The sequence below is a fragment of the Marinicrinis lubricantis genome, assembly GCF_042658665.1.
Classification (GTDB): Bacteria; Bacillota; Bacilli; order Paenibacillales; family KCTC-33676; genus Marinicrinis; species Marinicrinis lubricantis.
In genome coordinates this window covers 1-106,998 of the sequence record NZ_JBHSQV010000002.1, presented here as the reverse complement: position 1 = coordinate 106,998, position 106,998 = coordinate 1, and the positions used below count along the sequence as shown (strand labels likewise).

General features: G+C 46.1%; 99 protein-coding genes, 1 rRNA gene and 1 pseudogene. 75 read left to right on the top strand and 26 right to left on the bottom strand.

Annotation, left to right across the window (positions count from 1 at the left end; genetic code table 11):
* Positions 1-1,064: 1,064 nt before the first annotated feature.
* The 19 genes and pseudogenes from ACFPXP_RS00745 to ACFPXP_RS00655 all read left to right on the top strand — a co-directional run bounded on the left by ACFPXP_RS00745 (position 1,065) and on the right by ACFPXP_RS00655 (position 14,610).
* On the top strand, positions 1,065-1,487 hold the full coding sequence (locus ACFPXP_RS00745; protein WP_379891488.1) for a phage tail terminator family protein: 423 nt from the start codon (positions 1,065-1,067) through the stop codon (positions 1,485-1,487).
* Positions 1,488-1,555: 68 nt separating this feature from the next.
* A complete protein-coding gene (locus ACFPXP_RS00740; RefSeq protein WP_379891486.1) occupies positions 1,556-2,611 on the top strand; it encodes a phage tail sheath subtilisin-like domain-containing protein in 1,056 nt (351 codons plus the stop codon).
* A 13-nt stretch (positions 2,612-2,624) separates the two neighbouring features.
* The gene (locus ACFPXP_RS00735; protein ID WP_379891485.1) at positions 2,625-3,053 is read left to right on the top strand and encodes a phage tail tube protein; all 429 of its coding nucleotides are present in this window, start codon (positions 2,625-2,627) and stop codon (positions 3,051-3,053) included.
* 11 nt (positions 3,054-3,064) lie between these two features.
* Positions 3,065-3,454, top strand: coding sequence for a phage tail assembly chaperone (locus tag ACFPXP_RS00730; RefSeq protein ID WP_379891483.1), 390 nt, complete (start codon positions 3,065-3,067; stop codon positions 3,452-3,454).
* Positions 3,455-3,644: 190 nt separating this feature from the next.
* Entirely contained in the window at positions 3,645-5,060 is a 1,416-nt protein-coding gene (locus ACFPXP_RS00725; protein WP_379891481.1) for a hypothetical protein, read from the top strand.
* Positions 5,061-5,072: 12 nt separating this feature from the next.
* Positions 5,073-5,495: a hypothetical protein gene (locus tag ACFPXP_RS00720; protein WP_379891479.1), complete on the top strand. Its 423-nt coding sequence runs from the start codon at positions 5,073-5,075 to the stop codon at positions 5,493-5,495.
* A 1-nt stretch (position 5,496) separates the two neighbouring features.
* Positions 5,497-6,498, top strand: a complete 1,002-nt coding sequence (locus ACFPXP_RS00715) for an XkdQ/YqbQ family protein (RefSeq protein ID WP_379891477.1) — start codon at positions 5,497-5,499, stop codon at positions 6,496-6,498.
* A gap of 104 nt (positions 6,499-6,602) precedes the next feature.
* Positions 6,603-6,926, top strand: a complete 324-nt coding sequence (locus ACFPXP_RS00710) for a DUF2577 family protein (protein WP_379891475.1) — start codon at positions 6,603-6,605, stop codon at positions 6,924-6,926.
* A pseudogene (locus ACFPXP_RS00705) lies at positions 6,923-7,360 on the top strand (DUF2634 domain-containing protein). Before ACFPXP_RS00710 ends, ACFPXP_RS00705 begins: the two are co-directional and overlap by 4 nt.
* 1 nt (position 7,361) lies before the next feature.
* The gene (locus tag ACFPXP_RS00700) at positions 7,362-8,429 is read left to right on the top strand and encodes a baseplate J/gp47 family protein (RefSeq protein ID WP_379891473.1); all 1,068 of its coding nucleotides are present in this window, start codon (positions 7,362-7,364) and stop codon (positions 8,427-8,429) included.
* Complete coding sequence (locus tag ACFPXP_RS00695) at positions 8,413-8,952, top strand: putative phage tail protein (RefSeq protein WP_379891471.1); 540 nt, start codon at positions 8,413-8,415, stop codon at positions 8,950-8,952. Before ACFPXP_RS00700 ends, ACFPXP_RS00695 begins: the two co-directional genes overlap by 17 nt.
* 14 nt (positions 8,953-8,966) lie before the next feature.
* Positions 8,967-11,774 (top strand): hypothetical protein, encoded by a 2,808-nt coding sequence (locus tag ACFPXP_RS00690; RefSeq protein WP_379891469.1) that lies wholly within the window; start codon positions 8,967-8,969, stop codon positions 11,772-11,774.
* Positions 11,775-11,786: 12 nt separating this feature from the next.
* Positions 11,787-12,197: a hypothetical protein gene (locus ACFPXP_RS00685; RefSeq protein WP_379891467.1), complete on the top strand. Its 411-nt coding sequence runs from the start codon at positions 11,787-11,789 to the stop codon at positions 12,195-12,197.
* A gap of 3 nt (positions 12,198-12,200) precedes the next feature.
* Positions 12,201-12,398: a hypothetical protein gene (locus tag ACFPXP_RS00680; protein WP_379891465.1), complete on the top strand. Its 198-nt coding sequence runs from the start codon at positions 12,201-12,203 to the stop codon at positions 12,396-12,398.
* Between the two features lies 1 nt (position 12,399).
* Entirely contained in the window at positions 12,400-12,546 is a 147-nt protein-coding gene (locus tag ACFPXP_RS00675; RefSeq protein WP_379891463.1) for an XkdX family protein, read from the top strand.
* A 24-nt stretch (positions 12,547-12,570) separates the two neighbouring features.
* Entirely contained in the window at positions 12,571-12,783 is a 213-nt protein-coding gene (locus tag ACFPXP_RS00670; RefSeq protein ID WP_379891461.1) for a hypothetical protein, read from the top strand.
* A 188-nt stretch (positions 12,784-12,971) separates the two neighbouring features.
* Positions 12,972-13,436, top strand: coding sequence for a phage holin family protein (locus tag ACFPXP_RS00665; RefSeq protein ID WP_379891459.1), 465 nt, complete (start codon positions 12,972-12,974; stop codon positions 13,434-13,436).
* Positions 13,437-13,622: 186 nt separating this feature from the next.
* Complete coding sequence (locus ACFPXP_RS00660) at positions 13,623-14,390, top strand: N-acetylmuramoyl-L-alanine amidase family protein (protein ID WP_379891457.1); 768 nt, start codon at positions 13,623-13,625, stop codon at positions 14,388-14,390.
* Positions 14,371-14,610, top strand: coding sequence for a hypothetical protein (locus ACFPXP_RS00655; protein WP_379891455.1), 240 nt, complete (start codon positions 14,371-14,373; stop codon positions 14,608-14,610). The genes ACFPXP_RS00660 and ACFPXP_RS00655 overlap by 20 nt, the downstream gene beginning before the upstream one ends.
* Before the next feature lie 109 nt (positions 14,611-14,719).
* Here the strand turns inward: ACFPXP_RS00655 and ACFPXP_RS00650 are convergent, their stop codons facing one another.
* Together ACFPXP_RS00650 and ACFPXP_RS00645 are read right to left on the bottom strand one after the other, a co-directional pair.
* Positions 14,720-15,112 (bottom strand): hypothetical protein, encoded by a 393-nt coding sequence (locus ACFPXP_RS00650; RefSeq protein WP_379891453.1) that lies wholly within the window; start codon positions 15,110-15,112, stop codon positions 14,720-14,722.
* Between the two features lie 75 nt (positions 15,113-15,187).
* The gene (locus ACFPXP_RS00645) at positions 15,188-15,349 is read right to left on the bottom strand and encodes a hypothetical protein (protein ID WP_379891451.1); all 162 of its coding nucleotides are present in this window, start codon (positions 15,347-15,349) and stop codon (positions 15,188-15,190) included.
* Positions 15,350-15,488: 139 nt separating this feature from the next.
* On the opposite strand from ACFPXP_RS00645, the gene ACFPXP_RS00640 reads away from it, so the two are divergent.
* From ACFPXP_RS00640 to ACFPXP_RS00620, 5 genes are read left to right on the top strand one after another with little or no spacing between them, the layout of a single operon-like run.
* A complete protein-coding gene (locus tag ACFPXP_RS00640) occupies positions 15,489-16,505 on the top strand; it encodes a LacI family DNA-binding transcriptional regulator (RefSeq protein WP_379891449.1) in 1,017 nt (338 codons plus the stop codon).
* Positions 16,506-16,517: 12 nt separating this feature from the next.
* Positions 16,518-18,014, top strand: a complete 1,497-nt coding sequence (locus ACFPXP_RS00635; protein WP_379891447.1) for a tagaturonate epimerase family protein — start codon at positions 16,518-16,520, stop codon at positions 18,012-18,014.
* Between the two features lie 51 nt (positions 18,015-18,065).
* Positions 18,066-19,343 (top strand): lactate racemase domain-containing protein, encoded by a 1,278-nt coding sequence (locus tag ACFPXP_RS00630; RefSeq protein ID WP_379891445.1) that lies wholly within the window; start codon positions 18,066-18,068, stop codon positions 19,341-19,343.
* Positions 19,340-20,884: a gluconokinase gene (locus ACFPXP_RS00625; protein WP_379891443.1), complete on the top strand. Its 1,545-nt coding sequence runs from the start codon at positions 19,340-19,342 to the stop codon at positions 20,882-20,884. Before ACFPXP_RS00630 ends, ACFPXP_RS00625 begins: the two co-directional genes overlap by 4 nt.
* A gap of 21 nt (positions 20,885-20,905) precedes the next feature.
* A complete protein-coding gene (locus tag ACFPXP_RS00620; RefSeq protein WP_379891441.1) occupies positions 20,906-21,673 on the top strand; it encodes an SDR family oxidoreductase in 768 nt (255 codons plus the stop codon).
* Positions 21,674-21,790: 117 nt separating this feature from the next.
* On the opposite strand, the gene ACFPXP_RS00615 is transcribed toward ACFPXP_RS00620, so the two are convergent.
* The gene (locus ACFPXP_RS00615; RefSeq protein WP_379891439.1) at positions 21,791-23,329 is read right to left on the bottom strand and encodes a methyl-accepting chemotaxis protein; all 1,539 of its coding nucleotides are present in this window, start codon (positions 23,327-23,329) and stop codon (positions 21,791-21,793) included.
* A gap of 328 nt (positions 23,330-23,657) precedes the next feature.
* Here ACFPXP_RS00615 and ACFPXP_RS00610 point away from each other — a divergent pair, with 328 nt between their 5' ends.
* From ACFPXP_RS00610 to mmsB, 6 genes are all read left to right on the top strand, one after another.
* Entirely contained in the window at positions 23,658-24,659 is a 1,002-nt protein-coding gene (locus tag ACFPXP_RS00610; protein ID WP_379891497.1) for a substrate-binding domain-containing protein, read from the top strand.
* A gap of 111 nt (positions 24,660-24,770) precedes the next feature.
* Entirely contained in the window at positions 24,771-26,609 is a 1,839-nt protein-coding gene (locus tag ACFPXP_RS00605; protein WP_379891437.1) for a cache domain-containing sensor histidine kinase, read from the top strand.
* 1 nt (position 26,610) lies between these two features.
* Complete coding sequence (locus tag ACFPXP_RS00600) at positions 26,611-27,837, top strand: response regulator transcription factor (RefSeq protein WP_379891436.1); 1,227 nt, start codon at positions 26,611-26,613, stop codon at positions 27,835-27,837.
* 277 nt (positions 27,838-28,114) lie between these two features.
* Positions 28,115-29,194, top strand: a complete 1,080-nt coding sequence (gene chvE / locus ACFPXP_RS00595) for a multiple monosaccharide ABC transporter substrate-binding protein (protein WP_379891434.1) — start codon at positions 28,115-28,117, stop codon at positions 29,192-29,194.
* A 109-nt stretch (positions 29,195-29,303) separates the two neighbouring features.
* Entirely contained in the window at positions 29,304-30,842 is a 1,539-nt protein-coding gene (gene mmsA, locus ACFPXP_RS00590; protein ID WP_379891432.1) for a multiple monosaccharide ABC transporter ATP-binding protein, read from the top strand.
* Positions 30,839-32,002 (top strand): multiple monosaccharide ABC transporter permease, encoded by a 1,164-nt coding sequence (mmsB, locus tag ACFPXP_RS00585; protein ID WP_379891430.1) that lies wholly within the window; start codon positions 30,839-30,841, stop codon positions 32,000-32,002. The genes mmsA and mmsB overlap by 4 nt, the downstream gene beginning before the upstream one ends.
* A gap of 75 nt (positions 32,003-32,077) precedes the next feature.
* On the opposite strand, the gene yhbH is transcribed toward mmsB, so the two are convergent.
* Positions 32,078-33,229 carry a sporulation protein YhbH gene (gene yhbH / locus ACFPXP_RS00580; RefSeq protein ID WP_379891428.1) on the bottom strand — a complete coding sequence of 384 codons (1,152 nt, stop codon included), beginning with the start codon at positions 33,227-33,229 and terminating at the stop codon, positions 32,078-32,080.
* Positions 33,230-33,444: 215 nt separating this feature from the next.
* Between yhbH and helD the strand changes: the two genes are divergently transcribed.
* From helD to ACFPXP_RS00565, 3 genes are all read left to right on the top strand, one after another.
* On the top strand, positions 33,445-35,772 hold the full coding sequence (gene helD / locus ACFPXP_RS00575) for an RNA polymerase recycling motor HelD (RefSeq protein WP_379891426.1): 2,328 nt from the start codon (positions 33,445-33,447) through the stop codon (positions 35,770-35,772).
* Positions 35,773-35,805: 33 nt separating this feature from the next.
* A complete protein-coding gene (locus ACFPXP_RS00570; protein WP_379891424.1) occupies positions 35,806-36,186 on the top strand; it encodes a DUF423 domain-containing protein in 381 nt (126 codons plus the stop codon).
* Positions 36,187-36,593: 407 nt separating this feature from the next.
* Complete coding sequence (locus ACFPXP_RS00565; RefSeq protein WP_379891422.1) at positions 36,594-38,120, top strand: putative bifunctional diguanylate cyclase/phosphodiesterase; 1,527 nt, start codon at positions 36,594-36,596, stop codon at positions 38,118-38,120.
* A 60-nt stretch (positions 38,121-38,180) separates the two neighbouring features.
* Here ACFPXP_RS00565 and ACFPXP_RS00560 read toward each other — a convergent pair whose 3' ends face one another.
* Positions 38,181-38,690: a hypothetical protein gene (locus ACFPXP_RS00560; RefSeq protein WP_379891420.1), complete on the bottom strand. Its 510-nt coding sequence runs from the start codon at positions 38,688-38,690 to the stop codon at positions 38,181-38,183.
* Between the two features lie 183 nt (positions 38,691-38,873).
* On the opposite strand from ACFPXP_RS00560, the gene ACFPXP_RS00555 reads away from it, so the two are divergent.
* On the top strand, positions 38,874-39,176 hold the full coding sequence (locus ACFPXP_RS00555) for a YunC family protein (RefSeq protein WP_379891418.1): 303 nt from the start codon (positions 38,874-38,876) through the stop codon (positions 39,174-39,176).
* Between the two features lie 185 nt (positions 39,177-39,361).
* On the opposite strand, the gene ACFPXP_RS00550 is transcribed toward ACFPXP_RS00555, so the two are convergent.
* Positions 39,362-40,381: a LacI family DNA-binding transcriptional regulator gene (locus ACFPXP_RS00550; RefSeq protein ID WP_379891416.1), complete on the bottom strand. Its 1,020-nt coding sequence runs from the start codon at positions 40,379-40,381 to the stop codon at positions 39,362-39,364.
* A gap of 489 nt (positions 40,382-40,870) precedes the next feature.
* Here ACFPXP_RS00550 and ACFPXP_RS00545 point away from each other — a divergent pair, with 489 nt between their 5' ends.
* The 5 genes from ACFPXP_RS00545 to ACFPXP_RS00525 all read left to right on the top strand — a co-directional run bounded on the left by ACFPXP_RS00545 (position 40,871) and on the right by ACFPXP_RS00525 (position 48,654).
* Positions 40,871-42,220 carry a sugar ABC transporter substrate-binding protein gene (locus ACFPXP_RS00545; RefSeq protein WP_379891414.1) on the top strand — a complete coding sequence of 450 codons (1,350 nt, stop codon included), beginning with the start codon at positions 40,871-40,873 and terminating at the stop codon, positions 42,218-42,220.
* A gap of 76 nt (positions 42,221-42,296) precedes the next feature.
* Complete coding sequence (locus ACFPXP_RS00540; protein ID WP_379891412.1) at positions 42,297-43,610, top strand: carbohydrate ABC transporter permease; 1,314 nt, start codon at positions 42,297-42,299, stop codon at positions 43,608-43,610.
* Positions 43,607-44,446, top strand: coding sequence for a sugar ABC transporter permease (locus ACFPXP_RS00535; RefSeq protein ID WP_379891410.1), 840 nt, complete (start codon positions 43,607-43,609; stop codon positions 44,444-44,446). Before ACFPXP_RS00540 ends, ACFPXP_RS00535 begins: the two co-directional genes overlap by 4 nt.
* A gap of 8 nt (positions 44,447-44,454) precedes the next feature.
* A complete protein-coding gene (locus ACFPXP_RS00530; protein ID WP_379891408.1) occupies positions 44,455-46,134 on the top strand; it encodes an alpha-amylase family glycosyl hydrolase in 1,680 nt (559 codons plus the stop codon).
* A gap of 270 nt (positions 46,135-46,404) precedes the next feature.
* Positions 46,405-48,654, top strand: a complete 2,250-nt coding sequence (locus ACFPXP_RS00525) for an alpha-amylase family glycosyl hydrolase (protein WP_379891406.1) — start codon at positions 46,405-46,407, stop codon at positions 48,652-48,654.
* 269 nt (positions 48,655-48,923) lie between these two features.
* Here the strand turns inward: ACFPXP_RS00525 and ACFPXP_RS00520 are convergent, their stop codons facing one another.
* The 3 genes from ACFPXP_RS00520 to mtnK all read right to left on the bottom strand — a co-directional run bounded on the left by ACFPXP_RS00520 (position 48,924) and on the right by mtnK (position 53,152).
* Positions 48,924-50,669, bottom strand: coding sequence for an alpha-glycosidase (locus tag ACFPXP_RS00520; RefSeq protein ID WP_379891404.1), 1,746 nt, complete (start codon positions 50,667-50,669; stop codon positions 48,924-48,926).
* A 215-nt stretch (positions 50,670-50,884) separates the two neighbouring features.
* On the bottom strand, positions 50,885-51,946 hold the full coding sequence (mtnA, locus tag ACFPXP_RS00515) for an S-methyl-5-thioribose-1-phosphate isomerase (protein WP_379891402.1): 1,062 nt from the start codon (positions 51,944-51,946) through the stop codon (positions 50,885-50,887).
* Between the two features lie 6 nt (positions 51,947-51,952).
* Entirely contained in the window at positions 51,953-53,152 is a 1,200-nt protein-coding gene (gene mtnK / locus ACFPXP_RS00510; protein WP_379891400.1) for an S-methyl-5-thioribose kinase, read from the bottom strand.
* 290 nt (positions 53,153-53,442) lie between these two features.
* On the opposite strand from mtnK, the gene ACFPXP_RS00505 reads away from it, so the two are divergent.
* From ACFPXP_RS00505 to ACFPXP_RS00475, 7 genes are all read left to right on the top strand, one after another.
* Positions 53,443-53,892, top strand: coding sequence for a Dps family protein (locus ACFPXP_RS00505; RefSeq protein ID WP_379891398.1), 450 nt, complete (start codon positions 53,443-53,445; stop codon positions 53,890-53,892).
* 308 nt (positions 53,893-54,200) lie between these two features.
* Entirely contained in the window at positions 54,201-55,028 is an 828-nt protein-coding gene (sufC, locus tag ACFPXP_RS00500; RefSeq protein ID WP_379891396.1) for a Fe-S cluster assembly ATPase SufC, read from the top strand.
* Between the two features lie 40 nt (positions 55,029-55,068).
* A complete protein-coding gene (gene sufD, locus ACFPXP_RS00495; protein WP_379891394.1) occupies positions 55,069-56,376 on the top strand; it encodes a Fe-S cluster assembly protein SufD in 1,308 nt (435 codons plus the stop codon).
* Positions 56,373-57,599, top strand: coding sequence for a cysteine desulfurase (locus ACFPXP_RS00490; RefSeq protein ID WP_379891392.1), 1,227 nt, complete (start codon positions 56,373-56,375; stop codon positions 57,597-57,599). The genes sufD and ACFPXP_RS00490 overlap by 4 nt, the downstream gene beginning before the upstream one ends.
* Positions 57,586-58,011, top strand: a complete 426-nt coding sequence (gene sufU, locus ACFPXP_RS00485; protein ID WP_379891390.1) for a Fe-S cluster assembly sulfur transfer protein SufU — start codon at positions 57,586-57,588, stop codon at positions 58,009-58,011. The genes ACFPXP_RS00490 and sufU overlap by 14 nt, the downstream gene beginning before the upstream one ends.
* Positions 58,012-58,034: 23 nt before the next feature.
* The gene (sufB, locus tag ACFPXP_RS00480) at positions 58,035-59,432 is read left to right on the top strand and encodes a Fe-S cluster assembly protein SufB (RefSeq protein ID WP_379891388.1); all 1,398 of its coding nucleotides are present in this window, start codon (positions 58,035-58,037) and stop codon (positions 59,430-59,432) included.
* A gap of 192 nt (positions 59,433-59,624) precedes the next feature.
* A complete protein-coding gene (locus ACFPXP_RS00475) occupies positions 59,625-60,692 on the top strand; it encodes a C40 family peptidase (RefSeq protein ID WP_379891386.1) in 1,068 nt (355 codons plus the stop codon).
* 71 nt (positions 60,693-60,763) lie between these two features.
* On the opposite strand, the gene ACFPXP_RS00470 is transcribed toward ACFPXP_RS00475, so the two are convergent.
* Complete coding sequence (locus ACFPXP_RS00470; RefSeq protein WP_379891384.1) at positions 60,764-61,810, bottom strand: HD-GYP domain-containing protein; 1,047 nt, start codon at positions 61,808-61,810, stop codon at positions 60,764-60,766.
* A gap of 241 nt (positions 61,811-62,051) precedes the next feature.
* On the opposite strand from ACFPXP_RS00470, the gene ACFPXP_RS00465 reads away from it, so the two are divergent.
* From ACFPXP_RS00465 to ytvI, 4 genes are all read left to right on the top strand, one after another.
* Positions 62,052-63,494, top strand: coding sequence for a bifunctional metallophosphatase/5'-nucleotidase (locus ACFPXP_RS00465; protein ID WP_379891382.1), 1,443 nt, complete (start codon positions 62,052-62,054; stop codon positions 63,492-63,494).
* 560 nt (positions 63,495-64,054) lie between these two features.
* Positions 64,055-65,107, top strand: a complete 1,053-nt coding sequence (locus ACFPXP_RS00460) for an HD-GYP domain-containing protein (protein WP_379891380.1) — start codon at positions 64,055-64,057, stop codon at positions 65,105-65,107.
* Positions 65,108-65,248: 141 nt separating this feature from the next.
* The gene (yfkAB, locus tag ACFPXP_RS00455) at positions 65,249-66,367 is read left to right on the top strand and encodes a radical SAM/CxCxxxxC motif protein YfkAB (protein WP_379891378.1); all 1,119 of its coding nucleotides are present in this window, start codon (positions 65,249-65,251) and stop codon (positions 66,365-66,367) included.
* A gap of 16 nt (positions 66,368-66,383) precedes the next feature.
* Positions 66,384-67,418, top strand: a complete 1,035-nt coding sequence (gene ytvI, locus ACFPXP_RS00450) for a sporulation integral membrane protein YtvI (protein WP_379891376.1) — start codon at positions 66,384-66,386, stop codon at positions 67,416-67,418.
* A gap of 119 nt (positions 67,419-67,537) precedes the next feature.
* Here ytvI and ACFPXP_RS00445 read toward each other — a convergent pair whose 3' ends face one another.
* Genes ACFPXP_RS00445 through ACFPXP_RS00435 form a run of 3 tightly spaced genes read right to left on the bottom strand, consistent with a single transcriptional unit; the run spans position 67,538 to position 68,628 of the window.
* Positions 67,538-68,107: a manganese catalase family protein gene (locus ACFPXP_RS00445; RefSeq protein WP_379891374.1), complete on the bottom strand. Its 570-nt coding sequence runs from the start codon at positions 68,105-68,107 to the stop codon at positions 67,538-67,540.
* 30 nt (positions 68,108-68,137) lie between these two features.
* Positions 68,138-68,401: a spore coat protein CotJB gene (locus ACFPXP_RS00440; RefSeq protein WP_379891372.1), complete on the bottom strand. Its 264-nt coding sequence runs from the start codon at positions 68,399-68,401 to the stop codon at positions 68,138-68,140.
* On the bottom strand, positions 68,398-68,628 hold the full coding sequence (locus tag ACFPXP_RS00435; protein ID WP_379891370.1) for a spore coat associated protein CotJA: 231 nt from the start codon (positions 68,626-68,628) through the stop codon (positions 68,398-68,400). The genes ACFPXP_RS00440 and ACFPXP_RS00435 overlap by 4 nt, the downstream gene beginning before the upstream one ends.
* 160 nt (positions 68,629-68,788) lie before the next feature.
* Between ACFPXP_RS00435 and ACFPXP_RS00430 the strand changes: the two genes are divergently transcribed.
* On the top strand, positions 68,789-69,001 hold the full coding sequence (locus ACFPXP_RS00430) for a hypothetical protein (protein WP_379891368.1): 213 nt from the start codon (positions 68,789-68,791) through the stop codon (positions 68,999-69,001).
* Positions 69,002-69,247: 246 nt separating this feature from the next.
* On the opposite strand, the gene ACFPXP_RS00425 is transcribed toward ACFPXP_RS00430, so the two are convergent.
* A complete protein-coding gene (locus tag ACFPXP_RS00425; RefSeq protein ID WP_379891494.1) occupies positions 69,248-69,331 on the bottom strand; it encodes a putative holin-like toxin in 84 nt (27 codons plus the stop codon).
* A gap of 246 nt (positions 69,332-69,577) precedes the next feature.
* On the opposite strand from ACFPXP_RS00425, the gene ACFPXP_RS00420 reads away from it, so the two are divergent.
* Positions 69,578-70,219 carry an HAD family hydrolase gene (locus tag ACFPXP_RS00420; RefSeq protein ID WP_379891492.1) on the top strand — a complete coding sequence of 214 codons (642 nt, stop codon included), beginning with the start codon at positions 69,578-69,580 and terminating at the stop codon, positions 70,217-70,219.
* Positions 70,220-70,328: 109 nt separating this feature from the next.
* On the opposite strand, the gene ACFPXP_RS00415 is transcribed toward ACFPXP_RS00420, so the two are convergent.
* The 6 genes from ACFPXP_RS00415 to ACFPXP_RS00390 are packed head-to-tail and all read right to left on the bottom strand — an operon-like array spanning position 70,329 to position 76,896.
* A complete protein-coding gene (locus tag ACFPXP_RS00415; protein WP_379891366.1) occupies positions 70,329-71,456 on the bottom strand; it encodes a YheC/YheD family endospore coat-associated protein in 1,128 nt (375 codons plus the stop codon).
* Positions 71,457-71,463: 7 nt separating this feature from the next.
* Positions 71,464-71,916, bottom strand: coding sequence for a GNAT family N-acetyltransferase (locus ACFPXP_RS00410; protein ID WP_379891364.1), 453 nt, complete (start codon positions 71,914-71,916; stop codon positions 71,464-71,466).
* Positions 71,897-73,042 (bottom strand): YheC/YheD family endospore coat-associated protein, encoded by a 1,146-nt coding sequence (locus tag ACFPXP_RS00405; RefSeq protein ID WP_379891362.1) that lies wholly within the window; start codon positions 73,040-73,042, stop codon positions 71,897-71,899. The genes ACFPXP_RS00410 and ACFPXP_RS00405 overlap by 20 nt, the downstream gene beginning before the upstream one ends.
* The gene (locus tag ACFPXP_RS00400) at positions 73,043-74,413 is read right to left on the bottom strand and encodes a YheC/YheD family endospore coat-associated protein (protein ID WP_379891360.1); all 1,371 of its coding nucleotides are present in this window, start codon (positions 74,411-74,413) and stop codon (positions 73,043-73,045) included. It lies immediately after the preceding gene.
* Positions 74,414-74,419: 6 nt separating this feature from the next.
* Entirely contained in the window at positions 74,420-75,529 is a 1,110-nt protein-coding gene (locus ACFPXP_RS00395; RefSeq protein ID WP_379891358.1) for a YheC/YheD family endospore coat-associated protein, read from the bottom strand.
* Between the two features lie 11 nt (positions 75,530-75,540).
* Positions 75,541-76,896, bottom strand: a complete 1,356-nt coding sequence (locus ACFPXP_RS00390; RefSeq protein ID WP_379891356.1) for a YheC/YheD family endospore coat-associated protein — start codon at positions 76,894-76,896, stop codon at positions 75,541-75,543.
* Positions 76,897-76,984: 88 nt separating this feature from the next.
* Here ACFPXP_RS00390 and ACFPXP_RS00385 point away from each other — a divergent pair, with 88 nt between their 5' ends.
* Genes ACFPXP_RS00385 through ACFPXP_RS00375 form a run of 3 tightly spaced genes read left to right on the top strand, consistent with a single transcriptional unit; the run spans position 76,985 to position 78,910 of the window.
* Entirely contained in the window at positions 76,985-78,172 is a 1,188-nt protein-coding gene (locus ACFPXP_RS00385) for a DUF445 family protein (RefSeq protein ID WP_379891354.1), read from the top strand.
* Between the two features lie 55 nt (positions 78,173-78,227).
* Positions 78,228-78,572, top strand: a complete 345-nt coding sequence (locus ACFPXP_RS00380) for a YlbF family regulator (protein ID WP_379891352.1) — start codon at positions 78,228-78,230, stop codon at positions 78,570-78,572.
* 59 nt (positions 78,573-78,631) lie between these two features.
* Positions 78,632-78,910, top strand: coding sequence for a hypothetical protein (locus tag ACFPXP_RS00375; RefSeq protein WP_379891350.1), 279 nt, complete (start codon positions 78,632-78,634; stop codon positions 78,908-78,910).
* A gap of 58 nt (positions 78,911-78,968) precedes the next feature.
* Here ACFPXP_RS00375 and ACFPXP_RS00370 read toward each other — a convergent pair whose 3' ends face one another.
* A complete protein-coding gene (locus ACFPXP_RS00370) occupies positions 78,969-79,187 on the bottom strand; it encodes a hypothetical protein (protein WP_379891348.1) in 219 nt (72 codons plus the stop codon).
* 270 nt (positions 79,188-79,457) lie between these two features.
* On the opposite strand from ACFPXP_RS00370, the gene ACFPXP_RS00365 reads away from it, so the two are divergent.
* On the top strand, positions 79,458-80,771 hold the full coding sequence (locus tag ACFPXP_RS00365) for a DRTGG domain-containing protein (RefSeq protein ID WP_379891346.1): 1,314 nt from the start codon (positions 79,458-79,460) through the stop codon (positions 80,769-80,771).
* 171 nt (positions 80,772-80,942) lie between these two features.
* Here the strand turns inward: ACFPXP_RS00365 and ACFPXP_RS00360 are convergent, their stop codons facing one another.
* The 3 genes from ACFPXP_RS00360 to ACFPXP_RS00350 form a co-directional block, all read right to left on the bottom strand.
* Positions 80,943-81,263 carry a YtpI family protein gene (locus ACFPXP_RS00360; protein ID WP_379891344.1) on the bottom strand — a complete coding sequence of 107 codons (321 nt, stop codon included), beginning with the start codon at positions 81,261-81,263 and terminating at the stop codon, positions 80,943-80,945.
* Between the two features lie 98 nt (positions 81,264-81,361).
* The gene (locus tag ACFPXP_RS00355) at positions 81,362-81,874 is read right to left on the bottom strand and encodes a hypothetical protein (protein ID WP_379891342.1); all 513 of its coding nucleotides are present in this window, start codon (positions 81,872-81,874) and stop codon (positions 81,362-81,364) included.
* Positions 81,871-82,203, bottom strand: coding sequence for a YtrH family sporulation protein (locus tag ACFPXP_RS00350; protein WP_379891340.1), 333 nt, complete (start codon positions 82,201-82,203; stop codon positions 81,871-81,873). The genes ACFPXP_RS00355 and ACFPXP_RS00350 overlap by 4 nt, the downstream gene beginning before the upstream one ends.
* A gap of 182 nt (positions 82,204-82,385) precedes the next feature.
* On the opposite strand from ACFPXP_RS00350, the gene ACFPXP_RS00345 reads away from it, so the two are divergent.
* The 12 genes from ACFPXP_RS00345 to ACFPXP_RS00290 all read left to right on the top strand — a co-directional run bounded on the left by ACFPXP_RS00345 (position 82,386) and on the right by ACFPXP_RS00290 (position 96,052).
* The gene (locus tag ACFPXP_RS00345; protein WP_379891490.1) at positions 82,386-85,883 is read left to right on the top strand and encodes a DNA polymerase III subunit alpha; all 3,498 of its coding nucleotides are present in this window, start codon (positions 82,386-82,388) and stop codon (positions 85,881-85,883) included.
* Between the two features lie 110 nt (positions 85,884-85,993).
* A complete protein-coding gene (locus tag ACFPXP_RS00340) occupies positions 85,994-86,494 on the top strand; it encodes a phosphatidylglycerophosphatase A family protein (protein WP_379891338.1) in 501 nt (166 codons plus the stop codon).
* A gap of 135 nt (positions 86,495-86,629) precedes the next feature.
* Complete coding sequence (locus ACFPXP_RS00335; protein ID WP_379891336.1) at positions 86,630-86,818, top strand: glutamate decarboxylase; 189 nt, start codon at positions 86,630-86,632, stop codon at positions 86,816-86,818.
* Between the two features lie 92 nt (positions 86,819-86,910).
* On the top strand, positions 86,911-87,771 hold the full coding sequence (gene accD / locus ACFPXP_RS00330; protein ID WP_379891334.1) for an acetyl-CoA carboxylase, carboxyltransferase subunit beta: 861 nt from the start codon (positions 86,911-86,913) through the stop codon (positions 87,769-87,771).
* Positions 87,772-88,734 carry an acetyl-CoA carboxylase carboxyl transferase subunit alpha gene (accA, locus tag ACFPXP_RS00325; RefSeq protein ID WP_379891332.1) on the top strand — a complete coding sequence of 321 codons (963 nt, stop codon included), beginning with the start codon at positions 87,772-87,774 and terminating at the stop codon, positions 88,732-88,734.
* 253 nt (positions 88,735-88,987) lie between these two features.
* The gene (pyk, locus tag ACFPXP_RS00320) at positions 88,988-90,742 is read left to right on the top strand and encodes a pyruvate kinase (protein WP_379891330.1); all 1,755 of its coding nucleotides are present in this window, start codon (positions 88,988-88,990) and stop codon (positions 90,740-90,742) included.
* A 126-nt stretch (positions 90,743-90,868) separates the two neighbouring features.
* Entirely contained in the window at positions 90,869-91,288 is a 420-nt protein-coding gene (locus ACFPXP_RS00315) for an acyl-CoA thioesterase (RefSeq protein WP_379891328.1), read from the top strand.
* Positions 91,289-91,296: 8 nt separating this feature from the next.
* Positions 91,297-91,695 (top strand): FxsA family protein, encoded by a 399-nt coding sequence (locus ACFPXP_RS00310; RefSeq protein ID WP_379891326.1) that lies wholly within the window; start codon positions 91,297-91,299, stop codon positions 91,693-91,695.
* Positions 91,696-92,103: 408 nt separating this feature from the next.
* Positions 92,104-93,219: a citrate synthase gene (gene citZ, locus ACFPXP_RS00305; RefSeq protein ID WP_379891324.1), complete on the top strand. Its 1,116-nt coding sequence runs from the start codon at positions 92,104-92,106 to the stop codon at positions 93,217-93,219.
* A gap of 103 nt (positions 93,220-93,322) precedes the next feature.
* The gene (gene icd, locus ACFPXP_RS00300; protein WP_379891322.1) at positions 93,323-94,621 is read left to right on the top strand and encodes an NADP-dependent isocitrate dehydrogenase; all 1,299 of its coding nucleotides are present in this window, start codon (positions 93,323-93,325) and stop codon (positions 94,619-94,621) included.
* A 12-nt stretch (positions 94,622-94,633) separates the two neighbouring features.
* Positions 94,634-95,578 carry a malate dehydrogenase gene (gene mdh / locus ACFPXP_RS00295; protein ID WP_379891320.1) on the top strand — a complete coding sequence of 315 codons (945 nt, stop codon included), beginning with the start codon at positions 94,634-94,636 and terminating at the stop codon, positions 95,576-95,578.
* A gap of 75 nt (positions 95,579-95,653) precedes the next feature.
* Positions 95,654-96,052: a hypothetical protein gene (locus ACFPXP_RS00290; RefSeq protein ID WP_379891318.1), complete on the top strand. Its 399-nt coding sequence runs from the start codon at positions 95,654-95,656 to the stop codon at positions 96,050-96,052.
* On the opposite strand, the gene yfbR is transcribed toward ACFPXP_RS00290, so the two are convergent.
* Positions 96,024-96,629 carry a 5'-deoxynucleotidase gene (gene yfbR / locus ACFPXP_RS00285; protein ID WP_379891316.1) on the bottom strand — a complete coding sequence of 202 codons (606 nt, stop codon included), beginning with the start codon at positions 96,627-96,629 and terminating at the stop codon, positions 96,024-96,026. The genes ACFPXP_RS00290 and yfbR overlap by 29 nt on opposite strands.
* A 166-nt stretch (positions 96,630-96,795) precedes the next feature.
* Here yfbR and ACFPXP_RS00280 point away from each other — a divergent pair, with 166 nt between their 5' ends.
* The 5 genes from ACFPXP_RS00280 (at position 96,796) to ACFPXP_RS00260 (ending at position 103,362) form a co-directional block, all read left to right on the top strand.
* A complete protein-coding gene (locus ACFPXP_RS00280; protein WP_379891314.1) occupies positions 96,796-97,944 on the top strand; it encodes an acyltransferase in 1,149 nt (382 codons plus the stop codon).
* A gap of 96 nt (positions 97,945-98,040) precedes the next feature.
* Positions 98,041-99,588, top strand: coding sequence for a fumarate hydratase (locus tag ACFPXP_RS00275; protein WP_379891312.1), 1,548 nt, complete (start codon positions 98,041-98,043; stop codon positions 99,586-99,588).
* On the top strand, positions 99,585-100,586 hold the full coding sequence (locus tag ACFPXP_RS00270) for a bile acid:sodium symporter family protein (RefSeq protein ID WP_379891310.1): 1,002 nt from the start codon (positions 99,585-99,587) through the stop codon (positions 100,584-100,586). Before ACFPXP_RS00275 ends, ACFPXP_RS00270 begins: the two co-directional genes overlap by 4 nt.
* A 118-nt stretch (positions 100,587-100,704) precedes the next feature.
* A complete protein-coding gene (pnpS, locus tag ACFPXP_RS00265; protein WP_379891308.1) occupies positions 100,705-102,498 on the top strand; it encodes a two-component system histidine kinase PnpS in 1,794 nt (597 codons plus the stop codon).
* A 138-nt stretch (positions 102,499-102,636) separates the two neighbouring features.
* Positions 102,637-103,362 carry a response regulator transcription factor gene (locus ACFPXP_RS00260; protein WP_379891306.1) on the top strand — a complete coding sequence of 242 codons (726 nt, stop codon included), beginning with the start codon at positions 102,637-102,639 and terminating at the stop codon, positions 103,360-103,362.
* 9 nt (positions 103,363-103,371) lie between these two features.
* On the opposite strand, the gene ACFPXP_RS00255 is transcribed toward ACFPXP_RS00260, so the two are convergent.
* Positions 103,372-104,235, bottom strand: a complete 864-nt coding sequence (locus ACFPXP_RS00255) for an AraC family transcriptional regulator (RefSeq protein ID WP_379891304.1) — start codon at positions 104,233-104,235, stop codon at positions 103,372-103,374.
* Positions 104,236-104,431: 196 nt separating this feature from the next.
* Between ACFPXP_RS00255 and ACFPXP_RS00250 the strand changes: the two genes are divergently transcribed.
* Together ACFPXP_RS00250 and ACFPXP_RS00245 are read left to right on the top strand one after the other, a co-directional pair.
* Positions 104,432-105,514, top strand: coding sequence for a Gfo/Idh/MocA family protein (locus ACFPXP_RS00250; RefSeq protein ID WP_379891302.1), 1,083 nt, complete (start codon positions 104,432-104,434; stop codon positions 105,512-105,514).
* A gap of 948 nt (positions 105,515-106,462) precedes the next feature.
* A 16S ribosomal RNA gene (locus ACFPXP_RS00245) occupies positions 106,463-106,998 on the top strand; the annotation flags it as partial.

The following is a 106,998-nucleotide window of genomic DNA, read 5'->3' as shown; positions in this document are numbered from 1 at the left end:
CTTGCAGTTCCTCGTGATGAACCTGGAACGCCGCTTGCGGCTTCTTTTTGTCCTCATTCTCAACATGCTGCTGAAACGTACCGCCTACAGACAATTTGCTCTCTAATGTTTCGTTCAGCAAGCCCTACTTAGGATTGTCCAATCCCAAATGAATACAGCGTCTAGAATAAAGCTTATGCCCATGCAACTAGATCGAAGCGGAAACCGCCTCGGCTCGTTGCTGGGCTTTTTTTGTTGGCGGGCCGGATGGCAGCAATTAAAGATCAGGTTCAGGTAAGCGTACTTTGGAAGGATGACAGTGAATCGAAAGTGAACGGAAAGTAACCTGACAGTAACTCGGCAGCAACATGAAGGCCATATGAAAGTTCGCGAGAGGTACAGTAGGGATACAAGATACGAAAGCGGGAACGAACGCTTAAGGTAATGTCTACTGTACCTTTATCAAATGTAGGCACTCGGCCATGCTGTGGGTTGCAAGCGAGCGACCTTAGACGCCTGTCGTCAAGGGTGTGGCGTGAGGGGGGATTCGATGTCCCATGTGAACGGAGCTTGCATCAAGCTCCGGACAACAAAGTGAGAATGAAGTTAATGCGATAGATTTTTGGAGTGGCGAAGGAAGAATCAGAAGATGAATCTTTTTCGCTGGGGTGAATCATTCAAGAGACGGCTAGGGCGGGGGCCGGATGATAGATATTGAGTCTAGTATTCTAATTTTCAATAAAGAAGGTTGGTAGACCATGGCGGTGAGGAATGGAAAGGCAGTGAATCTGTCGTTCGGGCGAACCTATATACAGCCTGAGAAGTGCCGGGGGTGCATCTGGGGACGATGGGAAGGATCGAAGCAATTCTGCAGTAAGCTCCATTGTGTAAAGTAACGCATGGGTTATCCAGTGGCTTGCTTGAAAGGGGGTGATTGGATTGGATTTGTTACATCTATTAGAGCATGTTCGGGTTACGAGAGCAGGTCCAACGCTTTAATGAACGATTGACGGAAATGGAATGGATCGAGAATCATTCGAATCGGCAAGATTATGCGATTTTATTTGAAAAAAGGTGGAGACCTGATGATCACTAGAGTTCTATTAAACAAAGCGATAAACGATCTCATTCAATCGGAGTTTCCTGGAATCCCGATTTTGAACAGCGATGCGGAAGAAGGCTTCGTAAAACCTTCCTTTATCGTTTCGATTGAAACGAAGCGTATGGAAGCATCTCAATATAGTACCTATCGCGAAATGATCTGTCATATGACCTATTATCCTAAAGGTGGCGATGGCTTTAAGGAAGAGGCTTATAACGTAATGGACCGATTAGAGGGATTGTTCGGATTGAATTTTGCAGTTGAAGACCGAACGATTACCATCTCGGAAGCAAGCACTCATTTATCGGACAACGTAGTCTATTACGATTTCAGCTTCCAATATTATGACAGTCCAGAGGAAGCGATATTAGGTGAACCGATGCAGGAATTGAGGTATGAGCGTTAATGCTTAAGCACATGGTGAATTCAAATTAGCGAACAAATTATTGAACATTGAGAAGGAGCGGAAAAAATATGGGACTTCCTGAAATTAATATTCATTTTTCCAGTTTGACCGTTTCTGCGGTTCAACGAAGTGAACGCGGTATTGTCGCGTTGATTTTGAAGGATAGCACGGGTACGTTTGATTCAAAGGAGTATAGAGATGTCACTGAAATCGATGCTCTGGATTGGACAGATGAGAACCGAGCTTATATTGAACAAGCCTTTTACGGGGCGCCCGTGAAAGTGATTGTAGAACGTTTGGCAGCCGAAGCGATGGATTATAACGATGCACTTAGCAGACTTTCCAGCAAGCGTTGGAACTATTTGGCAGTCCCTGAGATTGAGGCAGCCGATACTACAATTGTAAGCTCTTGGCTCGTCAGCCAAAGAGATAACCTGCAGAAGACTTTTAAAGCTGTCCTTCCACACAGCGAGAGCGATCACGAAGGGATTATCAATTTCACGACGGAAGGGATTGTTGTGGGGGATAAGACATATTCCGCCTCACAATATACGGCTCGCATTGCCGGAATTTTAGCCGGATTGCCGCTGACACGCAGTGCAACCTACTACGAGCTGCCTGAAGTCGATTCCATCACAGAAAGTGCTGATCCTGATGCAGATATTGATGCAGGTCAACTTATCTTGATCCATGACGGCATGAAAGTCAAAATTGGCCGCGGCGTTAATTCGTTAACGACAACGACGCCTTCGAAGGGCGAAGATTTCAAAAAAATCAAAATCATTGAAGGCCACGATCTTATTCAGGAAGATATTATCCAGACTTTCAATGATCATTATGTCGGCAAGGTCAACAACAGCTACGACAATCAGACGTTGTTCATCACCGCGGTGAACGCGTACTTAGCAGGACTAGAAAGCGATGTGCTCGATCCATCGGCAGATAACGCGGTAAGCGTGGATGTGCAAGCACAGCGTCAGGCTTGGCAGAGTCAAGGAACCGATGTGAGCGAACTCAGCGATCAAGAAGTGAAAGAAAAGTCATTCGGCAGCAAGGTCTTTATCTCGGGTTCGCTGAAGTTTTTGGATGCTGTAGAAGATTTACAATTTAACATGGCGGTTTAAGGGGGAGTAATCGATGAAACCAAGAGCTAATGAAGTGATTAACGGAACGTATGGCACGGTTTGGGTAGATGGAGAACTATGGGCAGAGGTCGATACCTTTGAAGCAAAAGTGACTGTGAACTACGAGGATGTCAATTTTGCAGGTCAAGGCGGAACATTCAAAAAGGCGACTGGCTGGGCCGGTGAAGGAAGCATGACGATTAAAAAAATCTATTCCCGCGTACAGCGAAAGATGGCCGACCAAGTGCGAAAAGGAATCTATCCTCGCTTCGAAATTGTCGGCAAACTCTCTGATCCTGACGCTCGAGGAACGGAGCGGGTTGCGATTCATGATGTGACGATTGGTGAATTTATGCTGCTGAAATTCGAGCAGAAGACGCTCGGCAGCGAAGAGATTCCTTTTACCTTCAGCGATTATGAAATGATCGATACGATTCAATAAGGAGGATCACCGTGGGGAAAAAATTAAGTATTACGGATTTGTTGGCACAGAAAGAGCAGTTGAGAAAGAAGCGTAAGCGGACGATGTCGTTGCATGTTGATTCACTGGATGCGGAGATTGTAATTGAAGAACCGAGCAGGGTATTTGCTTTGGAGGCCTTGGAAATGGCGCAGGACCCGATGCGAAGAGATAAGGCGGATGCCCATGTCGTCTATCACTGTGTTGTCGAACCTAATCTAAAAGATAGAGATCTGCAGAAGCAGTTTGGTTGTGCTGAGCCGACGGACATCGTTGATATGATTTTTCGAGCAGGGGAAGTGTCCTCGATCAGTGGATATATTCTGCAATTGGCTGGATTCGATAGTGTGAAAAAGGTAGACGCTGATCTAAAAAACGAATAAAAAGTGATGAGGATTTCTATTATCTTCATCACTATGTTCAGCGCGGATTCAGCGTCGAGTATTTACTTAACGTGGATCTGATGACGAGACGTTTCATGATCCAGTCGATGTATCAATACTTCGATGAAGAAAACAAGAAGTGGGGGAGCTTGTAAGCTCCCTTCTTTTTATGAAAGAAGGTGAGAAGGGCATGGAAGAAGTGGATACTACTCCTATTATGAAAAATGCGTTATCCGCAATAACGGTCATGAGATATTTGACTCAAGGTGTCAAAACGTTTGCGAAAACATTAGACAAGCTGGTGCCAAGTCTGGAAAAGAGTCAAAAAAAGATGTATCAGTGGAATATCGAACTAGGATTTATGCAAATAGGATCGAGAGAAACGTCCGATGGTCTGACGATTCTATCCAATCATATGGCTCAAGTGAACACTGATGCGGATGCAGGCATAAAAAAGTTTAAAAAGCTTGGCAATGCGGTTGACCAAACAAACAGAAAAATGAATAAGCAGCGAAAGCAGCAACGAGACTCAAATGATGCCTCAAGGGAAATAGAAGTGAACAGCATTAATTTTCCTTCCATTGGTCATTCCGAAGCGAGCAACGCGGACGCTGCCGGCAACCAATCTGCACCCGCAGAGGAACCGAGTACGGGCGGTTGGGAGAGCATCAAATCCGGTGTATTATCCATGGGTAAACAAGCATTTTCATCAATGAATCAAATCGCGGATTACGGGGTTGAAGTGGATCGATTATCCCAAAAGCTGGGCATGAGTCAAAAGGAGTTCCAACAATGGGATTATGTTTTAAAACGGATTGGGACCTCTGGCGAGCAAGCGGCAGGAGATATTTATGGTTTGGGCCAAATGGCAATGGAAGCGGCAAGCGGTACAGGGGACAGTGCGGAATTGTTTGCAAAACTAGGAGTAAGTGTAACCGATGCGGGCGGAAAGCTGAAATCACAAGGTCAGCTATTCAATGAAACGGTTAGTGCATTGCAGGGAATAGGTGATGTGCATGTTCGGAACGATTTAGCCTCTCAGCTCCTTGGCTCTACAGGCGAGGATATCATCCCAATATTGAATATGACGACCGGAGAGCTTAAAAGCTTAAAGGAAAACGCCAATGTGATGGACAAGGACACGATTCAAAACAGTGTAGATTTCAAAAATTCGCTTTTTGATTTGAATCAGGGACTATTTGGGTTGACACAGCAGCTGCTTGGGCCGGCTCTGCCATTTTTCAATCAAGGCATACAGTGGCTCTTAGGTTTACTGCCTCAAGTCCAGGCGGTCATAACGAGTATTTATGATTTTCTTGCGAATAACTGGACATGGTCGGGAGGCCTCGCTGGCGCAGGTGCAGGTGTCGGTAAAAGTGGGACAAGTGTCCTCGCCGAAACTCCAGCTGGTTATAGTGCGCCCGAAGTCGATATGGGTTCTACTATTACTGGCATGACCCAAGCACTGGGCGACAATACGCAAGCATTGAATCAGACGAAGGGTGGCGGCAACACGTTTAATATTACGGTAAACGGGAGCGATTTAACGGCAGAACAAATTGCAGATAAGCTGGTCCCTCGTATCGAGCGAAAATTATTCGCCTAAAGGATGATGCCTATGATTTCGATTTTTTTATCTATTAATAATAATGAAGAAGTGTTAGAACTGCCTGTCATTCCAGAAGAGCTGGAAAGCTCATCACCTTTCTCTAATGATCGTTTCGATGGTTTAAACCAAGAGCTGAACCTAATCGGAATTCGGAGTCGAAAAACGATCGAAATCGAAAGCTTCTTTCCGGTTCGAGACTATCCATTCCTTCGCTCTCGGGATAAGTGGGGTATGGAGTATGTACGGATCATTGAAGAGTGGCGGGATCGGAGATACCCACTGCGTCTTGTTGTGGCTAATACGGATAAGAATGGGTTTACCCTTAATATCGCAGTGACTATTGATGATTTCAGCTATGGAGTGGGGCAGAGCGGAGACATTGACTACACGTTGTCTTTCAGTGAGTTTCCATTGGTAAAGGTGAGTGGGTGATATGTTCCAATTGACCTTAGTGAAATCCGATCGCTCCGCTCGTTATAACATTACACCGCTTGTCGGGGAAATTTCTTGGGACAGCGAATTCACGATTACTTCGGCATTGGAGTTTGATATGGCATATTCTGACGCCAAATTTTTTCCCACAAATCCCTGTGAACTGGGCGATCTGGTGATTTTAACGAAGGATGCGGAGGAAGTATTCCGGGGGATTGTTATAGACGAAGATCGGAATGGCCGTGACGCTATTCAATATTCCGCCTACGATGTATCGTGGTACCTAGGTCAGTCGAAATCGGTCTATCAATTCAACCGGGTAACCGCAACTCATGCGATCTCGAAAATCCTAGATGATTTTGGCATTCCGATCGGTTCGATCATTACGATGCCTACGTTGATTGATGAGATCTATATTCAAGAAACGCCTGACACGATTATTCAGAAAATTATCGATAGCGTTGAACAGAAGGAAGGCTACAAAATTAATGGCGAGATGCGGGGCGGTAAACTCTATCTTGAAAAAAGAAGAGATCTCCTGATTCAGGGGCGTTTTCAGCTTGCAGCGAACTTCGGCGGTCGCAGTGTAACGGATGTGATCGGGAGTCCGGCACGAAAGAGGACGATCGAGGATATGAGAAACCGCATCCGGCTCATTGTCGATGATGAAGAGACTGAATATGAGATCACCGCACAGGCTGAAAATGGGGCGCTCATCGAGCAATATGGTTTGCTGGAAGAAACGATCAAGATCGATGCAGAGGATGCGGCAAAAAGCAGGCAAGTGGCCAAGATCCTTCTACAGAGGCTCGGTAAAGTTCATGAGACGGTGAGCGTTAAACTGATGGGTGATGTGCGATTTAAAGCTGGATATTTGTTTGATCTCAGCGAGCCGATTACGGGCTTGCATGGCCGGTTTATGATTGTAACGGCCAAGCATTCGGTATCTAAGCAAATTCATACGATGGATCTGGAATTAGCCCTTCCAGAAGATGTCGAATAAACGAGAAATGAGCAAGCTAAAGAAATTTTTAAAAAAATTGAAAAATAAGATTCCAAAAACACTCCAGAGCATCAATGGGTGTTTTTTTATTGGGGTTGATAAGGATGAGTAATTTGGACAAATTGGTCAAGTTGTTTACCGAACGGGATAATCCGAACCATATGGGTATGACGGTCGGGACGATTATTATGGTCCATCCTTTACGCATTGGATATGGCGACCATATCATTTTGGAACCCCGCCACCTTCTCGTATCCGAGTCTTTACTTTATGGAGTAAGTGGAATTTATGAAGACGACAATGGGACTTCGGTTGCGAAGAAAACCGTGACGGTGCTCAAGCCGCTGCAGCCAGGCGATAAAGTGATGCTGATACCGGATAGCCGTATGAAGAAATGGTACGTCATCGATAAGGTGGTGAGTCCATGAGTTTGCCCAGTATTGCAAGGCTGCAATTCGATGTCACGGAGATGGTGGATTCGACCACTGAACAAGTCGTTCATAAGACGTATGCTTGGGACGATGAAGCGGGGGATTTTCTGAAAAAGGATGGCAAGCTGATCGTTTTAACAGGATTGGAGTATATCAAGACATGGTGCAATAAAGCACTGCGCACTGTGCGGGGGAGCTTGATTTATTAAGAAGTGGATTATGGAAGCGAGCATCATTCGTTGATCGGGACGACGTTTAAACCAGCATTTTCACAAGCGGAATATGAGCGTATGATTCGGGAAGCGTTACTGCAAAATGAAGCGATCACGAACGTGGATCAGTTCACCTTTTCCCAAACGGGTGCTCGATTAACGATAGGTTTTGAAGTAATAAGCATATATGGCTCGATAAGAGAGGCGGTGACGATGTAAAGTGGTAGATCAAAATGAAATTTTAAAGCAGATGCTTGACGCGGTGCCGAATGATCAGGACAAGAGGGCAGGAAGCTTTATGTATGATGCCCTTGCTCCGGCAGCGGAACAATTCGCAAAAGCGAATGATGCTATTGCCTCGGTGAAGGAGAAGTTGAGCATTGAGGAGCTTACTGGAGAAGAACTTGCACAGCGCGTAAGGGAACGGACAGGGATATTAAGAAGGGAAGCGACGAATGCGATTGGCTCGGTTACTTTGACAGGGACTGGAACGATTTACGAGGGAGATCGATTTGAAACCTCCAATGGTACACAGTTCCGCGCAGCGGAAACCAAAGAAATTAATTCCTCTGGTGATGTGGCCATTGAAGCGGTTCAAGCAGGATCTATCGGTATGGTCGCTGCTGATACCATTACTTTGTTTCCAGTGACATTGGCTGGATTTACTGCAGTGACGAATCATGAGCCTACTCGGGATGGCTTTGAAGCTGAATCCGATACGGATTTGTTGCAGCGATATTATGATCGCATACGAACGCCTGCGACGAGTGGGAATAAGGCGCATTACTTGAACTGGGCCAAAGAAGTGGGAGGCGTTGGGAATGCGAGAGTATTCCCACTTTGGAATGGGGATAACACGGTGAAAGTCGTGATTATAAACTCGGATCGGCTGCCCGCTTCTGAAGAATTGGTTGAGGTTGTCCAAGACTACATTGATCCGAATGCTGAAGGACTTGGGAACGGGACAGCGCCAATCGGGGCTCATGCCACTGTAGCAAGTGCGTCTGGGGTAGAAATCGATGTTTCAGTCACCGTTAGCTTGTCTGTCGGGTACAACAAGCAGCAAGTGATGGAGCGGATTTCCGCAAATCTCCGGCAATATTTAAAGGAAGTGGCCTTTGTTGAGGATCGAATTAGCGTGGCTAAGGTAGGGGCAGCGATTTTGAACAGTGAAGGTGTGGAGGATTACTCTGAATTATTGCTTAATGGCGATACCTCGAATGTCCGGATTGGGGAAGAGGAAGTTGCTGTATTAGGGATGGTGAACGTGAATGTCGTATCTGGGTGAAATGCTGGGCCTATTACAGCCTTTTCAGCGCAGATCTACCGTCTTTAAGGATATGTTTACGGCAGAATCAGAGCAGTTTCAAAAGTATGATGAAACCCTCGAAGATTTGAAGCGGCAGTTGTCGGTCGATACCGCTACCTGGGGATTGGAAATCTATGAGGAAGAGTATGGCATTCCGGTAGACACGACGAAGTCGTACAGCGAACGTCGCTCGGTCATCAAGTCGAAGATGCGCGGCACAGGCAAAGTGGATGCGGCATTAATCAAATTGGTGGCGGACAGTTATTCAAACGGCGGCGTTGATGTCGATTTTGATGGTGCGATTCGCATCACGTTCACCAATGTGATTGGCGCGCCGCCGAACATAGAGGATCTGAAAGAAGCGATTGAAGAAGTGAAGCCGGCGCATATCAGGATTAAGTATGGCTACAAATATTTGCTGATTCAACAAGTGCAAGCAATGACGATAAATGAATTACAAAGCAGACCATTAACTGATTTTGCGCCATTTATTCCAGTATAAGGAGGAGGATAACCTTGGCAAGCAATACACCGAATCTAGAATTGCTAAAGAAGGATCCCAATATGGATGGTAATGATACATTCGACATAAAAACGATGCTGAATGACAATTGGGACAAGATTGATGAAGAAATTGGAAGAGTCAGGGCACAGATGGACCAGGATAATGTTCAGACAGCGACGCTGCAGCGCGGGTTAAATGTGCTTAATACGGATCGCGTGAGTGGCGTTAATATCAGTGAAATAAAAGGGCGGACATTGATTAACTTCGATAAAAACGGAAAATTGGACGAGCTTTCCGATTTATTGAAACTTGATTATCCCAGCAATTTCACAACGGAATTGTCCGATGGTGGCGTTAAGGTAACAGTGACCGCCGCCACAAGCTATATTACTTTCCGGACCCCTGTAATGGCGAATATCTATTCTGTTTATGGAGAGGGAACTTATCTATTCGCGGTGGATATTAAAAAGCCGAATAATAGAAGGTTCTCTATCCAAGAACATGGGAATGACTTCACCGCAATAGGGTCAACGACAGCCAATCTAACTGAATATACAACGGTATTCGCCCCCGTGGGGATATCGAGCACGAATAATCAAAGTATGCGTTTTGGATTCGACGGGGGACTTGACGTAGGCGATTATGTCGTTCTTAAAGATGCCCGAATTTACAAACTGACGGCAGAAGAAGTGGATTGGATAAATTCCGGACGTACCGCTGAGGAGGTGTCTAAGGAATATCCATACGTCCACGGCATGCAGTCATTAATGAATCCCTACGTTATCGCAAAGGGTAAAAACCTTGTGCCGCCGTTCACTCGATGGGCCATTACTACCACAGCGTCAAGGGCAGAGGTAATATCCCCTTACGAATTAGAGTTGGTTGCTCAATCTGATGGGGCTGCGTATGTAACGGAATCTCCCAAACTATCTGTAATGGTCGGAGCTAACTATGTTTATTCGGCGGAGCATAACGGACGGCTTGTTGTCTTGTTTTATGATTCTTCTGGCGTGTTGCTGTCCAGTGCGACGTCATTGGATCAATACATGGCGTTTACGGTTCCTGTAGGGACTGCGCATATAAAAACGCGAGTTGATAACGGGAATATTGCCGGGGAATATAGATTCAAAAATACGATGCTCAACCTCGGCTCCGAACCATTGCCGTTTGAACCATACGAAGAACAGTACGCCTACATCCAAGAGACAATCCGAGAAGGCGAACGTCTCTACGAAGATAACGGCAAGCTGATGAAGTGGACAACGAAGGGTTATAAGGTTCTGGATGGGTCGTTAGATTGGGCATTTAGTGCAACCTTTAACGGATATAAAAGAGTTTCAGCTTTTATAGGGGGTGGAATTACAAACACCGATTTAGTTACGAAATATAATGGTAAGCCACTGGAATCCAGTTTCGGAACTGTAAATTTTACAGGTGGTGATCAATCAAGGTTATCTACCGATAATGCAATCTGTATATCCGTTTCTAATGCGGATAGCGGATGGGGAGACAATTACACGCCAACAGTCGATGAGATTAAAGCGTATTTTATGGGCTGGAAGATGACGGCGAAAGGTGCATCATTTACTGATCCGTACAACGGAACAGGCACAAAGGCATGGGTGGAGTTGTTAAACGTGATGGACGCCCCTAATGCCAAGTATACAGAAACCCTACCAACCACACTTGCTACCAATTACACGCCGTACCAACTCCAATACAATCTTGCCACGCCTTACGCGAAGGAAGTCGATGTAGTAGGCGACATTTCGCTTATTGAGGGTACGAATGCGTTGGAATTTGGCGAAGGCGTCGTTATCGAAATGGCTAAACTGTATAAGTCGTCGACGGGTTACGACTGGAATCCTGCACTGGCTGGCTATGAACCTAAGTACCGACCTTTACGTATATTGGCGATATTAAAAAATGGTCAACTTGATACAGGTAGCTGGACGATTAATTCGTGGACTTTAACATCGCCGCCCGCCTATAAGGATGACGCATGGGCGAAGCTGGCGTTTGATAAGTACGACGCTAACGCAGTTTATCATGTGGTCTACGAAGCGCGGGAAAAGTACAAACTTACAACCAAAGCCGAAACAGTGCAGATCGAGTACAACGCATCGCAAAAGTCTGTGATCGACCAAGCGGTAATGGATATTGCTGACCATAAGACCGAAACTGACCTTAAGATTAAAGCTATTCGCGGAGGCGGGCGGTTCGATGGCAGAATATCTGCTCCACAAGTAGATGTATCAGGGAATTCCGTAGAGGGAATCAGGGTATTTAGAGATAAAGAATTACTTCCTGATGGCACAAATGTAGGAGATGGCATAAGTCTAAGTTGGTACAATGATATAGCACGACTAAGGTTGTTCGGCAGTGTTCCAAGTGCGTCCGAAAACGAATTCCAAATACAAGGTATAGGCAACATTGTCCGTTTCGCTGTAGATCAATATGGTAATGCGAAGGCCGGAGGTAAAGATCTAGATGCGATAGAATCCACTGGCACCAATGCTAATGGTGGATATATAAGATATCGTAATGGATTGCAGTTATGTTGGGGCAGTACCAGCATTGGAAATATAGCTGTTAATGCTTGGAACAACGTAGTTGTAACCCTACCTGCATCATATGATGGCCCAAGGTATTCGGCGCTCCTATCATTTCAAGCATTTGGTGCCGCCGGAGCGAACGTGTGGCAGAAAATAGCCGCAGAAGCATATCAGAGTTCTTCTTTTAGGGTAGTATTAGCTCAAAGCTCTGCATCCAGTCTGTCGCAAGGCATAGCATGGTTTACAATCGGCTTCTGGAAATAAAGGAGGTATAATATGAGAGTATTACTGCAACCACAGTTCAACCACAATCGCTTGGAATATGATTTTTCAGGGGATTCCGTACAGGCACTCCTGAAGCTGTATGATTATGTTGAAAAGGAAGTTCAACTGATAGAGGACGGCGCACCCGCATACCGGAATGAGACGGATGAAGAAACTGGCGAAGTCATACAAATACCCGTTATGCATACTGTTAAGGAGCTGGAAATCGTTGAGACACAAATGGACATTTTTGACTTTGCTGATATGCCCAACGGTATTCTGGATGGCGTAGAAACTACGCTTAAATATAATCCAATTATTTCTGCTAAACGTGAAAATGGCGTATTACACCTAGAATTACTCAATTTCATAGGTGAAGATGCTACTGAACAGGAAAAATTCCCCGATTGGCAGGAGGTTTAGAGTGTGGGAAATGTAAAATGGAAGACCAAACAACAGATTGAAGACGAATTGAAGAATAGACCAAAGACATCTATCGAGTTATTGCAAGAGGATAACGCTATGCTCGCGCTAGAGTTAGCGTTGTCGCAAGAACGTTTACTCGCGTCAGAACAGGCGCAGGCCGATCAATTATTCGAGCTATCCACGAAAGGAGTCATTTGATATGAACTGGTTTGCACTCATTCAGCGGTATTACATCCTTGGCTGCTATACGATCGAGCATGTGAAAACGTACTGCGACATCGGCAAGATTACGAAAGATGAATATGAAACCATTACAGGAGAACCTTATCCGATTGAGGCGGTATAGGTTCTTTTTATTTGAGGGGTGCAAATGGGGGAGCCTGAAATTTTAGCAGATATTCGGGATCGTATGGCAAAAGTGGAGACATCACAAGAAAATACCAACAATGCTCTATCTAATTTAACCAGAAGTATTGATAGATTGGTAACAAAGATGGACCAGTCAGACGATATGCTTGTAAATTCGATAGAAGAATATCCTTCGGTGCTGCGTGGCCTTTTGTGGATGCAAGAGGCGCAATAATTAGTGACATTAATAGAATTGCCAATACAGTTTTTTTGAATCCCATAAATCTTCCTCCTAATTTTACGTGGTTTCATTGGGTCTACTTAATTTTCCAGTTTATCCCTCGGAGGTAAACTTAACATAACTCGTTATGACTGCCTCAAGTCCAGGCAGTCAATTTTTTAATTCAAAGGACGGTGAGGGGATTGGACAGAATTGTTGCTTGGTTCTGTGCGGTGGTTGGGGCAGCGACGATGCCGATTTTTGAATTCTTTTACGGGCATGGTGAACCGACGCGAGCATTTATGACGGCACTGTTATTTTTTATTATTTTGGATTGGATGTCCGGTATTCGGGCATCCAAAAGAGATCATACCTATGGGAGCAAGTACGGCATCGACGGGGTGTTTCGTACTTTTTTTATGTTTTTACTTCCAGCGGGAGGAAATTTACTCGATAAAGCACTCCAATTACCGGGAATCGCATTCGGCGCCATGATCTGTGGACTGCTGTATCATGTGATCCAGAGTATGATTGCCAATTCTATACGAGCAGGTTGGGCCGATTGGCTGCCGCTCTCCGTACTCGAACGGTTATCCGAATGGGTAAAGAGCGAGCTGGACAAGAAGGTGAACCGATCGAAGAAACGCAAAGATGAAACAAGTGGATGAGATACTGTACTGATTGTACCCGATCAAATTATTCTTTGATGTATACGGACAAGTTGATACATTTAGTTGAATTTCGATAGAGGACAAGGAAGATGATACTCCTTGTCCTTATTTTCATAGACGTAAAGCTATAATAAGCAAGATTGGTTTGAAGTATGGAATCTTTTTTAAAGGAGGTTTACCAGATTGAGCGAGAGACTTCACATAGCTATTGACGCCGGCCATGGACCGGAAACGCCGGGAAAACGGTCACCGGATGGCACGCTTCGGGAATTTCATTTCAACTCGGTCACGGCGAAATATTTGGCAGAGGAATTGCAGAAATATGAAGGTGTAACGACGATGTTTACGCATGAGTCCAGTCGAGATGTATCGCTAAAAGAAAGAACGAACCGAGCGAATGCTGCAACAGCGGATCTCTTCGTTTCCATCCACGCCAACGCCTCCGGTCATGAATGGAGCAGTGTGGAAGGGATTGAAACATTTGTTGATGATAGCCGTCCCGCGACTGCCGTATCTCTTGCCAATGCAGTGCAGCAGCAGTTAATTCAAGCTACAGGGTTAAAAGACCGTGGAGTGAAGCCGGCTGATTATCATGTCCTTAGGGAGACGAATATGACAGCCATTCTAGTTGAATGCGGATTTATGACGAATAGGAGAGAGGTCGAATTGCTGAAATCTGACGCATATCGGCGTGTATGTGCAGCTGCTATAGCAGCGGGGATCGCTGCAACCTATGGATTAAAACGTAAAGAGGCAGGGAAATCACAAGCGCAAAATAATCAAGTTCCTGCCTGGGCTAAGACCGCTCACGAATGGGCAGCAGCCAATGGCATTTATGACGGCACTAGGCCGAACGACACGTTAACACGAGCTGAAATGATCACGATATTGCATCGCTATGATCAAAAATTGCAAAAGGAGTTGAATTCGTATGGATTTCCAAGTCTATGATGTTGCCATTGTACCTATAATTGTAGCTTTAGTGGAATTTTGCAAGCGAATCGGTGTGGGTCCAAGGCTATTACCTCTAATCTCGCTGGCATTTGGAATCGCTGCCGGAATGATTTATATTGCTCCTCATGATTACCCGCAAGCTATCTTCGTGGGGGTCGTCATGGGGCTCGCAGCATGTGGATTATGGAGTGGTACTAAAAATTTGGCACAAAATTAAATAATTCCCCCATCTAGTAGTTGAATTACTCGGCGGGGGCTTCTTTACATTTCATTTTTCCTATTACAACTCATCGTCCTCGAGAGGCAGCCAGCTAAAATCCGAAGGCTCATGATTGTCTTTTTCGGTATGCATAGTTGCTCCAATGGTAATATCGGAGGGTATCGTAATCGGTTCTTAAAGGTGGATACCTAGACCATGGATCCGTATAAGCGCCGCTCAACTTTGTATCCGGCATGGTATCCATAACGGCTTTAACGAGTCGTTCCATATGGTCTTGCAATTGCTGCTTCACTTGTTCTTTTACACTCGAACTGATCTTGTCGTTATATTTTATGTCAAAGAAGACAGGCGTATCGTAAAATACCTCGATCCAATCATTTACATCTTGATTCGTCTCTTTTTCATGAATTGAGAATATGAAATGTATCGTTCCGAGTGAAGTGTCTAACATACTAAAGTGATTTTCCAAGAAAGTCTGCAATTCATTCGCTGTCGTCAAGATCGTACCTGGTAGAGGTGATGCATCAGGTAGTGCGGTAGCCGTATGAAAGAAGTCATTGCTAAACTCATCTTCTTACACAATGTCCCCGGAAGATCCATAAAGAACCACAGTACCATGCGGTTGACTATTCTTGGATTGCCCAACGTATTTGGTGCCATCTGGAAATACATATACGCCTTCTCCCTCGAAAGCACCGTATACCATTTGCACTTCGTAATCAATTCCATCCGCCATGATGAATTTCCCCTAAAGACTTTGATTTTGTTTTTCACAACTTCCCCCTGTTCACGTGTGCACGCCTGTGTTATAGTGATATTAGACATCAATGTTCACGTGTGCAGACACGCCTGACATCATCGAAAGGAGGGGAAACGTGAGCATCACGATAAAAGACTTGGCCCGCATCGCGAATGTCTCTCATACGACGGTTTCGAGGGCACTGAACGACAGTCCGCTGATCTCGGAAGAGACGAAGCTGCGCATTAAGGCGTTGGCGGAACAATACAACTATATTCCGAACATTAACGCCAAAAGCCTGGTAACAGATCGATCCTTTCAAGTCGGCATTTTCTTCAGTACGCTCGATCAAGGGACGTCACCTTCGTTCTTCTATGAAGCGGTTCGCGGTGTGCACCGTATTTTGGGCAGCTCGTACAACCTTGTAGTCAAGGGGTTGGATGAATTGGGCGAAGTGCGCAGAACGGTCAACCGGAAGCTGTTTGACGGTATCTTGCTGATGAGCCAGAGCGCAACCGACGATGAGTTTATCGATTACGCGCTGGAGCAGGATATTCCGATCATCGTATTAAATCGCAAGGTAGAAGACAGAGCGATCGGGAATATCGTTTCGGCAGACCGCCAAGGCGCTCAGCTCGCCGTCGATTATTTAATTCACAACGGACACAGCCATATTGCGATTATTCGCGGTAGAGCAGGCTTCCAATCGGCGAGAGCCCGAACGGAAGGCTATATGGATGCGCTGCGTGCCAGCGGGATGGAGCCTCACCCCGATTATATGCCGGAAGGTCATTACGATGTCGAAAGCGGTTACCGCTGCATGAAGCAGCTGCTCCATCATAAGAACCCTCCAACGGCCGTATTTTGCAGCAATGACGATATGGCGGTCGGCGCGATGAAAGCTATTCATGACAAGGGGTTAAAAGTGCCTGATGACATTTCCGTCATCGGCTTTGACGACAGTGAGTTTACCGCATATTTGTCCCCGTCGCTGACGACGGTGAAAAGGCCAATTGAGAAAATCAGCCGCAGAGGCGCAGAAATGCTGCTGCAGGGCATGAATGAACGGGTTCAGTCTGAAACCACGGAGTATGTACCAACCAAATTAATCATAAGAGATTCAGTCAGCACCAAAAAGCAACCAAATTCATGAGGAGGAATCGATATGTCTAACGCGATGGAAATGGTGAATGTGAAGCAGTTGTCGGAGCAATTGGGGGAAGAAGTAAAAGTATACGAAAAATCGTTTGAAACGGCAGGTTCCGATCAGATCGTCATGATTCGTACGGGAACGGAGAAGAAGCTGCTCGTCAAAGGCGGCGGGGAATTATATCAAGCACTTCAAGGCGAGACGGTTAACGGCGATGTGAAGCTGGCTCCATTATCCCATGAGAACCGATTGGTATTGAACCGTTTTTTTGATTACACGGTACCGAAAGCATTTGGCCCGAACGTAGCAACGATTGGCTTGGGAGATCGTCTTGGATTGGCTTCTCCTGGACACATTCAGACGATTCGCTCACGCGGTGTGTATCCGATCTTGTCGCAGCAGAGCATTCGCGAGCTGAACTTGACAGGACGCAGGTATGAAGATGTGCTGGATGCAGCAAGCTACGCGGTATTCCAAGAAGGATATAAAGATGGATTTGGCGCGGATGGGGACCATTTGAAGGTCGAGAGCGATATCCAGATGGCGCTTGATCTCGGATTAACGATGATTACGCTCGACTGCTCTGATTTTATTGACAATTCGATTGAAAGCCTTTCCGATGCTGAGGTAGAGGCCAAATATGCAGCAGAGGACGAAGGGATTCGGGCAGAATTGGAAAAACTGTACTTGGATCAGACGTTCCAAGTAGAAGGACAGTCTATTCATTTCTCTCGCAGCGACCTGATGCGGAATTTGCTCATCTATGGCAAAGCGGTGGGCTTCATGAAGCATGTGTACAGCACGTATATTCAAAAAGCAAAGCATGAGATTGATTTTGAAATTTCAATCGATGAGACGATGACTCCGACACTGCCAAGCTCCCATTTCTTTGTGGCCAACGAGCTATATCGGAGCGGCATTACGATTTACAGCATGGCGCCTCGTTTCTGTGGAGAGTTCCAAAAGGGAATTGATTACATTGGCGATGTGCAGCAGTTCGAGCAGGAAATGATCGTACACGCTGCCATTGCGGATCATTTCGGATATAAGCTGAGCATCCATTCCGGAAGTGATAAATTCAGTGTTTTTGAAATCATCGGCAAACACACGAAGGGCAGATTCCATGTGAAAACAGCGGGCACGAACTGGTTAGAGGCGGTGCGTACGGTAGCGAAGGTAAATCCGGATCTATATCGCCGTATGCATGCTTACGCACTGTCCCGTGTCGATGAAGCGCTGCAGTATTATCACATTACTGCCGATTTCAATCAAATCAAGCCGCTGGACCAAGTTTCGGATGCGGATCTTCCGCAGTACATGAACGAAGATAATGCGCGCCAGCTGATTCATATTACGTATGGTATTTTGCTTACGGCAAAAGATGAGAACGGCGAGTCTTTATTCAAGGATGAATTTTACCGCACCCTCATTGAACAGGAAGAAGCTTATGAACAGTCCTTAATTCAGCATATTGGTAAGCACTTGGACTTATTAGGAAAGCCTGTTAAGTAAGAGCGAAAGTCAAGATGTTCCAACCGTATTCACAAAAAGGAGCTATGCGTCATGAGTGAGTTGATTCGTCAAGCGTTACAGCCTATTCCTATTCCGAAAATGCTCAAGATTCGTCAGCGCTTCAATGATGATAAATTAGCCGACCCGATCGCGGTCGTGAAAAAGGAATGCCGCAAGCCCGGCGCTGTCGATTCGATTCAGCCTGGGCAGCAGGTTGCTGTCTGCGTCGGCAGTCGGGGAATTAATCATATCGCAGATATCACGAAGGCTGTGCTGGAGGAGATTATCGCCATGGGTGCTCATCCCTTCATCGTTCCGTGCATGGGCAGCCATGGAGGCGCTACCGCAGAAGGTCAAGCGGAGGTGCTGCACCATCTGGGCATTGACGAGCAGACGATGGGGGTGCCGGTTCGTTCCACGATGGAAGTCGTAAAGATCGACCAAATGCCAAATGGGCTTCCGGTATACGTCGACAAATATGCATCGGAAGCGGATGCGATTGTTGTGATTAACCGGGTGAAGCCGCATACGGCATTTCGAGGGAAAATAGAGAGCGGCATTATGAAGATGATCTCCATCGGTCTCGGCAAGCAGAAAGGCGCGGAAGCGTGCCATCAGCTGGGCTTTAAATATATGGCTCAGTTCGTGCCGGAGATGGCACAGCTGATGATGAGCAAGCTGCCGATCAAGTTCGGGGTCGCGCTCGTCGAGAATGCGTACGATGAAACGTGCCATGTCGAGGTGCTGCCGGCTGCTCAAATTTACGAGCGGGAGACGGAGCTGCTGGAAATGGCCAAATCCCGCATGCCGCGTATCTTGTTCGATCAGATTGATGTTCTCGTGATCGATTATATCGGCAAGAATATTAGCGGGGACGGAATGGATCCGAACATTACCGGGCGTTATCCGACACCGTATGCAACGGGTGGACCGGATGTGAACAAGATGGTCGTGCTCGATTTGACGAAGGAATCGAAGGGCAACGCGAACGGCGTCGGCACGGCAGACTTCACGACCCAGCGGCTGATCGACAAGATGGATAAGCCTGGGACATATATGAACGGACTTACGTCGACAGTTTGTGCACCGACGAAGATTGCGACTACGCTGGAGAACGACATGCTGGCGGTCAAGGCGGCGGTGAAGACATGCAACATTTTAGATTACAACACGTGCCGTCTCGTTAGATTAAGAGATACGCTGCATCTGGGAGAGATTGAAATCTCGGTTAATCTTCTGGAGGAAGCGAAGCAGCATCCGGATATTGAAATATTGTCAGAGCCATATGCGTGGCAGTTTGATGAAGCAGGATTTTTGCCGAAAGGATGAATGGGTTGAACAAACAGAAGCAGATCATTGTTGCAATCGATATCGGTACGACGAGCGCCAAGTGCATCGCCATTCATCTATCGGGCCGGCAGCTTGCACGCTCGTCGGTCGAATACCCGCTGTTTACGCCGCAGCCGGATCGAGCGGAGCAGGATCCAGAGCAAATATGGCAGGCGGTCGTAACCGGCGTGCAGGAGCTGTTCGAGAAGCACGGCGCGGATCCGAAGCAGGTGCTCTGCTTTAGCTTCAGCTCAGCGATGCATGCCTTGATCGCCATGAGTACGGAGGGCAAGCCGCTGACGCCGAGCATCATTTGGGCGGACAGCCGCAGCACCGCCTATGTTGAGAAGCTTCGGCAGCAGTACGACGCGCACGGCATCTATCGCCGCACGGGTACGCCGATCCACCCGATGTCACCGCTGCTGAAGCTGATGTGGATGAACGAGGAGCAGCCAGAACTATTCCAAGCTGCGGATAAGTTTATCGGCATCAAGGAATATGTGCTCTATCGATTATTCGGAAGATTCGTGATGGATTATTCCTTGGCGAGCGCAACGGGGCTGTACAACCTCGAAAAGCGGGATTGGGATGAAGAGGCGCTGCGGGCAGCAGGGATTACGGCTGATCGTCTGCCGGAGCTCGTACCGACGACAGCTGTGCTGACCGGTGCGGACCGAACAATCACCGATAAGTGGGGAATCGCACCGTATACGCCTTTCATCGCAGGTGCATCCGATGGCGTGCTGGCGAACCTTGGCATTGGGGCCGTGGAAGAAGGGGTGCTGGCGGTGACGATCGGTACGAGCGGCGCAGTCAGATCTGTCGTCGGCCGTCCGGCTACGGATGAGCAGGAGCGTTTGTTCTGCTATGTACTGACGGACGATCAATTCGTCATTGGCGGTGCCGTTAACAATGGCGGCGTCCTGTTCCGCTGGGTGCGGGATGAGTTAGCTACACTCGAAACATCACAGGCTCGGGACAAGGGCGTGGATCCATATACGCACTTGACCGGGCTCGCGGCCGAAGTGCCGCCCGGCTCGGATGGGCTGCTGGTGCTGCCGCTGTTTATGGGGGAGCGGGCTCCTTATTGGAATGCAGATACGAGAGGCGTATTCTTCGGACTCAGCCTCTATCATACGAAGAAGCATATGATTCGCGCGGTACTCGAAGGCATCTGCTTCGCTATTCGTTCGGTCACGGAGGCACTGAGAGACAATTCAGGCCCAATTAAGGAGATTCGCGCATCCGGAGGATTCGCGCAATCACCGTTTTGGTGTCAGCTTCTCGCCGATATTCTTGGTGTAACACTGAAGGTACCGGAATCGGTGGAAGGCTCCTCCTACGGAGCTGCGGTATTGGCGCTGCAGGCGCTGGGCATGAATGAACATATCCCGGCTTTGCTGGGGCAAAATTTGATCGAGCAAACATACGAACCGAATACGGAGCACAAGCCGATTTACGATCGATTAGCTGCGCTGTATCAGTCGCTATATGAACAGTTGGAAGGTTCATTCAAAGTCATCGTTGGACTTCAGAAATAAGAAAACATGGGAGGGGCAGCAATGAACTTATTCGATTTGTCCGGGAAAACCGCCGTCATCCTTGGCGGCAACAGCACATTAGGGGGCGCGATGGCTGTCGCGTTAGGAGCGCACGGCGCGAAGGTCGCCGTTGTAGGCCGGAATCAGGAGAAAGCAGAAGCGGTACGCAAGGAGGTAGAAGCAGAGGGCGGCGAAGCGAGATGTTTTGCGGCGGATACGACCTCTAAGGCGGATTTAGAGAAGCTGCTTTCCGAAGTGCTCGATTGGAGTGGAAGCGTCGACATTCTCATGAATTGCCCGGGTAAAAACAGCCCTACTCCATTCTTCGATATTACAGAAGAAGAGTGGGACTCGATCATGGATGTGAATTTGAAAGGTGTTGTCTTCGCCTGCCAGGTGTTCGGTAAGCAAATGGTGGATCAAGGGAAAGGCGGAAGTATCATTAATATTTCCTCCGTATCGTCCGGACCTCCGTTGTCCAAAGTGTTCACCTATTCTGCGTCGAAAGCGGCAATTAATAACGTAACGCAGTTCCTAGCCAGAGAGTTCGCTCCGGCCAAGGTTCGGGTGAACGCGATTATTCCGGGCTTCTTCCCGGCGGAACAGAATCGCAAGATTCTCTCCGAGGAACGCATTCAATCGATTATGAATCATACGCCGATGAACCGCTTCGGCGAGCCTTCTGAGCTTCAGGGGGCAGCAGTATATCTGGCATCTGATCGAGCGTCCAGCTTCGTCACCGGCACAACGCTGCGCGTTGACGGCGGATTCGGTGCAATGACGATTTAATAGTAATAGTTCCTGCCCTGTGAAAGGTACAGGTCGTAATGAATTCGATCTGGATTCTCATGTTTGGGTAAGAATATAAAAGCCTGTTCTTCAATGAAGAACAGGCTTTTATTGTTGCTACACCGCAAAATGATTCCGCGTGCGGTCGATCGTCTGATTCAGCTGATTGCTCAGTTCCTCCAGTACGACGGCAAGTTGCAGCGATTGCTCGGTTAGCTGGTTTTGCTCTTTTGAACTCTTCGTGACGGAGTGTACGTTACGGGTCAGCATGACGGCGAACTGTGCCATTTCATCGATGACCTCACTGAACTGCTGAGCAACCGAAGTCATTTGCTGGGACGAAATCGAGACATGTCGGATTTGATTCGTCATATCGGTCAGCGATTGAGCGATACGCTGAAACGTCTCTCCAGCCTCAGCGACGGATACCGTACTTAATGCTGCCTCCTCGGTCACCTGCTTCATCAGCTCCATCGACGAGCGGTTGCTTCTCTGAATTTCCTCCATTAAAGCTGCGATCTTAACTGCCGATTCACTCGAAGTTTCCGATAATTTGCGAACCTCCTGTGCGACAACTGCAAATCCCTTGCCTTCCTCTCCTGCACGGGATGCCTCGATAGCGGCATTCAGCGCTAACAGACTCGTTTGTGCGGCAATATCCTGTATCACCTGAACAGCCTGCTGTACTTCTTCGGTTTGTTTTCCTAGCTTCGTAACCGTAGCCGCAGAATGCTCTACCATCTCATTCATTGATTTCATTCGGCTCACCGCCCCTTGTATGGCTTCATTCCCGCTTTCAGCGTCTCGTGCCACTTTTTCGGAGCGCTCCGAAGTAAGTTCAGAAGTATTTGCAATCATGCCAATGTCCTGCACCATGCCGGTAATGTCTTTTTTTGCTTTTTCTGTACCGGCAACCTGCTGTCTGGCCGCAGCTTCCACCTCACCAACCGCATGAACAATTTCCGATGTCAGCTTACTGAGCTGATTGGCTTGACCTGATAATTCGTTGGAGCGATTTAATACTTGATTGGAAGAATCGGAGACACTCGCCACGATGTGCTGGATCGTTTCTTTCAGCTTTAAGTCCTGTTCCTGTTCAAGTTTACGAAGCGCCATACGCTGCTTGTTGATCTGGTATGTAACGGCACTGACGAACAGAATGACGAAAATTAAATGGATCGACACCATGGATAAAGAATAATCCTTCGTTCCGTATACCAGTTCAGGGAATAGAAAGAACCCGACGACATGTTGAAACGCAAAAATAACAGTGCTGACAAGAACGAGCGTAATACTGCTGTAATATAAAAGGGTCGCTAGCACCATAAAGATCGAGAAATGGTATTCAACCATGCCTTGGCCGCCGGCAATCGTCGAAATGCTGCTGAACGTTAAGGTCAATGTGTTGATGTAAGGAACAAAAGAATGATTAGATCTTATGCGAAACAGGATAAAGGAACAGATCCAGAGAACAATGGGTGTGATCCACATTGCGGTTTTAAGCGCTGTCAATGGGACCGATAAATGCATCTCATGCTGTATTCCATCGTGAACGGGAGGTGAATCCGAGTAATTGTACAGCAGATGGACGAGTATGGAGAGTAAAGTTGTGCAGAGAGCAATGACGAGCATGACTTTATTTTTTTCCTTGATCACACGAAAACACTCCTGTCGATTTACCAAATAAAGTTAATTTATCAACGAAAGAACCATGTCATATAGTTCTTTAGAATGATTAAGTTTATTAATAACATACCTTCCTATAAGTGTAAAACCAATATTTTGCAGGAAACTTACTGTAAAAGGCTTATCGCTCGTAGGCAAAAGGGGACCCGGGAATGATGTGGATTGCATTTTAATAGTAAAAAATTAGTCGAAATACATGTAATTACGTTTACAATGATGCGTGATATAGTTTATAAAAGGATTAAGCCGAAGGTGAAGTACAGGCTGAGTCGACATGCAAATTAAAGGGGAACTTGCCGTGAAGAAGCTGCTTCTTGTTTATGGAGTGCTAATCATGATCTTTATGGTTTACTCGTACAACTATTTTTCTAAGGATCCGTACATGAATGCTTGGGATCGCATGGACGGCGGCTTACGAGGCGAGATTGATGAAAAATATGTCATGGTCACATTTCAGATTGGAAATGAATATTGGAAAAATATTTTAAAAGGGTTTGAAGATGCTGCGCAGGCTTTAAATGTATCCGTAGAATACCGCGGATCCACACGCTATGATCTGTATGAAATGAGCACCGTATTGGAGCAGGTCATCGCCCGCAAGCCGGCAGGCATTGCTATTTCTGCGATGGATGCAGAAGGTTTAAATCCAGCGATTCATAAAGCGGTTGAAGCGGGCATTCCTGTCGTCTTGTTCGATTCCAACGCGCCGGAAAGCGACGCATATGTTTTTTTAGGAACAAACAATTATGAAGCGGGAAGAACGGCAGGACATGAAATGGGCAAGCTTTTAGGAGGAAAAGGAGAAGTCGGTATTATTACACTGCCGAACCAAAACAATCATCAGGAACGGGTACGCGGATTCCAAGCGGTGATGAAGGAGTACTATCCGAATATTGCGATCGTATCCATTAAAGACGGCAAAGGAGACAAGCTAGTGTCCAAGCAAGCCGCCGAGGACATGATGCGGGATTATCCGGAGCTTAAGGCGATCTTTACAACCGAAGCGACCGGCGGAGTCGGAGTTGGCAGCGCCGTTCAAAATTATCGGCACATTAAAATCATCAGTTTTGATACCGATTTGGGTACACTCGATTTGGTGAAGGACGGTACCATTTCCGCCACGCTGGCTCAGGGTACATGGAGTATGGGCTACTGGTCTCTTCAATATTTGTTCCATCTGCATCATCGGCTGACACAGCAGGAGATGGCCGAAGTGGCTGCCAATCCGCTGCCTCCGTATGTGGACACGGGAATCACGGTCGTTACGAAAGAGAACGTTGAACACTTTTATGCGAAATAATCGAAAAAAGGCTGAAGCTCACCCAATACCGAGACCGTCTTGAAGCAGCCACGATCATGGCATGGTATGGGTTTTGACGAAAGTAAGGCAAATAGAAAGAAGCGATCGTTCATGAGAAGAATCAGATTAGGCAGTAGGCTTCGAGGATACTCCATCAGCAATCTTCCGATTCGTTATAAATTAATCGTTCATTTCCTGTTGATCAGTATCATACCTTCTATCATATTGGGTGCATTAATTCTTTTGACAACGAACCGAGTGATCGAAAGACAAGTGAATGACAACACGCTTCAGCTTATCGATAAAGTGAACAAAGTGCTGGAGAACGTGATGAGCAGCATGCAGAATATTACGTACCTTGTTCCTTTCAATCCGCTTGTCGACCGATTTGTGAGCATGCAATCGTCAGAAGGTCGATTCACGGAGGATGAGCAGTATGAACTGAAGCAGTTTCTGCAGGGCTTCACGACGCTGCATTCGGAAATTGCAGGCATCATGGTGGTCAATCGAAACGGCGAATATGTCAGTAACGAAATGTATACGAGAACGGCGAAAAACTTAACCAAGGAAGCATGGTATCAAGAAGCAGTTGAAAGTAAAGGGGTTTTTCGAATCGTCGGGCATCCGGAAGCCAGAAATGTAACGTCTCACGTTCCGTATAAGGAAGATGAAATCATCTCAGTGGTGCGCTCTGTGCTTGATCCGGACACGCAGCAGGTGAAAGGCGTCATATTGATCGATGTGAAGCTGAGAGTTATTGCGGAGACGGTAAAGGATGTCAGGCTTGGCAGATCAGGGTATTTAATGGTGATTGATGAAGACGGTCAGACCATCTACAATCCGACCCATGCCGTCATCGAACAGATGCCGCAGGAATGGTTCGCGGATACAGACCACTCCGGGACTTTCTCAAAGGAAATCGATGGGAATCGGCTGCAGTTTATATATCTGAAATCTTCCTTTACCGGCTGGAATACGATAGGCGTGTTTTCTTCCCGAGAATCCGTATACGAAGCGAGGGAGCTTAGCTTCTATGTCATCAGCTTCGTCTATGTGGTCTGCTTGCTTGGGATCGCCGCTTCCTTCATGCTGTCGTACAACATCTCTAAACCGATTCATAAGCTGATGCTGCTGATGAAGCAGGCCGAATCCGGTGATTTGACCAAAAGATACCGCGGGCGGAGCAAGGATGAGGTGGGCATGCTGGGCGGCAGCTTTAATACCATGATCAATCAAATCAATAAGCTGCTGTCGCTCACGAAGCTGCAGGAAAGACAGAAGAGAGAAACAGAGCTGCGGAGCCTGCAGGCACACATTAAGCCGCATTTTCTGTACAACACCTTAGATACGATACAATGGATGGCTCGAAGAAGGAATGCGGAAGACGTTGCAGAAGTTGTGGAATCGCTTTCGAAGCTTTTCCGAATCGGATTAAGCAGGGGAAAAGATATGATTCCTTTCGAGGAAGAGCTGGAGCATATTCGAAGCTACCTGATGATTCAGAAGACTCGGTACCGAGACAAGCTGAATTACAACCTGGATATTGCGCCGGGGATGGGCCAATTTTATGTGATGAAGCTCATTTTGCAGCCCATTGTGGAAAATGCGATTTATCACGGGATTAAGGAGAGAAAAGGTGCCGGCCAGATTACCATTCAGGCTTGGGCAAACGATGGAAGGCTCATGATTCGAATTAGCGACAACGGAAAAGGAATGACTGCCGAAACGTTGGCGCGCGTAAGGGAACAGCTGAGTGAGTCGATTTCGGAAAAAGCAAAGAATTACACGGAAGGTAAAAAAAGCTACGGTATCGTCAATGTACAGGAACGAATTAAACTGACGTTCGGCGAAACGTACGGTATCTCGATCCAGAGTGAATGGGATCAAGGCACGACGGTCACGATCGAGCATCCTGTGATCACACGTCCTTACGAACAAGAAAAGGGGTGAAATGATGCCAAAACTGCGGAAAGTACTTATCGCAGACGACGAGCCAATGATTCGAGAAGGCATTAGGGATGCCATCCCATGGCATGAGCTGGGAATGATAGTCATCGGGGAGGCGGAAGATGGAGAGGATGCGCTCGATTTGGCGCTTCATCATCAGATTGACATTATTTTAGTGGATCTAAATATGCCTATTATGAATGGTCTCGCGCTCGTGGGCCATCTACGTGAACGGCTGCCCAAATGCTCTGTAGTCATTATTACCGGGCATGATGAATTTTCGTATGCGCAAGAAGCGATAAGGCTGCAGGTGGATGAGTATATCTTAAAGCCTGTCAATCCAAAGCAGCTTAAGGACATTCTCACGAAGGTGTGCCGTAAGCTTGAAGAGGTAGAGGCTAAAGAGGAGCAGGTTCATCAAGCGACCAAGCATATTCGAAGAAACTTGACGATGCTGAGAGAGCGATTTTGCTTGGAATGGGTTGAAGGGAATGTAACAGAGGAAGAAGTACGCGAGCAGCTGCAGTTCTTACAGCTCCCATCCGATGTACCTGCTTGGCTTGCACTGCTGCGCTGGCCCGAAATCCATACGGGTGCATCTATCATGAAGGATAGCGACCGCCAGCTGCTGCTGTTTGCGATTGAAAATATGGCTGATGAGCTGCTGCGGTCGTATGAGCACGTTTGCTTCCGCATACCCATGGGAATGGTTGTCATGATGGTGTGGGGAGAAGCATCGGAAAAGTTATTCACCGACATCGAACTCGCTGTTCAGAGCTATTTGAAATTATCTGTGTTTGTTCATGCGGAGCGGATTACGAACGGGATGGACAGTATCCCTGCGGTCTTTGCCGAATGCAAATCGTCGGTTTATGCCCAGGCTCCGATATCTCCTGTAGCGAGGAGGGCGAAGTACATCATTCGAGAGCAGTATTCGGATCCCGCATTATCGTTAGAGTCAGCCGCCGATACTTTGCAGGTGTCGTCCGGTTATTTAAGCAGACTGATGAAGCAGGAACTAGGTGTATCGTTTACACAGCTGCTGACGCAAACTCGCATTTACCGAGCGGTTCAGCTGCTCAACTCGACGGATTTGCCGATTCATGATATATCCGAGCAGGTAGGATACGAAACACAGCATTATTTTAGTTCAGCGTTTAAAAAAGTGATGGGGGTGTCACCGAATCAATACCGAAAAGGTTTTGCGTTTCACAATATAAGCAGCAAGTGAGTTGCTTTCAGTTCATATCGAATGCCGCCGAGTAACAGGCGGTTTTTTTAATGGGAGAAAATGGTATCTTGCTTCATTGCATCATGGGGCCCATCAAAGTAATCCGGAATACGCTTGGAGTTTCGGTTCACTTTGATGGGTTATTTGCGTTCAGCAGCTTGGTAATGAAACAGATCAAAAAATTGCAAAAATGGTCGTTTTCTTGAAAAGACGAAAGATCGGAATCCACCTATACTAAATTTCGATAACGTTTACAAAAAGAAGGGAGTCTTGTTCGATGAAAAAAATGATTGTAGTCGCATTGATGCTGTCTCTGCTGCTTCTCAGTGCATGTATGTCGAATGACAACAGCAGCGGCAGCGGGGATGAGGGCTTTGTCGGGATTGCCATGCCGACGAAATCTTCCGAGCGCTGGGTCGCAGACGGTGACAATATGAAGAAGGAATTCGAAAAGCTGGGGTATAAGGTGGATCTGCAATATGCAGAGGACGTCGTAGAAAATCAGGTGTCACAAATCGAGAACATGATTACGAAAGGCGTTGATGTGCTGGTTATCGCATCGATCGATGGAGAAGCACTCACGAACGTGCTGGATCAGGCGAAACAGGCGGATATTCCTGTCATTGCATACGACCGTCTGATCAAAAATTCCGAGCATGTGAGCTACTACGCGACGTTCGACAATTTTAAAGTCGGTGTACTGCAGGGCTCATACATCGAAGAAAAGCTGGGGCTGAAAGACGGTAAAGGACCGTTCAATATTGAACTGTTCGCAGGCTCGCCGGATGACAATAATGCATACTTCTTCTTCGATGGAGCGATGTCGGTGCTTCAGCCGTATATCGACTCCGGACAGCTGGTCATCCGCAGCGGTCAAGATCAATTCGAACAGGCGGCTACTCTGCGGTGGGACGGTTCTACAGCGCAGGCGAGAATGGATAATCTGCTCAGCGCCCATTACGCTTCAGCGAACGTGGACGCAGTGCTTTCCCCTTATGACGGAATCAGCATCGGTATTATCTCCTCCTTGAAGGGGGTTGGCTACGGAACAGAAGGCAAGCCGCTTCCGATCATTACAGGTCAAGATGCGGAGCTGGCATCGATCAAATCCATTATCGCAGGGGAGCAGACGCAAACGGTGTTTAAGGACACACGTGAATTGGCGAAAAAGGCTGTATCGATGGCCGATGCAGTACTCAAAGGCGAGGAAGCCGAGGTGAACGATACCGGGACGTATGATAACGGAGTCAAGGTCGTGCCTTCTTATCTGCTCGAACCGGTATCCGTGGATATCACCAACTATGAGGAGACACTCGTCAAGAGCGGCTACTATACGGAAGAACAGCTTGGAAATTAACATACTTCCGGTAAAGATATGGAGAGAGTGAGCCTGCATCGCGGTGGAACGGTGCAGACTCCTTCCCATTTTTCGAATCGATTCCAGAATGAAGGCTGGGTGAACGACAATGTCGGAAACGATTTTGGAGATGCGAGAGATTACAAAAACTTTTCCGGGTGTAAAGGCTTTGGAAAACGTCAATTTGAAGGTAAGAAAAGGCGAAATTCACGCGCTCATGGGGGAAAACGGCGCTGGCAAGTCGACGCTGATGAAGGTGCTGAGCGGAGTGTATCCTTATGGAACGTTCAGCGGGGAAATTTGGTACAAGGGCAAGCGATGTGAGTTTAGAAATACAAAGCAAAGTGAAGAGGCGGGGATCGTCATTATTCACCAAGAGCTGGCTTTAATCCCGCAGCTGTCCATCGCGGAAAATATTTTTTTAGGCAATGAGCAGGCGACCCGTCAAATCATTCATTGGAACCAAACGAATCAAAGTGCGAAGGAATTGCTAAAGGTGGTCGGTCTGGACGAATCTCCCGGTACATTGATCAGCAGCTTAGGGGTCGGTAAACAGCAGCTGGTGGAGATCGCTAAGGCTTTGTCCAAGAAGGTGGAACTGCTCATTTTGGACGAACCTACAGCCGCTTTGAATGAAGAGGACAGCGATAATTTATTGAAGCTGATGCTTGAGTTCAAGAAACAAGGGATTTCTTCTATTTTAATATCACACAAGTTGAATGAGGTGACGAAGGTTGCCGATTCGGTGACGACTTTACGGGATGGCAGGACAATCGAAACACTGGATACGAAATCGGAGCAATTCTCGGAAGACCGCATGATTAAGGGGATGGTCGGCAGAGAGCTGACGAATCGATATCCGCACAGACAGCCTAATATTGGGGAAGTCGTGCTTGAAGTGAGCGATTGGAATGTATTTCATCCGCTGCAGAATGAACGCCAAATTCTTCATGATATACACTTTAAGATACGCCGCGGAGAAATCGTCGGAATTGCCGGCTTAATGGGAGCGGGACGAACGGAACTGGCCATGAGTATTTTTGGTCGGGCGTATGGTAAAAAAATCAGCGGCCGCATCAAGCTGCGCGGCCAGGAAGTTCATTTTCGAAATATATCGGACGCGATTGCGCAGGGCATGGCTTATGTAACGGAAGATCGGAAAGAGCTCGGACTGATCTTAATGGATGATATCAAGTCGAATATCAGTCTGGCGAGCTTGAAGCAGCTGTCAAAGCTTTCGGTCATTCGAGAGCATCAGGAAATTATGGAAGCAGAGTCATTTCGCAAGAAGATGAATATTAAATCGCCGAGCATCCTGCAGAAAACAGGGAATTTAAGCGGTGGAAACCAGCAAAAGGTAGTGCTCAGCAAATGGATTCTTGCAAAGCCGGAAATTTTGATTTTAGATGAACCGACAAGAGGTATTGATGTTGGAGCGAAATATGAAATTTATACGATTATGAACCAGCTTGCGGATGAGGGGAAAGGCATTTTAATGATCTCCTCAGAGCTTCCGGAGCTTCTCGGGATGTGCGACCGAATCTACGTCATGAGTGAAGGCAGATTAACAGGGGAACTGAGCCGGTCAGAAGCAACGCAGGAAAATATCGCTCGACTCATGACCAAGGGCAAGGGGGAACATTCATGAATACGCTGACGAGCTTGTTTAAAAACAATATGAGGCAATACGGGATGATTATTGCGCTCATCCTTATTATGGTTTTATTTCAAATTTTAACGGAAGGGATCCTTCTGAAGCCGCTGAATATTACGAACTTGATTTTGCAAAACAGCTATATTCTGGTTCTGGCGATCGGTATGGTGCTCGTCATTATTACAGGGCACATTGATCTCTCGGTCGGATCAGTAGCGGCGTTTGTGGGAGCTCTCGCTGCGATATTGATGGTCGATATGAACATACCCGTATTTCCAGCCGTATTGCTGTCGCTTCTTCTCGGCGCATTGATCGGTGCATGGCAGGGCTTCTGGGTCGCGTATGTCAGGATTCCCGCCTTTATCGTCACTTTGGCGGGGATGCTTCTTTTTCGGGGCTTGACTATGGTCGTACTCAACGGGCAATCGATTTCGCCGTTTCCGAATTCATTTCAGCAGATGAGCTCTGGTTTCATTCCCGACATTTTCGGCGGTTCGGGCATTCATATTTTGTCTGTAGCAATCGGTGTAGTGCTGTCTGCCTTATATATTTGGTATGAGCTGCGCAGCAGAAATCAAAAGAGAATCTATCAATTTGAAGTCATGCCGATCGGGCTGCTCATCGCAAAGATGGTGCTGCTGCTTGCTTTTATAAACCTGTTTGCTTATGTGCTGGCATCTTACGCAGGGATTCCGAATGTGCTCATCATCTTGGCTGTGCTCATAGCAGCCTACACCTTCATCACGAATCGAACCGTCATGGGGAGACACATTTACGCGCTTGGCGGGAATGAAAAGGCGGCAAGGCTGTCCGGCGTCAAAACGAAACGAGTAACCTTCTGGGTATTTGTCAATATGGGAGCTCTGGCTGCATTATCCGGGCTGCTGTTCGCTGCTCGGCTCAATGCGGCAACGCCGAAAGCAGGAAACCTGTTCGAGCTTGATGCGATCGCGGCTTGCTTCATCGGTGGGGCATCCGCTTACGGCGGTGTTGGTACAGTTACCGGAGCTATTATCGGCGGTCTCGTCATGGGCGTGATGAATAATGGCATGTCGATTATCGGCTTAGGTGTAGATTGGCAGCAGGCCATTAAAGGACTTGTGCTGCTGCTTGCCGTTGGATTCGATATTTACAATAAGAACAAATCAGAATAATGCCGATGGCAGCGCTGTAAACCACGACGTGAAGCCCGCTCTAATATTCTAGAGCGGGCTTTCTTTTCGCCACTATTAAACTGCGCCTTGAACGGAGTTGGAGAAGAATGTTTTAAGCGCCTTCAGCACTTCTCCTTTTTCTCGAATGATGCAGTGTTGAAATTGCGGATGCTTGAGACTGCGGTAGGCGGACATCAGTGTGCTGCTGCGATTGTATTGATTCACTTCTCCATATCCGAACATGCTGCTGTGCTGCAGGATTTCATGGATGTAATGGACGCATTTTTCGTTGTCGGAGGTTAAGTTGTCACCGTCCGAAAAGTGGATCGGATAAATATTGTAATACCTGGAGGGATAACGTTCGTGTATGATTTCCAGCGCTTTGTTGTAAGCGGAGGAGCAGATGGTGCCGCCGCTTTCGCCCTTACTGAAGAAATGCTCCTCGGAAACCTCTTTAGCCTCGGTGTGATGGGCGATGTAGACGATCTCGACTTCCTCGTATTTTTTACGCAGGAACCGAGACATCCAGAAGAAAAAGCTGCGCGCAATATACTTCTCAAATTGACCCATGGAACCTGAGGTATCCATCATCGCGATAATGACGGCATTGGAATGCGGCTTCTCCACCTCCTGCCATGTTTTGAAACGAAGATCGTCCGGCGTTATATTGGCAATCTCCGGCTTCCCTTGGCGTGCATTGCGGCGAAGATTTTCCAGAATCGTTTTTTTCTTATCCAGATTCGAGAATATGCCTTTTTTACGAATATCGTTAAACAAGGTATCTTGTGTCGTCATCTGCTTCTTTTCTTTTTCCTTGAGGTTTGGCAGCTCCAGTTCCTCGAACAATATGGCTTCCAGTTCCTCCAGCTGCACTTCGGCTTCGTAGTAGTCGTCCCCCGGCTGATCTCCAGCGCCGGACCCTTTGCCGCCTTTACCGGGCTCGGGATCGCGAGCCAGCACATCGCCGACTTCACTTTCACCGTCTCCTTGGCCCACATGTTTTCCTTTGTTGTAGTTATAGCGGAAGCGGTATTCGTCGAGACTTCGGATCGGCACTTTCACAATTTGTTTACCTTTGGACATAATAATGCTTTCATTCGCGACAAGGTCGGACAAATTTTGTTTGATGGCCTCTTTGACTTTATGCTGATGCCGTGATTGATCTTGATAACCTTTGCGGTGTAGCGACCAGTCCTCCCTAGATACAATGAACAACGGACCCTCCATCACTGCACCTCCCATGGAATGTAAATCAAGGCTGACGAGGCAACCAATTCTTAGTTCTAACAATATATTCATAAAAGATCGAGGTATGTGATGATTTCGAAAAATTTCACATTTTGACTATAGGTCATTTAGGAAAAAAGACGGATTTCCAAACATTTGCTTTTACAATGCCTGCATGGTAAAATACCTGCGCTAAGTTGAAAGGAGTGGTAGCGATGTCCGAGCCTGTAGAAGATCGCATCCAGGAAGAAGCCAGACTTCGGCACGTACTGGAAATTGTGGATCAGCAAATTGAGAAGTATAGTCAGCAGCTAGGCCTACGGAAGCAAGAGGTTCAAGACATTCGCAAAAACTTTTGGGATGAAGTCACCGTTAACATGACGAACGATACGGAACGGCTGGAGACGATGACCAGCATTCAGCAGGAAGCAAGGCTGCTCGCTGAACGCGAGCATAGCCAAGGCCATTCGGAAAGACTGCTGCGGCTGCTTTATCGGATGGAGGACTCTCCTTACTTTGGACGAGTTGATTTTAAAGAGAGCGGATTGGAGACAGAATCGATTTATATCGGTTTAACTTCCTTGCTGGAACAAGACGGAGAGACGTTTCTTGTTTATGATTGGAGAGCGCCGGTATCCAGTATGTTCTATGATTACAGTCCGGGACCCGCACAATATATGACACCCCAAGGGGAAGCGATTCAAGGTGAGATGGAGCTGAAGCGCCAGTATGTCATCAGGCAGGGCAAGCTTCAAAACATGTTTGATACCGATTTGACGATTGGCGATTCGCTGCTGCAAGCCGCTTTATCTCAACAGAGCTCTGAGCAGATGAAAAGCATTGTAGCGACGATTCAGAAGGAGCAGAACCGAATTATCCGCAACGACCACGCCAAGCTGCTGTTGGTGCAGGGGGCGGCAGGCAGCGGGAAGACATCGGCCGCGCTTCAGCGCATTGCCTATTTGCTGTACAAGTATAGAGGCAGATTGGAGCCGGATCAAATCGTACTGTTCTCCCCAAATCCATTGTTCAGCAACTATGTATCGAACGTATTGCCTGAACTGGGAGAAGCGAATATGAAGCAGCTAACCTTCCAGCAAATTCTTCATGAACGTATTGGCAGCGGATACGAAGTCGAGAGTTTGTACGATCAGACGGAAGCGCTGTATGAGCTGGATCAAGAAGGCTCCTCTCTCCGCAAGAAGATGGTTGCCTTCAAGTCATCGACTCTCTTTTTTGAGCTGCTGGATACTTATATCAAGCATCTAAGCAGACAGGGAATCGTCTTCAAGCCTTTACGGTTTAAAGGCAGGACGGTTGTCTCTGAACAGGAGATGAGCGGCTTCTTTTATTCGACCGATGCCACCCTTCCGATGCATAAACGATTATCGCTGTTCAAGAACTGGCTGCATGAGCAGTTAAAAGCGTTTGAACAGGACGAGCGCAAGAAAAAATGGGTTGGAGACGCCATTGAGCTGCTGGATGAGGAAACCTACAATCAAGCCTACAGACGTTTGAGAAAAAAAGGAAGCTATACGGATGAAAGCTTCGATGATGATAAGAAACTAAGAGCGTACCTGCGTACTTGGGTCGTGAAACAAAAGACGGCAGGTCTCAGAAGACGGATCGATGCACTGCATGTGATCGATATTGATGAAATCTATGTCCGGCTGTGGACCGATTATTTGCCTGGGATGCCAGGTATGCCGTATGCCGAGGACATGGTCACGGATACAGTGGAGCATATTCGCAGCAAGCAGATTCGCTATGAAGATGCGGCGCCATATTTATATTTGAAGGAAGCTGTACTCGGATTTCCTTCCATGAATAGTGGAGTAAAACATCTCATTGTCGATGAAGGGCAGGATTATTCGCCATTCCAGTATGCCTTTTTCCGAGAAATGTTTCCGGGCAGCAAGATGACGGTGTTGGGTGATTTGAATCAATCGATTTTTCATCAATCCGGCGTATCTCATTTTTACGATCAGCTGCCGGAATGGGTGGGACTGCAGGATGCAGAGCGATTGAAGCTGACGAAGACTTATCGTTCGACTAAGCCTATTATTGAATTCAGCAAGTGTTTCCTAGATACAGCGGAGGATATTGAACCTTTCGAAAGATCGGGAAGGAAACCTGTTCTTGTTCAAGCAGCGAACGAGGAGCAGCTTATGGAACGTTTAGTACGAGATGCGGTGCAAGCACAGCAGAATGGACTTGGCACGATTGGGATATTATGCAAAACGAGAAGTGAGAGCTTGAAACTGCAGCAGCTGCTAAAGGATCGACTAGAGGTTCAGTTGATCGATGAAAATACAGCCAAGCTCCCTGCCGGCGTATTGCTGATGCCCGCATATATGGCGAAAGGCATTGAGTTCGATTCCGTTTTTGTATACGGTGCAACGAAACGTTTCTTCGGTCCGGAGGAAGGCAAACTGCTTTATACTATCTGCACCCGGGCGATGCATGAGCTTCGCTTATATGCGGCAGATGAGGTAACGGCACTCATGGAGCGGGTTCCTCGAAGCTTATATGATCTCGAATAATCACATGACTACATCTTCAGGGAGATGAATCGGATGGGCAAAAGATGGATTGCATGCGGAAGTCTTCTAGCCGCGTTAGCCGTTGCTATAGGGGCCTTCGGCGCACACGGTTTGGAAGATAGGCTTGATGCCGACATGCTGGAAACGTATCACACAGGGGCTCAATACCAAATGTACCATGCGCTTGGACTTATACTGCTAGGAGCTGTGATGAAGCGGCCGTCAGGCTTGGCAAGATGGTCTGGCATCCTCTTCCTGATCGGTATCGTATGCTTCTCCGGCAGCTTGTACATTCTCAGCTTGTCCGGTGTAAAGGCATGGGGAGCTGTTGCCCCCATTGGAGGCGCCTCTTTCATCGCGGGGTGGGTGCTGTTGGCGCTGGCTGCGCTGAAGCAATCGGAGAACCGCGAATAAATACTAGGGCAGTTCGAGGCTGTCCCATATGTAATGTCGTACTACTAAAAGTCGAATGTGCAAATGAAGAGCAATCGAATCTTCATTGATTCAATTGGGCAACAATAAAGCAAAAAGAGCGAGAGTTCGATGGGAATCTGCCCATGAACCTCGCTCTTTTTCGCGAAATCGACAATTTGATTTGCAATTCTCACCCCCGCCTTATGCTCGTATGAACTCCGTGCTCGAACCAGAGGACGACTTCAGGCGATTTTCTCATATCGGATGAAGGTCTTGTATATCAATGGTGAGCAGACGACAGCATTCGCGGATAAAGGTTGAAACATTCATCGGTGATAAAGCAGGATTTTGTCTGAATTTAGCGAAGTATATTATCATTATCCGTCGGCTGAGGAGGACAAATGAAGATGCGAAAGCTAGCAAAAACAGCCGTAAGGAACCCTAATCCGATCTTGATCATTACCTTACTTTCTATGTGCTATTTGATCATTAGCGGTATTTGGATCTTTCGGTCCTACCAAGATTGGTTGATTCTCTCGTTTCATGCCTGCATGATGGCCATCTTTTGCATGCTTTATTTTATGTTGAACAAGAAGCATCAGGAGTACAGGAAAGAAATACATAGGAAGACCTCAGAGCAAATCAAACATATGGCCTATTATGATGATTTAACCGGACTGCCGAATCGTAGGACGTTTCGGGGATCACTGCAAGAGCTGTTAGTGCAGTCGAAGAGCGAACACAAGCGTTTCACTGTATTTTATATGAATGTCGATCGGTTTAAGCTCATTAATGAATCGCTGAACCATGATTACGGAGATATGCTTCTGCTGCAGATTGCGGAACGATTGACTCGCTGCATCAAAGAGGGGGAAATGGTCGTTCGGATTGAAGCGGATGATTTCGCTATGTACTTTCCGGAAATATCTACGCCTGAGGCGGCGCTTAAACGGGCGCACTGCATTCAAAAAGTGCTGCTTGAGCCGTTTGTTCTGAAAGATAAAACGATACATATTACAGCGAGCATAGGGGTTTCTATAAGTTCGGATGGCGATACGCCGGAATCGCTTATGCAGCATGCTGAACTAGCGCTTTCACAGGCAAAGGAATTTGGCAGGAATTCCGTCCAGCTGTATGATACGGTGTTTAATGAGCGCTCGATGGAACGTCTGAATTTAGAAAACGATATGAGAAATGCACTGGAAAAAGGGGAATATCAGCTGTACTATCAGCCTCAAATTAGCATCCACACGGGGCGAATTGTCGGAGCGGAAGCACTCATACGCTGGAATCATCCCGTCAGGGGAATGGTTCCTCCGGACGAGTTTATTCCGCTTGCAGAAGATACCGGCTTTATTGTTGAGATTGGAGAGTGGGTGCTGCGCGAAGCATGCACTCAAAACAAAAAGTGGCAGGACATGGGTTATCCGCCTTTTCCGGTCTCCGTAAACTTGTCAGTCAGACAATTTTTACAGCAGAAATTAAAGGAGAAGGTCCAAGGGATATTGGAAGAAACGGGATTAGATGCGAGATATCTTGTATTGGAAATTACGGAATCTATGACCTCGGACGTCGATTATGCAACGAATTGTTTGCTGGAACTGAAATCGCTCGGTCTGCAGATCAGCATTGACGACTTTGGTAAAGGATACAGTTCATTGAGCTATTTGAAAAAGTTTCCGATCTCGACATTAAAAATCGATCAATCTTTCGTTAGAGACCTGATGGAAGATCCCAATGATGCAGCTATTGTTTCGACAATTATTGCCATGGCGCATCATTTAAAGCTGAAGGTGATCGCAGAAGGGGTCGAGACAGAGGAGCAATTGAAATATTTGACGCAGAATAAGTGCAATGAAGTGCAGGGATATTTGTTCAGCCCGCCGCTTCCTGATCATCAGTTTGAACAAAAATTGCAGGAAATGATCAGCTGAACTGATCATACGACAGCATGTATCTAAAAGCAGAAAAACGCCCGTAGGGGCGTTTTTTGCTTAAAGCGTAATATCCTCGATCTCATTGATGTGAAACAAATAAACCTTTTTTTCATCCACATGGTATACAGACACATTTCGCGTTGAAGGATCATGATTCAATATTCGGCACGGAATGTTGAGATGGATTCCTTTCCCTTTGAGCACTTTCAGTCTGACTAAGGTACCCTTCGCTTTATATTGCTCCAGCAGTTCTATAATGACTTTCTCTGAATCGGATTGTGAATTCGCATCCTTGGATTGTTTGTCGGTTGGTTTGTTTGAAGAATCGAAATCCTTCTCACTTTGACTTGCGAACGGTTCATCCGGTAAGGAAGGGGGATTCTTTTTCATTTGTTCGTAGACGGCTTCCACCCATTTGCCAACATCGCTGCCTTTTTGAATCTTATAGTCCTTGATTCTTGGATCGGTCAATATTTTGGTGATCACATCTACAGCGTCTGCATGGCTTGCGCCTTCAATCAGTAGATCGACGGTAAACAGGTAACTGTTATTTTTGCTTTGATTCATTAAGCTTCCTCCAACACACCAAAGTGTACAAACATCATATCACGAATAAAACCAGGTGAAAATAGAAGCGATTTGGGAAAGGGCTTGGGATATATTGGTATGGGAAAAAAGGAGGTCACAACTTGTTTTTCATCCGCATATTCTGTGAGTAACTTGCTTGAGGCAAAGGAGCGTGATCCCCTAATGATTCGTATGGAACCGGTGCAGCTTGAAAAAGGTACAGCATGGGCAGTGGAGGTCAAACTCCCGAAGACCACTTTAATTTCCATCTCGACGGATATAGGTTATATTATGTGCGGAGCTTTAGATATCAAGCTGTTAAATGAGAAGCTTCAGGATCGTAAAATTATTGCTGGAAGAGCGGTTGGGGTAAGAACGATAGAGCAGCTTCTGGATTCGCCTTTGGAATCGGTTACGATCGAAGCGAAGGCAAGAGGAATTGAGGCGGGTATGACGGGAAGAGAAGCGCTGCAAAAAATGCTCTAATTCCTCATACATTGAAGTATGAATAATTCGCAGGTAGAAGAAGCGACAGCCGAATGGCTCTCGCTTTTTTGGCTTTTTGCAAAGCACTTGTGTTAAAGGTTCCAAGATTTGTGTCATAACATCAAATGTAGTTCTTCATGGCTGCTTTGATCCAGCAGGATCTGCGGCACAATGTTTTTAGTTAATTAATCAACTCTGGCGCAAGATTGGCGAATCATAAGGCGGTGCGGAATAATGATGCGGTTTTGTTCACGATGGTTTTCCTGAATGTCACGAAGCAAGGTTTGCGAAGCCGTGTAGCCCAACTGATAAATCCCAATATCCACGCTGCTTAATGGCGGCGTTGTTAACTCAGAAATTGAAATATTGTTGAAGCTGAAAAGACTGATGTCATCGGGGACATGAAATCCGAGCTCGGTGATCCCTTTCAATACGCCGTAGGCAACCAAATCGTCGGTGACGATCAGTGCAGTAGGACGATCGGATAATCCCATAATCATCGACATGGCACGGTACCCGCTCTCCTGAAGAAATTCCCCTTCTACAATCCAATGGGAGCGAAGCGGGAGACCGAATTCCTGTAGCGCTTGCTTATAGCCTTCCATGCGATCCTGAGAAACAACCAATTGCGGGGGACCGCTGACAAAACCTATACGTGTATGGCCCAATGAAATCAAATATTTGGTTACATCGTATGCAGCTTGAACGTTATCGTTATCGACCGATAATATATCGTCATGTTCATTGCTTCGGCCTATAAGAACGAATGGAAACTGCTGGCTGCGGAGGTAATTGACCATGCCGTCGCCGTTTCGCGAGGACAATAGTATAATCCCGTCTACCCTGCCGCCTTTTATAAAACGCGTCATCGCTTCCATCTCATCTTTTTCCGTTGCCCCAGAAGTCATGAGCAAATCATAGCCGGAGCGAGTTGCTTGGGTGACAATACCGCGAATAAACTCTGAGAAGAACAAGTTGAGAAACAATTCTTCTGCTGGACGGTGCAAAATGACTCCAAGGGTATTGCTTTTTTTACTGACTAAGCTTTTGGCTGCGAGATTCGGGTGGTAACCCATCTCTTCCATGATCTGTTTGACTTTAGCCGAAGTTTTCGGACTAATTCGAGGATGATTGGAAATAACCCTCGATACTGTAGAAGGTGATACGCCTGCCTTTTTGGCGACGTCTTTAATCGTAACTTGCATACAAACCTCCACCTGCGTTGCATCATTCAACTCAATGAATTTGGTCAATTTTACGTTTTCAATTTATTTGGATATCCCAGAGCAGGTATAGCTATAAGCATATATGAGAGACCGGCGATTGTAAACACAGAAAAAATTCTTAGAAGATTGTGAGAAACGGAAAAATAAAGAGATTGAAGGAAGAAGAAGGAGATAATACCGATATAATTTTGAGTGCAAACGTTTTAATAATTTTTCTGGCTATTGTATCATGAAGATGGTCAATAAAGCGTTTTCTTTTTGTGGAAACCATGAAAATGAGGTACAATTTGATCTTTTTTTAGATACTTAGTTCAAACGATTGCACAAAGTTTAATCAAGAAACAAAGTCGTATAAGCATGTTTTGAACAGGAGCATCAAGGGATCATCTAAAGCTCATTTTCGTTGGTAATGCAGGGAGAAAGAACGCAATACAACATTCATTCTTGAAGGAAAAGGTGGGTCATTGTATGAAATTGAAAAAAATGTTCGTTTTAACAATGTGTTTGGTATTAGCGATATTCGCAGCAGCATGTAGTAGCGGCAACAATAACAACAATAACAGCAATTCGAACCCCACAAACAATGCAGTGAATAACACAGAGAATACAGGCGGCAACGCAGGTACAGACAACGCAGGCAGTGAAGCTGAAAGTGAAGATATTGTTCCGGAAGAAGGAGCTAAGCTGATCGTATGGGAAGGTCAAGAGCAGAAGGCGTTCCTCGAGGAAATGGGAAAGCAGTTTGAAGAAAAATACGGCATTCCGGTTGAATATCAAGAAGTTGGCTCCGGAGACCAAATGACGAAGCTGAAAACAGATGGTCCAGCTGGATTGGGTGCGGACGTCATTATTACACCGCATGACCACTTGGGTGAGCTGACGGCAGCAGGACTTATTTTGCCGAACGACTTTTATGCGCAGGAAACGATGGATAATTTTGTAGAGTCCGCAGTGAATGCGGTAACAATGGATGGGATCCTGTGGGGCTATCCAAGAAATATGGAAACTTATTTATTGTACTATAACAAGGATCTAGTGAGCGAGGACCAACTGGCATCATGGGAAAGCATTATTGAATTTGCGAAATCGTATAACGATCCTGGCAGCAATAAATTTGGCTTTATGTTCGATGTCGACGATTTCTACTATGTGTATTCCTTTATCGCTGGGAATGGAGGCTATGTATTCGGTGAGAACGGTACAGATCCGACCGATGTCGGCTTAAACAACGATCAAGCCGTTGAAGCGATGCAGTTTTATCAAACGCTGCGTGAAGCACTGCCGATTAAAGCAGCTGATGCGACAGGCGACGTGAAGACCGAGTTGTTCCAATCCGGAAAGCTGCCTATTAATATGGACGGTATTTGGCAATTGGGTAACTTTACACAGGAAAAGCTCGGATTTGAGGTTGGCGCTGTACCATTGCCTCCGATGCCAAATGGCAATAAGCCTGTTTCTTTTGCGGGAGTTAAATCTTATTTTGTAAGCTCTTTCAGCAAATATCCGAACGCGGCAAAATTGTTTATTCATTTCGTTACTTCGCAGGAAGCGATGGAGAAGAATTATGAAATGGCCGGTATTATTCCAGCGCGTAATGGTATGGAGGAAAGTGCAATCATTCAGCAAAATCCATTGAACTTGGCATTCCTTGAGCAATTCAAAACTTCGCAGGCGATGCCGGCAATCATCGAAATGCGCTCGGTATGGCCGCCGATGACTGCAGCACTGGAGCCGATTTGGAACGGAGAAGACGTGAAGACCGTCTTAGACAAAGCAGTAGCTGACGTGAAGATCGGTATCGAGCAGTCTGCGAACTAATTTATGAAGTGGTAGAGGTCACCCGCCCGCTTGTAATGGCGGGTGATTCACTACACGAACAAAGGGGAGCATGGACATGAACAAGCATCGTCGAACGGCCGCTCTTTTGTCCGTTCTATTCATGGGGCTTGGACAGATCTACAACCGACAGTGGATCAAAGGATCTCTCTTGCTGCTGTTATACGGGGGAGCACTCTATTACGCTATCACTCGATTGGGTGATGCCCTGTGGGGTTTGTTCACATTAGGTGAACAAAAACAAGAAATGAAGCTTGTCGGCAGAGTATATGAGATTGTACCCGGTGACCATTCAATTTACTTGATGGTTGAAGGACTTATCGTCATTATGACCATCGTGCTTTTTATTTTTTTGTACGTCTTTAACATTAGAGATGCTTACCAGATCGGAAAGCTTCGTGATGAGCATGGGAAGCCGAACACCTTTCGTGAATCACTGAGGTTTATCAGTGAAAAGAAATTCCCGTATTTGATTATTACACTTCCGCTCATATTCGTTGCTTTCTTTACTGTTTTGCCGCTCATATTCTCGATTTTGATCGCATTTACGAACTATTCTTCGCCTAAGTATTTACCTCCTGCGAACTTGGTGAGCTGGACCGGGTTGGAGGCGTTTATCGATTTATTCACTTTATCGACTTGGTCTAAAACGTTCTTTGGCGTATTCAGTTGGACCATTGTATGGACCATATTGTCTACAATCACGACCTTTTTTGGAGGCTTTGCGGTCGCGCTGCTCGTTCAGCAAAAAGGGATCCGGTTCAAATCGTTCTGGCGTACGATTTATATGCTGCCATTCGCTATTCCGGGTTTCGTATCGCTGCTGGTCATGAGAAATATGTTTAACTCGCAGTTTGGACCGATTAACCAGTACTTGAAGTGGTTCGGGATTAACGGACCGGACTGGCTCTCGGATCCGACCTGGGCGAAAGCAACGATCATCATGGTCAATATGTGGCTTGGATTCCCCGTGTCGATGCTGCTCATTATCGGTATTTTGACAACGATTCCAAGAGATTTGTATGAGGCGGCAGAAGTGGACGGCGCATCGGCGTTCCAGAAGTTTCGAAAAATTACATTTCCGAGCGTCATGTTCGCATTAGCTCCGATTTTAATCGGTCAGTTTGCGGGGAACTTCAATAACTTTAACGTCATTTATTTAATGACGAACGGTAATCCGGCGAACAGTGAATACCAGTTTGCAGGACATACCGATATTTTGATTACTTGGTTGTACAATTTGTCCATTAATAACGGAAAATACAGCACGGCATCTGTCGTCAGCATCTTGATCTTTATTATGCTTGCGTTCGTATCGCTGTGGAATTTCAGAAGAACCCGGATGTTCAAAGAGGAGGAGTTGTACCGATGATCTCATCTGTAAGACTGCGTAAAAACTTGTGGCTTTCGGTCAGCTACATTTTGCTCACCATCATCGCGATCTTGGTGCTGTATCCCGCATTATGGATCATCCTAGCCTCATTCCGTCCTGGGACATCTCTTTTCAGCGAGACCTTTTTGCCGGAAAAGCTGACCTTTGTGCATTATAAAGAACTGTTCTCGGAATTTCCTTTTTCCAGATGGTATCTCAATACGCTAAAGATCGCGATTGTATCGACGATTTTCAGTACACTGTTCGTGCTGCTGACAGGCTATGCATTTTCACGTTTTCGGTTTCGGATTAAAAAAGGACTCATGAGCGGATTGTTCATTCTCGGGATGTTTCCTTCGTTTATGAGTATGATTGCGGTTTATATTTTGCTGCTCAATCTGGATTTGCTGAATAAGCATTCGGCACTCATTCTCGTATATTCCGGCGGTGCAGCGATGGGCTACCTGCTTGTGAAAGGGTACTTCGATACGCTCCCCAAAAGCTTGGAGGAAGCAGCTAGAATGGACGGGGCCAGCCATTGGACGATCTTTTTCAAAATATTTTTGCCGTTATCCAAACCGCTTATCGTATTCTTATCGGTGACTTCGTTTGCCGGTGCATTTAACGATTTTATTTTCGCTCAGATGGTTCTGCGCACACAGGAACAGCAGACGCTTGCCGTAGGTTTGTACAACATGGTTAGCGCGCAGTTTGCGACTCAATTTACCATATTTGCGGCTGGATGCGTACTTGTAGCGCTTCCGATTACCATTTTGTTTATGATATTCCAGCGCTTCCTTGTAGAAGGCTTAACGGCTGGAGCGGAGAAAGGTTAATCAGGTGAATGATGAAAACGATATATGGACACAGTAGATCGAATAGGAAGACATTTAGATTTTGGACCATCGGGATTGCCCTGCTGATCCTCCTTGGAGGGTGTTCTAACGATTCGAACGAAAATCAGAACAGCGGATTAGACACGAATCAGGTGGAACAGCCTTCGTCAGGACCGGAAGAAACTCAGCAGAAGCCTAATTTGGTTATTCCTGAAGTGCCTGAGATGGGAGAGAGCGAGGGAGTATTTTACGAAATATTTGTTCGTTCTTTCAGCGATTCGGACGGTGACGGCATTGGCGATTTTAAAGGTGTGGTTCAGAAGCTGGACTATTTGAAGGATTTGGGTGTTTCCGGCATCTGGCTGATGCCGATTCAGCCGTCTCCAAGCTATCACGGCTACGATGTGACGGACTATTATACGGTGAATCCTGATTACGGCACGATAGATGACTTTCAGCTGCTGCTGGAAGAAGCGCATGCTCGCGATATTCAAGTGATTATGGATCTCGTCGTCAATCATACAAGCAAAGAACATCCGTGGTTTACGGATTCTGCTCAAGGTGAGGAAAGTCCATACCGAGATTGGTATATCTGGACAGACAGTGATGAAGAAGCATCTGAACGGGGCCCGTGGGATCAGCAGGTATGGCATGCTTACGGTACTTGGAAATATCTTGGTGTGTTCTGGGACGGGATGCCTGATTTGAATATGGATCATCCCGATGTTCGCGAAGAAATGATAGCTATTGGTCAGCACTGGCTTGAAATGGGAGTGGATGGCTTCCGAATCGACGCCGCAAAGCATGTATATGAGGACTTCAAATCGTCTGCGAGCAATCCAGAAACAGCGCAAAAAAATCAGCAGTTTTTTCAAGAGTTTCGTGAAGGGTTAAATGAAGTGAATCAGAGCGCGTATGTTATCGGTGAAGTGTGGGATACTCCCGCCGTTGTAGGACCTTTCTTAAAAGATGCACTGAGCTCTGGATTTAATTTTGATTTGGCGCAAATTTTATTGAGCTCGGCCAAATCGGAAAGAGCGGCCACCTTCGCCAGCCGATTGAATCAGACCTATGAATTTTTCAGCGAGCAATCTTCGGGACAATTTGTGGATGCTCCCTTCTTAACGAATCATGACCAAAATCGCGTGATGTCGGAGCTGGGAGGAAACGTGGATCGGGCGAAAATGGCTGCATCACTGCTGCTGACGATGCCTGGCAACCCGTTCATCTATTACGGAGAAGAGATCGGGATGAAGGGGGAAAAGCCGGATGAGCGAATCAGGGAGCCAATGGTGTGGTCGGCTGATGCAAGTGCGCCGAATCAAACGTCATGGGAGCCTTCTCTTTATCAGGAGGGTGTCGACCCTGTGGATGTTCAGCTCCAAGATCCAGATTCATTGTTAAACCATTATAAGGAAATGATCTCATGGAGAAACGAAGAGGAAGTCCTGCGTGACGGAGGGATTGCCCCATTTGAGGTGACAAACGATGGCGTACTGGGTTTCCTTCGAATATTAGACGATGACAGCGCATTAGTGATGCATAACTTGACAGGCGAGACGAAGCAGGTGGATTTGAACGAGAACGTCATTGTACCTTATAAAGAAATCACCCATTCAACGATCGAGATGAAGTTGGAAAATGGAATATTAACGATGCCTCCCTATAGTTCGGCAATGTTGAAATAAATGTGAATGAGGCACTTCGGAAGGGGTGCCTCCCCTCTAATAATGTACATCATCTGAAATTACACACGATATAAATGGATCCTTCGATGTTAAACCTCTTAGACATGACTTACAATCCTATGAATCAATCAGCAAACTCTGGTCTTCTTATATTAAAGGAGGTGATGCCAGCAAAATAGTTCAAACGTTTGCACTATTTGGACGTTGTCTCTTTCGCAGGACTTCTTTAACGAGTTCAAAAATTGATGAAAAAGAAGGAGAGTTGTGTTCATGAGGCTAAGAAATTTTGCGAAAAATGCAGCTATCACCATGCTAAGCGCTTCCGTATTGGTTTCAGGACTATGGTTTTCACCCTCACCGGCCGCAGCTGTGGAAACAACTGCAGCGAATTTAGGTCCGGTCACTCCTAAAGATACGATTTATCAAATCATTACAGACCGTTTTTTTGATGGGGACACCAGCAACAACATTCCTGCTGGCACAAATTCAGCTTTGTTTGACGATTCCAATGGTGATGGACGAGGCGACGGTAATGATCTAAACAAATACCAAGGCGGAGACTGGCAGGGGATTATTCAAAAAATTCCGTACCTCAAAAATATGGGGATCACGGCGGTATGGATCTCTGCACCATACGAGAACCGTGAAAATCTAGTGAACGGCATTTACGCAGCATATCACGGCTATCATGCACGCAATTATTTTAAAACAAATCCTCATTATGGACAGATGCAGGACTTTATCGCACTTCGAGATGCACTGCACGAGAATGGAATCAAGCTAGTGATTGATTTCGTATCGAACCATTCCGGTCCGCGAACGAATGGAGACGGTGTATTGTATGAGCCCGACAGGGACGGAAATGGCCACTTCGTATTTGACGGTTACGGCAATCCAGTAGATTTCAATGGGGACGGCAAGACGGAAAACCTGGTCGCCGACATCAACAATGATGCGAACGGCTTCTTCCATCACGAAGGCAATCGGGCAGATTCTCAAACGTCGAAATTCGATTATCGCCATAGAGAGCTGGCCGAGCTCGCTGATTTTTCCCAGGAGAACGGCCTTGTCATCGATTATTTAGAGGAGGCCGCGAAGTTCTGGAAATCGAAAGGGATCGACGGCTTCCGGCATGACGCTACACTGCATATGAATCCCGCGTTTGTTAAGGGCTTTAAGGATGCGGTCGATTCTGACGGTGGCAATCCAGTAACGCATTTCGGTGAGTTCTTCATCGGCCGTCCAGATGCCAAATATGAAGAATATCGCACCTTCCCGGATCGTACAGGGGTGAACAATCTCGATTTTGAATATTACAACGCGAACCGTCAGGCTTTCGGCGACTTCAGCAACACCATGCAGGATTTCGGCAATATGCTGTTGTACACAAGCAGCGATTATGCTTACGAGAATCAAGCCATTACGTTCATCGATAATCATGATGTCACGAGATTCCGTTATATACAGCCGAACGATAAGCCGTTCCATGCTTCCTTAGCGGTCTTAATGACCTCCCGCGGTACGCCGAATATTTATTATGGTACAGAGCAGTATATGTCGGCTAACGGTTCGGATGCAGGCAGAAAGTTTATGCAAACCGATGCGGCATTTAATGAGAATACAACGGCTTACCAAGTCATTCAGAAGCTGTCGGCACTGCGTAAGTCTAATGATGCGGTCGCTTATGGTACGACGGATATTCTCTACAGCACGAACGACGTGCTCGTCTTCAAGAGACAATTTTATGATAAGCAGGTCATTGTCGCTGTGAATCGCCAGCCGGATATTGCCGCTACCGTTCCTGCTCTGAATACGACGCTTCCTGCAGGTACATACACAGATGAGCTGGGCGGCCTGCTGTTTGGAGAGAACGCTGTGGTTACGACGTCTTCCGGACAAAACCGCATCAACAGCTTTACGCTGTCGGGCGGCGAGGTTAGCGTATGGTCTTACAATCCGACGATGGACAGCACGCAGCCAAGAATCGGCGATGTCGTCTCTACGATGGGCAGAGCAGGAAATGAGGTTTATATTTATGGCACGGGCTTGAGCGGCTCGGTTTCGGTGAAATTCGGCAGTACGCCGGCAACGGTTGTGTCCAATACCGATTCGATGATTAAGGCGATCGTTCCGAACGCGCCTGCCGGCGTACAACTCATTACTGTAACGAAGGGTACGAAGGTGAGCAATACGTTTGCCTATACCGTACTTGGCGGGGACCAGGTCCAGGTGATATTCCATGTGAACAAGTCTACGTCGCTGGGTCAAAATGTGTATGTCGTCGGCAGCATTCCTGAGCTGGGCAGCTGGGATCCGGCGAAAGCGTCGGAGTCGTTCATGAATCCGAATTATCCAAATTGGTTTTTACCGGTCAGCGTTCCGGCAGGGACCACCTTTGAATTCAAATTCATCGTGAAGGACAGTGCGGGGAATGTGACATGGGAAAGTGGAAGCAATCGCGTGTTCACAGCACCTGCTGACGGCAGCACGGATACGCCGGTATACACGTGGCAAAATTAAACTGAAAAGGGCTGGGACGCTTTCGTCGTCCCGGCCCTTAATATATTGGAGTAAGTTGTTAAAAGGCAAGACGAAGCTTATACGTGGGGTAGGATATACCTTCGGTCTCCCGAGAAACACTGTCTTCTTCATATACTTAGTAAGGTGAAATCAATGTTTCAAAAGTCGACACTTCGGTATATCCCACCCCTAATTCGGATGTCATACCGACTTTCCTTTTAAGCTTACACTAAGATAAGGGCCGGGAATCAGCATCCCAGCCCTTATTTTTAGCTTATTTTCTTGTAAACTGTGTATCCGTAAGCAGGCAGCTCAATGGACGCATCTGTTCCGTCGGATGAGAGCGCTTCCCCTGTGAATACTTCTTCATACCGTCCCTGCTCCAATGGGAACGTAATCGATTGATTCGACTCCGCCGCATTCATCGCAATGACGAATACCGCCTGTTGATCTCGCCGCTCATATACTAAGACCTGTTCCTTCGACGGAGCGTAAAGGAATTTCAGGCTGCCGGTTCGAAGCGCGGCATGCTCCTTACGCAGCGAGATGAGGTTTTTGTAGAAGTCAAACAGCTCCGAATCCTGCTTATCTTTATCCCATTCCATACAACGTCTGCAGTCCGGATCGTTCGCACCGGTTAAACCGATCTCATCGCCGTAATAGATGCATGGTGCACCGCTGTATGTCAATTGGAATAACGCTGCCAGCTTCATACGTCGTTTATCGTCGCTGCACATATGCAGAAGTCTGGCCGTATCATGGCTGTCCAGTAGATTGAACATGACTTCCGTAATTGGCTGTGGATATTTGGCCTGCAGCGCTTGGATATCATCTGCGAACTGTTTGCTGTCCATGGCATCCTTGGTGAAGAAGTCAAGAACGGCATTCGTAAACAAGTAATTCATAACCGCATCGAATTGATCTCCTTGCAGCCACATCAGAGAGTCATGCCAGATTTCGCCAAGGATATAGGCTTCAGGATTGGCGTCCTTGACTGTCTTCCGGAATTCTCGCCAAAACTGGTGATCCACCTCGTTCGCTACATCGAGCCGCCAGCCGTCGATACCTATTTCTTCAATCCAATATCTTGCGACCTTCAGCAAATATGCTTGAACCTCCGGATGCTCGGTATTCAGCTTCGGCATGTGCGGTTCAAAGGCGAAGGCATCGTAGGTAGGAACTCCATCGACGACACTGACGGGAAACTCCCGAATATGGAACCAGTCCTTATAAGCCGAAGCTTCGCCTTTCTCCTGTACGTCTAGGAACGGTTGGAAACGGCCGCCCGAATGATTGAAGACGGCGTCCAGCATGACGCGGATGCCTCTTGCATGACAATCTGAAACGAGGCGCTTCATCGTCTCTACATCACCGAAATGCGGATCAATTTTCATATAATCGGTCGTGTCGTATTTATGGTTTGTCGTTGCTTCGAAGATCGGTGTAAAGTAAATGGCATTGATGCCTAACTCCTGCAGGTGGTCCAGGTGATCGATGACGCCCTGCAAATCTCCGCCGAAGAAATTGTTATATTTGGGCTGGCCGCCCCACGGCTCTACGTTATCTGGGTCATTGCTCGGATCGCCGTTGGCAAAACGCTCAGGGAAGATTTGATAGAACACCGCATCTTTGACCCAAGCTGGCGGCTCATGAACATCGATGGCATTCAAGAACGGAAAGTTGAAGTAAGTGTTCACGTTCTTCGAAACATCTTCGGCAAAGCCCTTTTCATCAAACCAGATCGTTTCATTCTCAGATTCCAGCAGAAAACCGTAGACTAACCGGCGGAATGGCGGCTTCACCGCAGTCTGCCAATAATCGAAAAGCTGATCTGAGGCGAATTTCTCCATCGGTGCAGTATCCCGCAATTTGTCAAAACGGTACTTGTCTCCGTATACGACAGTGATTTGTTTAGCGTCGCCGCGTTTGGTACGAATTCTGAGATGGATCGTCTCACGGTCAACGGCATATGACCAATTCATTTTGGGACGATGAAATACAGCTTCCAACAGCATAAATACCTGCCTCCTTTTAATAGTAAAAAATGAATTGAAGAAGTGTATGCGCTTTCTACGATAGTCGCACTAAAGACAAGACAAATAAAAAAGGCACAAGCTCGAATCAGCGGTTTCCCGTGCTCGAGGTTGTACCTTGTGTAGGTAAGCATTGCCTTTAGATTTGCTTATATTATACCAAATTTTCTAGATTCATGACAATCATTAAAAGCAGTTTATTCTTCAAAAACTTTCTTTAAGTTGATATCGAATGGGGGCTCGATAATACCCTTTTCCGTAATGATCGCAGTGACATATCGATGGGGGGTGATATCGAACGCGGGATTAAACACCTTAACTCCTTGAGGTGCCGTGCGCTTGCCGAAACCCTCCGTAATTTCCTCTTCATGCCGCTCTTCGATCGGGATATCTTCCCCAGAAGGCGTTTGCAGGTCGATGGTTGAAAGAGGGCATGCCACATAGAAAGGGATCCCATGCTCTTTGGCAAGGACCGCTACGCTGTAGGTACCGATTTTATTGGCGACATCTCCATTAGCCGCCACACGGTCTGTACCGACAATGACAGCCTGAACCCAGCCCTTGGACATGACCATGCCCGCCATGTTGTCACAGATTAAAGTGACGTCAATTCCGGCCTGCTGCAGCTCAAAGGCCGTTAATCGCGCTCCCTGCAGGACAGGCCGCGTCTCATCTGCGAATACTTTGAGGTGCATCCCTTTTTCGTGAGCGAGATACATAGGCGCTAATGCGGTTCCGTATTTGGCCGTAGCCAGCCCGCCGGCGTTGCAGTGGGTGAGGACGCCCATGCCGTCTTGAAATAAGCTGAGTGCATGCTCGCCGATGAGCCGATTCGTCTCCTCATCTTCAGCGTGAATTTGGATCGCTTCCTGCAGGACGACTTGCATGAGCTCTTCTGTGTTCAGTCCCTTTTCCAGACCAGAGACAGCGGTCTTCTCCATTCGTTCCAGCGCCCAAAACAAATTGACAGCGGTCGGCCTGGACGTTGATAAATATTTCACCTGATCGCGTACGGCTTCGACAAGCTGCTGTGGGGAATCCGCAGCGGAACGCTGTATTCCGAGATATACACCGTATGCAGCCGTAATGCCGATAGCCGGAGCGCCTCTCACTTTCAGATGACGGATCGCTTCCCACACGTCTTCCGAAGTAGTTAGTTCAATATATACGATTTCCTCCGGCAGCAGCCGTTGATCCAGCAGGTCGATGTGATCATGGTTCCAGATAACCGACAATAGTGGAGTATGTGCCTTTTGCATCGATAGTTACACACCTTTTACCGTTTGAATAATCTCGCCGATTTGTTTCATTTGGCGATGGTTTTTGATCAGGGCAATGCCGATCGTTAAGGCCATTCGCTCTGCTTGTTCTTTGGCAGCAGCGTCTTTAATCGTATGGATGTCGGCAACGTGCGATAGTCCTACGATACGACGAACGATTTTACATCCTGCAAAACCGGCCGTGTCTTGAAACAGCTTCAACATATAATTGTCTTGGAATTGCTTCTTATTCAGCAGCCAATCACCGTCATGCTCATTCCATAAACGGCGGAAATGGCTTTCGAACTGCCCCCATACGTTCTGTATCGTATCCAACAAATAGGCTCTGTAATCGGCTAGAACCGCATTGTCCTGAATCCACCCCAGCTGGCCGCAATAGTTCAGAATTAGATTCGCAATGATCGCACCAGGATCGAAGCCCATCGGTCCGTAAAAGGCAAATTCAGGATCAATGACTTTGGTCGTCTTGTCCGTAACGAAGATGCTGCCTGTATGCAGATCGCCATGAAGCAGGGCCTCACCCTGCGTCAGGAATTTGTAGCGAAGCTGAGCGACCTCGAAATGGAGCTCTTCATCCGTCTGCAGCCTGTCGACCATATCCTGCAGCGCTGGGTTATAGTTATTATTGGGCGATGCGGTATAAGGGTCACTGAAAATCAAATCCTCTGTGATCTTGCACAGCTCCGGATTTACAAATCGGCCCTGCTGCAGCTTCTTTTCCTGCTGATTCATTCCTAGATCAGAAGTGTAGAAAAGTGTGTTTGCCATAAATTCGCCGATGTGCTCAGCAAATAAAGAATATCTGCGCCCTTCTATGAGTCCTCTGCGCATAATATGATGATCGCTAAGATCTTCCATGATCGTTACCGCCAGTTCAGGAATATAGCAGTAAACTTCAGGCACAAGTTCTGTGCACAGGCTTCGCTGTATTCGCAGCGCTTCACTTTCAATGCGGGCGCGGTCTAATGTTAGGGGCCATGACTCTCCTACGACTTTCGCGTAGGGCAAAGCCTGCTTTATGATGACACTGGCGCTTGATTTTTGATCCTTGATGTGAAATACGAGATTCAGGTTGCCGTCCCCTATTTCTTGACAAAACAGCTCTGCGTTTTCCGTAAATAATGACGTACGCTCTACAGCCAGAGCCATGGCTTCTGTTTCCGTTAACGGATGATATTCGGGCATCGTATTTGTTCCTCCAAATCGTACTATGATTATTGAAGTTTTATTGCTTCTTGGTTCAAATAGGTGAACCGATAAAGCGCCGCTTTAAGGACTCGTAAGTACATCAAGTGCAGCACATCTTATCAGATCTATAATAAATTCTACTATAAAGCATGAATGGCCTCGTTGGAATCCCTTTCGTCATAAATTGGACAAGAAAAAACATAAGAATGGTGATTGCTGCAAAAGCTAATGAAGTCCAAACTTAAAATAGATGTTCATCCAATTCATTTTATAAAGGAAGGGATGTTATGATTTCCACAACGATGGATCTGAAAACCGCACTGAATAAACAGGTTGCCAATTTCTCGGTACTGTATGTGAAACTGCATCATTTTCATTGGTATGTAAAGGGGACGAATTTTTTTACACTGCATGAGATGTTCGAAAAGTATTATAATGAAGCTACACAATCGCTGGATGATATTGCAGAAAGGGTGCTTACCCTTGGCGGACGGCCGCTTTCAACGATGGCGCAGTATGTGCAGGAAAGCAGTATCAAGGAAGCAGCCGGCAATGAATCAGCGGAGCAAATGGTCACCATACTGATTGACGATTTTTCGACAGTTGTTCAGGAATTACGGCAGGGCATCGAAATAGCTGAAGAACACAAGGATGAGGTTACCGGAGACCTGCTGATCGGGATTCAATCGAAGCTGGAGAAGCACATTTGGATGCTTAAGTCTTTCAATATGCAATAAAAATACGACGCGGGGGATTCTCCTCCGTTTTTTTTTGCCTAATGGACGCTGTTTATGTTGGTTTTCGTTATTTTTTCTCATGTTTGGAGAGTGCCTTGTAACATAATCTGGTATAATAATCATGATATATCGCTCTTCTATGAAGATTTCATAATTTATAATCATTCTAATTTGCTTTTTTAGAATAATTATAATAAAATGAATTCACTGAGAATCGTTTGAGAATCAGTGTGATAAATGTCACATCCCATGAGCGAATCAGCCGACTTTTCGGCAAATATAAACATACGATGGAGGTAGACTGTAACATGAGCGATCAACTTCTTTTTAAGATAGACGAACTGAAAGCGTCTGTTGAGGGGAAAGAGATTTTAAAAGGAATTAATTTGGAGATCAAAGGTGGAGAAATTCACGCCATCATGGGTCCAAACGGAACAGGTAAAAGTACACTCGCTTCCGCTATTATGGGTCATCCCAAATATGAAGTGACGGATGGTTCCGTTACCCTGAACGGGGAAGATGTGCTGGAGATGGAAGTCGATGAGAGAGCACGTGCAGGATTGTTCCTGGCGATGCAGTATCCAAGTGAAATTACCGGTGTAACGAACGCCGATTTTATGAGAAGCGCTCTGAATGCTCGCCGAGGCGAAGGCAACGATATTTCTCTTATTAAATTTATTCGCCAAATGGAAGGCAAAATGAAAGATCTTGAAATGGATCCTCAGTTTATGCACCGTTACTTGAATGAAGGCTTCTCCGGCGGTGAGAAGAAGAGAAATGAAATTCTGCAAATGACGATGCTTGAGCCGAAGCTTTGCATCTTGGATGAAATTGACTCTGGTCTTGACATCGACGCTCTCCGCATTGTTGCGAACGGTGTGAACAGCATGCGCAGCCCTGAGCGCGGATTTTTGATCATCACCCACTATCAGCGCTTGTTAGACTATATTACTCCAGATTTTGTTCATGTCATGATGCAAGGTCGGGTTGTGAAATCCGGCGGTCCTGAATTAGCACAGCGTCTTGAGAAGGACGGTTATGACTGGATTAAGGAAGAGCTCGGTATTGAGGATGAAACGGTAGGACAGGAAGATGAATTCCAAGTACCAATGAATACGTCCGGACCGAAATTTTAAGCATCACTCATGAATGAACAACCAATCAGGAGGAATTGAAATGACGACAGAAATCATTCTTCCCGTTGGCCGAGAAGCCGTTGAATCGGCATCCAAAAGCAAAAACGAACCGCAATGGTTGACAGAGCTGCGGCTCAGCGCATTGGACAAAGCAGGCCAATTGGAACTGCCTAAATTGGAAAAGACAAGATTAGACCGTTGGAAAATGGATGGATATGGAGAGTACAAACCAGCAGCAGCGATCTCCCAAGTGAATGAGCTGCCTGAAGAGTTCAATCAAATGCTGCAGACGAATCAGGAAGGTCATAATTTGATCGTTCAGCGCAATTCTGCAGTTGTACTGAGTCATCTTGCTTCTGAACTGCAGGAGCAGGGCGTCATCTTTATGAGCTTGGAAGAAGCGGCAAAGCAGCACAGTGATTTGGTACAGAAGCATTTATTTACTGCGGTGAAGTCTGATGAGCATAAGCTGTCCGCGCTTCATGCGGCGATCTGGAATGGAGGTGTGTTCCTCTATGTTCCGAAGAACGTTCAAATCGACATTCCGCTGCAGGCGATGTTCGTACACGACGAAGAACAAGCGGCATTCTCGCCGCACATTCTCATCGTTGCTGATGAGAACAGCAGTGTGAAATATGTTGATGTGGTTACCTCCACTGAAACAACGTCTGCTCAAGTTCACAGCGGCATTGCAGAAGTGATTGTGAAACCTGGCGCTAAAGTGACCTTTGCCTCGATCCACCATTTGAGCAAGGAAATAACCGACCTCAGCTTCCGCAGAGCCATCGTAGAGAAAGATGGACAGGTGGAATGGATTGTTGGAGAAATGAACTACGGCAACGCCGTTTCTGATACAACTTCGATCCTCAAAGGCAGCGGCTCAGCTTCGGACGCGAAAGTAATCTGTGTCGGCACAAACGATCAAAAGCTGAATGTCACGACGAAAGCCGTGCATTTCGGAAAAAGTTCCAACAGCGATATGATCACACGTGCTGCAATGAGAGATGAAGCAACCGCGATCTTTAACGGGATTACGAAAATCGAAAAAGGCGCGACTCATGCCAATGGCGAGCAGACCGAGCGGGTACTCATGCTCAGCCCGAAAGCACGCGGTGACGCCAACCCGATGCTGTTGATCGACGAAGATGATGTGAAGGCAGGACACGCAGCGAGTGCCGGCCAAGTGAACAAGGAACAAATTTATTATTTAATGTCTCGCGGCATTAGCAGAGAACAAGCGACGAAACTCATTATTTATGGATTTTTGGAACCCATCGTGGCTGAAATTCCGATCAAGGAATTGGAGGAGCTGCTTTCGAATATTGTTGAAAGGAAACTGGGGCAATGAATACAGCGGACCTGAGAAAACAATTTCCGATTTTACATCAGGACGTGAATGGTCATCCTTTAGTTTACTTAGACAGTGCGGCTACGTCTCAGAAACCGAAGCGGGTTATAGATACGATTTCACATTACTACGAACAATATAATTCGAATGTGCACCGTGGCGTTCATACGTTAGGGAACCTTGCTACGGATGCATATGAAGGGGCCAGAGAAAAGCTGGCCCGCTTCATTAATGCGAAATCAACAGAAGAAGTCATCTTTACCCGAGGCACGACGGCATCCATTAATATGGTTGCAGCCAGCTATGCCAGATCGGTTTGCCGTGAAGGGGACGAAATTGTTCTCACGCCGATGGAGCATCACAGCAATCTGATTCCTTGGCAGCAGGTGGCGCAAGCAACCGGGGCGGTGCTGAAATATATTCCCTTGCAGAAGGACGGATCGATCCGCGTCGAGGATGCTAAGGAAATCATTACGAATCGTACTAAAATCGTTGCCGTCGTATATGTATCTAATGTACTCGGTGTCGTCAATCCAGTGAAGGAATTGGCACAAATCGCCCATCAGCATGGTGCGAAGATTATAGTTGACGGTGCACAAAGTACTCCACATATGAAAGTGGATGTTCAGGAGTTAGATTGCGACTTCTATGCGCTATCTGGGCATAAGATGTGTGGACCGACAGGGATCGGGGCACTCTATGGTAAAAAAGAGCTGCTTGAAAGCATGGAGCCGGTCGAATTTGGCGGAGAGATGATTGATCATGTTGATTTATATGAATCTACTTGGAAGGAGCTGCCTTGGAAGTTTGAAGGCGGTACACCAATTATTGCCGGAGCGATTGGGCTAGGCGCCGCGATTGATTTCCTGAATGAAATTGGTATGGATGAAATTGAGCGCCATGAGAAACAGATTACAGCATATGCTGTGGACCAGCTGCAAACCATCGAAGGTTTAACCATTTATGGACCGGCTAAAGATCGTGCTGGACTGGTCACATTTAATTTGGATGATGTCCATCCGCATGATGTTGCTACGGTACTCGATGCAGAAGGGGTGGCTGTCAGGGCGGGTCATCACTGCTGTCAGCCGCTCATGAGATGGCTTGAGGTTACGGCAACGGCCCGAGCAAGCTTTTATTTGTACAACACCGAAGAGGACGTCGACCGGCTCGTTCAGGCACTTCATAAAGCAAAGGAGTATTTCGGTCATGCAATTGGATGATTTGTACAGAAGAGTCATAATGGATCATTATAAAAACCCCCGCAACCGTGGAACTGCTGAAGATGATTCACTCACCATACAGCTGAATAACCCCACTTGTGGTGATCGAGTCACTTTACAATTGAGTATTCAAGACGGTATTGTAAAAGAGGCAAGATTCGAAGGGGAAGGATGCTCGATCAGCATGGCTTCCGCTTCGATGATGACCGAAGCGGTAAAAGGCAAGACTTTGGACGAAGCAGTAGAGATGGCAGAGAAATTTTCCGGATTAATGAAAGGCGAGCCTCAAGAGTTTGAATACGAGGATATTGAATCACTGGCCGGTGTCAATAAATTTCCCGCACGTATTAAATGCGCTACGCTCGCGTGGAACGCGATGCGAAAAGGTGTCAATCAAGCGAAGGAACAGTAAGCATTTTAAGGAGGTAGGTTGGAATGGCGAAAAAGATGCCAGAAATCGGTGAATACAAGTATGGCTTTAGAGATACGCACCAGGCTGTTTTCCAAACTGGAAAAGGCTTGACTCCGGAAATCGTAAAGGAAATCTCCCGTCAAAAGGGTGAGCCGGATTGGATGCTGGAGTTTCGTTTGAAATCGCTCGAGCATTTTTACAAGATGCCAACTCCTCGTTGGGGCGGCAACTTGGATGATCTAGACTTTAACGATATCCAATATTATGTACGTCCTGCTGAAAAAGCAGGGAAAACGTGGGAAGAAGTTCCTGCCGAAATTAAGGAAACTTTCGATAAGCTCGGAATTCCCGAAGCAGAGCAAAAGTTCCTTGCTGGTGTGTCGGCACAGTACGAATCTGAGGTCGTTTATCACAACATGCAAAAAGAGCTTGAAGAGCAGGGCGTTATTTTCATGGATACGGACAGTGCGTTGAAGGAATATCCTGAGCTGTTCAGAGAATATTTCGGTACGATCGTTCCACCAACGGATAACAAATTTGCTGCTTTGAACAGTGCCGTTTGGTCCGGGGGCAGCTTCATCTACGTGCCGAAAGGCGTGAAGTGTGAAGTTCCTCTGCAGGCATATTTCCGTATTAATTCGGAGAATATGGGTCAGTTCGAGCGTACACTGATCATTACAGACGAGGACAGCTTTGTTCACTATGTTGAAGGCTGTACAGCACCGATTTACAGCACCAATTCTTTGCACAGTGCAGTCGTTGAAATAATCTGTAAGAAGAATTCCCGTGCGCGTTATACGACCATTCAGAACTGGGCTCCGAATATTTATAACCTGGTTACGAAACGTGCGGTCGCCGAAGAAGGCGCGAATATGGAGTGGGTTGATGGCAACATCGGCTCCAAGTTAACGATGAAATATCCAGCTGTCATTATGAAAGGACGCGGAGCGAAAGGTTCTGTGCTATCCATCGCCGTTGCAGGTAAAGGACAGCATCAAGATGCTGGTGCGAAAATGATTCACCTTGCACCTGAAACCACTTCAACCATCGTCTCCAAGTCCATCAGTAAGCAGGGGGGCAAAGTAACGTACCGTGGACTGGCTTCTTTCTCTAGAAACAGCCAGGGATCGAAGTCGAATATCCAATGCGATACATTGATTATGGATAACGAATCGACATCGGATACCATTCCATATAACGAAATTTTGAATGACGATATTACGCTTGAGCACGAAGCAACCGTATCTAAAGTTTCGGAAGAGCAGCTGTTTTATTTGATGAGCAGAGGCTTGACACAAGCAGAAGCTACACAAATGATCGTTATGGGCTTTATTGAGCCGTTCACGAAAGAACTGCCAATGGAGTATGCGGTGGAGATGAACCGTCTGATCAAGTTCGAGATGGAAGGTTCCATCGGTTAATTGTAAAAAAACAGGGAGCACGGAGATATTCTCCGTGCTCTTTTTGGTATGGAATTCATAAAATTTCGGTTTATCCAAAAAGCCGAATATGGCATTATCTACTTAATTATGGCGGCATAAAAAGGACGGTTTGACCCCAATCTATGAACAGATAAAAATCAATAATTGTATCCATAAAGGAGCTGCAAAACCGTGAAAAAAAGCATTTATTCGATAACCGCCGCCATACTATCCATTTCCGTTGTGACGGCAGCCTGTTCTGATCAAGATCGTGTATTAAACAATAACAACAATGAAGATGCTCGTTTTGAAACACAGATGAATACGGGCGGCAATGCGGTTCCGCTAAATGAATTAACGAATCGGAACCGGTCCAATTCACAGCTTAACACATACTCCTTGGAAGAGGACACGGCTATTCCTTATCAATATGTAAACGGACAGCCGTATATTTCGTTGGCTCGTTTGCTGGAAGTGACAGGGTTAAATTCAACGTACGACGAACAACAGAAGAAGTTTGAAATCGGCGATCACGATATGGTTTATCAAATTTTCTTGAATTCAAATCAAGCGGCCGTCGAGGACCGGACGGTTTCGCTCAGCCAACAGCCGGTGGATGTCAAAGGGGAGACTTACATCCCTGTCGATGCGCTTGGCAAAGTGTTCTCCGACCAATTGACTTTTACGCCTCAGGAAACACAAGTCATTATTCACGGATCGGGAGAACAAAATGCTGAAATCGATGCAGGTAATGAAGAACAGGATGATAACTTCTTTCAAGATGATCCTAACGATCCATTCAAAGACGAATCGGTCATGCTGCCATACAGTACACAAGAGGATATTCCCGCACTGAAAAATATAAACATGAATACCCTGATTAATAGAGCTAAACGATATTTGGGTGTCGATTATGATTTCGGAGCGAAGCCTTATCCTAGATCTAAACGTTTCGACTGTTCATCCTATGTTCAATATTTATTCGGCAAGCAGGGAGTGGATCTCCCGCGAACCGCTCGCGCACAGGCTCGAAGAGGAGTAAGTGTCAGCCGAAAAAATCTGCGTAAGGGAGACCTTTTGTTTTTCTATGTGCCAGGCCGTTTTAAAACCAATAAAACCGTGGGACACGTGGGGATTTACATGGGCAATCAGAAGATGATTCATTCCTCGCCTAGTCCAAAGAACGGGGTTCAAATTACGAATATCAACAAAAGCTATTGGAAAAAAACGTATCTCAGATCGCGAAGGGTCGCTAGATAGTATGCTGTAAGAATGATGAAAAAGGGTGCCCCATATATATGATCTTGGGCACCCTTTTGATTCAATTCGCATTATACCATGATACGCACAATTTCAAGATTTTTATGTTCGGACAAATCAACGAATTTTGCTTTCATCTTAATCAAAGGTCTGAACAAGTCGTTCGGATTAATCATCACGATCTCTCCCTGCTGATCATTGTTCAGAACAGCTACCTTTCCGATAAAGGAAGGAAGCATGTGTTCAATAAACGTATGTACAACTTTTGGTTCTAAATTCTTAAAGCTGAGCTGGTACAGTTCCTTCAGCACACAGAGCAGATCCTTGCTCTGCTTATAAATGCGCTTCGATATCATTGCGCTGTATGTATCTGCAACGGCCACAATTTTGGCGTAAGGATGAATTTGCTCCCCGGTTAATCCATTCGGATATCCAGATCCATCGATTCTTTCGTGATGCTGGAGCGCCACTGCCGCTTCAACACATGGACCTTGCGCTTGTATAATGATGTCATGACCGTAATTCGTATGTTTTTTGATTTCTTCGAATTCTTCTTCTGTCAAAGCAGCGGGTTTGTTTAAAATATGAGCAGGTACCTTGCTCTTACCGATATCATGCAAAAAGCCGGTTCTGCCGATGAGCTGAGCTTCTTCTTCTGGATAGCCGAGCCACTTGGAGATGAAATAAGCCAACATTCCGACGTGCACACTATGCTGATACGTATATTCTTCATCTGTGTTCAATAAGATGAGCAGGGATACTGCGTCTCTTTCTTCTTGAATAGAAGATATCATGCTTTTTGTAAAATCATCCAGATCCTTTGTCAGTAATTGTTCGCCGTTTTGGATGGAATCAAATATCTTTTTTACCGACGAAATCGTTTTCATATATGTTGGCAAAACATGACTTTCGACATGAGCAGTCTTCCACGAATTAGGACGATCGGTTTCCATCTGACGAGGTAAAATATCTACGTAGTTAATCCGATGCTTCATTAACAGCTCGATGTCTGCTCTAACCAGAGGGGTGCCGCCGGACATAATATTGACACCGAAATCGTTAAACACATCGGTCATGATCCGATCCCCTGGCTGCAATTGGTTAACATGAATAAGCATGAATACATATCACCCACTAGAATCAATGTTGTCTCACGAAATGTCGAAAAATATAAATTATTGTAATTATTTTATATGATAGCAATACAACTGGAAAAAAACAATCCAAAAATTGCCACACTCGTCCTAGTGAAATATTCATTTTAGCCATTGTATGATAAATTTGAAGTATGTAAATGGTCCTGCTTTTTAGATTCAACGAAACAATCATGAATGAATGATGGTTTGGAGGGATTCACCCTTGGAAATACAAAAATTGACCGTGCTTCATACGAACGATATTCACAGCCGGTTTGAACGAATGCCCAAAATTGCTTATTGGCTGAAGCAGCAAAGACAGGATATAACGGATCAGCAGCTGCTTGTCATTGATTGCGGAGATCACATCGACCGAGTGCGCATGGAGACGGAAGGCACGGAGGGGCTTGCCAATATCTATGTTATGAATGAAGCGGGCTATGATTACGCTGTTCCCGGCAACAATGAGGGCTTGACTATAGAACCTGAGCGTTTGCTCGAGCTCTATAAAGAGCATGCGCGTTTCAAGGTGTTGGCAGCGAATATGTATCGCGGGTCATCGCTGCCGGAGCCTCTTCTTCCCTTTGATATCGTACATAAAGGAAACATTAGAGTCGGTTTGATTGGCGTTACGGTGGATTTCACTTCGTTTTACGAGCTGCTAGGCTGGGATATACAGGATCCGATTGCAACAGTACAGCGAACGGTAGAACATATGAAGCCAAAAGCCGATGTTATCATCTTGGTTTCTCATCTCGGGATCGCACACGATCAACGGATTGCAGAGCATATTGCTGGAATAGATGTCATTATCGGTGGACATACTCACCATTTACTGATGCAGGGTGAGAAAGTTGGAACAACGCTGCTGGCGGGGGCCGGGAAGTTTGGAGAATATACGGGACGGATTGATTTGGAGGTTCATGTTCGGACCAAAGAAATTACCCATATCCAGGCACAGTGCTTCTCTACTGATCTATGGATGAATGACGATAGTACGGAAAAAATCATTAAAGAAGAGCGGGCAAAGGCAAAGCGCAATTTAAGCAGGCCTGTTGCGGAGCTATCCTCCGCTTTGGAAATTCATTGGTCGAAGGAGTCTCCATTCGGCAATTTGCTTGCCGCAGGATTAAGGAAATGGACGGGTGCCCAGATCGGCCTTGTCAACTCCGGGCAAATCCTGCACTCGCTTCCTCCTGGACAAGTGACAAGACAGATCATGCTGGAGATTTGTCCATCTCCGATTAATCCTTGCAAACTTCAGCTGGCCGGCAAACATATCCGGCAGTCGCTCGAACAATCGTTGCTTCCGGAGATGCAGCAAATGCCGATCAAAGGATATGGCTTTCGCGGTGAAATACTCGGTTCATTATGCATCGATGGTGCGGTAGTGGAGTACGATCCTTCGGGACGACCCGGCGGCAAAATCCTGAAGATTCTTCTCGAATCGGAAGACGGTTCTTATATGGAGTTAGAGGATGAGCAGCTTGTTTCCGTCGGAACGATTGATATGTTTACGTTCGGAGCGGGGTATTTGTCCCTGAAAAACGATAAACATCCGCTCTATTATCTTCCTGAATTTATAAGAGACGTGTTAGCCGAACAATTACGCGAACCGTCGGAGCTCGAACGGGCCAAGACGGAACGATGGATCGCCCGAAAATAGAACGCTTTGGAATGAAAGAGCACAGGGAATATCAGTCGAAAGCAGCCCTGTGTTTTTTCATAAAAATAAGCTGCTGCGTAAGGGAAGGACGAATGCGGGTTTTGTTGACTGGTGTCGAATTAAATGTTAAAGTGAAATGGACTAATATACCTATTCTATCGAATAGAAAAACGATACATAACGAATGTTTTTACGGGTAAAAAACATATCATACCTTCGGTATTTTCGGGGAAGGAACAGTATATAGGGCAATCAAGACCTACGCTGCTGATGCCTGAAACAATCGTATTTGCGCGCCCTGAGGGGCTTTTTTTAATTGTAAAGAGTAGGATTTCTGTCCTTGTTCCCTTGTGCCGGGTCCCATCAAAGCCATGTCAACAGCACAGAATTGAAGATACGGATTTTTTGACAATCATTCGTGCGAAGAAATTTCTTTCTAGAGTGACTTTACTTTGATGGGTTATTTTGTTTTGAGGCTTGAAACGTATGCAGCCTAGACCTTAACGGAAAGTAGTGTGAACTTGATGAGGCTAGTATTAACGAAAAACTGCAGAGCAGGGATGAGATTGGGAAGAACAATCTATAATGAGCAAGGTATGGTCCTGCTGCAAGAACACGTTGAGCTGAATGATACATTGATCCGCAAGCTGGAGAGCCATGGTGTGGATATGGTGTACATCCATGACAGCCGTACAGAAGACATTGAAATTATGGAAACCATCACACCGGAAACACGCAGTCGCGCATTAAGCCAAATTAAACAGAATTTTTCCCGCACGCTAGATCAGTTTCAACGAAAGCGTACTGTTCCCTCCCATTTAGATAAAGAATTTAAGGGCATTGTCCAGATGCTTTTGGAAGATTTGGGCAGACACGATCAGGCTCTGATTAGTTTATCCGAGTTGCGGGGGGCCGATGAGCACCTGTTTAACCATTCACTCAATGTAGGCTTATACTCTATCATCCTGGGCTTGTCTGAGGGTTATACCAACGATCAGCTGATGACGTTAGGAATGGGCGGACTGCTCCATGATATCGGCAAGATGCAGATTAATCAGCGAATCTTGAACAAGCCTGGAAAATTGACAGGGCCAGAAATGGATATCGTCAAACGTCATACAGAACTGGGCTTTCAAATGCTAAAGGATATTCCTAATATTTCATTGATTACAGCGCATTGTGCGCTTCAGCATCATGAAAGAATGGATGGAAGCGGGTATCCAAGAGGAATTAAAGGAGAAGACATACATGAATATGCGCAGTGGATTGGGATCGTCGATTCCTTTGACGCGATGACCAGCCACCGTACATACCGCACCGCGATGCTTCCGCATAAAGCGATGGAGATCTTATATACCGGTTCAGGCACTTTGTTTGACCAACAAAAACTGATGAAATTAAGAGATAAAATCGCGATTTATCCGATTGGGATTACCGTGAAGCTGAACACTGGGGAAAAAGGTGTCGTCGTTGATTTAAATGCTTCATCCTTGCACCGGCCTGTTGTTCGAATATTGGAAGATGCCGAAGGATCCATTCTGAACAGTCCCTACGAAGTAGATTTGTCAAAAAAATTAAATATCATGATCACAGACTTATTATATGAACTGTAATTGCGTTATAATGTTGATTGATACTATTTTGCCGTGTGATTGGCATATCCATGGAATGTAGGGTGATGAGATTCATCCTGATTTGATCGTTCCTTCCTAAATGGACTTCATGAATTATCCCAAATAGAAAAGGTGTTTTATATGTCTTGTGATCTATCTTTGCTTCCAGTCTCACCTGCGAATGATCCTTGGGATCCTATCTATTCGCTTAGAAAGTACGGTAAGCATACTTTAACGAGTGTGGAAATGACCGTGACCAATCTGTGTAATATGCGCTGCGAGCACTGCGCTGTAGGGGATGCTCTAGTGTCGATCGAGGGCCCCAAGCTTCCGCTTGAGCTCATGCTGCGAAGATTGGATGAGATTGACACACTAGAGACGATCAGCATTACAGGAGGCGAGCCTACCTTTGATATGCGCAATATTAAGGAATACTTGCTTCCGCTATTACAATATGCCCGGAAGAGAGGGATCAAATCACAGCTTAACTCAAATTTAACGCTCGATTATGCACGTTACGAAATGATCGCTGAATATTTGGACGTCATGCATATTTCCTTTAATTATACCGATTTCGAAGATTTTGCAGAGGTCGGCTTTGTGAAGTCTGAGCGTAAGCCGCCGAAGTCAAGAGCAGAGATGATGTTCAATCACATGGTCGAAAATACAAAACGCCTTACATCAGGCGGACTGTTCGTTTCTGCCGAATCGATGATTAACTACCGTACCCATAAGAAAATCGATCAGATTCACGAACTTATTGTGGATATGGGATGCCAAAGACATGAGGTTCATCCGATGTATCCTAGCTCTTTTGCAGCCCATCTTCCGATATTGTCGCTGCAGGAAACGAGGGAGGCTATAGAACGGCTGCTGGACGCACGAAATCCGGAAATCTGGATGCTGTTCGGTACCCTCCCCTTCTATCACTGCAATCGCGACGAGGAGGATCAGAAGCTGTTAAAACGCTTGAAGCGGGAGCCCAATATTACCGTTCGTAATGATCCGGATGGGCGCAATCGGCTGAATGTCAATTTATTTACCGGAGATGCTTACGTTACGGATTTCTCGGATTTGTCTACGCTAGGCAACATCCATCAAGATTCATTAACCGCCGTTTTTGAAAAATGGAGGAATCACCCACTGAATGGAATGATCAGCTGTCACTGCGATCAAGTTTCCTGCTGCGGGCCGAACCTGCTGGTGATGGATACGTATTATAAAGACGTTGATTTTACACGGAGAGAAGCCATTTTATAATAAAGGACGGATGCAGGTGTCATTAAGAACTCTTGTTACAATCGCCTTAGGCTTGGCTTTCTTATACGGATTGTTTACAGTCGGCTTCCCGTTCTTGTTAGCTCTAATTATCGCCATATTTATGGAACCGCTCAATCAGCTGCTGATACGTGTGACGAAGATGAACCGTATCACCGCTGTGACCGTTACTTGTACAGGTTTTACAGTGGGCATGCTGGGCATCCTTTATCTCATTGGACTAAAAGTATTTGGTCAGTTGGTGGAATTTTGGGATCGGGTTCCGTTTTATATTGACGAAGTCGGGAAGTACATACAGGATTTAATGAATCGGACGGAACTGTTCTATGATTCACTGTCGCCCGAATATGCGAGTAGGTTCGACCAAGGATTGGAGCAAGGATTGAATGCATTAATGGGGTTTGCGAAGGTGGTTCCCGATCATCTGATCAGCATTGCAGGTACCATTCCTAATTTCTTCTTAGTGTCCATTGTCTTCTTAGTTGCCTTGTTTCTGTTCAGCTACGCCCTGCCGACAATGAAAAGCAGCGTGCTGTCCGTATTTTCGGAGGAATCCCATGCGAAAGTGGAGAAAGTGCTGGAAGATTTGCGCGGCTCGGTCTTCGGATTTATTCGTTCACAGGTGATTTTAAGCGGACTCACCTACGTGATTTCCTTATTGGGATTGATCATTCTAGATGTCAACTACGCGATGGCGATCGCACTGCTCATTGTCATTGTCGACATCCTGCCGATTCTTGGAACGGGCTCCTTCTTGGTGCCTTGGGCGATTCTGGAGACGATTAAAGGAGAATACGTGCTGGCCATCGGGCTGGTCGTGCTGTTTATTGTCATCACCGTGTTCCGCAAAATTATCGAGCCGAAAGTGCTCGGAGATTCGGTCGGAATCGGGGCGATTTCTGCACTCGTCAGCTTGTATATCGGGCTGAAGCTCGCCGGTCTCATCGGAGTGTTTTTGGGTCCGATCGTCGTCATTATTTATCAGGCGATGAGAAAAGCGGGACTGCTCAATATAAAGATTAAATTCGATTAACGGATAGACGAAACAACCTTCCCGGAGGATGATATGTGCGGGAAGGTTGTTTTGTTCATATGTGTTGGAATGTTGATATATGTGTAAAGGCGGGTGAGGATGGCATTCGTTCCATTAAGTTAGAAAATCGTCTTTCGATCCCGTTCCTCCTTCAGCAGCTCAACGGCTTCACGGAAACGCATGGAATGAACAACTTCCCGTTCTCTTAAAAATTTCAGCCCATCCTGCAGATCTACATCATCCGTCATATCGATGAGCCACTGGTACGTCGCGCGCGCTTTTTCTTCAGCGGCAATATCCTCATAGAGATCCGCGATCGGATCGCCTTTCGCTTGAATATAGGAAGCGTTCCATGGCACCCCAGAGGCGTTCTCATAAAAAAGTGCACGATCATGATTCGCATAATGCGCTCCGAGTCCCGCCGCTTTCAGCTGCTCTGGCGTCGCATCCTTCGTCAGCTTGTAGACCATCGTGGCAATCATTTCCAGATGGGCGAATTCTTCCGTTCCTATATCGGTCAACAGACCGATGACTTTGTCAGGGATCGAATAGCGCTGATTCAAGTAACGCAGAGCGGCAGACAGTTCCCCATCCGCCCCGCCGTATTGTTCGATTAAGTACCTGGCCATCATCGGGTCGCATTTGCTGACCCGGACTGGATACTGCAGCTTTTTCTCATAAATCCACATTGCTAAAAACCTCCTTTGTGGTCTTGAGCTTTACACCTGCCAAGGCCAAGGTGTATCCGGCCAAGCGAAGGGATGCTTGCTGTAGCTGTGGCCGAAATGCATCAGCGGTCCATACCTTAGCTCGAACTGCTCGGCAAGCTGCTTACGGTGCTGTGCGCATCGGTTATACTGCTGCAGTGCGGCCATATCGTGCGGATGGGTATCGAGGTACAGATTTAATTCCACGAGAACGAAGTCGGTCTCCTGAAGCTTCAGCAGCATGTCATAATATTCCGGTCCAATGGAAGCCTTCATCCTTTTACCATTCCTTTCCCATGATTTTTCTTGCTTTCATACGGGCTGAACAGTGCAGGCCAAAGGGTACCTTTTCTTAAAGCTTCGCTGGGGGAAAATTGCGGCAAATTCATAGGCTGAAAAGGGATATATAAATTAGGTGGAGTAATGTAAGATTTTACGCGAATGGGAGGGCACGGATCGAAAGGGCCGATAAAGGGCTCATAAAATTTCTCGTTGGTGTGCATTCGTCTCACTCCTTTACAGCAGGTTTAAAACATCATCCATATACTGTATGACAACAGCCTACAAAAGATTCATTTCGTTTTGGCATCGAACCTTGAAAACTGTAAAAGTCATTTCCGTGCTATAATGAATACGATGAAAAACAGGAAGGATGTAAGTGCAATGAAAGTAATGACGAAGGAGAAAATGCCTAAATATCCGGAATATACACTTGTCATTGAGGCGGATGAAGAGGCGAACACGTTCGTAAGCACGATTTTGAAAGACGAAGCGGGGGAGCAAGTAAAAATTTTTGAATCCTTCCCGTGGAGCAGTGAGGAGCAAGTGAAGAAGGAAGCGATCGATTATTTCACCCATCTTCGTAAAGGCAATTGACGCAATAAAGGTCCTTGGCAGTCAGGTGGTACGGGGTTAGGAGGATTAGATCCAACCTTTTTGATCGTTTTTTTTCAAATGAACTGTCATGAAGAACTCATCACCGGCATATAAACAGTATTGGGTCTGAAATTTAACGCAATAAAAAGACCGCAGGGATGGGGCCTGCAGTCTTGGAGAATAAAGGATCCGGTCCATCATCGATTTCCTGAGTAAAGCTATGCATGAAATCTCTACCCGGCACGATTACTTCTTTTTGAGGTAACCTAATAGGGTTAGAGTAAACATCCCGAAGCCGATCATGAGAGACAGCGCATCATGCACTTCCATGATCATCACCCCCTTATCAGGATGTGGTCTCGGGAAATCGATTTCATGGAAGAATACTCTATTCTATTCATAAATATATTCCTGTCTAGTTCGAATATTCCAAATAATGCAAAAAAATCAAAATCATATTTGTCTGTCTTCCAAGCCAGGGATACAGTTGACAATCGCTTCCCTACATGGTTTCATATTAGCAAATAAGAGAGGAAGTGATTGGAGTTGCCTTCGAAATGGGAGAAACCGCAAGCAATGATCTTCGACCTCGATGGGACACTGTTTCAAACGGAGACACTGCTTGTCCCGGCGTATGAACGAACGTTTGAAAGCTTGAAACAGGATGGACTGTATCAAGGAGATACACCTCCAGTAGATATTATGATCGGTGCTCTAGGCAATTTGCTAGAACATATTTGGCAGCAGGTGATTCCCGGTGCTTCAAAGGAATTGGTACAGCAGGCAGATCAGCGGCTGCTGCAGTTTCAGATCGACGGCTTGAAGCAGGGGGAAGGGGAACTTTATCCAGAGGTAAAAACTGTGCTGAGCCAGTTGAAAGCGGAAGGGATTCGCTTGTTCGTTGCCAGCAACGGACTGGAAGGCTACGTGAAGGGCGTTGTCAAATATAAGGAGCTGGAGCCTTTATTTGAAGGGTTATACAGTGCCGGAGAATATAGGACAAGCTCCAAGGTACAGCTGGTTGAGCAGTTGCTGAGCCGTCATCAAATTGAATCGGCATGGATGGTAGGGGATCGCTCCTCGGATGTAGAAGCAGGGCTGAAAAACGGGCTGCCTGTCGTTGGCTGCGGATATGCTGGGTTTGGCAAGGATACGGAGCTGACGAACGCTTCGGTAATGATCAACCGATTCTCTCAGCTTCTTGAGCTGTACGCTTAACAATACAGAAAAAGGAGTGGACGCTTGGGGGTCCACTCCTTTTTTTGCACCATTTTAGAAATGTTAACTCGACTAAAGCAAACCTACCCTAGCTGTGAAAGAGCAGGCGTTAACTGGCATTGTCCTTCTTGTCAGCTGTTTGATTCGCATGCTTGCTTTGATACACATGCAGTGCATATTCCAGCGGTCTGAGTAAAGCTCTACGGTAAGCTTCTTTGTCCCCGATTCTCCGGAATACCTCTCTTGCCGGCTTCGGATTAATTTCCAGTAGATAAACTTTGCCATGGCGGTCAATGGCGATATCCAGTGCCAGCTCACAGAGCTGGCCGTATTTCTTTTCCAGTACATGTACAGCCTGCAGGGACAGCGCCTCTACCGAATCTTTGATTTTTTCGGCTGTTTCCTTTGGAAATCTCCTCAGCAGCATGCTGTCCATACGTATCGCTCTTCCTCCGCCGTGCAGATTGGAGGTAATGCTTTGTACCGGTCCGATTCTGCAAGCTCCGCCTGTATATTCCCAATCGCCTTTGCTGTTCTTTTGAATCAGAATTCGAAAATCATGAACCCTTCCGTCCTTCAGCTCGATCTGTATCCCTTGCTGTACGACGTATTTTCTAGCGGTAAGCAGCCGGTTCATGAGCAGGTTGAGGCTTGGTTTGGTTAAGACTTGCTTCCGGATAATCGTTCGGCGATGATTCCTTCCTTGTACTACATATTTACTGCCTAACCCTCTGATCTTTAATATCCCTCTTCCTCCGGTACCGTTAATGGGTTTGAAGTAAACCGTCTTGTGCTTTTGGAGCATACGGGAAAGCACTGAAAAGTCGGAATAATATTTCGTGTCAGGCAGGTACCCGGATAAAACAGAGTCATCGGAGAATAGCTCATGAATGATCCACTTGTTGGCGAGCGGACGATTTAAGTAAGTGAGATGAGGATACTTCGCTCGGAATTTGCGCAGCATCTCAAAGCGTTTGTTGGGTTGATATCTGCAGCGATCGAAAATAACATCGGGAAAAGGAGTCCACTTACGGATCCATAGGCCTTGTCTAACATCATATATCAGCGACCGAATTTGCATTCTGCTGTGATCTACATCCTCTGGTGTGAATACAATGACGGACAGTCCCAGCTCTCTGCCAAGTACACTGAGCTGTTTGAAGTAGCGGATTTCTTCCAATTGCTTTTGGTCATTCCAATATAATGCCATGATGCCCAATACGGGCTTGCTCGTCATATTTCGTTCACCCCGTCATGCCACCGACCTTCGTCTTTAAATGAACGATAGGTTGCTGTTTCGTTCCCTGATAATATCCAACTGCGGACATTCCCGCCGAATGGCACATGCGCAGGCTGGCGGAATTGTCCAATGCTACCTTGCACTCCAATCTCGTTAATTTCTTGATTTGGGCACGCAGCAGCTGTCTGCCAATATTTTGTCCACGGTAATCGGAATGGACCACAATAAAACAAATCGACTTCCCGTATTCCTTTACTCCACATAGTCCTATCAATGTTTCATCCTCTAGCGCCAGCAGCACGCGAGTTCCCGGCGCCTCAAGCTCGAGCGGATCCAGATGGATGACCCACTGGATTGCTTCCGAGGTGATCCGTCGATTGCCATGGCGTACGATAAAATGCAGCCATCTCTTTTTCCAGCGTTCAACATCTTCACGTTTAGCTTCCAGCCATCGCATGTGAACCGCTCCGATTTGCTTCGATTTTTCGGGCCAGGTAGCTGCTGTATTGAAACAGCTGCTCCAGTGATTTATTTCGAATTTCCTTCTCATCAAATTTCATTGGCTTGGAATTCGCCTCGAAAAACCACAAATTTTCATTTCGGTCAATCCCTAAGTCCATCGACATCTCACCTAGACGATGTCCCGATGCCTTCTCGATTTGTTTGGCGATGAACACACTCGTCTTTTTCACTTTAATTAATATTTTCTTGGTAGCCGCCTTCCCAAAGCTGGCCTGAAGTAATTGTATGGGCTTTCCGATGGAGCCGCCTCTTGGCACATGTGTCGTAATGCTGGCTTCCCCTGCAATTCTTGCGCCTATTCCGGTAACCGTCCAAAGCCCCTTTCCGTTTTTCTGAACCAATACTCTGAGGTCGAAAGGGCGGGATTTGTATTTGGCGAGCTCGATCCCTTGCTGCACAATATAAGCTTTTTCTTTGATATACTCATTCAGCGTATCCTTAACTTGCGACCAACTGCTCAGCTTATAGAATTGTGTTTGCTTTTTCTCTTGGATATGAAGAAGGTAGCCTTTATTTGAACTTGCTTTCTGAAGCCGCATAATGCCGCTTCCTGCTTTGCCCTTCTCAGGTTTAAGATAAATCGTTCCATGCTTGGAGACGTATTTTCTAAGATCCATTTTTTCATTGTAGCGAACGGTTTGAGGAACATACGGTTTGGTGAGCTTGCTTGCCAGCAGCCAATCCATCAGGGAGGATTTATAGAAGAAGGATGGATTATACATCTTCGTGTGCGGCTGCTTCAGGCATTCATCCAGCTTGCTTCGTACGTGAGTCATCTCTTCATGTTTTCGGTAGGGAACACGATTGTATAGTACATAAGGCAAGGGGATTTTTACGGTTTTCCAAGTTTTTCGTTTCAGTATATATGAATAAGCTTGGATTTTCTCCTGATCCAATCGCAGCTTGTCGATCGTAATGACATAAGCGGAGTAGCCCATCCGGTTACCTGTTCTAATGATCTCTTCGAAATTTTGCAGGTTTCCTCGAAAGATTCTTTTGCTCGCCGGTGTTGTCACGATACCTAGCAGCGGGCGAGCAGCCGATTGATTATGAAGCTCCATCTATCGATCTCCCCTTCCTGAGGCAAAAGGGGACAAATAAACGCAGTAGTCGATGAGCTGCGAGATCGTAGAGCGGCCAGAATCCTTTAAGGCGGGGTGCTTAAATATCGAACGTCCCGGTTTGGCATTCGCCTCAAACATCCAGATGTTCCCTCTTTGGTCAATACCGATATCGAATCCAAGCTCTCCAAGCATATGATGGTAGTTCTGTTCAATCGATTCCGCCAATCGTACGGAGGCTTCCTTCGCTTGTTCCAGTATTCTTCTGGATTGCTCCGGCGAATACACTTGATTTAGCGCTTGAAGAGGAGTCATTAAATGCCCGCCTGTGCGAAGATGAGTGGTCACGCTGCCTCTGCCGGCTTTTTTGGCCCCAATCGCAGCAACAACCCAGTTGCCTTGACCATTTTTCACCATATGGAAACGAAAATCGATGGGACAGCGGTCAATCTCGATGAGCCTAATGCCCTGCTGTGCGACGTATTTTGACAATCGGCCTCTGCGGTGACCAAGCATTCGCATCAAATCGGGGAAGGATTGGATGCGGAGCAGTACATTTTTTCCATTTTTTCGATAGCGGACGTAATATCCTTTTTTCGGACTGTACGTAATTCGATATATGCCGATCCCTAAACTTCCGGAGGTGGGTTTCAAATATAGAAATTGATGTTTTTCCAGCATTTGCTTGATTTTATCGGGAGAAGGATCGATGGCTGATTCCGGCACATATTTTTTATACTCGCTCGTTCCTTCCAGCATATGATATACGTCCCATTTGTCAAAGAAGCTCCAATTGAATAACGGAATGCGTTTACGAACCAATCTTTCCTTCAAATGATTCAATTCCGGTGATTTTTCGGCGGAGCGGCTGGGCAACCGGTTATATATGACGTTTGGCAGCGATACTTTTCGGCGAACGAAGCCGCCGGACGGATTCAAGAAATATCCGACGACTGTGCCCTGATTCCAATCAATGCTCCGAGGGGAGAATGCGTACGTATACGCCTTTTTGCCGCCCATGTTTAGCAGCTGTTTAATATAGTCCGTTCGGTTTCCGAATGGCCGGTTTGGGTCTTTGGTGATTCCTGTCATGATTCCAATGATGGGACCGAGTTGAATCTCCCCTCGATTCGCTTCGATTGAGCAGCTTCCCCCCGTAGGAATGTAAAGGGCATTTTTTATTGAAAGTGGAACTATCAGTTGGCTTCCTGTACGTCGGAGTCCTCTGACTTGCACGCTGACAGACTTTTGGCCAAAGCGCAAGGTGACGTTTCTGGAAGCGATCCGCAACTGCTTTCGAAGAGATGGGGTCAAGTAAATGGTATTTGAAGCTTTACTCGAAAACTTAAGCGTACACTTAGAAAAAACCATGAGTTGCTACCCTCCTATTGACTGTTCAAACAAATAGCGGATGTAACGGATCGGGTTAAGTATCGCTTGGCGTTCAGCATATGGCAGGCCAGCTTGCCTGAATGCGTTTCGTCCCGGTTTTGAATTGATTTCAATCAGCCATACTTTGCCGCTAGGCTCCACTCCGAAGTCGATTCCCAACTCCAGCATTCTTCCATAGTTCTGTTCAATGCAGGAGCAGACGATGAAGGCTAAATCGTCGATTTGCTGCTGGATTTCACGTGCGGCACGATGGGGATATATTTGAGACAAAAAATGACGTGCATCCGCCGCAGTCCCACCGCCGTGAAGGTTAGAAGTCATCGTGCCAGACGTTCCGCTGCGTACCGCTTTGCCGGTCAACGTCCACTCACCTTTCTCATTTTTTTGCATGAGTACTCGGATGTCGAACGGCTGCCCCTGTTGTCCGCATAATTGCAAATAGGGCTGGAGCAAATAATTTCGCTCCCTTAGCGTCGTTTTCAGCCACCCGTTAAAAGTATGAAGGTCGGGACAATCAAGTGTATATTTTTCATTTTTCAGGTTTCGACCGATGATGTGAAAACGGTTCTTGCCGTCTTTTCGGATGTAGGCGGTTCCGATACCATGCGTACCGGCATTCGGTTTGATGAAAGCCTGGTCGTTGTTCGTGAACCAGTCTAGAACGTCCTGAGTCGACCGTATAAGCATGGTTGCAGGCAATGCGCAGTGCAGTTCTGTCTTTCGCATCAGTGTATTCCACACGTGCCATTTGCTGCCTAGGCGATGATTTAAGATGCGTCCGGATCTGTTTTGCTCATACGTGCGGATGAATTGATGGTATTTAGTCAGCTGGGCTTTATTTGTAAAAAAAGAACGGTCATATATGAAATGGGGTATAGGACATCGGGTTTCGTTCCACTTTTTAGTGGAAACAGTATATGTCACCCCCTGCACTACCTTGGATGACCAATTTACCTGATCCGGTGAAAACACATAAATGGCCACCTTTTCCGATGCAGCGGCAAGTGACAGCTGTTCGTAATAACTTCTCTCCGGTATCCGATGCACAGCCGGATTTTCGGCTACCAAAATACCGATCCAAGCCGTTTTGTTCATGGGAGAACTCCTTAATAGCCGCTGATAAAGTGGATGTACTGCACCATTTTCCGAACGGAGGGTCGTATTCGATTTTCGGACAGCTGCGTGCCTTCATTCTTAGACGGCTTGGAATTGACTTCAATCAGCCAAACCTTTCCCGAAGTGTCTACGCCGAGATCGACCCCGAATTCGGCAAAATGTTCTTCAAGGTGCTTTTCAAGGGAAGCTGATATGTCTACAGCCGCCTGCTTTAAGCCCGATGAAACCCGAGCTATCAACGAGGATGGAAGGTTGGAGTGGCTGAGTGCGTATGTGACCTTGCTGAGCGTTCCGCCTCTGGCTAAATTCGACACAACATGGTCACTGCCGGCTATTCGAGCGACGATGGAGATGACACGCCATTTGCCAGTGTTATTTTTTTGGACCAAGGCTCTGAAATCGACCGGACGGCCACCCACGGTGATCAATGAGATTCCTTGCTGAATTTGGTATTTCCGGCTTTTCAGTTTTCCGGCGATCGCTGCGAAGCATTTCGTCAACCGAACATATTCCGTTCGGCTCGCCCGATTGACTGAAGAGGTATGACACACGTATTTATTGGCTGAAGCCTTTGTAATTCGGATGATTCCTTTGCCTAAGCTGCCGCTGATCGGCTTTAAATAGACGGTTCGATGCCGAGAAAGCATATGTTTAAGCATCGTAAAATTTTTGAATAAATGAGATTCTGGCATATATTTGTGGACTAACGCATCCTTGTACAGTGTTGAAAATACTTCGGTCTTATCCAGATATTTTTCGTTAAACACGTGAAAACCGCGCTGTTTTGTTTCATGGATAAACTGCTTAACGGCACGCATTCCTTCATATCTGCGCGAGGTTAATCGATTGTAGACTGCATCAGGGAGAGGAAAGGTTCCGCTTTTCCAGCCGTTCTGATAAAATTTAGCTTGAATCGAATGACTGCGTTTTTCGATGTTGCTGGGCGTGATGAAATAAACAACACCGCCCCTCATGCGAATCGCTTCGCTCAGTTCCTCGCAGAATGCGGTGTTAGATGCGAAAGGCTGGCCTTCAGCGGCGTAAGTTCTGCTCATCATCACGGCAATCAAAGGGCCGATGTGAAGTGAATTGGTACGTGCCTTATATTTGCCGCAGACGGTCATGCCTTGTTTTAATCCAAGCTGTGAAGCAAGGCTGGCGGGAATCCCGATTCCTGTCTGTTTGGGAGTACTGTGAATCTGAACAGTATGTTTCTGGGAACCAAAGTGTAAACTGAGGGTGTCGGGCAGCTTCAGTGCCTTTACGGTCGCCGGATTAAGCCGGATCATCTGCTGCCCGTAAAGTTGGCCTGCGTTCAAGATATGAACGGTCCACTTTTTTGACATTATCATTTCAACTCCCTTCCAGCGCAGACTTAATCATAAAACACTACTCCATCATATGAAGGCCTAAAAGGCTTGGTGAATAATCCTAATGGCAAGAACGGAGGGTATGATGAGTTACTTTTGGATCATTATCATCAGTATGGCGATTGCCGCGGCAATTGGCGGCTTTACGAACTATTTGGCGATTCGGATGCTGTTTCGTCCGAGAAAGCCGATCTATCTGTGGGGAAAGAAGCTTCCTTTCACTCCAGGTCTTATTCCGAAAAGAAAAGAGGAAATTGCGCAGGCGCTTGGACATGTGGTGGGCGATTATTTGGTGACCTCGAGCGGGATTCGGGATTTAACGAGAGAGCCGGAATTTAGAGGAAAGATCTCGGCGAAGCTGGATGAGATCGCCGCTCGAACAGCAAAGTCCCCCCTAACCGTACGAGAATGGTGTGGACAGTTTTGGACCGAGGAGCAAATTCGAATGGTGGAGCGCTCCATCGCCTTGCTGCTTGCAAAAGGCATCGACCGTATCGAGGAACGGGTACTGCATCAGGGGAAGCTGACAGAAGCGGTCATCAAGGACTGGATCCCGGAGCAGATGCTGGAAATGAAGGACGAATGGGCCAGTAAACTGGCTGTGAAGCTATCGGAAGCATTAAAGACGGAGCTTGCTTCGCCTAAAGGGGATTTCCTGTTTCGGCAAATGACCAGCAGAATACTGGAACAATCGGGCGGTTTTCTCGGTGCGCTCGCGGGAATGTTTATGGATGCGGAACGGATTTCTGCAAAGATTCGTCAGTCTGTCGTCGACCAATTGAATGCGCCAGATATTCAGTTCATGATGAAAAATTTTATTCTAAAGCAGATGGATCGACTGTCGGAAATGCAAATCCGTGAACTCTTCCAGCATCCTGCCGCAGAGCAAATCTCGCATGCGCTGAGTGAAAAAGCAAAAGCGTGGATCGAAACAAACGGATGGGTGGAACGCTGGTTCGATACGCCTATTCATACGATGGCAGAACCAGTATACGAAACGTTCAAAAGCTACATCCCTCGATTGGTCGAGCGTTTATTAGACATGCTTTCGGAAAAAACCGATGTCTTGATATCAGCACTGGAACTGCCTAAACTCGTTTCCAAGGAAGTAAGGAAATTTCCCGTGGAGCGTCTCGAGTACATACTTCTAGAATTGTCCGGTAAAGAGTTTCGAGCGATTACGTGGCTGGGTGCTGTATTAGGCGGAGTGATCGGATTATTGCAATCGTTGCTGTTTATGTTTTGGAGATAAGGCAGAACATGCGGGAACGGATCAAATGGGGAGAATTTATGAGGAGGATATGTTTATGAATGTTTATGATCATGCTTATGCATTGGGAAAGGCGCTGCAGGAAAGCAGTGAATTGAAACAGCTGGCTGATGCTGTAAAATCGGTCGGTGCCGATCCGGATGCACGGCGAATGCTGGAGGAATTTCAGCAGCAGCAGCAAGAGCTGCAGGAAAGTTATACGGATGGAGAGCTGCCGTCGGATGAGGAGATGCAGAGCATTCAGGAGAAGTATGAGGAGATTAATCAGAATGCCTTGATTGCGGCGTTGTTCCAGGCCGAACAGAGAGCGCAGGTGATGATGCAGGATATACAGCGCATCGTTTCAGAGTCGTTCGAGCAAGCCGTGGGGATGAAGGACTAGGCATATGCGAAGGGTTGTCTGCATAACATGGTACAAACAGGCACAAGGAGTGAATGACCATGAGCAGGCAAGGAAAGACATGGAACTATATAGGAATGATAGCGGTCGTCGCTATGGGATTATATGCACTTCCTAAGCTGCGGGTGGGTGAGGGAGCGTCTCTCCCAACTCTATTTGCCATCGCATGGCTTGCATTTGCGCTCATCATATTGGCTGCCCATCTTCATCGACTCTTGCATGTGGATGAGGCAAAGCAAAAGGAGCTTGCTCGTATTCGCCGCATGCGGAAATGGCAGCAGCAGCAATGGATGACCGGACAAAAAAGAAAAATGATGTAACAAAAAGCCCGAGATTGAAGTCTCGGGCTTTTTTTACTACTGAAGAACGTATTCACATCTATTCCTGCACTGCTGAAAATTGGTTCATGACTTCGTTCGTTATTTTTTCTAAGTTTACAGCTTTGCCCAAAATCTCATCGGTCAGCTCCTCTAACAGCTCTGGCCTTTGTTCATTCCATAACTGGTCAAGCTCATTCCGATGTTCGAACAATGCTGATTGGATGGCGATTTTTAAAAATGCTTTAAATTCACGTGATGACGGAAAATCTGCACTCATAGAGGTTCCTCCCGTATCAATTTCACCTATTAGGGTACTAGATGAATGCATATGGTGTATAGGGCGTTTTAAACTCCGTGAAATGTTATGTACATCCGGCGTTGAGTACGATATAATATGAAGTTTTCATGAAAAATGATATGATTTTCGCTTACTGCCGCCTCTCGTGGATTTGTTCCGTGTATTAAAGTGCAGTATAATAATATATAATACAGATAGATACAGTTTTGATGCGGAGAGGTGTAACAGTTGGAGAGGTTTAACCAGCAAATGACAAAACATGAGCAAATCATTAAATACATAGAGAGCTTGAAGATCGGACAAAAAATATCCGTCAGGCAAATCGCTAAGGAGATGGAGGTCAGCGAAGGCACCGCTTATCGAGCGATCAAAGAAGCAGAAAATATCGGCATTGTCAGTACGAAGGAACGGATCGGCACGATTCGGATAGAAAAGCCTCAGCGGTTTTTGGATCAGTTGACCTTTCATGAGGTGGTCGATATTGTGGACGGCAAAGTGTTGGGCGGAGCCGGAGGTTTGGACAAGACGCTGAATAAATTTGTGATCGGCGCCATGAAATTGGAGAATATGCTTGAATATATCCACCCGGGCAGTTTGCTGCTGGTAGGTAATCGTGAAAATGCGCAGATGAAAGCATTGGAGCAAGGAGCTGGAGTGCTCGTTACCGGTGGGTTCGATATTAGCTTGGAAGCAAGAGAACTGGCAGATCAGACGGAGATGCCGGTCATTTCGTCCAAATACGATACGTTTACGATCGCATCGATGATTAACCGGGCGATGTATGATCGGATTATAAAGAAAAAGATCATGCTGGTTGAGGACGTTATGCCGCCTAGAGAATCGATTCAAGTGCTAAAAACAGGACATACGGTGCAGGATTACTGGAATGCTTCACAATCGGCCGGCTACGAGCGGTTTCCGGTCATTGATGATTGGGGAAGAGTTGTAGGTGTGATAACGGCGAAGGATGTAACGAGCAGCGCACCAGAGCAGTCGGTCGAAAAGCTCATGACTCGTAATCCGTTGACGGTCACGTCAACCACCTCGATCGCTTCCGCAGCGCATTTAATGGTATGGGAAGGGATTGATCTCGTTCCTGTCGTTGATCATCATCGAAAGCTGCTCAGTGTCATCAGTCGTCCAGAAGTGCTGAAGGCGCTGCAGATGAGCCACAATCAGCCGCATTTAGGCGAAACGTACGAGAATGAAATATGGTCTTCTTTTCAAGAAAGCAGGGATGCGGAAGGGGCATTAGAATTCATCGGCATGATGACTCCGCAGATGACTAGTCAGCTGGGCACTGTATCCGAAGGCGTGCTGACGTTATGCATTACGAAGGCCGCATATCATTCCATCAAGGACCAAAAACAAGGGGATCTCGTATTTGACAATATCTCGCTTTATTTCTTAAGACCGCTGCAAATCGAAAGCCAGATTGTGATCAAACCGAGAATTATTGAGCTGAGCCGAAAATTTGGGAAGGTCGAAGTAGAAATTGCCAATCAAGGCCAGATGGCGGCGAAAGCACTGCTGACGGCGCACGTGATTGAACAGGGCTGGTAAAGAGATGCGGCAGCAGAATCCCTAAGGATCTGCTGCCGCATTCTCTATCGTAGAACAGAAGGTGTGGAAAATGCCGGAGATATAACCCACATATCCTATGCTCGTATGACTCAACTCATGCTCGAACGAAAGGACGCCGTCAGGCGTTTTTCTAATTCAAGTGAGGGAAGCCTATTTTGTTTTTTCTGACAGATTTGTTTCGTCCGGAAGCTTGGCATACACGCGGTAATTTTTCGTTCCGCCATAAATATTAACCAAACCGAGAATAAGAAAAGCAAATCCAACAATGTATCGGACGGCTGAACCACCGAACAGAAAAATTTGAACAACCGCGAAGGAAACGAGCATCATGCCCATCGCGATATTCATTCTAGCAATACTGATCCCTTGTTCTTTGACCGTCTTTCTGCTTCTGGCCGTCGTGCTGTAGTAGACTGAAGCAACGAGGGAAAGCACAATAATGATCGTTAGGATGAATTGCAGTGTCATCATGTGAAAGCTCCTTTGCCGAAAAGATATCGGATGGTATAAATGTAATGCTTTCACGTGGAAAAATCAATCAATGATGAGTCGTTCATTGTTGTATATATTTAGGTAGTCGTACTGTTATACTCTTGAGCTTTAATCCATATTCGCATTTCCCCATAGACGATGATCACGGTACTGATGGTTACGATGTAGTCTTTGTCCTGTACATTCGTATGGATTTTGTGGTATAGATGCTTCATTGTCTGAGGTGCATTGTGGGAGTTTGGAATGATCTTCAGGATCGGTTCGCCAATGAGAAACTGCAGATCGTTGCTCACCCGCTCGATTAATTCTCCTTTCACGGATTCCGGAAGAGGCTCCTCATTGGCGCTTTGCTCGATCCATATTTGCGTAGAACGGATCAATGCTTCTTTGTCCTTATATTTTTCCAGTCCATCTATTTGAATCAACAGCTTCTTCTTTTCCGTTTTTAGTACCTCATTCATTTGAATCAATTCCTCCATATTGTGCTGGAACAGCACCATGAATACGGCTGACCCGATAATGCACCCGCAAAGCAGGAGGGCGATATATCGCAAGTAACGGTAGAACAGCTGAAAAGGAGGCACTCTCAAGACGTGTTCCCACCTCCTGAAAGCCATTCCATCAATTTGGTGCCGCAATAAGCGCCCATAAAGGCGCTGACAATATACAGGATTTGTTTAATGACCGGGGAATACTGACTGGATAAGAAGTGTGATTCCATCTCCCGAAAAGGATCTATCGTTCCCCCAATGGAGGCGACAATGGCCCATATTTTAATGCGCTGTGCCACCTCTTGCATGGAATAACCGGGGGGCTGCAGGGTGAGGACCGATGCGATACCACTCATCAAGGAAGCCCCGATCACTACACCGAAAGCCAATAAAAAGTAATTAATCATTTGTGTAATGAACAGTCCCATGTTCTACATCCTTTCTTCTTGTCAGGCTGTCGGTTGTTTTGGCCATACTGTCTTGAATTTCAAGCGATGATGAAAATAATGTTTAATAAATTGTATGGGACTGGCTTTCAGGATATGTGCTATGATATACATATAAAAAAGCGAACGTATGATCTTTGTTTGGAGGTGTGGCGGATATGTCAATGAATGGATTTGTACATTTGCATGTTCACACGGAATATAGCTTGCTTGACGGCGCAGCCAAAATTAAATCGTTAGTGGATAGAGCGGCCGATCTCGGAATGAAGGCACTTGCAATGACAGATCATGGAGTCATGTATGGAGCCATCCCTTTTTACAAAGCATGCTTAGCCAGAGGCATGAAGCCGATTATCGGCTGTGAAATGTATTATACGACCGGGACGATTCACGAGAAGGGAAGCCGTCAAGAACAGCCCATCTATCACTTGATTTTACTGGCACAAAATATGCAGGGCTACCGCAACTTGATGAAGCTGACATCCATCGCGCATATGGAAGGTTTTCACTATAAACCTAGGGTCGATCTGGAACTTCTTGAGAAATATAATGAGGGGCTCATTTGCCTTAGCGCATGCCTCGGCAGTGAAATTTCACAGCATCTGCTGCATGAGCGGCTGGATGAAGCTACAGCCGCCGCGCGTCGCTATGCCCGCATTTTTGAAGGCAGATTTTACTTGGAGCTGCAGGATCACGGGTTGATGGAGCAAAGATTAGTCAATCAGCGGATGATTCAGCTTGGCATGGAGACGGGCCTGCCTCTCGTTGCGACCAATGATGTGCACTATTTGCAGCCCGAGGATGCAGCAGTTCAGGAAGTGTTGATCTGTATCGGAACGGGGAAAACGCTGGAAGACGAGAACCGGATGCGGATGATTTCCGATCAAATGTATTTGAAATCGGAGGAGGAAATGCGTGAACGTTTTGTCCATATACCTCAAGCTCTCGACAATACGGCAGTCATTGCCGAAAGGTGCAGCTTGGAGCTCGATTTTGATCAAGCGGTCTTACCCGAATTTAAGCCCCTGCCGGAAGGACTCTCGCCGGATGAATACTTAAAGCAGCTGTGCATAGACGGCCTGCATGCAAGATATAGGCAGCAGGAGTTATGGAATGATTCCAATTTCAGGATGAAGCTGGAAGAACGCCTGAAATATGAGCTTCGGACTATATCGGGCATGGGATATTCCGATTATTTCCTAATTGTCTGGGACTTCGTGAAATATTGCCATGAGCAAGGGATTATGACAGGACCTGGACGTGGTTCCTCGGCAGGAAGCCTCGTAGCGTACGTATTGAATATAACCGATGTGGACCCGATTCGCTATGGACTGCTGTTTGAACGTTTTTTGAATCCAGAGAGAATTTCCATGCCGGATATTGATATTGATTTTAGTGATTTGCGGCGGGATGAAGTCATCAACTATGTTGTTCGTAAATACGGAAACGAGCATGTCGCTCAAATTATTACGTTCGGAACCATGGCGGCGCGTGCGGCGGTTCGGGATGTAGGACGAGCAATGAATGTTCCATTTTATGACGTAGATAAAACGGCGAAGCTGATCCCCCACCAGCCGGGGATGACGATAGATAAGGCGATGGAAATCATCCCTGAGCTGAAGAGACTCGCGGAGCAGCCAAGAACAGGCGCCCTGCTTGAAACGGCACGCAAAGTCGAAGGCATGCCGAGACATGCCTCGACCCATGCAGCGGGCGTTGTCATCTCGAGAGAGCCGTTGACTGACTATGTGCCGCTCCAGGAAGGGAGCGGAGGGATTCCGCTCACGCAGTATTCGATGGAGCATTTGGAATCATTAGGACTGCTCAAGATGGATTTTTTGGGATTGAGAACGTTGTCCATTATTGAAAGGACCTTAGGTTGGATTGAAGAGCAGACGGGGGAGGCTCTCGAATTAGGCACGGTATCTCTTGATGATCCTCTGACCTATGAAATGCTCAGCCGGGGTGATACGACGGGGGTATTTCAGCTGGAATCTGCCGGGATGCGGAGAGTGCTGAAAGATTTGAAGCCGAGCCAATTTGAAGATATTATTTCCGTTTTGGCACTGTATCGGCCGGGGCCGATGGAATTTATTCCGAAATACATTGATGGCAAATACGGAAGGGAAACGGTGCACTATCCTCATCCGACGCTCGAGCCGATATTGAAAGAGACCTATGGGATTATCGTATATCAGGAGCAGATTATGCAGATCGCTTCCGTCATGGCGGGCTTTACATTAGGGGAAGCCGATTTGCTGCGCCGAGCGGTCGGCAAGAAGAAGCGGGAAGTGCTGGACAAGGAACGTTCACATTTCGTTCAAGGCGCACGTAAACAAGGATATTCGGAGGAAGATGCACATCATGTTTATGACATGATCGTACGCTTTGCCGATTACGGCTTTCCGAAAGCCCATGCGACAGCATACGGATTTCTCGCTTTTCAGACCGCCTACTTAAAGGCACATTACCCAGCTCCATTCATGGCGTCGATGCTAACGGCGGTTACGGGCAATCAAAGCAAAACGGCCGAGTATGTAGAGGAATGCAAGCGAATGGGTATCGAGGTACTTCCGCCGGATGTGAATGAAAGCGGAATGTACTTCACGCCGATTTATACAACAACAGAGGTTGGCTCCGAGCAGCCAATTATTCGCTTCGGATTGGCAGCTGTGAAGAATGTGGGAAATCAGGCCATCGAAGCCATCGTAAGGGCAAGACAGGAATCCCCCTTTCAAGGGTTAATGGATTTCTGCAAAAAGGTAGACTTGCGAGTATGCAATAAAAGAGTTATAGAATCTCTGATCCAGGCGGGCGCATTCGATTCCTTGCCAGGTCATCGCGCTCAGCTTGTAGCGATGCTGGACGAAACGGTAGAGATGGCGCTGAAATGGAAAAAGGAAGCAGAGGATCTTCAGCTGCATCTGTTCGGGTTTCAGGAACAAGCCAATTGGGAAGTGGAGTATCCCGAGGTTGAGCCCTATCCGGAGATGAAGCAACTTGAGCTGGAGAAGGATATGACAGGGCTATATATTTCTGGGCATCCTCTGCAGGGATATGAGGACCAGTTGGGACAGTATTCCTCCGTTCCCTTTCATCGTCTTGCCGAAGTGAGTGAGCATCGCAAGGTGAATACGGCAGGCCTCGTCGTAAAGGCCAAAACGATTTTGACCAAAAAGGGAAAGCAAATGGGATTTGCAGAGTTGGAAGACCGATTCGGTACGATAGAGGCAGTCATTTTTCCTGAAGTGTGGCAAAGGTACGGTAAATGGTTTCACGCAGGTGCGCTGCTTTTCCTGTCGGGAACGATCCAGCATCAGGAAGAATTGACGAAAATCATCGTTGACAAAGCAGTGCCTTTGGAACAAATGGCGGATTTACCCAAGGATGGAGAACGTAAAGTCGAACATCTAATTGAACCTAAAGTGGACCATCGGGCTAGAATGTACGTCAAGATTGAGCGCTCGAAAGAAACGAAAACGATTTTGACACAGCTAAAATATTTAATGTCCCGGTTTAAAGGAGATGTGCCGGTCGTCTTGTTTTATGAATCCTCCGGCAAGACCGTTGTCTTGAATGAACCTTATCTCGTACTCCCAAACCCCGGCTTAATCAAACAAATGGAGCAGCTGCTGGGCACGGGTTCAGTTGTTGTCAAATAGCCCGCTCGCTCGTCCCGAGCGATTTGATGGCAAATCATGAAATGACATGAAACAATTATCGCTTCCCCGCATACATTTGATGTACAGACATTGAAGGAGGCGGCTGGTCCATGAGTGAAAGCCACATCGCGAAGCTGCTGAGCAAAAGAGGCGTAAGTTTGGAAGATATAGCTGATATCGTTCATCTGCTGCAATTGCCGTATAATCCAACATTAACGAAGGAAGAATGCTTGGAAAGCGTTCATGCTGTTCTGCAAAAACGAGAAGTACAGTATGCTCTTTATACAGGGATTGCGCTGGATGAATTGGCTGAGAAAAAGCAGCTTCCCCAGCCGCTGCAGTCTATTATGGAAGCGGATGAGCCGCTGTACGGTGTGGATGAAACGTTGGCACTTGGAATTATTAACGTCTACGGCATGATCGGGCTCACAAGCTTTGGTTATTTAGACAAGCAAAAGCCTCTAATTATCCGACTTTTGAATGACAAAAGATCCGGCATTCATGTTTTTCTGGACGATCTAGTCGCGGGATTGGCTGCTGCGGCTTCTGCGAGAATTGCGCATAACGATGACCAAGCGAACCGCTATATTATGGATTCATCTGAGGAATAATGGTTCAGGAACAATTTAAATCTTAAGACTGGACCTGTGCTGTTTTCTTGCGGTGAAAAGAGAAGTTGTGATATCATTAATCCATTGTAGAAGGCTATGTGCCCAGAGTGTTTGTTCAGGAGGGTTACCATTTGTATGTGGACGGTCATCTATATTGCGCCTACCGTAAAGATTGCCGATAAGATCCAGGCGAAATTAACGCAGGAAGGATTTTTAGTCCAAGCTAGGGCTATTAATCTATCGAAGCAGCAGTTTGAAATCCTTGTACCTAAGACCGAAGTTGCAGAAGTTCAGGAAGTGTTAAACTCCATCCTACACTCATAATGAACTTCAGGTGCACTTGCCTGCCCTCTGTGTTTTGTTAAAGCGCACTCTGCTCTGTAATGGACGAAAATACCGCCTTGTGGGGTGTAAATGTGTTAAGGGACTTTTTTAATAAAAAGCGAAAATATGCTACCGTTCCTTCGGATCGTTCGAAGCGGGACATCCCGGAAGGGCTCATGTCGAAATGCCCTAAGTGCGGAACGATCATTTTCAGTAAGGAATTAGAGAAGAACTTGAAAGTATGTACCGAATGCGGATACCACTTTAAGTTGAACGCGATCGAACGGATTCGTCTCACATTGGATGAGGGACGAATATTTGAATATGACAGCGATATGATCTCTGAAGATCCATTAGAATTCCCTGGATACAAGGAAAAGCTGGTCAAACAAGCAGAAAAATCGGACATGAAGGATGCGGTTGTTACCGGAGAAGGCACGATTTCCGGCTATCCTGTCGTGGTAGCTGTGATGAGCTTCGACTTTTTCAGTGGAAGCATGGGGTCTGTCGTAGGAGAGAAAATTACCCGGGCTATTGAAAGGGCGGCACAAAAACAGTATCCGCTTATTGTTTTCTCTACCTCAGGCGGCGCGAGAATGCAGGAAAGCATTTTGAGCTTAATGCAGATGGCTAAAACGAGCGCTGCACTCAAAAGGTTCAGCGACCAGGGAGGATTATTTATCTCCGTCTTTACAGATCCAACACTCGGTGGGGTATCTGCAAGCTTTGCGATGCTCGGAGATGTAATTTTGGCTGAACCCGGTGCCATTGTAGGATTTGCTGGAAGAATCGTCATTGAGCAGACCATCCGCCAGAAGCTGCCGGATAATTTCCAAACGGCAGAATTCAATCTAGAGCACGGGCAAATCGATAAGGTTGTGGAACGCAAGCAGTTGAAATCGACGCTCGCTCAAATCATTGATCTGCATACTGTGAAGAAGGGGGAGATATAAATGGCGGGAGAATTGCCATTTGAACAACCTCTTGAAGAATTAAGAGCGAAAATAAGCGAATTGAAACGTTTTGGGGAAGAAAGAGGGATCGATTTTTCGGAAGAAATCGCTCGCTTGGAAGAACGTTATCGTAAACTGGAGCGGGAAGTGTTTACTTCTTTGTCTGCTCCCCAGAAAATGCAGCTGGCAAGGCACCCGCAGAGACCGACAACACTTGATTATATACAGCACATTTTTGATGATTTTATTGAGTTTCACGGTGATCGAGCCTTTGCTGATGATCTTTCCATCGTCGGAGGCATTGCTCGGCTTGAAGGGGTCGCTGTTACCGTAGTAGGCCATCAGAAGGGAAAGGATACGAAGGACAATATTGCTCGCAATTTTGGTATGCCTCACCCCGAAGGATTTCGCAAAGGATTGCGACTGATGCAGCAAGCCGATAAATTCAATCGTCCTATCGTTACTTTTATCGATACACCTGGTGCTTATCCTGGAGGAGCTGCTGAGGAAAGAGGACAAGCTGAGGCCATTGCCCGTAATCTCATGGAAATGGCTGGTTTTCGCGTGCCTATCATTTGTGTAGTCATTGGTGAAGGCGGGAGCGGCGGAGCATTAGCGCTGGGCGTTGGCAATAGGGTACTTATGCTTGAGAACTCGATATATTCCGTTATCTCTCCTAACGGCGCGGCATCCATCTTGTGGAAGGACGCTTCCAAAGCGGACAAGGCTGCAGAAGCGATGAAAATTACGGCAAAAGATTTGCTCGAACTCGAAGTGATCGACGGTATTATTCCGGAGCCTCAAGGAGGCGCGCACAAAGATGTAGTTCAGCAGTCGAATGCCATCAAAGAGCAGCTCGTACAAGATTTAAAGGTTTTGCTTCAAAAGAAGCCTGAACAGCTTGTCGAAGAACGGTACCAAAAATACCGCTCCATTGGGCGATTTACGACGATTCAGGAATGAATGCAGACTGCTCAATGGGATCACCCGTGAATGTATAAGTTGAAACAGGATCAACCGCTTCAGGTTATTGTTGATCAATTTCATTACACCGCATAGTCGAATCGATTGATTCACTCTATAATTCTTCCGAATGAAAGACTGGACATGGCAGATACTATACATAATGTTCCTGCAGTCAGACGGTTTATGCGATATGAAATTGATTTCTATATATAACATACTTTTGGATACTAAGTAGGAGGACATGGAAACCATGCGGAAAACGAAAATTGTTTGTACTATCGGCCCAGCTAGTGAATCATTAGAAAACACAAAGAAGCTTATTGAGGCGGGAATGAATGTGGCCCGTTTGAACTTTTCTCACGGTGATTTCGATGAGCACGGCAATCGGATTAAGAACATTCGTCAGGCGAGTCAAGAGTTGAATAAAACGGTAGCGATTTTGCTCGATACCAAAGGTCCTGAAATCCGGACTGGAAAATTGAAGGAAGAGCCGATTGAACTCGTTCAAGATGAATTCATTACATTAACAACGGAAGAAATTTTAGGGGATAAAGATCGAATCTCTATCACATATGCGGATCTTCCTAAGGATGTTGAACCTGGATCTACGATTTTGATTGATGACGGTCTGATCGGATTGACTGTTGTTGAAGTTAGCGGCACGGAAATTAAATGCCAAATCGTGAACGGCGGTACCATTAAGAGCAAGAAAGGTGTTAACGTTCCAGGCGTGAAAATCTCTTTGCCAGGTATTACCGAGAAGGATGCGAACGACATTATCTTCGGTATTGAGCAGGGGATTGATTTTATTGCCGCTTCTTTCGTTCGTAAAGCCAGCGATGTGTTGGAAATTCGCGAGCTTCTGGAAAAGCACGATGCGACGCACATTCAAATCATTTCAAAAATTGAAAACCAAGAAGGCGTAGACAATCTGGATGAAATTCTTGAAGTATCCGACGGCCTAATGGTTGCCCGCGGTGACTTGGGCGTAGAGATTCCTGCGGAAGAAGTGCCGCTTGTTCAAAAACGGATGATCAAGAAGTGTAATCTCGCCGGAAAGCCAGTTATTACTGCGACACAAATGCTGGATTCGATGCAGCGCAATCCTCGTCCAACTCGCGCAGAGGCTAGTGACGTGGCGAATGCGATCTTCGATGGTACGGACGCGATTATGCTGTCCGGTGAAACCGCGGCAGGAAAATATCCAGTTGAATCGGTTCTTACGATGTCCCGCATTGCGGAAAGAGCGGAATCTGCACTGGACTACAGAGAGATTTTCTTGAAGCAAAGTGAAGCTCAGCAAACGAATGTGACGGAAGCGATCAGTCAGGCCGTAGCAAACTCTGCGCTTGATTTGAATGCAACGGCGATTATTACGTCGACAGAGAGTGGTTATACGGCAAGAATGGTATCCAAATATCGTCCAAAGGCACCGATCTTGGCTGTCACTCAGCATGAACAAGTAATGAGAAAAATGTGCTTGATCTGGGGAACGATTCCTTTGAAAGGTCAAAATGCCGATACGACAGATGATATGTTCCAGCATGCATTGGATCAAGCAAGTGCAAAAGGCTATATCCAAGAAGGAGATTTGGTTGTGATTACTGCGGGTGTACCGGTCGGCCGCGCAGGTACGACGAACTTAATTAAGGTTCATCACGTAGGTGATCTCTTGGGTAAAGGACAAGGTATCGGTTCACTGAATGCAACAGGCAAAGTCGTCGTAGCTCGTGATGCTGCTGAAGCGAACAGCAGAGCGTTCGAAGGCTGTGTGCTCGTAGTCCATTCGACAGATAAGGAATATATGCCTGCGATTGAAAAGGCAACAGCAGTCATAACAGAAGCGGGAGGTATTACTTCCCATGCGGCTGTTGTAGGTTTGAATCTGGGCAAAGCAGTTATCGTAGGCATGGAGAATGCAACGACACTGCTGACAGATGGAGCAGAAGTCAGCGTTTATGGAGAACTTGGAGTTGTGAAATCAGGCAAATCCAATATGATCTAAAATCGTTCCTCTTCTAAGCAGATTGGATTAAAAAAGTACAAGATGCAGGGTGTGTGCGTGCGTTCTTAGTGAACGCTGTACATACCCTGCTTTTTAAATATATGTTGATGGAGAGGAGGGAACAAGTTGGAGGGAAATTGGAATTGTCATGAAATTAGGGTAAGATATCAGGAAACGGATCAAATGGGCGTTGTTTATCACGCCAATTATTTGAATTGGTTTGAAATCGGCAGAACCGAATGGATCAGGTCGCATGGTATCGCCTATGGAGAGATTGAGCGTAAAGGATTGCTGCTTCCGGTAACAGATCTAGAAATATCATATAAGCAGCCGGCGAAATATGATGACATCGTTCAAGTGTGGACAAAGCTTTCTTCCTTCTCCTATATAAGGCTGGAATTTGAAGTGAAGGTGACACGAAACGATACTTTATTGGTGGAAGGCCGGACGAAGCATGTCTGGGTGAATCGGGAGTTTAAGCCTGTCAGGCTGGACAAAACAGCACCGGAATTGTTTTCGTTGTTGAAGGAAAAATATAAGGCGTGAGGTGTACTATGTTTAAGTTCATTGTGCCGATACTCATTATTGTTCCTGCTGTAGAAATATTAGGATTTCTAACCATCGGAAGCTGGATCGGTGCTCTGCCGACCTTTCTTCTAGTGCTTGCTACGGGTTTTCTAGGCGCTTTTTTAGCGAAGAGCCAGGCAGAAAAGGTATGGAAAGACGCGGCCGCTCAATTTTCTTCAGGTAAAATACCGGGGAAATCGATTTTGGATGGAATCTGTATTTTCACAGGCGGTTTGCTGCTGCTTACACCTGGCTTTTTCACAGATGCCATTGGGCTGCTGCTCCTCCTTCCGGGCTCGCGTATGTTTTTCAGACTGCTGCTCCTGCAGTGGATTCGAAAAGGGATTGAGAAAGGCAACATACGATTTTTCGGCCGTTTCCGATAATGCATAAGAGCCGGAGGTTGGATTTGAACCAACTCTTACCAACAAGCGCTCTTATGCAATTTTGTTATATGTGATATGTTATAGATAAGTGGAATAAAACATTTTATTGTATTGATAACTATTTTTTATGGCAATTTTATTCACATATTGTTCAATTTCCTTTATTATTAAGGAGAGCGCTTTATTGATAACATTACGTTATGATAAAGAAACAAATGATTTTGTTTAGACATCATGAAAACGCATATATTTTGTGACAAACTGCACACCTTAATTATTTTTTAGAAGGATTGGCTTATGCGGCGGATTCATATGCGCCGTTCGTCATTCAACATTCAGCCTTAGGCTGTATCGAATATTTCTAAAAGGCTGTTGTTTGTAGAAAACGAGTATAAAGGAGAGAGAACAATGACGGCAACCAAGGGATTGGAAGGAATTGTTGCAACCACATCCTCAATCAGCTCCATCATTGACGGTGTGTTGACTTACCGTGGGATCAACATTGATGAGTTGGCGGAGAAAGCTTCGTTCGAAGAAGTCGTGTATTTATTATGGTTTGGCAAGCTTCCAAACCGCCAGGAATTAAATGATCTGCAAGCGCAGTTGGATCAAGAGGCTGCATTGCCTGCAGAAGTGATCGATTACATTAAATCGCTGCCCAATGGGGTTCATTCCATGGCTGCACTTCGCTCTATCGTATCGACCTTGGCATTATATGATCCTGAAGCTGGTGATATGGATCAAGCCAGCAATGTTCGTAAAGCCATTCGACTTCAGGCACAATTGCCAACGATCGTGGCAGCGTTTGCAAGGATCAGACAAGGGCTCGAGCCCCTCGCACCGAAAAAAGGAGAATCGATTGCCGCCAATTTCCTTTATATGCTAACTGGAGAAAAACCTGAGGACATTGCAGTAGAAGCGATGAATAAAGCATTGATTCTGCATGCTGACCATGAGCTTAACGCTTCGACTTTCGCAGCTCGTGTGACGGTAGCAACTTTATCGGATATTTATTCTGGTGTGGTTTCTGCGATCGGTGCATTGAAGGGCCCGCTTCATGGAGGAGCCAACGAGCAAGTGATGGCTATGCTTGAAGAAATCGGAAGCCCCGAGAAAGTGCAAGCTTACATTCAAGATAAGCTGAACAATAAGGTTAAAATCATGGGATTTGGCCACCGAGTTTACAAGAATGGCGATCCTAGAGCCAAGCATCTGCAGGCCATGTCCAAGCAATTAGGCCAACTGACAGGGGACTTGTCCTGGTATGATATGTCCACACAAATCGAGGAGCTTGTTACAGGCATGAAAGGCCTGAAACCGAATGTCGATTTTTATTCCGCTTCGGTTTATACGACTCTTGGCATTCCAAGAGACTTGTTTACGCCGATCTTTGCCATGAGCCGTGTTTCCGGCTGGACCGCACATATTTTAGAGCAGTATGAGGACAATCGTTTGATCCGTCCTCGCGCAGAATATGTTGGACCTTCAAATGCACAGTATATTGTTTTGGAAGATCGTGTATAATTGAAGACGAATTGATAATCATCATATGGCGCTGTGGAGCCGAATCGATTCAGTATTCGGCTCCCTCGCCATGTGAGGAGATATATAAAAGGAGGAACCATCAATGGTTGAATTTAAACAATACGAATTGCCGAAATCCGGTGAGCCGATCTCACTAACGAATGGTAAGCTGAATGTACCGAACAATCCGATCGTACCTTTTATCGAAGGTGACGGAACAGGTCCTGATATCTGGGCTGCTTCCCAACGTGTGTTGGACGCAGCGGTAGAGAAGGCATATAATGGCGAACGCAAAATTGCATGGTATGAAGTATATGCAGGTGAGAAAGCTTTCAATAAATTCAATGAGTGGTTGCCAGAGGATACTTTAACGGCGATCAAGGAATACTTGATTGCGATCAAAGGACCTCTTACAACGCCAATTGGCGGCGGTATTCGTTCCTTGAACGTAGCTCTTCGTCAAGAATTAGATCTGTACAGCTGCGTACGTCCAGTACGTTATTTCCAAGGCGTTCCTTCACCAGTGAGACGTCCGGAATTAGTCGACATGGTTATTTTCCGGGAGAATACAGAAGATATTTACGCAGGTATCGAGTACAAAGCGTTCTCTGACGAAGTGAAGAAAGTCATTGAGTTTTTACAAAATGAAATGGGTGTAAACAAAATCCGCTTCCCTGAAAGCTCTGGTATTGGTATTAAGCCTGTATCGGAAGAAGGAAGCAAGCGTTTGATTCGTGCCGCAATCGAATACGCAATTCAGCATAACCGGAAGAGCGTTACCCTGGTACATAAAGGGAATATCATGAAGTTTACTGAGGGTGCATTCAAGAACTGGGGATATGAACTGGCAGAACAGGAATACGGAGATAAAACATTTACTTGGGGACAATATGACCGCATTAAGGCTGAGCAAGGTACAGAAGCTGCGGATAAAGCTCAAGAAGAGGCTCAAGCTCAAGGCAAAATTATTGTGAAAGATGCAATTGCCGATATTGCTCTGCAGCAAGTATTGACTCGCCCAACTGACTTTGATGTGATCGCTACGCTGAATTTGAACGGTGACTATTTGTCTGATGCATTAGCTGCACAGGTCGGAGGTATCGGTATTGCTCCTGGAGCGAACATCAACTATGTGACGGGTCACGCCATTTTCGAAGCGACTCACGGTACAGCTCCGAAATATGCGGGATTGGATGTCGTTAACCCAGGTTCGGTAATTTTGTCCGGCGTTCTTATGCTAGAGCATATGGGTTGGAACGAGGCAGCTGATCTTATTTATAAAGGTCTAGAAAAATCAATTAGTGACAAAACGGTTACTTATGACTTTGCTCGATTGATGGATGGAGCTACCAAAGTGAAGTGTTCCGAGTTCGGAGATCTCATTATTAAAAATATGGGATAGGAGACCAGAACAATGGCGATTCAGCGCAAAAAAATTACGGTTGTGGGCGCCGGCTTTACGGGAGCAACTACAGCACTCATGCTTGTTCAAAAAGAGCTTGGAGACGTAGTATTAGTTGATATTCCTCAGCTTGAAAATCCTACGAAGGGTAAGGCTTTAGACATGCTGGAAGCCGGACCGGTACAAGGATACGACAGCAATATTACCGGAACATCCAATTACGAGGATGCGAAGGATTCGGATATCGTTATTATTACAGCTGGTATTGCCCGTAAGCCTGGAATGAGTCGAGACGATTTGGTTAACACAAATGCTGGAATTATGAAATCGGTATGTGAAAACATTAAAACATACGCACCGAATGCTTATGTGATTATTTTAAGCAATCCGGTTGACGCAATGACCTACGTTGCATTCAAAACGTTAGGATTTCCAAAAAACAGAGTCATTGGCCAATCCGGCGTATTGGATACAACTCGTTACTTTACGTTCATCTCGCAGGAGCTGAATGTATCTGTAGAAGATGTTCACGGATTCGTATTAGGAGGCCATGGCGATGATATGGTTCCTCTCGTTCGTTATACGAATGTCGCCGGCATTCCGATTGATCAATTAATTCCACAAAATCGCATCGATGCTATCGTTCAGCGTACCCGCACCGGAGGCGGTGAAATCGTGAGTCTTCTCGGCAACGGCAGTGCTTACTATGCACCTGCTGCCTCATTGGTTCAAATGACCGAGGCCATCTTGAAGGATAAAAAACGTCTCCTGCCTTCCATTGCTTTGCTGCAAGGGGAATATGGATACAACGATTTGTTCATCGGTGTTCCAACCATACTTGGCGGAGACGGCATCGAGAAAATTATTGAACTGAATTTAACTGCGGAAGAAAAAGCGGCGCTTAATAAATCGGCTCAATCGGTGCGCAATGTCATTCAAGTTGTAGAACAAGGCTAAAATTGTGTTAAAATGATGATAAAGGAGTACCGTTTAAGGTACTCCTTTCAAGCATCATACAGGAGGAATTTGGAAATGTACGAAACAATGAAATGGCTTCATATCATTTCGGCTTACTTACTTGTGCTTTATGTACTGATTCCTTTTTTGGTCGGAGCCGCTAAACGGAACACTGGTTTGGCATCGTTCTTGGCAGGCTATAACCGGATCGGTCAATACTTGCTGATCATTGCCTTTCTAGCTGGAGGGTATATGATTAGTCAGGTGGAGGGATACAGTACGCTTTGGATTATCGTGGCGATTGTGCTGGTGCTGGTTATGTTCGCAATGTCTGGAATGATGGGAAAGCCACTGAAAGCTCTCAAGAACCGAGATACTTCATCTGCAGGCAAAGCTGTTACCTTCAGCATCGTGTTTATCGTGGCGTATGCTGCAATTATGGCCATTATGAGTAATCCTCAGTGGCTGTCTTAGAAAGCTCATCAAGTGTCATTTCAAAGCTAGGTGCGAAATGGTTCATAAAGTAAGTCACTTCTTCCATTTGGAGTGCCTTTAGCTGTTGTTCTGTTTCTACCTTAGCTACAGTGAATTCCCGGTTGCCGGCGGATATTTCGGAGGTGCATTTGATGTAAGCATCGAGAAGATCCGCCGCTTTCACATAAGCATACAGCTCCGGGGCTTCTTGATGGCCAAGAATGTGACTGCTGAAGATGCTTCTCATGTCTCCTGGAACCATGCTGATCAAACGTTCGGCAGCCATTGCTTCAATTTCACGAAAATTGCTTAAAAGCTTAGGGTTATGATGTTTGACAGGAGTTGGAATATCGCCGGTAATCATTTCCGTTGCGTCATGGAATAATGCAAGACATACGGCTTTTTCCGTTGCTACTGACTTATGGAACACTTCATTCGCAATCGTGCATAAGGTATGAGTCAACAGAGATACGTAGTAGGAATGTTCGGCAACATTCTCATCCGTTACATTGCGCATGAGGCTCCAGCGTTTGATATGGCGAAGGCGATACATGTATGCTAAATAATGGTATTGCATGCGGGACCTCCTTCGTTTATAGAAAATTAAACTATGATTGTAATATAACAAAGCTCTGTTTTACTGTCTAACCATTTCCGTCATAGATAGAATCATAATAAACAATAGAATATTCCCCTGCGTGATGCTCCGTCTGGATATTTAACAAAAGTGAAGGAGTTCTTTCATGAAGAACATTCCGAAAGAAACGAATTCAAGACCGTTTCTGCCGCAGCTGAATATCATCAGGGCTTTGGCTATACTGTCAGTCATCACAGTTCATTCTACTTCATCAGCAGTGGCGCAGCTGGATAAGCATTCTGCATTGTATCCAGTATACAATTTTATCAATATCTTTTTTCGAGTTGGGACGCCTACTTTCATATTTTTAAGCGCATTCGTGCTGTTCTATAGTTATATGAATCGACCGCTCAGCAGCTCGATGCTGAAAAGATTTTATAAAAATCGGTTTTTATATATTTTAATTCCATACGTTTTATTTTCCTTGCTGTACTTTATTCCGCTGGCGCTATTCATCTATGATTTTCAAACGATTTGGGATGCGCTGCAGAACTTCTTCTTGAAATTGGCTACAGGGAAAGCCTATGCTCACTTATATTTTGTTTTTATAAATATACAGTTTTATTTGATGTTTCCGCTGCTTCTATGGATGTTCAAAAGTAAACCAAAGCTTCTGATCCATAGTTTGTGGATTGGTTTTCTCATTCAATGGGCGTTCTATTTGCTGAATCATACCTATTTTGAATTTCAATATAAAGGCAGCATTTCATTCTCCTATTTCTCTTATTATTTTGCGGGTGCTTTCATGGGCATCTACTATCAAAAGGTTCTGCGTTGGTTGAGAGGATGGAGAAAATATGTGCTGTGGGCCGCTTGGCTTAGCGCAGCGTTATTTCACGTCTATGTGTACCAAACAACACGAGTTGACGGAAAAATATGGGATATGGCGTTCTACGAAGGGGCGTGGAACGTTCATACGATTTTAACGGCATTCGTATTATTTCATCTTGGTTTTTTAATATATGACAAAACGGCGCCCAAATTGCTTCAAGTGTTATCGCGTATTGGCGCTTATTCCTTCGGCATTTATTTGCTTCATCCTTTTATTCTGTTGGTTTACCGCAGGCTGATTACGGTAGGAGATCCGGTAGGCTTTCATTTATACACTGCAGCCGGTTGGTTTCTTGCATTCGGAATCTCCTGGGCGTCAGTCACCATCGCTTTTCGTTACATTCCGCTGGCTTGGCTCGTATTTGGATCGAATCCGGATTCGTCTCGGAACAGTTCGACACATCGAACCAGCAGACGAGCGTGAGCCTATGATTTAATGGGATCGAGACAATGACTTTGCAATGACCTTATGTAGTATTTCTATTGAAAACAGATATATAGAGAGGGGAAACGTTCCATCATGAAGCAATTTGAGCAAAGTGTCTATGAGCTGATCGTACAAACATCGACGATTCTACCTGCAGATGTAAGAAAAGCAATACAGCAAGCACAAAGAGTGGAAGATGCGGGGACAAGAGCAGCTTTGGCACTTTCAACCGTAGCGAATAACATTACGATGGCGGAAGACAATTTATCTCCAATCTGTCAAGATACGGGGATGCCTACTTTTTTCATTCACTGTCCGGTTGGAGCTAACCAACTTGAAATGACGAAGTCGATCAAATCCGCGATTCAGCGTGCGACAAAGGACGGTATTTTGCGTCCTAACTCTGTTGATTCGATCACAGGTAAAAATAGCGGTGACAATTTGGGTGAAGGTACGCCAGTGATTCATTACGAGCAGTGGGAGAAGGAACAGATCGAAGTCAAGCTGATCTTGAAAGGCGGCGGTTGTGAGAATAAGAACATTCAGTACAGCTTGCCTATGGAACTGGAAGGTCTGGGCAAAGCCGGGAGAGATTTAGACGGCATTCGCAAATGTATTCTGCACGCTGTATATCAAGCTCAAGGTCAAGGATGTGGAGCTGGCTTCATCGGTGTAGGGATCGGCGGCGATCGGACGACAGGTTATGAACTCGCGAAGAAACAGCTTCTGCGTGCTGTAGATGATACAAATCCGAATGAGGATCTGCAGAAGCTGGAAGATTACATCATGGAAACGGCCAATAAGCTTGGAATCGGTACGATGGGTTTTGGTGGAAAGACAACACTGCTGGGCTGTAAAGTGGCCGCAATGAACCGTCTGCCAGCAAGCTTTTTCGTATCGGTAGCCTACAATTGCTGGGCGTTCCGCAGACAAGGTGTGCTGCTGGACGCAGCGACAGGCGAGATCTCGGAATGGCAGTATACTCGCGGGACTGAACTGCCGATGGAAGCTTCCTCCGAAGCTGCAGCAGCGGCGGATGGAACAAGCCAAGGTGAGGATCGCAGAGAGGTCGTACTGAAGACGCCTTTAACTGAGGAACAGGTAAGACAGCTTAAGGTAGGCGATGTGGTGATTTTGAACGGTCCATTATACACGGGAAGAGATGCACTTCATAAGTATTTGATGGATCATGATGCCCCTGTCGATCTGAATGGTGCAGTCATCTATCACTGTGGTCCAGTCATGATGAAGGACGGAGAGGAATGGAAAGTCAAAGCGGCAGGACCGACAACGAGTATTCGTGAGGAGCCTTATCAAGGAGATATCATGAAGAAATTCGGCATCCGCGCAGTGATCGGAAAGGGCGGCATGGGCGCCAAAACGCTAGCTGCTCTTAAGGAGCATGGCGGTGTTTATTTGAATGCCATCGGCGGTGCCGCACAGTATTATGCGGATGCGATTCAGAAAGTCACCGGTGTAGACTTCATGGAGTTCGGTATCCCTGAAGCCATGTGGCATATGGAGGTTCAAAATTTTGCCGCGATCGTCACGATGGATTCACATGGCAACAGCCTTCATGCTGATGTAGAAAAAGATTCTCTGGAAAAATTGAAAATGCACAAGGAGCCGGTCTTTCAATGATAACGCGTTGGAATGGTTTGCAGCGGCAATTTCAACAGCGTATAGACCGTCATATGATGATATGGACCCCATCAGCTTTGCTGGTGGGAATTATTTTTACCAAGGGGATTGCTCCCCTGCAATCGGCTGTCCCCTATTTGTTTGCGATCGTTACGTTTGTCATGGGTCTTGGGTGCAGCTTTATACAGCTGAAGGAAGCAGCTAAAGAATGGCGGCGTTGTCTTTATATTTTGCTTACGGTGCACGGAGCACTTCCATTATTGGCATGGCTCATTGGTACGATCAGTTTTGGCAGTGACTCTCCCATTACCGTTGGGCTGATCATGTTTACGGCGATTCCAATTGGTGTGGCTACCATGATCTGGGTCGGTGTTGCAGGAGGCAACGTATCGTTTGCGATGTCACTGGTAACTGTGGATACACTGCTGAGTCCATTGACGGTTCCAGCGATATTGTTTTTATTTTCAGGGGAAACCGTTCATTTCAGTATTTGGGAGTTACTTTGGGATCTGCTCTCTATCGTCGTGCTTCCGACCTTATGCGGAATGCTTCTGAGTCATTATGTACGCTCACCATGGCTGCAGCTGGCAAAACCAACGCTGAGCAGTGTTTCGAAACTGAGTTTCTTGTTCGTGCTCATCATTAACGCCGCTGTCATTGCACCGTTGGCTCGCTTGATCGGGGATCAATGGATATCGATCGTTGCCTCAGCGGTGGTTCTAATCAGCTTGGGGTACGTTATTGGATGGGTGATCGAAAGGCTTTCACCTAATAAAGGAGCCTTATGGGAGACGATGTACGGCTGCGGATTAAGAAATATCTCGTTAGGATTGGTGATCGCTGCAGGTCATTTCACACCGCTTGCATCTGCTCCGATTATCATGTCTGTTATGCTGCAGCAGCCAATTGCCGCCGTCACCTACCGGTTGTTTGGAAAGTCAGGCAAGTCAGGCAAGTCAGGCAAGTCAGGCAAATTGAATAATACCGCTGCACATTAACGAAAAATTAACTCGATTTCTAGTGAGAGCGTCATATAAGATAAATAGATATGATCGAGTGGTGTTGTGGTCGTATGGCTTCATGAGCAGAACATGATATAAAGGATGGGTGCATACCGTGCGCAGATTCCGTAACAAGCTCACAATCTTATTTATTGTTCTCGTTGGCGCATCAGTGCTGGGCGTAGGTTTGATCTCGGCGAATCACTTGAAAAACTCGCTGATCGAAACGATGGAAGACGGGATGGAGAGAGAAATTCGTACGATTCTGGCAACGGTGCCGTGGGATGGCGATGGTTCGCAAACAGATCAGGCTGAGAGACTGTCTAGTTTTGCGAAAACACTAAAAGAGAGCAGCGGTGCCAGAGTCACTTTTATTTCGGCCGATGGAATGGTGCTTGGTGATTCGGATCATGATTATGAAACGATGGACAATCATATCGACCGGGAAGAAATTCAACAAGCAAGAGAACAAGGCCGAGGCAGTGAAATACGTTACAGCAAGACATTGGATCAGCAGATGCTTTATGTCGCATTGCCTGTAATGCAGGATCAGCAGTTGGCAGGATATGTTAGACTTGCTTTCAGCTTAGAGCATGTGGAAGATCAAGTGGGACGGACATGGTCGTTTCTTGCCTGGGGAATTGTGATATTGTTTCTCGCCGCCGGAGCTGTAAGCTATAGTATCGCGAAAAGTTTAACAAAGCCTTTGGAAACGATGATGGATGTCGCGCAGCAAATATCTCATTTTAACTACGACGCAAGAGTTCCTACGCAGAGAAAAGATGAGATTGGACAGCTCGGTCAAGCGATCAATAAAATGGCGGAAAGTCTTCAGCAGCAGGTAAAGCATATTTCAAAAAACGAAACTCGCTTGGCGAAGGTGCTGGAAAGTATGATCAGCGGGGTCATTCTTATTGATCAAGAAGGGAAATTTGTCCTGCTTAACCGTTCCGCTGAAGAAATCCTCGGATATCGGGAAAAAGAATTGAAGGGCAAAAATTTTGAGCAGACGAAGCAGCCAAAAGAATTAACCGAATTGATCAAGGCATGCATGAAGCAGAATGAACGCATTCGGGATGAGATGGTATTTCATTATCCGATGGAACGGATGGTGGAAGTCAGCTTAGTTCCACTCGCCAGCCGCGGACAGCATTCAGAAGTCGTCATGGTGCTGCACGATATAACAGATATTCGGCGGTTGGAGAAGATGAGAAGCGAATTCGTTGCGAATGTGTCGCATGAGCTCAAGACACCGATTGCTGCCGTTAAAGGTTTCGCGGAAACGCTCCTGTCTGGTGCTTTGCATGATGAGGAAACGTTAAAATCATTTTTACAAATTATTTATGATGAGAGCGCCCGATTGGATCGCTTGATCATGGATATATTAGAACTATCGAAAATTGAGTCGAAGCGGACACCACTTCAATTTTCACCTGTTCATATGCGGAGCTTCTCGCAAAAAACGGTCAATATGCTTAACGCTGAAGCCGAAAAGAAAGATATTCGTCTTGAAATGGACGTTAACGAGGAGTTGTATCTTGAAGCGGATGAAGATCGACTTCGTCAAATTCTTCTTAATTTGCTTTCTAATGGGATCAACTATACGCCGCCTGGCGGGATGGTAAAGCTGTCAGTTAAGCCGAAATATGAGTCAGGAAAGAAGGATTACGACGATTTGCAGATCGTAGTCGAGGATACGGGAATCGGCATTCCGAAAAAGGACCTTCCCCGTATTTTTGAACGTTTTTACAGGGTGGATAAGGCAAGGTCAAGAAGCTCTGGCGGTACGGGCTTGGGTTTATCAATTGTCAAACATTTGGTAGAATCCCATCAAGGCATCATCTGGGTCGAAAGCCACCCCGGTATGGGCAGCCGATTTATTATCGAGCTTCCGGTGATCCAATCTTAGCGTGAGATCATGCTTCTTTACATCATTTTGCTTACAATTTACACTCTGTTAACAATTCCTTAAAACATTATTTACAAAAGCGTGATATGATTATATTAAAAAGACAGAACGTGAATGCTATCATCTAGGAGGTTGCCCATGGCGCCTAAAATATTAGTAATAGAAGATGAACCAACGCTTTCAAGGTTGTTGTCCTATAATCTCACGCAAGAGGGTTACGAAATCCAAGTCGTTGAAGATGGAGGAATGGGTTACCACACTGCACTTGAGCAGACCTTCGATTTGATTATTCTTGATATTATGCTGCCAGGGATGAACGGTTTTGAAGTACTGAACAAACTGCGAAAAAAAGGGGTTCAAACCTCCGTTATTATTTTAACGGCAAGAAATGCAGAGGATGAAGTCGTGCAGGGTCTTCGACATGGGGCAGACGATTATATTACGAAGCCATTTGGGGTCGCGGAGCTGCTGGCAAGAGTGTCTGCTGTGTTGAGAAGATCGCGCAATCATCTTCCAGGGATCGAGGTACCGGCTGAGGAAGACCAAGTGATCGAAGTGGGAGAGCTTCAGATATTTCCCGAGAAATATGAAGTGCATTTGAACGGTCAATCGATCTCGCTCAGACCTAAGGAGTTTGAAGTGCTTCTTTATTTGGTACAGCGCCCAGGGGTTGTCGTAACCAGAGATGATCTGATGAACATTGTGTGGGGCTTTGATTATATTGGCGGACAGAGGACAGTTGACGTTCATGTGAGTTCTCTTCGCAAAAAATTAGAGCTGGATCAGGAAAGCGTGCAGATCGAATCGATACGCGGCGTAGGTTATAAGTTGGTTGTCAAAAAAACGGCAAAAAAGAACATATAAAATGCTCTCTTAGTGCGACCAAGAGAGCATTTTTTTTCTGAATTCATTCGGAGAGCAGCCGTTGTATTTGCGGAAGCACTTGTAAAAGTGGGCCATATTCGGCATACCGATCAATTCTCCAATATAAGATACACTGAAATCCTTCGTCAGCAGCAGGCGTTCAGATTTCTTGATTTTTTTGTAATTGACGTAGTCGGTGAACGACATCCCAACCGCTTTTTTGAAAAACTTGCAAAAATAATAATAGCTCATATTGGCCAGTTTGCAGGCTTCTTCGACATGGAGTTTATCGTCGAGATGGGCCTCGATATAGTCTAGAACCGGTTTCATTCGATTGAATTCCGGATTAACGCGCTCTTTAATCAGCTTGCGCTGGTCACTTCGCAGCAGAGCAAGTAAAATGCGCTGGATGGATAGGGTAACGGCAATTTCATAGCCTCTCCGCTTTTCCTTGGATTCCTGATGGATTTGTTTGACACATTCAAATACTTCCCGCGTTGCGGTATGATTCGTTTGAAAAATATAATTTAGCAGAGTTAAGGAGCTTTCCGTTTCTGCGAATAGATTGTAATACTGAATAATGCTGGGCTCGAAAAACTGCTCCATATCAAACTGCAGCACCGTATAATCGAGCTTTTCCGAGTGAGCTTTGTCTCGGTGAAGCTGGTTCGGGCCGATGAGTACAACGTCCCCGCTTTTAAGCAGGTAGATGTCATTTTCAATGTGTACTTCAAGCTCGCCTTTGGAAACTGCAAGTATTTCCGTTTCCTTATGCAGGTGCCAATTGTTGAATTGATCTGCTGCACGAATGGAGCTGAAAACTCTTAAACTGAGCAGCGGGTTTTCGTAATCGATTTTTTCAGTGATAATCATATCGATCTACCTCACAATGACAAAAAAGCATAAATGTTGAACTATTGGATACATTACATTTTGTGTGTGCATTTTTTATACTGAGAATAGCCTTTCATGTACATATTATAAGGGAAAACATTGAAAAGTAAAATGAAAGGCAATCAGATTGAAGGCGCTTTAATAATGATTTTATAGAAAAATGGAGGTTTCATGCATGACAAAAAAGTTGAAATTCGGAATTATCGGATGCGGAGGCATCGCGAACGGTAAACATTTGCCAAGCTTGTCTAAACAACCTCAAGCGGAACTTGTTGCTTTTTGCGACATCGTTTTGGAAAAAGCTCAAAAAGCAGCTGAGCAATATGGTGTGGAAGGCGCAAAAGTTACTGCTGACTACATGGAGCTTGTGAACGACCCGAGCATCGATGTGATTCATGTATGTACGCCGAACGATTCCCATGCGGATATTGCGATTGCAGCGCTTGAAGCTGGCAAGCATGTCAACTGTGAGAAGCCGATGGCGAAGACCGCAGCAGATGCACGCAGAATGTATGAAGCATCTTTGAAGTCCGATAAAAAGCTGACGATCAGCTACCAAAATCGGTTCCGGAATGACAGCCGATATCTGAAGGAAGCTTGCGACAACGGTGAGCTTGGAGAAATTTATTTTGCTAAAGCGCATGCGGTACGCCGCCGTGCCGTTCCAACTTGGGGTGTTTTTCTTGACGAAGAGAAGCAAGGTGGAGGCCCACTCATTGACATCGGTACTCATGCATTGGATCTTACCTTGTACATGATGAACAATTACGATCCAGCAGTCGTATTGGGTCAATCGTTCCACAAGCTGTCTTCCCGCGAAAACGCAGCGAATGCTTTTGGTCCTTGGGATCCGAAGGAATTCACAGTTGAAGATTCGGCTTTCGGTATGATCCGCATGAAAAATGGCGCGACGATCATTCTTGAGTCTTCTTGGGCGCTAAATACGCTTGAAGTGGACGAAGCGAAATGCTCCCTCAGCGGTACAGAAGGCGGAGCTGATATGAAAGATGGACTGCGTATTAACGGTGAAAAATACGGCAAGCTCTTTACAAACAAGATCGATACAGAGATTGGCGGAGTAGCATTCTACAGCGGAGAAGCTGAAAGAGACTCTGATGTAGAAATGAGAATGTGGATTGACGCGATTTTGAATGATAAGGAACCTGTAGTTCAGCCGAAACAAGCGCTTGTGGTTTCTGAGATTCTTGAGGCGATTTACGAATCCGCGAAAACAGGCAAAGCAGTTTATTTCGATTAATTATTACATCATGGCCTTCGGTAGTGAACATTGCTCGGAGGCCATGAGTTTTATTGAGGAGTGATACGGGCTGGAATTAGGAATGATATAAGATGATATGTTGATTGATGTGGTGTATGGAAAAAAGTAGTGGTTGAACTTACTTTATGAACTTGATATATTGTTCTTCCGGCTCCTGAACGGGCAGCCAATGTGAAAGTTCAAATTGCAGTTCTGAGAAAACAGTTCAGCAGGATCATCACATAGATGACATCGCGGATTGGAAGAAGATTGCACTTGTAATGGAGTCACCAATCATGATATATTATAACTCCTGCCGCTGATGAGGCGGTTAGGAAAGGAAGCTTGAGAGCAGCTGGAATGAGTTCGGGTGGTAAGCATCCATGAGATGAACATTACGAACTGGAAAAAAGTTGCACTTGCAAATAGGCTTCCAAACATGATATATTTTAATTCCGGCTGTCGGACAGGCAGTTGGCTGGAAGTGAAGAGCGCAGCTTTGAAATGATGGTTCTACGGTGGACATCGAATGATGACATCGGAAACTGGAAAAAAGTTGCACTTGCAAATGAGCTTCCAATCATGATATATTTTAACTCCGGCCGTTAAGGCGGCTCGGTGAAAAAGTGATTTGTTCTTTGAAAACTGAACAACGAGTGAAACTGTGCGGATCTCTTCGGAGATTCAAAATTAGTCAGTAACGTGATGACTTTTATTTCTTCGGATGACGTTGAAATATAAGCATCGAAATGAGCAAGACAAACGATTCAATACTTTTTACCGACGCTTCTTCCTCTGAATTCTTGTTGGATCGTACGTGGTTCATGTCCGTTCCAACGCTAAGGTAAGGAATTAGCGTCTTTTACCGGCGATTTTTACTCTTGAATTCTTGTTGGAACAAACGTGTACCGTTGTTTGTCCCAACATTAAGGAAAGTAAAGATCACCTGAATTGGAGAGTTTGATCCTGGCTCAGGACGAACGCTGGCGGCGTGCCTAATACATGCAAGTCGAGCGGAGCCGATGAGAAGCTTGCTTCTCTGAGGCTTAGCGGCGAACGGGTGAGTAACACGTAGGCAACCTGCCTGTAAGACTGGGATAACTAACGGAAACGTTAGCTAATACCGGATAGTTCTTGTCTCTGCATGGGGAGNGTAGGGTAACGGCCTACCTAGGCGACGATGCGTAGCCGACCTGAGAGGGTGATCGGCCACACTGGGACTGAGACACGGCCCAGACTCCTACGGGAGGCAGCAGTAGGGAATCTTCGGCAATGGGCGAAAGCCTGACCGAGCAACGCCGCGTGAGTGAGGAAGGCCTTCGGGTCGTAAAGCTCTGTTGCCAGGGAAGAACGCCGCCATGTTAACTGCATGGCGGGTGACGGTACCTGAGAAGAAAGCCCCGGCTAACTACGTGCCAGCAGCCGCGGTAATACGTAGGGGGCAAGCGTTGTCCGGAATTATTGGGCGTAAAGCGCGCGCAGGC

What these genes read in the sequence shown, in the direction of transcription:
- ACFPXP_RS00745 (WP_379891488.1), top strand. Translation starts at nt 1,065, where the DNA reads ATGATCACTAGAGTTCTATTAAACAAAGCGATAAACGATCTCATTCAA.
- ACFPXP_RS00740 (WP_379891486.1), top strand. Translation starts at nt 1,556, where the DNA reads ATGGGACTTCCTGAAATTAATATTCATTTTTCCAGTTTGACCGTTTCT.
- ACFPXP_RS00735 (WP_379891485.1), top strand. Translation starts at nt 2,625, where the DNA reads ATGAAACCAAGAGCTAATGAAGTGATTAACGGAACGTATGGCACGGTT.
- ACFPXP_RS00725 (WP_379891481.1), top strand. Translation starts at nt 3,645, where the DNA reads ATGGAAGAAGTGGATACTACTCCTATTATGAAAAATGCGTTATCCGCA.
- ACFPXP_RS00720 (WP_379891479.1), top strand. Translation starts at nt 5,073, where the DNA reads ATGATTTCGATTTTTTTATCTATTAATAATAATGAAGAAGTGTTAGAA.
- ACFPXP_RS00715 (WP_379891477.1), top strand. Translation starts at nt 5,497, where the DNA reads ATGTTCCAATTGACCTTAGTGAAATCCGATCGCTCCGCTCGTTATAAC.
- ACFPXP_RS00710 (WP_379891475.1), top strand. Translation starts at nt 6,603, where the DNA reads ATGAGTAATTTGGACAAATTGGTCAAGTTGTTTACCGAACGGGATAAT.
- ACFPXP_RS00695 (WP_379891471.1), top strand. Translation starts at nt 8,413, where the DNA reads ATGTCGTATCTGGGTGAAATGCTGGGCCTATTACAGCCTTTTCAGCGC.
- ACFPXP_RS00685 (WP_379891467.1), top strand. Translation starts at nt 11,787, where the DNA reads ATGAGAGTATTACTGCAACCACAGTTCAACCACAATCGCTTGGAATAT.
- ACFPXP_RS00675 (WP_379891463.1), top strand. Translation starts at nt 12,400, where the DNA reads ATGAACTGGTTTGCACTCATTCAGCGGTATTACATCCTTGGCTGCTAT.
- ACFPXP_RS00670 (WP_379891461.1), top strand. Translation starts at nt 12,571, where the DNA reads ATGGGGGAGCCTGAAATTTTAGCAGATATTCGGGATCGTATGGCAAAA.
- ACFPXP_RS00655 (WP_379891455.1), top strand. Translation starts at nt 14,371, where the DNA reads ATGGATTTCCAAGTCTATGATGTTGCCATTGTACCTATAATTGTAGCT.
- ACFPXP_RS00645 (WP_379891451.1), bottom strand. Translation starts at nt 15,349, where the DNA reads ATGGCGGATGGAATTGATTACGAAGTGCAAATGGTATACGGTGCTTTC.
- ACFPXP_RS00635 (WP_379891447.1), top strand. Translation starts at nt 16,518, where the DNA reads ATGTCTAACGCGATGGAAATGGTGAATGTGAAGCAGTTGTCGGAGCAA.
- ACFPXP_RS00630 (WP_379891445.1), top strand. Translation starts at nt 18,066, where the DNA reads ATGAGTGAGTTGATTCGTCAAGCGTTACAGCCTATTCCTATTCCGAAA.
- ACFPXP_RS00625 (WP_379891443.1), top strand. Translation starts at nt 19,340, where the DNA reads ATGAATGGGTTGAACAAACAGAAGCAGATCATTGTTGCAATCGATATC.
- ACFPXP_RS00620 (WP_379891441.1), top strand. Translation starts at nt 20,906, where the DNA reads ATGAACTTATTCGATTTGTCCGGGAAAACCGCCGTCATCCTTGGCGGC.
- ACFPXP_RS00605 (WP_379891437.1), top strand. Translation starts at nt 24,771, where the DNA reads ATGAGAAGAATCAGATTAGGCAGTAGGCTTCGAGGATACTCCATCAGC.
- ACFPXP_RS00600 (WP_379891436.1), top strand. Translation starts at nt 26,611, where the DNA reads ATGATGCCAAAACTGCGGAAAGTACTTATCGCAGACGACGAGCCAATG.
- chvE (WP_379891434.1), top strand. Translation starts at nt 28,115, where the DNA reads ATGAAAAAAATGATTGTAGTCGCATTGATGCTGTCTCTGCTGCTTCTC.
- mmsA (WP_379891432.1), top strand. Translation starts at nt 29,304, where the DNA reads ATGTCGGAAACGATTTTGGAGATGCGAGAGATTACAAAAACTTTTCCG.
- mmsB (WP_379891430.1), top strand. Translation starts at nt 30,839, where the DNA reads ATGAATACGCTGACGAGCTTGTTTAAAAACAATATGAGGCAATACGGG.
- yhbH (WP_379891428.1), bottom strand. Translation starts at nt 33,229, where the DNA reads ATGGAGGGTCCGTTGTTCATTGTATCTAGGGAGGACTGGTCGCTACAC.
- helD (WP_379891426.1), top strand. Translation starts at nt 33,445, where the DNA reads ATGTCCGAGCCTGTAGAAGATCGCATCCAGGAAGAAGCCAGACTTCGG.
- ACFPXP_RS00570 (WP_379891424.1), top strand. Translation starts at nt 35,806, where the DNA reads ATGGGCAAAAGATGGATTGCATGCGGAAGTCTTCTAGCCGCGTTAGCC.
- ACFPXP_RS00565 (WP_379891422.1), top strand. Translation starts at nt 36,594, where the DNA reads ATGCGAAAGCTAGCAAAAACAGCCGTAAGGAACCCTAATCCGATCTTG.
- ACFPXP_RS00560 (WP_379891420.1), bottom strand. Translation starts at nt 38,690, where the DNA reads ATGAATCAAAGCAAAAATAACAGTTACCTGTTTACCGTCGATCTACTG.
- ACFPXP_RS00555 (WP_379891418.1), top strand. Translation starts at nt 38,874, where the DNA reads ATGATTCGTATGGAACCGGTGCAGCTTGAAAAAGGTACAGCATGGGCA.
- ACFPXP_RS00550 (WP_379891416.1), bottom strand. Translation starts at nt 40,381, where the DNA reads ATGCAAGTTACGATTAAAGACGTCGCCAAAAAGGCAGGCGTATCACCT.
- ACFPXP_RS00545 (WP_379891414.1), top strand. Translation starts at nt 40,871, where the DNA reads ATGAAATTGAAAAAAATGTTCGTTTTAACAATGTGTTTGGTATTAGCG.
- ACFPXP_RS00540 (WP_379891412.1), top strand. Translation starts at nt 42,297, where the DNA reads ATGAACAAGCATCGTCGAACGGCCGCTCTTTTGTCCGTTCTATTCATG.
- ACFPXP_RS00535 (WP_379891410.1), top strand. Translation starts at nt 43,607, where the DNA reads ATGATCTCATCTGTAAGACTGCGTAAAAACTTGTGGCTTTCGGTCAGC.
- ACFPXP_RS00530 (WP_379891408.1), top strand. Translation starts at nt 44,455, where the DNA reads ATGATGAAAACGATATATGGACACAGTAGATCGAATAGGAAGACATTT.
- ACFPXP_RS00525 (WP_379891406.1), top strand. Translation starts at nt 46,405, where the DNA reads ATGAGGCTAAGAAATTTTGCGAAAAATGCAGCTATCACCATGCTAAGC.
- ACFPXP_RS00520 (WP_379891404.1), bottom strand. Translation starts at nt 50,669, where the DNA reads ATGCTGTTGGAAGCTGTATTTCATCGTCCCAAAATGAATTGGTCATAT.
- mtnA (WP_379891402.1), bottom strand. Translation starts at nt 51,946, where the DNA reads ATGCAAAAGGCACATACTCCACTATTGTCGGTTATCTGGAACCATGAT.
- mtnK (WP_379891400.1), bottom strand. Translation starts at nt 53,152, where the DNA reads ATGCCCGAATATCATCCGTTAACGGAAACAGAAGCCATGGCTCTGGCT.
- ACFPXP_RS00505 (WP_379891398.1), top strand. Translation starts at nt 53,443, where the DNA reads ATGATTTCCACAACGATGGATCTGAAAACCGCACTGAATAAACAGGTT.
- sufC (WP_379891396.1), top strand. Translation starts at nt 54,201, where the DNA reads ATGAGCGATCAACTTCTTTTTAAGATAGACGAACTGAAAGCGTCTGTT.
- sufD (WP_379891394.1), top strand. Translation starts at nt 55,069, where the DNA reads ATGACGACAGAAATCATTCTTCCCGTTGGCCGAGAAGCCGTTGAATCG.
- ACFPXP_RS00490 (WP_379891392.1), top strand. Translation starts at nt 56,373, where the DNA reads ATGAATACAGCGGACCTGAGAAAACAATTTCCGATTTTACATCAGGAC.
- sufU (WP_379891390.1), top strand. Translation starts at nt 57,586, where the DNA reads ATGCAATTGGATGATTTGTACAGAAGAGTCATAATGGATCATTATAAA.
- sufB (WP_379891388.1), top strand. Translation starts at nt 58,035, where the DNA reads ATGGCGAAAAAGATGCCAGAAATCGGTGAATACAAGTATGGCTTTAGA.
- ACFPXP_RS00470 (WP_379891384.1), bottom strand. Translation starts at nt 61,810, where the DNA reads ATGCTTATTCATGTTAACCAATTGCAGCCAGGGGATCGGATCATGACC.
- ACFPXP_RS00460 (WP_379891380.1), top strand. Translation starts at nt 64,055, where the DNA reads ATGAGATTGGGAAGAACAATCTATAATGAGCAAGGTATGGTCCTGCTG.
- yfkAB (WP_379891378.1), top strand. Translation starts at nt 65,249, where the DNA reads ATGTCTTGTGATCTATCTTTGCTTCCAGTCTCACCTGCGAATGATCCT.
- ACFPXP_RS00445 (WP_379891374.1), bottom strand. Translation starts at nt 68,107, where the DNA reads ATGTGGATTTATGAGAAAAAGCTGCAGTATCCAGTCCGGGTCAGCAAA.
- ACFPXP_RS00440 (WP_379891372.1), bottom strand. Translation starts at nt 68,401, where the DNA reads ATGAAGGCTTCCATTGGACCGGAATATTATGACATGCTGCTGAAGCTT.
- ACFPXP_RS00435 (WP_379891370.1), bottom strand. Translation starts at nt 68,628, where the DNA reads ATGCACACCAACGAGAAATTTTATGAGCCCTTTATCGGCCCTTTCGAT.
- ACFPXP_RS00430 (WP_379891368.1), top strand. Translation starts at nt 68,789, where the DNA reads ATGAAAGTAATGACGAAGGAGAAAATGCCTAAATATCCGGAATATACA.
- ACFPXP_RS00425 (WP_379891494.1), bottom strand. Translation starts at nt 69,331, where the DNA reads ATGGAAGTGCATGATGCGCTGTCTCTCATGATCGGCTTCGGGATGTTT.
- ACFPXP_RS00420 (WP_379891492.1), top strand. Translation starts at nt 69,578, where the DNA reads ATGATCTTCGACCTCGATGGGACACTGTTTCAAACGGAGACACTGCTT.
- ACFPXP_RS00415 (WP_379891366.1), bottom strand. Translation starts at nt 71,456, where the DNA reads ATGACGAGCAAGCCCGTATTGGGCATCATGGCATTATATTGGAATGAC.
- ACFPXP_RS00410 (WP_379891364.1), bottom strand. Translation starts at nt 71,916, where the DNA reads ATGCGATGGCTGGAAGCTAAACGTGAAGATGTTGAACGCTGGAAAAAG.
- ACFPXP_RS00405 (WP_379891362.1), bottom strand. Translation starts at nt 73,042, where the DNA reads ATGGAGCTTCATAATCAATCGGCTGCTCGCCCGCTGCTAGGTATCGTG.
- ACFPXP_RS00400 (WP_379891360.1), bottom strand. Translation starts at nt 74,413, where the DNA reads ATGGTTTTTTCTAAGTGTACGCTTAAGTTTTCGAGTAAAGCTTCAAAT.
- ACFPXP_RS00395 (WP_379891358.1), bottom strand. Translation starts at nt 75,529, where the DNA reads ATGAACAAAACGGCTTGGATCGGTATTTTGGTAGCCGAAAATCCGGCT.
- ACFPXP_RS00390 (WP_379891356.1), bottom strand. Translation starts at nt 76,896, where the DNA reads ATGTCAAAAAAGTGGACCGTTCATATCTTGAACGCAGGCCAACTTTAC.
- ACFPXP_RS00385 (WP_379891354.1), top strand. Translation starts at nt 76,985, where the DNA reads ATGGCAAGAACGGAGGGTATGATGAGTTACTTTTGGATCATTATCATC.
- ACFPXP_RS00380 (WP_379891352.1), top strand. Translation starts at nt 78,228, where the DNA reads ATGAATGTTTATGATCATGCTTATGCATTGGGAAAGGCGCTGCAGGAA.
- ACFPXP_RS00375 (WP_379891350.1), top strand. Translation starts at nt 78,632, where the DNA reads ATGAGCAGGCAAGGAAAGACATGGAACTATATAGGAATGATAGCGGTC.
- ACFPXP_RS00370 (WP_379891348.1), bottom strand. Translation starts at nt 79,187, where the DNA reads ATGAGTGCAGATTTTCCGTCATCACGTGAATTTAAAGCATTTTTAAAA.
- ACFPXP_RS00365 (WP_379891346.1), top strand. Translation starts at nt 79,458, where the DNA reads ATGACAAAACATGAGCAAATCATTAAATACATAGAGAGCTTGAAGATC.
- ACFPXP_RS00360 (WP_379891344.1), bottom strand. Translation starts at nt 81,263, where the DNA reads ATGATGACACTGCAATTCATCCTAACGATCATTATTGTGCTTTCCCTC.
- ACFPXP_RS00350 (WP_379891340.1), bottom strand. Translation starts at nt 82,203, where the DNA reads ATGGGACTGTTCATTACACAAATGATTAATTACTTTTTATTGGCTTTC.
- ACFPXP_RS00345 (WP_379891490.1), top strand. Translation starts at nt 82,386, where the DNA reads ATGAATGGATTTGTACATTTGCATGTTCACACGGAATATAGCTTGCTT.
- ACFPXP_RS00340 (WP_379891338.1), top strand. Translation starts at nt 85,994, where the DNA reads ATGAGTGAAAGCCACATCGCGAAGCTGCTGAGCAAAAGAGGCGTAAGT.
- ACFPXP_RS00335 (WP_379891336.1), top strand. Translation starts at nt 86,630, where the DNA reads ATGTGGACGGTCATCTATATTGCGCCTACCGTAAAGATTGCCGATAAG.
- accA (WP_379891332.1), top strand. Translation starts at nt 87,772, where the DNA reads ATGGCGGGAGAATTGCCATTTGAACAACCTCTTGAAGAATTAAGAGCG.
- pyk (WP_379891330.1), top strand. Translation starts at nt 88,988, where the DNA reads ATGCGGAAAACGAAAATTGTTTGTACTATCGGCCCAGCTAGTGAATCA.
- ACFPXP_RS00310 (WP_379891326.1), top strand. Translation starts at nt 91,297, where the DNA reads ATGTTTAAGTTCATTGTGCCGATACTCATTATTGTTCCTGCTGTAGAA.
- citZ (WP_379891324.1), top strand. Translation starts at nt 92,104, where the DNA reads ATGACGGCAACCAAGGGATTGGAAGGAATTGTTGCAACCACATCCTCA.
- icd (WP_379891322.1), top strand. Translation starts at nt 93,323, where the DNA reads ATGGTTGAATTTAAACAATACGAATTGCCGAAATCCGGTGAGCCGATC.
- mdh (WP_379891320.1), top strand. Translation starts at nt 94,634, where the DNA reads ATGGCGATTCAGCGCAAAAAAATTACGGTTGTGGGCGCCGGCTTTACG.
- ACFPXP_RS00290 (WP_379891318.1), top strand. Translation starts at nt 95,654, where the DNA reads ATGTACGAAACAATGAAATGGCTTCATATCATTTCGGCTTACTTACTT.
- yfbR (WP_379891316.1), bottom strand. Translation starts at nt 96,629, where the DNA reads ATGCAATACCATTATTTAGCATACATGTATCGCCTTCGCCATATCAAA.
- ACFPXP_RS00280 (WP_379891314.1), top strand. Translation starts at nt 96,796, where the DNA reads ATGAAGAACATTCCGAAAGAAACGAATTCAAGACCGTTTCTGCCGCAG.
- ACFPXP_RS00275 (WP_379891312.1), top strand. Translation starts at nt 98,041, where the DNA reads ATGAAGCAATTTGAGCAAAGTGTCTATGAGCTGATCGTACAAACATCG.
- ACFPXP_RS00270 (WP_379891310.1), top strand. Translation starts at nt 99,585, where the DNA reads ATGATAACGCGTTGGAATGGTTTGCAGCGGCAATTTCAACAGCGTATA.
- ACFPXP_RS00260 (WP_379891306.1), top strand. Translation starts at nt 102,637, where the DNA reads ATGGCGCCTAAAATATTAGTAATAGAAGATGAACCAACGCTTTCAAGG.
- ACFPXP_RS00255 (WP_379891304.1), bottom strand. Translation starts at nt 104,235, where the DNA reads ATGATTATCACTGAAAAAATCGATTACGAAAACCCGCTGCTCAGTTTA.
- ACFPXP_RS00250 (WP_379891302.1), top strand. Translation starts at nt 104,432, where the DNA reads ATGACAAAAAAGTTGAAATTCGGAATTATCGGATGCGGAGGCATCGCG.